Genomic DNA, 115,343 nt, shown 5'->3' on the forward strand with positions numbered 1-115,343 from the left:
GTCCTGCTGGACCACTCGCTTCTATCTCAAACAAGAAATCAAGCTCGCCGTTGCTCGCTGCATGGCTCGCACGACATCTCACATTCGCTGCCGTCACGGTCACGCAACGTTATTTATGCGGCCCGCCTTCAGGCAGGCGACCGCGCATTCGGTTCCTCACGGAAGCCGCCCGGTCACTATGCCTTCGTCGGGTCTAGTAGCCACCTCTATGTAGCTCTCGACGTAAGCGAAGACTGCTCTAATCATCCTCAGCTTGCCTGAACCGGCTGCCCGACCCCGCAATGCGTGAGACAAGATCCGGCAGGCTTTCGATTTCAGTCCAGCGTCCCTTGCTGCCCTTTGGCAATTCAGCCGACGCGGACGGCAGGAATGCGCTGGAAAAGCCGAGCTTTTCAGCCTCCTTCAACCGTTGCCCCGTTTGCGAAACGGGGCGCACTGCGCCAGACAGGCTGACCTCACCGAAATAGACGCAATCGGCGGGCAGGGCGAGGCCGGCCAGCGAGGAAACCAGTGCAGAAGCGATCGCCATATCCGCTGCAGGCTCAGAGATGCGGTAGCCGCCGGCGATGTTGAGGTAGACGTCGTGGCTGCCAAGCTTCACCCCGCAATGGGCTTCCAGGACCGCGAGGATCATGGCAAGGCGTGACGAATCCCATCCGACGACAGCGCGGCGCGGGGTGCCGAGCGATGTCGGCGCGACGAGCGCCTGAACTTCCACCAGCACCGGGCGGGTACCCTCCATACCCGCAAACACCGCCGCCCCCGGCGATTTTTCGTTACGCTCGCCCAGAAAGAGTTCGGAGGGGTTGGAAACCTCCCGCAGGCCCTTGTCGGACATTTCGAACACGCCGATTTCATCGGTCGGACCGAAACGGTTCTTCACCGTGCGCAGGATCCGGTAATGATGACCACGGTCGCCTTCGAAATACAGGACCGCATCGACCATGTGCTCGACGACGCGCGGCCCGGCGATCTGCCCATCCTTGGTGACGTGACCGACCAGCACCATGGTCGCGCCGGTCTGCTTGGCAAAGCGGATCATGGCCTGCACACCGGTTCGCACCTGTGTGACCGTGCCCGGCGCGGAATCGGCCGTGTCGCTCCACAAGGTCTGGATGGAGTCGATGATGATGAGGTCCGGGCGCTTGCCTTCCGAAATCGTGGCAAGAATATCCTCGACATTGGTTTCAGCCGCCAGGAGCACATCGGTATCGGCGGCACCCAGACGCTGCGCGCGAAGGCGCACCTGTGCGACCGCTTCTTCACCCGAGACATAGACGATGCGGTGGCCGCGACGGGATAGTGCCGCTGCCGCCTGCATCAACAATGTGGACTTGCCGATACCCGGATCGCCACCGATCAGGACCGCCGACCCGCGCACGAATCCGCCGCCCGTGGCGCGGTCAAGCTCGCCCATGCCGGTTGGAATTCGCGGGGCTTCTTCGATTTCGCCCGAAAGCGACGTCAATGTAACCGGGCGTCCCTTTTTGGGCGTCTTGCCCGGGCCGGACCCGATGCCACCCATCGGATCTTCTTCAACGATGGTATTCCACTCGCCACAGCCCTCGCACTTGCCTGCCCAACGAGTATGGACCGTGCCGCAGTTCTGGCAGATAAATTGTGTTCTGGCTTTGGCCATGAATTCCGGTGCTTCTCTTGCAAATGGATGGCGGCCGTCTGCTCATGATCTCTCAACGGTAGAGAGCGAACAGATCAGCGACGACCCGCATGAATCAATTTGATCACTTTTTGTTCTCTCCTAGCACAGGTCTGTCGCTCTTTCCAAGGGCCGAAACGGCCAGAGACTTCGAGCCTCAGTCCTCGTCTACCAGATACTGGCGCTCGTATCGCAATCCAAGACGGGTCAGCACTTCATAACCGATCGTTCCGGCTGCGCGTGCCACATCGTCCACGGGCATATTGGGGCCGAAGAGTTCGATGTAGTCGCCAGCACGGATCGCGTTTGCGGGGAGGTCGGTGACATCGAAAATCGTCAGATCCATTGTTACCCGACCCGCAATCGGCACCTTGTGACCATTCACGAAGCCATGAGCGCCGCTATTGCCCATTTCTCGGAGAGGAATGCCGGAGCCGGAGAGGGAGCGGTGGTAGCCATCCGCATAGCCAACGGAGGCAATCGCCAGTCGGCTGTCTCGTGTGAGGCGCAGCGTGCCGCCATAGCTGACGGTTTGGCCCTGCTTTGCTTCACGGATCTGAAGGACCCGTGCTTCGGCTTTCGCCACTGCCCGCATCGGATTTGCTAGGCCGTTGACCGCCTCACCACCGTAAAGCGCTATGCCGGGGCGGGTAAGGTCAAAGTGGTAATCCGGTCCGAGGAAAATTCCGGCAGAAGCGGAGAGGCTTGATTCGACGCCTTCGAAAGCCGCGACAACCTGTTGGAATGATTCAAGCTGCATCCTGTTCATGGGTGAGGATGGCGTGTCTGCGCAGGCGAGATGGGAGAGCACGAGGACAGGGTCGAAGCTCGCCGGTCGTGTCACGTCGTCGGCCAGAAACAATGCATCATCCAGCGACAGCCCCAGACGATTGAAGCCGGTATCCACATGCAGCGCGAAGGGGTGATCGCCACGCTCGGCCATCAAACCCATCCAGAATGAGAGCTGTTCTTCCGATGCAACGACCGGCACAAGATCGTTTGCGAAAACCAGACGTTCCTGCCCGGGCCATATGCCGGACAGGACAAAAATCCGGGCTTCCGGTGCGTGGGGGCGAAGCGTTGCGCCCTCTGCCACGGTTGCAACGAAAAAGTCCCGTGCACCGGCGTGATAGAGCGTTGCGCCGCAGTCTTCGATACCCATGCCATAGGCATCGGCTTTTACCACCGCGCTGGCGCGGGCCTTGCCGGAGCGACTGGCCATGTCGCGCCAGTTGTCGGCAAGTGCGCCAAGGTCGACGGTCAGGCGCAGCGGCGCGGCATCGAAGGCATCGGTTTCAATCTCGGAAAAGCTGTCGTCAAAATCGTCTGTCATGGTCCTGTACCGCTGGCTCTGATGGCGCTGGTCTATCACCTTTGTAGCAGCGGGTCATGACGCGAGAGACAAAACTTTGTCACGGCAGCGTTGTCCCCTGGGGAGGTGAACTCAGGGGACGGAGCCTGAATCATTATCTCAGGCCTTGGGTTCAAGTACCTGTAAAGACAACGCCCTGCGTGGCTGGCAGCAGGGCGTTGGCAGAAAAATCAATGCTCTTCATATTGCGTGAAGGATGGGTCAGCCAGATCCGCAAAGCGGGTGAATTCCGACTGGAAGGCGAGTTTGACGGTGCCGGTCGGTCCGTGACGCTGCTTGGCGATGATGACGTCTGCGGTGCCCTTGACCTTGTCGAAATGGGCTTCCCATTCGGCATATTTGGGGTCCGAGATATCGCGAGGCTCCATGTTCTTGACGTAGTATTCCTCGCGGAACACGAACAGCACCACGTCGGCGTCCTGCTCGATGGAGCCCGATTCGCGAAGGTCGGAGAGCTGGGGTCGCTTGTCTTCGCGGCTTTCCACCTGACGGGATAGCTGGGAGAGCGCGATGATGGGAACATTGAGTTCCTTGCCCAGCGCCTTGAGACCCGTGGTAATCTGGGTGATTTCCTGCACGCGGTTTTCGCCTGACTTGCCGGAGCCGGTCATCAGCTGAATATAGTCCACCACAAGGCAATCGAGGCCGCGCTGGCGCTTGAGGCGGCGGGCGCGGGCGGAGAGCTGAGCGATGGAAATACCACCGGTCTGGTCGATATAGAGCGGCACCTTCTGCATCATCTGGCTGCAGGCGACGAGCTTCTCGAAGTCCGCTTCGGTAATTTCACCACGGCGGATTTTTGAGGACGAGACTTCCGTCTGCTCGGAGATGATACGTGTCGCCAGCTGTTCGGACGACATTTCGAGCGAGTAGAAGCCGACGACGCCGCCATTCTTGGCCTTGAACGAACCGTCCGGCTGGACTTCCTGCTCATAGGATGCAGCGATGTTGTAGGCGATGTTCGTGGCAAGCGAGGTCTTGCCCATACCCGGGCGTCCGGCAAGCACGATCAAGTCGGAACGCTGCAGACCACCCATGCGGGCGTCGAGAGAATGGATGCCGGTGGAGATGCCCGACAGGTTGCCGTCGCGCTCGAATGCGGCGCCCGCCATGTCGATAGCAAGCGATACCGCGTCGTTGAAGGACTGGAAACCGCCATCATAACGACCCGTTTCGGCCAGTTCGAACAGGCGGCGTTCCGTGTCTTCGATCTGCGTCTGCGGTGGCATGTCCAGCGGCGCGTCATAGGCGATGTTGACGACGTCCTCACCGATCTGAATCAGCGCGCGGCGAAGCGCCAGATCATAGATCGCGCGGCCATAATCTTCGGCATTGATGATCGAAACAGCGTCCGAGGCGAGACGCGCCAGATATTGCGCCACGGTCATGTCACCGATCTTGCCGTCGGCCGGCAGGAAGGTCTTGATTGTCACCGGGTTGGCGGTTTTGCCCATGCGAATGATATCGCCCGCGACTTCGAATATCTTCCGGTGAAGCGGCTCATACAGATGCACGGGCTTCAGAAAGTCGGAAACGCGGTAATAGGCGTCGTTGTTGACGAGGATGGCGCCAAGCAGCGCCTGTTCCGCCTCGATATTGTTCGGTGCCTCACGGTAAAGCGGTTCAGCAGCCGGGGCGGGGGTGATTTTTCTCACAGCGTCGTTCATGGTTTTCTGTGATCTCCCTTAAGGCTGGTCGGAGCCTTCGTTTCATGCAAGCCTGCCGGTTTGAGGCCAGCGGCGGCGGCAGTCAAGGACATTGCGGCAACAGTGACAAAGAGGCGTGCGGGAACTTTGGCAGGCGTCCTCACAAATTGTGTTGTTAACAGTAATCCACAGGCAAAGCCGTGAAGTGCAGGTCCGCAATTCGAATCGGTCGTGGTGGCTATGAGTTTACGTCATGGCTGCCATCGCCACAAAGCATCTTGCATCTTACCGCTTGCGAAAATAAATAGGGATAAAATAGATAGCGTGCTAATTATAAGGTGAAAGTACTTTGTCCCGTGCGAGTGAAAAAGAGCAGCTTTTCGATGAGATGGCGGCTTTCAATCGTAAGCTCAGATCCTTCTTCGATGCCCGGGTGGCAGAGCAGGGGCTGACGCTTGCGCGCGCCAGGGCTCTTTTCGCACTGTCGCGCCGCGGTCCGCTGACCCAGAAGGAACTGGCTGAAGAGCTGGAGATAGAAACTCCGACGCTTGTGCGGGTGCTGGATGCGATGGAGAAACAAAAACTCATCGAGCGGCGTTCTGACGAGATCGATCGGCGCGCAAAACGGATCCACATGACGCCAGACGGTATGACCACATTCAAGGATGTTGATATGCAGGCCAAATCCATGCGCGCAGAGATCGCGGCCGATATTTCGACGGACGATATTCGCGCAGCACTGGATGTGGTCCGCAAGCTCTCTCATAATCTGCAGAATCTCGCTGGCGAGAGGGTGCAATCATGAGCAACGCCCTGTCGAACAAAGATTTGGAGGCTGACGATGCCTCGCAGTTGAGGGAGACCGCTCCCGCAGCGCCAGCGCCCGTGCCGGAGAAGTCGCTAGTCGCGAAACTGCTGTATATTGCTGCCGGACTGACGTTTTTCGTGACTCAGGGCATGGGCATGAACATCGTCATGGCCAACATCTATCAATTGCAGGGAGAGTTTTCAGCGACGATTGCCGAAGTTGCCTGGCTTTCCGCGGCCTATATGGCGCCCTATGCGACCTTTTCCATTGCGCTTTTCAAGGTGCGCCAGCAATACGGTCTTCGACCATTCGCAGAAATCAGCATCATCTGTTTCGTTCTGGCTTCCTGTCTCAACCTCTTCGTGACTGATCTGCATTCGGCCATCGTCGTGCGCTTCGTCAGCGGAATGGCGGCGGCACCTTTGTCATCGCTCGGCTTTCTCTACATACTCGAGGCTTTCCCGGTGCAGCGCAAGCTGACGCTCGGCCTCAGCATTGCGCTGACTGGCACGCTTCTGTCCGCGCCGCTCGCCCGCATCGTCTCGCCGACGTTGCTGGATATCGATGGCTGGCAGGCGCTCTATACGATGGAAGTGGGGCTTGCTCTTGCCGCCTTGCCCATCATCTACCTCTTGCCTTTGACGCCACCACCGCGCGCCAAGGTCATCGAGCGTGTGGATATTCTCAGCTACATGCTGTTTGCCGGGGGTCTTGGCTGCCTTGCAGTATTCCTCACCCTTGGCCGCTTCTACTGGTGGTTTGAAACCTGGTGGCTCGGCGTTCTCCTTGCCACATCCGTCGGTCTGCTGACGGTGATGACGCTGATCGAGCTGCCACGGAAAAATCCCATGCTGGATTTGCGCTGGATATTCTCGCGGACCAACCTGCATCTGATTGCAATTCTGCTGATATATCGCGCCGTTTCGTCTGAGCAGTCGTCAACAGCGGTCAGCCTCTATCAGCAGCTCGGCATTCTCAACGAGCAGACGACGTCGCTTTATGCGCTGATCATTCTGGCAACCGTGCTGGGTGGTGCGTTGTGCGGAATATTGATGCTGACGAAATATGTCGACACCGCCCACGTGATCGCGCTTTCGCTGATTGCCCTTGGCGCATTCATGGATAGCGGGCTGACCAATCTGGTTCGACCGGAACAGATGTATCTCAGCCAGGCAATGATTGCTTTTGGTGCCGCCATGTTCCTGCCGCCTGTAATGGCGAAGGGCTTTGGTGCGGCACTGGCAAAGGGCCCGCCATACCTCGTCAACTTCATCACCATCTTCCTGTTTACGCAGATTACCGGATCGATGTTGACGACAGGCCTGCTGGGATCTTTCGTGACGCTAAGGGAAAAATTCCATTCCAACATCCTCGTGGAAAGCATCCTGCTGCAAAACCCGCAGGTCGCTCAACGCGTCAGCCAGCTTTCGGCGGGATACAGTCATGTCATAACCGATCCTGCCTTGCTCAAGGCGGAAGGTCTTTCGCTGCTCAGCCAACAGGTAACGCGCGAATCCTACATATTGGCATATAACGACACGTTCCTGCTGATTTCGGCCTGTGCCGCGGCAGCTCTTGTCATGCTTCTCATCCATCTTGCATGGTTACGTTTCAAGCCTCTGCTCAAAAGCGCAGAGGATGGCGTGGCCGCACCTCAATCGTGATTGTCCGAGATATCAAAATGCTGAAGAAAATTTTCACGCCTCTTACTCTGATTGTTCTTCTGGGCGGCGTCGCCGGTGTGGCGCTTGTGCTCTATGCATGGCGTCTGCCGCCGTTTTCCAGCACGGTGGAAATGACCGACAATGCCTATGTGCGCGGCTATGTCACCACCATGAGCCCGCAGGTCAGCGGTTACATCGTTGATGTGCCGGTCAAGGATTACCAGGGGGTCAGGGAAGGCGATGTTCTGGCCAAGGTCGATGACCGCATCTTCCGCCAGAAGCTGGCGCAGGCGGAAGCCTCGCTCGACAGCCAGAGGGCAGCTTTCGACAATTCCCGCCAGCAGGAAATCGCCGCCAAAGCCAATATCGGCTCCGGTGAAGCGGCGGTGGATAGCGCGCAGGCATCACTGAAGCAGGCTCAGCTGGCCGCGGATCGTCAGGACAGCCTGCTTCGCAGTGGCGCCGGAACCTCAAGCGTGCAGGAAGAAGCGCAAGCCAATCTCGACAAGGCTCGTGCAGGTCTCTCACAGTCCAAGGCCGCACTTGAGGTGGCCCGGCAGGATCTCCAGACCATCATCATCAATCGCGGGTCTCTGCAGGCGGCGGTTGCCAATGCGGAGGCCGCTGTCGAGCTGGCAAAGATCGACCTGCAGAATACCGAAATCCATGCACCAAGGGACGGCAAGCTGGGCGAAGTCGGCGTGCGCGTCGGCCAATATGTCGCCGCCGGAACGCAGTTGATGGCGGTCGTTCCCCACGATATCTGGGTCGTCGCCAACTTCAAGGAAACGCAGCTTGGCGGCATGGAAGTGGGGCAGGCGGTTTCGATCTCGGTCGATGCCCTCCACCGTCGCAAGCTGACCGGCAAGGTCGAGCGTTTCGCACCCGCTGCCGGCTCCGAATTCGCGGTCATCAAGCCTGACAACGCCACCGGCAACTTCGTCAAGATCGCTCAGCGCCTTGGTGTCAGAATCTCCATCGACCCGGATCAACCGCTCGCTGCTGAACTCTCTCCGGGGATGTCGGTCGTGGTGCGGGTAGACAAGGCCGCTACGCCGGGGAATGCCGGGACGGTCGCAAAGTAAGCTCGATTTTGCGGGCAGGGCGCTCGATCCTGCCCATTGTTACAGCGCGTTCCATTCTGCCGGAAGACAGAATATTTCGCGCAAACCCTTGTTGCCCGCGGGCGTGATGCGCAAAGCGCGACTGTCGGCGCGTCTGGCCAGCCAGCCCAGTTCCAGCGTGCGGTCCAGAAGGGCGGCGCCGACGCGCCCGGCAATATGGTAGCGGCGCTCGCTCCAATCCAGACAGGTCTTGCAGAGAGGGCGCTTCGAATGCGCGCCCTTGTCGAGGTCGATCCCGAACTCCTGCAGAAATGCATTTCCCTTTTCGGTCAGGAGCGCACCCTCGTCGGACAACACAATGTGCGCATTTTCGGAAAGGCTGTCGGCCATGGCCACAGCCAACCTGCCAGCGATATGGTCATAGCAACTGCGGGCGATCCGCATATCTTTTTCTTTTGGACCGACAGGATGATGCCGCTTCGGCCCATCGGCGGCTATGTTCATCAATGCATCGATGCCGTTGGCAACCTGCGCAGATGCGAGACGGTAGTAGCGGTGCCGCCCCTGCTTGACGGTGGAGAGAAGATTGGCATCGACCATTTTTGCCAGATGGCCGCTGCCCGTCTGTGGTGTTACCCCCGCCTGCCGGGAAAGCTCGCCCGCCGTTAGCGCCTGTCCGCCCATGAGCGCGCAGAGCATATTGGCACGCGTGGTGTCACCCATCAGATTCGCGATGGCGGCAATGGTGTTGGGTGAGGCTATGCTTGTCATTCCGTAACGCTAGCACTAAAGCTGCGCACCGTCAGCGGGGCATTGTTCGGCCGCTGCCGAAGCTTCCGGTCTGCCGACGTCTCTATAGGATGAGCATTGGCATCATGTAAGGGACATTGGAATGACTGGAAAAATCGGGCTTATGCGGGAACTTGGCCTGCTTGTTCTGCTGGGATGCCTCTGGGGCAGTTCCTACACCTTCATTAAGCTCGGTATCGAGACCATTCCGCCGGTAACGCTGATTGCCGCAAGAACCACGATAGCCGGTGGCATATTGATGGTCATTCTTTACTGGCGCGGCCTGAGACTTCCGACGAGCCCGCAGCTATGGAAACGCTTTGCGATTCAGTCGCTTCTCAACAGTGTTTTGCCCTTCACACTCATTGCGTGGGCGGAACATTATATTGACGCCGGTCTGGCGGTAATCCTCAATTCCTTGACGCCGGTCTTCGCCTTTCTGCTGACGCTGCTCATCACCCGGCATGAGATCGTCAACGGCCGCAAGCTCTTCGGCGTCATGATCGGACTGATCGGCACGATCGTGATGATCGGCATACAGGCGCTAAACGGTCTCGGAAATGTCGTGCTTGCCCAGCTTGCCGTCATTGTCGCCACCGCATTGTATGCCGGTGCCGCAATCTTCGGAAAGAACTTCAAGGGCATCGATTCGATGATACCGGCAGCAGCATCGCTGATATGCGGCGCCATCATCCTCATTCCGATCAGCCTCATTGTCGACCGGCCATGGGAACTTGCGCCCTCAACCAGGTCGATCATGGCGCTGATGAGCCTCTCGATCTTCTCCACCGCTCTTGCATTCACCATCTACTTTCGACTGGTGCATACGCTCGGCTCGCTTGGAACGACCGCGCAAGCCTATGTGAGGGTGCCGGTGGGTGTGGCCATCGGGGTCATCTTTCTGGGGGAAGAGCTGCACGCCTCGACCATCGTGGGTCTTGTCTGCATCCTCACGGGTGTTGTCGCCATGACGCTGCCGCCTGGAGTGCTGCGTCTCGGGCGCCGCAAAAGTCCAGCCAGGCAGGACGAGCCTGCTTCCTCGTAAAACCGGCCTGATATCTCCCCATGAAAAAACCCCGGATGTTGCCATCCGGGGTTTCTTTATAGCCGTAAGGCCAGAACGATTACTCGTCGTCGCCGTCCTGATCTGCATCTGGATCAAAGAAGTCTTCTGGACGAAGAGCATCTTCGTCAACGCCGTAGATGGCGTCTGCAGATGTCAGGCTCTCACCCTTTGCCTGACGCTCGGCTTCTTCAGCAGAACGGGCAACGTTGAGTTCAACCTGCAGCTCGACTTCCGAATGGAGGTGAAGCGTAACATTGTGCAGGCCGATGGTCTTGATCGGTGTGTTGAGCTCGACCTGGTTGCGGCCGATGTTGAAGCCTTCTGCGCCGAGGATTTCAACGACGTCGCGAGCAGCGACAGAGCCGTACAGCTGGCCGGTTTCGCCAGCGGAACGTACAACGATGAAGCTCTTGCCTTCGAGAGCGTCTGCAACCTTCTGGGCTTCAGACTTGCGCTCGAGGTTACGGGCTTCGAGCGTTGCGCGCTCGGATTCGAAACGGGTCTTGTTGGCAGCGTTGGCGCGAAGAGCCTTGCCCTGCGGCAACAGGAAGTTACGTGCGTAGCCGTCACGAACCTTTACGGTTTCGCCCATCTGGCCAAGCTTGGCGATGCGTTCGAGAAGAATGACTTCCATCTTCTTGATCCTTTCTAGTTATCGGTTTCGTTGTTGTCGGATTTCCGTACAGGCGTGAGGGAGATCGTGCTGCGCACGTCGCTCAGACCCAGTACGAGAATGATGAGCAGCGGAAAGACGAAGACCGCTGAAATATAGCTGAGGACCAGAACCGGCCAGCGCCAGTCCTTGCCCTTGGAACGGTGGTGCAGGGCTGCATAGCCGGCCATAAGGAAGCCCGCGCCGAAGGTGCCGCAAATGACAGCGCCGACCATGGCGACAGTGCCGCCGACGAAGGTCATGACGATACTGGCCAGAAATACGAAGATCGCGTTGCGATGCATCCGCAAAGCGGCTGCGATATCTTCGCGCGGGCGCAGACCCTTGCCGAAGGAATTGACCATGCGGCAGGCAAAGTAATAGGCCGCAAAGAGCATGATGACCCACAATCCGCCCTGAATCATGGGAAGCATCAGGACCAGCAGGGACTTTGTCTGAGACAGGGCCGTCGCATCTGGTGTGAAGCCTGATTCGCGCGCCTGTACCGACGTCATCATTGCATCGACCAGCTGCGAAACGAGCTCAGGACCGTAGCCGATCATCGTTCCGAGAATGACGACCGACAGGGTGATAAGGCCGCACAGATGCAGGACGATGCCTGAAAGGGGATACCAGGCCAGCAGATCCTCAGGGCCACCAAGCTCGGAAGCGGGGCGTGCGAGATTGGCAAGATGAGACAGCCAGCCCGCTGGAACCAGTGTAAAGATTGAAATCGTCAGCGCGAAAATCGGCGATACGGCCAGCGCACCCAGAAAGGCAGCGGACAGCACGGCAACGATGGCCGCAGCATTGCCCCAGCCCAGACCGGCGACGAGCACGGGCATGGCGGATGCAGCATAGAGCAGGAATGACATGGACGACTGTGCAGTTGCGCCGAGCGTAAGAAACGCTGCGCATATGCCGGCGAGGATGCCGGAAATCAGCACTGTCTGGTTCAGTTTTTGCACGTCGCTGTCCTGCTGGAATTTGATAGCAGTTAGAGGAAGGTCCGTTTGAACCGTATCCCCAACATGGGATTTCATATCTGGATCGATCCGCGCCCAACGCGGAAGGAGATATCTACTGATAGAAACGAGGCCGCGCGAAGACGCGGCCTCGCAGCGTCAATTAAGACAGAACGTAAGGCAGCAGGCCGAGGAAACGAGCGCGCTTGATCGCCTGAGCGAGTTCGCGCTGCTTCTTCTGGGAAACAGCTGTGATACGGGAAGGAACGATCTTGCCACGCTCGGAAATGTAGCGCTGCAGAAGACGTACGTCCTTGTAGTCGATCTTCGGAGCGTTAGCGCCGGAGAAAGGGCACGTCTTGCGACGGCGGTGGAACGGGCGGCGTGCCTGGGAAGAAGATGCGTCAGCCATTATATATGCTCCTTATGCACGGTCTTCGCGCGGACGGCGCGGACGGTCTTCACGGTCGCCGAAGCCACCTTCACGCGGCGGGCGAGGACCACGGTCGAAACCGCCTTCGCGCGGGCCACGGTCAGGACGGTCGCCGTCACGGCGTGGACGGTCGTCGCGATCGCGCTTCTGCATCATTGCAGACGGACCTTCTTCGTGGGCTTCCACGGCGATGGTCATGTAACGAAGAACGTCTTCGTTGATGCGCATCTGACGCTCGATTTCGTGGATTGCCGGTGCCGGAGCATCGATGTCCATCAGAGCGTAGTGAGCCTTACGGTTCTTCTTGATGCGGTATGTCAGGGACTTCAGACCCCAGTTCTCGACGCGTCCGACTTTACCGCCAAACGATTCGATAACGCCCTTGTACTGCTCGACAAGTGCGTCGACCTGCTGGGCAGTGATATCCTGCCGGGCAAGGAAGATGTGTTCGTAAAGAGCCATTTAAGCTTTGCCTTTCTTGCGTTGCATTCATCACCCGGCAACGGCGCTAAGCCTCAACGACTGCTCCTGTTTGGCAAAAGCCAAGGGCAAGAAAAGCGTTGTTCGAGACGGTCGAGAGCGGAGACACGGGAGGCCGGAAAAACCTTATGGTTCCTGCTGTTTCGTAAACGAAACCAGCCCTCCGTTCAGCCACCAGCCAATTGGACCGGGTGTTGTGAACAGCGCGCTTATACGGATTTCTGCCAGGATTGCAAGCGCGCTGTCCAGATAGCTCGTTTTGATCGGCCTCAAATCGCCATCGGGTATTGGCGATGGATGTCGGCGATACCCTTCAAGGCTTCATCGGAAAGGACCACATCCTTGGCGGCTATGTCTGTCTTCAACTGCTCCATGGTGGTTGCGCCGATGATGACGGATGCCATGAAGGGGCGTGTCAGGCAGAACGCCAGAGCAAGTTGCGCCGGGTCGATACCGTGCTCATAGGCAAGTTCCAGACAGGCCTTGACCGGAGCTTCCTGAAGCGGCTGCAGGCGTCCACCGATATCGCCGTTGATGGAAGCGCGGGAGCCCTCCGGGCGCGCACCGCTCTGGTATTTCCCCGTCAGGATGCCGCCTGCGAGAGGAGAGTAGGCGAGCAGGCCGACGTCTTCGTGATGCGAAACTTCTGCAAGGTCGAGATCGTAGGGACGATAGAGGAGATTGTATTCATTCTGGATGGATGCAACGCGTGGCAGCCCGTTGGCCTCGGCAATATCGATGAATTTCTGCGTGCCCCAGGCGCTTTCGTTGGACAGGCCGATGGCGCGGATTTTGCCGGCCTTGACCAGTTCGCCAAGTGTCTGAAGCTTTTCTGTGATTTCCTCGAGCGTCTTTACCTTGTCCTGCCTGGAGGCGTCGAAGTTCCAGTTGCCACGGAAAGCGTAGGTGCCGCGGTTTGGCCAATGGATCTGGTAGAGATCGATATAGTCGGTCTTCAGCCGGGAAAGGCTGGTGTCCACCGCTTCGCGAATTCCCGCCGCATCGATTTCACGGCCGTTGCGGATGTAGTCGCGGCCTGAGCCCGCAACCTTGGTGGCAAGGACGATATCCTTGCGCTTGCCGGATTTCTGGAACCAGGTCCCGATGTAATCTTCGGTTCGGCCCTGCGTCTCGGCTGAGACGGGGGTGGTTGGATAGAGCTCGGCGGTATCGAAGAAATTGACACCCTGATCGACTGCGTAGTCCATCTGCTCATGCGCTTCGGCTTCGGTGTTCTGCGTGCCCCATGTCATGGTGCCGAGGCAGATTTCAGACACCGAAATGCCTGTGCGTCCCAGATTATTATATTTCATGAAGATGTCCTGATGCTTGGCGTGTAGCTCGAAGGAAGATGGCGATGAGGCCGCAGCGGGTCAAGTTCGTGGAAAAACATTCCGAAATGCCCGGAATAACGACGGATCAACATCCTGTTATCGGCAAAGGGTAGTATTTTCAATCTCGCTAATGCAAATAGCGTGGAAGCTTTTGCTCTTTGCGCGTCGGCAAATAATGCCCGCTACGCGTTGGGGTGTTGATCAGAACAAGCTGGAGGACGCTAAATGACAGACAGTGCAGCCATAGCCCGACCGCCACAGGAGGGCGGGAACGATGCCCCGCCCGCAACCGGTCGGTGGAAACTGATCGGCCCGGGAATCGTAGCGGCGGCCACAGGCGTTGGTGCGGGCGATCTTGTCGCCACCCTGATTGCCGGTTCCCGGTTCGGTTACGCGCTTTTATGGGCGGCGGTCATTGGCTGCATCGTCAAGATCGCGCTTGCGGAAGGCTCGGCGCGCTACCATCTGGCAACCGGCTCCACCATGCTGGATGGCTGGCGCTCGCTCGGAAAATGGACGAGCTGGTATTTCGGCATTTATATCATGGTCTGGGGTTTCGTGTATGGCGCAACGGCCATGAGCGCGACTGCCCTGCCTCTCGCGGTTTTCTTTCCATCCGTGCCGCTTTGGGCATGGGCGGTGCTGACGGGGCTTTCCTGCGCCGCATTTGTCGCCTTCAATCGCTACGAAGCCTTTGAAACCGTCATGAAAATCTTCATCGGTATCATGTTCGTCATCGTGATCGGCATCGCGATCATGGTTTCGCCGAATGTGGGTGAAGCCGTAACAGGTCTCATTCCAACGATCCCGGAAGGCTCGGCAATCTATACGCTCGGCCTGATTGGCGGCGTCGGCGGCACCATCACGATGGCCTCCTATGGGTATTGGGTCAATGCCAAGGGCTGGCGCACGCCTGCCTGGATGGGCGTCATGCGGCTGGATAACCGGGTCGCTTATATCGTCACAGGCATGTTCGTCATTTCGATGCTCATCATCGGCGCCGAACTGCTCTATGCCTCCCAGATCGCGCTTTCGACCGGCGATCGCGGCCTGCTTGATCTGGACCGTGTGCTGGAGGAACGATTCGGCAGCACCATGTCCACGCTGTTTCTCGTCGGCTTCTTTGCCACTGCCGTGTCTTCGGTGCTTGGCGTGTGGCAGGGCGTGTCGATGCTGTTTGCGGATTTCGTCCGTGGCATCAAGGGTGAGACCGGCAGCCGGGAAGGGCTGGAAAAGACCCCTGCGTTTCGCTTCTATCTTTTCTGGCTGACAATTCCGCCCATGGTGCTGCTGTTTCTCGGACGGCCTTTCCTGCTTGTCATCATCTATGGCGCGCTGGGCGCTTTCTTCATGCCCTTCCTCGCCCTGACGCTCATCTGGCTGCTGAACTCAAAGCGCGTGCCGAAAGAATGGCGCAGCGGATGGCTTTCGAACGGTCTGCTCGGCATTTCCGCCTTGCTGTTCATCGTACTGTGCATCACCGAAGTCGTTGGTCTGTTCACACGATAAAGCCGCAATTGCGGGGTGTGAGAGGTGGACAGAAGCCTTGCGTACCCCGCAAAGCCTTGACTCCGTGAGCTGGAATGTGAATGGAAGTCCCAACAAATAAGAGAAGGGATGGATCCCATGGCTATCGCATTTACATTTCCGGGACAGGGCAGCCAGGCTGTCGGCATGGGCAAGGAGCTTGCCGAAAACTTTGCGGAGGCACGCGCCGTCTTCGAAGAGGTTGACGACGCTCTCGGCCAGAAGCTTTCCGACGTCATGTGGAATGGACCGGAAGAAACCCTGACGCTGACCGCAAATGCGCAGCCTGCATTGATGGCCGTTTCTGTGGCCGTGATGCGGGTGCTGGAAGCACGCGGTCTAAATCTGGCGGACAAGGTTTCCTATGTTGCGGGCCATTCGCTCGGCGAATATTCCGCGCTCTGCGCTGCCAGAACCTTCTCGCTTTCGGATACGGCACGTCTTCTGCGTATTCGCGGCAATGCCATGCAGGCCGCAGTGCCCGTCGGTGAAGGCGCAATGGCCGCCATCATCGGGCTGGAGCACGGCGATGTCGACGCAATCTGCAGCCAAGCCGCTGCTGATGGCGTCTGCCAGATCGCCAATGACAATGGCGGCGGACAGCTCGTCATTTCCGGTTCGAAGGCTCCGGTTGAAAAGGCTGCTGCTCTCGCCTCCGAAAAGGGTGCCAAGCGCGCCATCATGCTGCCCGTTTCCGCACCTTTCCATTCCGCGCTGATGGCGCCTGCGGCTGAGGCCATGCGTGAGGCGTTGGCCAATGTCAGCAAGAAGAGCCCTGTCGTTCCCGTCATCGCCAATGTTCGCGCAGCGCCGGTCTCTGATGCCGACGAAATTGCGCGTCTGCTGGTGGAGCAGGTGACGGGCCAGGTGCGTTGGCGCGAAACCGTTGAGTGGTTTGCCGCAAACGATGTGACGACACTCTATGAAATCGGCTCCGGCAAGGTGCTTACGGGTCTGGCGCGCCGTATCGACAAGACGGTGAACGGCGTTGCCGTCGGGACGCCTGCGGATATCGATGCCGCTCTGGCAACACTTCTCGGCTGAGTTATAAAGATAAACAAAGGATAGGCATCATGTTTGATCTGACCGGCCGCAAGGCTCTCATCACCGGTGCAACTGGTGGCATTGGCGAGGAAATCGCCCGCACATTGCACGCGCGCGGCGCAACGGTTGGCCTGCACGGCACCCGCGTCGAGAAACTGGAAGCGCTTGCCAGTGAGCTGGGCGAGCGCGCCAAGATTTTCCCCGCCAATCTTGCCGACCGGGCCGAAGTCAAGGCGCTTGGCGAAAAGGCAGAGGCGGAGCTTGATGGCGTCGATATCCTCGTCAACAATGCCGGCATCACCAAGGACGGTCTTTTCGTTCGTATGAGCGATGAGGACTGGGACAACGTCATCGAGGTGAACCTCACCTCCATGTTCCGTCTGACGCGCGAACTGACGCATCCCATGATGCGCCGCCGCTTTGGCCGCATCATCAACATCACATCCATCGTTGGTGTGACCGGCAACCCAGGTCAGGCCAACTATTGCGCCTCCAAGGCCGGCATGATCGGTTTTTCGAAGTCGCTGGCGCAGGAAATCGCCACGCGCAACGTTACGGTAAACTGCGTCGCGCCCGGCTTCATCGAAAGCGCCATGACGGGCAAGCTGAACGACAAGCAGAAAGACGCCATCATGGGCGCCATTCCCATGAAGCGCATGGGAACAGGTGCCGAGATTGCATCCGCCGTGCTTTACCTTGCTTCCAACGAAGCAAGCTATATGACTGGCCAGACCCTTCATGTGAATGGTGGCATGGCAATGATCTAACAGTCGTCCAGCTGGCACGCCGTGAAGAAAATTGCCTGTAGAGCAAGATGGTTAGCACTATTTTAAGGCTTTTTTCTCCCCGGAAACCGTGTTAAGCGGGCGAAGACTGTGAACAGTCGTCCCGGAAACAAAGGCGGCCGTTGCGATTTCTCGTGACGATGTTTAGCTTGAACCGGGTTGAACGGGTTTGCCCACGGCGCCTGCCTTGTAAAGGGTGCTTGGGGTTTTAACAGGGCAGGGTGTCTGAAGAAGGCATTCCTTTCAAAGTAAAGGTCGAGGAAACCGACATGAGCGATATCGCAGAACGCGTAAAGAAAATTGTAGTTGATCATCTTGGCGTTGACGCCGAAAAAGTCGTTGAAGGCGCAAGCTTCATCGACGACCTGGGCGCTGACTCGCTCGACACCGTTGAACTGGTTATGGCGTTCGAAGAAGAATTCGGCGTTGAAATTCCGGACGATGCAGCAGACTCGATCCTCACCGTAGGCGACGCTGTAAAGTTCATCGAAAAGGCTCAGGCCTAATCGACCGAATTAGGGAAGGCGTCAGCCTTCCCGATATGGCCCGGCCAGTCCGGGCCAATATTTTATCCTGCTGCGCGCCGTATCGTGCGATTGTCAGGAATGGAATGCGGTGCCCTGCGAACGCGCGGAGGGTGCTTTGAAATTGGAATAGGCACATCGTAGTTTTTGAAAACATTGCCGGTTTTCCAAAACTATGATGTGCGGGGATGATTGGATAAGGGCGGAGCATTAGCGATGAGACGTGTCGTTATCACCGGTACCGGCATGGTATCTCCTCTTGGTTGCGGAACAGAAATCACCTGGGAACGGCTATTGGCCGGTCAGAACGGTGCCCGTCTGGTAACCGAGTTCGAGGTCGAAGATCTCCCTGCTAAAATCGCCTGCCGCATTCCTGTTGGCGATGGCACCAATGGCACCTTCAACGCCGACGACTGGATGGAGCCAAAGGAGCAGCGCAAGGTCGATCCGTTTATCGTTTACGGAATGGCCGCTGCCGAAATGGCGTTGAACGATGCCGGCTGGCACCCCGAGACAGACGAAGACCAGATCATGACCGGCGTCCTCATCGGCTCCGGCATTGGCGGTCTGGAAGGTATTGTGGAAGCGGGCTACACCCTGCGTGACAAGGGTCCACGCCGCATCTCTCCCTTCTTCATTCCTGGCCGCCTCATCAACCTCATTTCCGGACAGGTTTCCATTCGCCACAAGCTGCGCGGACCCAACCATTCCGTGGTGACCGCGTGCTCGACCGGTGCTCACGCCATCGGCGATGCGGCCCGTCTGATCATGCTGGGTGATGCGGATGTCATGGTCGCCGGTGGTGCGGAATCGCCCGTCTGCCGCATTTCGCTTGCCGGTTTCGCGGCCTGCAAGGCACTGTCGACGCAGCATAATGACGATCCGCAGAAGGCTTCTCGCCCCTATGACAAGGACCGCGACGGCTTCGTCATGGGCGAGGGCGCTGGCATCGTCGTTCTGGAAGAACTGGAACATGCCAAGGCTCGCGGCGCAAAGATTTACGCTGAGGTCGTAGGCTATGGCCTTTCGGGCGATGCGTTCCACATCACCGCTCCATCGGAAAATGGCGAAGGCGCATATCGCTGCATGGTGATGGCACTGAAGCGCGCAGGGCTTACCCCTGCGGACATCGACTACATCAATGCCCATGGCACATCCACCATGGCAGATACGATCGAGCTGAGTGCCGTGGAGCGTCTTGTGGGCGATGCCGCCTCGACGATTTCAATGTCGTCGACGAAATCCGCAACGGGCCATCTTCTGGGTGCAGCCGGTGCGATCGAAGCCATTTTCGCAACGCTTGCCATCCGCGACAACATCGTGCCGCCGACGCTCAACCTCGATAATCCCGATGTTGAAACGGCGATAGACCTTGTGCCGCACAAGGCTCGCAAACGTCAGGTCAATGTTGCCCTGTCCAATTCCTTTGGATTTGGTGGCACCAACGCGTCGCTCGTTTTGCGCCGCTACGAAGCATAAGCTGAACGGTACTTGCCGTTTGCGCGGGAATCGCAGAAAAAGCGTTGAGCTTCCCGACATAGGTACAGGCGAGATCATCTGGTTTCGCTCTTATCCGGTGTCTCGTAATATCCCGGTTTCTGTGCCGGGATGTTCTTTTTCGCTGCTCGTGTCGGCAGCGTTCTAAAGCGGAAACATATCTGTCTTTGGAAACGAAGATGTGTTCGATGTTTCCCCGTCTATCGAGTGCAGAATAGCCTGCCGAACCTGTTTTTGCCGCATTGCCTGCTCACATAAGCCGCTGTAATGCCGAACTGAAAAGGACCGCCGGTGAGCGATACGAGAGAGAACAATCAGGCCCCCCAAGGACGTGACGGCTCCAGCGAGAGCAAGGGTGGCCCGATCATTCCAAAGTCTCCGACCGAGGCTTTGAGACCTGAGAAAGTTCCCGCTCCGCCAAAACGCTCCCGCAAGGCCCACAGCCAGCTCGTTATATTCCTGAATTTCCTGATGACGCTTGTCGTTGCGGTGTGTGTAATCGGCGTCGCCGGTTTCTACTATATGATCAACTCGTTTCATGAGCCCGGTCCACTCGACGTGAACAAGACGGTCACCGTTCGCAATGGCGCAGGTCTTGCCGAGATTGCCAATAATCTGGAGCGTGAAGGGGCGATTTCCAACGCCCGCATCTTCCGGCTGATGGCAGATCGCTACATGACACCCGGCCAGACGCCCAAGCCCGGCGAATATGAAATCAAATCCGGTACGTCCATGAAGGACATTCTGGCGCTGCTCGAATCCGGAAAGTCCATTCTCTACACGGTGACATTCCCGGAAGGTCTGACCGTCAAGCAGATGTTCGCGCGTCTTGCTTCCGATCCCGTCTTGGAGGGCGACCTTCCCGCCGAATTGCCGACCGAAGGGTCACTACGGCCTGACACCTATCCCTTCACACGCGGCACCAAGCGCGAAGAGATCGTCAACCAGATGCGCGCGGCCCAGACGCGCCTGATTGACATGATTTGGGAGCGTCGTGACCCGGACCTTCCGATCAAGACCGTTCAGGAATTCGTGACTCTTGCGTCCATCGTTGAGAAGGAAACGGGAAAAGACGATGAGCGCGGGCATGTCGCATCCGTGTTCTATAACCGGATGAAAAAGAACATGCGGCTGCAGTCCGATCCAACCATCATCTACGGTCTATTCGGCGGCGAGGGCAAACCGGCTGACCGGCCGATCTACCAGTCGGATCTGCAGAAGGAAACGCCTTTCAACACCTACATCATCCGTGGTCTTCCGCCGCATCCCATTGCCAACCCAGGCCGGGCCGCTCTGGAAGCGACAGCCAATCCCTGGCGGACGGAAGATCTCTATTTCGTAGCCGACGGGACCGGTGGCCATACCTTTGCCAAGACGCTTGATGATCACAACGCAAATGTTCGCCGTTGGCGCAAGATCGAGGCTGAAAAGGCTGCTGCGGGTGGCACGCCGGATACTGCGGTTGACGGGCAGCCGGGTGGCACGCAGGCAGAAAAGCCTGCAGCAAACAATTAAGACGTTAGGGTCTGCTGCCGCCATACGCCTGAGCGCCGGTGGCAGCGAAGGTTTTTCAGGGGGTATATTTTATGACATTACAATCCATGACGGGCTTCGCACGCAGCGACGGTTTCCATGGACGATACCGCTGGGCCTGGGAGCTCCGGTCCGTCAATGGCAAGGGCCTGGACCTACGCCTGAGGCTGCCAGCAGGTATGGAAGCGATTGAGCCAGAGCTGCGTGATATCGCATCCAAGAGCCTTTCTCGCGGTAACATTCAGGCAGGGCTCAGCCTTTCCACGTCGGAAACGAAGTTGGAAGCGGTGGTCAACCGCGAAGCACTGGATGCGGTGCTGGCATTGAAGCGCGATCTCGCCGGTGCGGTGAGCGAAGCGCCTCTCAATTTCGATAGCTTGCTTTCCGTGCGCGGATTGGTGGAGTTTCGTGAACCGGAAGAAAGCCCGGATGTGCAGGAGGCGCGAAATCACAGCATCGTTGAAGGCTTCGGTGTCGCCATCAGCGCTTTGAAGGCCATGCGTCAGCGCGAAGGTGCATCGCTGTTTGAAATCCTTTCCGGGCAGATCGACAGGATAGAGGCGCTGACGGCCCTCATCGAGGCCGATCCCTCGCGTCAGCCAGAGCAGATCCGCGCCCGTCTGGCGGCTCAGATTGCGCTCATCGCGGACGGATGCACGGCACTGGACCGCGACCGCCTGCACACCGAGGCGGTGCTGTTGGCCACGAAGGCCGATCTGCGCGAAGAGGTTGATCGCCTCACGGGCCATGTCGCGGCTGCGCGGGAGCTTTTGGGCAGCGGGCAGCCTGTCGGGCGCAAGTTGGACTTTCTTGCACAGGAATTTAACCGCGAGTCGAATACAATCTGTTCCAAATCCAATGCCAGTGCTGTAACCGCTGCAGGTATAGAGCTGAAAGTGGTGATCGACCAATTTCGTGAACAGGTCCAAAATCTGGAGTAGACCCCCATGGCGTCAGCCAGCATTCCTCCCGTCCATATCGCCCGAAGGGGCTTGATGCTGGTCATTTCCTCACCATCGGGAGCGGGCAAGTCAACCATTGCCCGCAATCTGCTCGAGAAGGACAAGAATATCAGCCTCTCGGTTAGCGTCACTACGAGGGCGCGTCGCCAGAGCGAGATTGACGGCATCCACTATCACTTCATCTCCAAAACGCAGTTTGAGCGTATGCGCGACGGCGAGGAGCTGCTGGAATGGGCAGAGGTTCACGGCAACTTCTACGGCACGCCGCGCGAGCCGGTGGAAACGGCGATGGCTGAAGGCAAGGACATGCTGTTCGACATCGACTGGCAGGGCGCCGAACAATTGCAGGACAAGATGAAGGCCGATGTCGTATCGATCTTCATCCTGCCACCGACCATGACGGAGTTGCAGTCAAGACTGCATCGTCGCGCCGAAGATACCGAGGAAGTCATTCAGACGCGCCTTGCCAACTCCCGGTCCGAGATCGAGCATTGGCGGGACTATGACTACGTGATCCTCAACGACGACCTGCAGGCCGCCTTCGAGGCCGTAGAGGCCATCGTCAAGGCAGAGCGGGTCCGTCGCGACCGCCGCCATGGCATGTTCGATTTCGTGCGCGGATTGCTGGAAGAAGTACCGACACTGCCTGGCCGTTAAGGGTTTTGCGGCTTCTCACGCAACTGCTCTTGCAACTGGGTGCGTCGCCAGCGTGAGGCATGCGGGCCAGCGTGACACATGCAACTGGTCGTGACGTGTTCAGCCGCAAGGCAGGCCCGTCACAGGCAGTTTGCAAGCCGGACGAACTCTTCCACCGACAATGTCTCCGCACGCCTTGTCGGGTCGATACCGGCCTTTTCGAGAAGCGCCTCGCCGCCGATTGACTTGACGCTCTGGCGCAGCATCTTCCGGCGCTGACCGAATGCGGCTTCCGTCACCTTTTCAAGATTTGCAACATCGCACTGCAGAGGCTTCGTCCGTGGCAGAAGATGCACAACGGTCGATGTAACCTTCGGGGGAGGGCTGAAAGCCTGTGGCGGCACATCGAAGGCCATTTCCGGAACCGTACGCCAACCTGAGAGAACCCCAAGCCGACCGTAGTGATTGTCACCTTCCTCGGCAACGATGCGCTGGCCGACCTCTTTCTGGAACATGAGTGTCAGTGACATCCAGAAGGGAGGCCATTGCTTCGGCAGAAGCCAGTTGACAAGCAACTGTGTGCCGACATTATAGGGCAGGTTGGCGATGACGCGGACCGGTTCGCCTCGCGGGACCAGTCCCTCGAAATCCGTTTTAAGTGCATCGCCCTCGATGACATCAAGTCGGCCTGGATAATGATCGGCGATTTCCGCCAGCGCAGGCAGGCAGCGGCTGTCCCGTTCGACCGCAATGACCTTCTTGGCGCCCAGCGACAAGATCGCGCGCGTCAGCCCGCCGGGACCAGGCCCGACTTCAAACACGGTGACGCCCTCGAGAGGACCCGCCGTTCTCGCAATTTTCTGCGTGAGATTGAGATCGAGCAAGAAGTTCTGGCCGAGGGATTTCTTTGCATCGAGACCGTGGCGCTGGATGACATCGCGCAACGGTGGAAGACCATCAATGGTTGCCATTATGCAGGTACCTGCCTCGATGAGATATCTGCGGCCATCATCAGCGCTGCGACAAGGCTCGAATCATTGGCAATACCCTGTCCAGCAATTCCAAAGGCCGTGCCGTGGTCTGGCGACGTGCGAATGAAGGGCAGGCCAAGCGTAACATTAACGGAGTCGTCAAAACCAAGCGCCTTGGCGGGTATCAATGCCTGATCGTGATACATGCACACGGCGACGTCGTAACGCTTGCGTGCAGCGTCATGGAACATCGTATCCGCTGGCAGCGGACCAAAGGCATCAATGCCCTCCTTGCGAAGCTGGATAGTCGCCGGATGAATGATGTCCCGGTCTTCGATGCCGATGGCGCCATCTTCACCAGCGTGCGGGTTCAACCCGGCAACGGCGATGCGCGGCGCGTCAATGTCGAACTTTGTTCTGAGATCGGACGCGACGATCCGGCAGGTTTCGATAATCAACTCTTCCGTCAGGGCGTGCGTGATGTCCTTGACCGGGATGTGAATGGTCACCGGGACCACCCGCAGTTTCGGTCCGGCAATCATCATGACTGGCTTCACGGTCTGCCCGGTCGCTTTCTTTGAGAGCTCGGCCAGAAACTCCGTATGTCCCGGAAAACCAAAGCCAGCTTCATAGAGAACCGATTTGGCAATCGGGTTCGTCACGACGGCCGCAGCCCTCTTGCCGACAGTCAGTGTAACCGCCGTTTCAATAGCCTTTATCGTCGCCAGTGCGGCTCCGATATGCGGTTGTCCCGCCTGAACATCGAAGCCGACGGGAAGGGGCAGAACAGGCAAAGCCTCTGAAAACGCCGAGATGGCGTCCTCAGGTTCGCAAACCTTCACGTTGACGTCTACCCCGAGCAAATGGGCGCGGCTGCGGAGAACATCAGGATCGCCTACAAAAATGAAGGGAGGCAAACCAAGCTCCCGGCGCTTGGCCCAGGCTGTAACGGTAACGTCAGGGCCGATACCGGCGGGGTCGCCCTGCGTGAGGGCCAAAGGCAATTGTAGCAGGGTCACGAATTCCGCTTTCACATCAGGTGCTGGTAATCTGGGCTTTCTTCCGCAGCTCTTCCAGATATTTCTTCTCGTTCGGATTCTCGCCTTTTTCGGCTTTGGTCAGATCTTCGGCACGGAAAACGATTTCCGCAGCATAGTCGTCTGAAACCTGCTGCTTTTTGCAGACCGCGAGATATTCAACACCCTTTTCGGTCACGCGCGTGCCCGTCGTGCCGCCTTGGGCGGTCTTTTCGACCAGTGGTTTCCAGTCCGGCGGCAACTCCGGCTCCATGATGCGGCCAAGATCCTTGATCGAAACGTCAAGCATCGTGGCTGCAAAGGTCTTGGCCTGGTCGCAACCCGGATACCGCTTGCGCGACGCTTCGGCCTCCGCCTTTCGCTTGCCGGTGATGGCATTGCGCTTGGCCTCAGGGATAACGAAGATGATCTGCTGGAGGAAATATTCGTTCGTCACCGGCTTCTGGCCGCGCTCCTTGAGCCGTGTCACGAAGTCCTGCGTCGACATCTTGTTGCGTCCGCCATAGCGGGCGTTGACAAGACGCGGCCAGCTCATCTGGACGGCGATGAAGGATTTGAAATGCTCCGCACCGACACCCGCCTGGGCTAGAACTTTTGTCAGCTGATCGGTGGACATCTTGTTCGTAGCGGCGAAGCGGGCAAAGGAGGCATCGACATCTGCGGTGCTGACCGACATCTTGACGCGACCGATTTCCTCGCGCTTGAGGGCCTCATCGATAAGCTGCTCACGGGCCTTTTCCGCAAGATTGCCGGACTGGCGCTGCAACTTCAAAAATGCGACGCGCTTGGCAATATCGTCAGTCGTGATCGGGGTCTTGTTGACCACCACCTTGACCGCGCTCGCCGCGGCGGCTCTTTCTGCAGGCAGCGCGATAACCATGGGAACCGCGAAAATCGCAAAGGCGAATGCTACACTTCGCAACGCCGACTTTCCGAAAGTCATCCTGTTCTCTCCCTGTCGACAAGTCGTTGACGTGACCGCTACGACTTTGTTTCGATTGTTCTTCACCATCTGATGAGATGGATGTTTCCATTCGCCAGCCGGTTAATGCAGTTTGTGGTGCAGTAAAACCGTGATTGTGACCGTGTATATCATCGGTCCGAATAAAACGGCAATCGCAGCGAAGGCGGACATTGAAGATATCTTGCGGCAAAACCGTGGCGCGTGGAACTTCTGACTATCACACCCGCTAAAAATAACGGCGGAGCTTTCACCCCGCCGCCATTAAGATCAATAATTTGTTGGCTTCCAGCCTATATCGGCATCATCCCAGTCCGTTCCCGCTGAGCCGACGCTGATATCGCCCAATGTGCGAAAGGCGAGACGCGCATTGACCGACCAGTCATTGGCGGATTCGCGCACCGAATTGATGTTGCCTTCGTCTGCATAGCTGACGGTAAAGATCGTGCATTCATCCTGATACAGGATGCCGATTCGCCGTTCGCTGGAGAACTTGTTGTTAATGTCGTAATTGATGGCACCGAACAACGACCAGTTGTCGTCCAGTCTCAACTTGCCGGAGGCCTGAATGATATCGCGTTTTCTGTCATAGCCGTAATCTGGCTGCGCATCGACCTGAGTATAGCTGACTTTACCCGTGATCCGGTTGTTCGTGTAGGCAACAGCCGTCTCGGAACGGTTGACCTCGAAGCTGTCCTTATCAAAGCGGAAGCTTGTTGACAGCGACAGACCGATCGGCGCATCGATCGCTGCCATGGCAACATAGTCCGAACGGTCGGATTCCAGCCCGGAATTTGCACCGGCGTTCACGAGATCATTCGAAGCGAATGGGTTGTCGCCAGCGAGGTGGAACGACTGACCCGCAACAGCGCGGATGCCGTAACCATTGTCGAACGTCCCGTTGTAGCGAACGCCAATATTTGCACGGGTGCCGCCTTCGATGCGATCGAAGCCGGAAAATTTGTCGCGCTCAAACAGGTTGGTCGCATCGAATACGAACGCCTGCGCGTCTTCATTGGGAAGCTCACCAGCGTAACCCTCGTTCGGACGAACGAAGATCTGCGCAATCGGTTCGATGACGTGGTTGCTGTGCAGCGCTGTAAACAGCACGGGATACTTGGCCTCGAGGCCGAATGTCGCCATTCCGCGGAGGCTCGCATCGTCGTTGATGGTGCCGTCATAGTTGCGACCGGTACCGAAGCCGTTGGCCGACATATCCGTCCAGAGAGCATCGCCACGTGCAGCCAGAAGAGGGGTCAGCAAAAGGCCGCTGTCGAATGTGAAGGTGCGCTTCCATTCAGCTTCGGTTGAGAAGCGCGTGTAGGTACCTTCAAGTCCGTTGTAACGAACGGAATTGCCGAGATTATAGGCATCCTGATCACGTCGCGTCAGGCTCGTGAAGTTGGTCGTGAGCGACAGCTCGCCGCCATAGACGGGATCCGGCAGGAAGTAGCGATAATCCACAGCCGGATGGACGATTGCCTGCTTGCGTTCTTCAATTTCAGAATCGTCATTGTCCTGAACATTGAAGTAGTAGGCATTTGCGTCGAAGTCGTTACGCTCCCCGCGACCGGTCAGGTACAGCCTGTTCGTCTGTACGCTGTTTTTATAGCCCTTCAGCTCATAGGTACGCGAGAAGTTGTTATCGGTCTGGACCATGGCATCCCAGCCGAATGTCCAGCGCGGATTGATGGTGAAATCACCCTTGGACGCGATCATGGCGCGTCTGTCGTTCAACGCGTCGCTTGTGTTCGCATCGAAATCATCCGGGTTCATCTGATTGATGCCGGCCGCGCGCAAGGTGTGGCTGCCAGTTTCAAAGCGCTGACGCAACTCGCCCTCAAGCAACAGGCCTTGAGCCGTATAATATGTCGGCGTTACGGTTAAGTCTGCCGTATCGGACAGCACCTGGAAATAGGGGACGCCAACGCCGAAGCCCAGATTGTCGGTAACACTCATCCGAGGGAACAAAAAGCCGGACTTGCGCTTTACCGTGTTGTCGGGAACGGTGATGAAGGGCAGATAGGCGATAGACTTTCCAAAAAGCTCGAAGCGAGCCTTCTCAAGCCGCACCGTATGGGTCTTGCCGTCCTGGATAACGCGCTCGGCCTTCACCTGCCAGAGCGGAGGTTTGTCAGGGCGTTCCGCGCAAGGAAGGCAGGCGGTGTAGACGCCGTTGTTGAGGACCATCACATCCTCAGAAAGGCGCTCAGCGCTCTCGCCTGCGATGCGGGTGTTATCAGTCGTTTCGACGCGAAGCGTGTTGACGAAGCCCTGCGCGAAATTATCGGTCACGTCGAGCTCATCCGCATAGATGCGGTTGCCGCCCGGCTCAATCAATTCGATGTTGCCACGTGCAAGCACGCGACCGGTCGACTGATTGTATTCGATGCGCTGGGCGACCATGCGATAGCCGGAATAGTGCATACGCACGCCGCCTGTCGCGATGACGCGCTCGGTGTCACGATTATACGTTAGTTCATTTGCTGTAAGCAGGAGTTTTGATTGGTCTTGTGGGTCGCCCACGATGACACCGTCCTCAGCGAAAACGCTGGAAGCGGTTGCCACATATGCGCACACAGCAGCCCCAGTCAGAAGGGCTGTCGCAAGCCGTCTGATATTCCCGCGGTCAAATACCGCCACTAGCCGTCCTCCTGATGAAGCAGAATGGTTGCACCCAAAGCCAGCGCCACGACAACTGGAACCCAGACCGCGACGAAGGGAGGGACAACCCCGCTACTCCCGAATGCTCTTACAAGCACGGTTACTACATAAAGCACGAAGCCGGAAACGATTCCACCCGGAATCACTGAACGAGACTGTGCAAAACGGCTGAACTTTAATGAAACAGTCGCGGCGATCAAGGTCATCGCGACGAGAAGAAATGGCATGGACAACAGGAAGTGGTACTGCGTCTCAAGCGCTTTTGAAGAAAGGCCGAAGGACTGTGCAATCTCGATTTTGCGAGAAAGGTCAAAGAAAGCAACGGTTTCCGGCTGTGTGAGACGCTCCTGAACGAATTCCTGTCTCAAATTGGTGCTGATTTTCGCGGTCGCTTCCCGCGTTGGCACATGGCCGGGTGTGATCTCTGCGACATCGTTAAGAAGCCAGTAACCATCTTCTAATTTAGCCGAGCGCGCATCCTGCCGTTTCAGGATGTTGCCGTCCTTATCGAGATGAATCAGCACCACGTCTTTCAGCATGGTACCGTTGTCTTCAAAGCTCTTGGCCCCGATGATCGTGTCCTGGCCGCCGCTGCTCTGCCGCAACCACGGAAGGATCTGCTGGCGCGAGGCGCCGCCTTCGTTGCGCCAGCCAGCTTCAACGGAAAGAGACTGGCTTTCGCCCCAGGCTGCAATGGGATTGAGAACCGTGACCGACAATATGCCGAGAATGACCGCCCCACCGACAAAAGGCATGATGAACTGCCAGGCGGAGATGCCGGCGGCTCTCGTGACCACCAGCTCGTAGCGGCGGTTGAGCGAAATCAGGGTCGTCATGCCCACGAAAAGGGCGATGAACGGCACGGTCTGCTGAAGAATCAGTGGCAGTCGAAGGGCGGTGAGGCCGAGCGCGGCTGGCACGGAATAGCCGGGCAATCCCGACATGCGCCTTGCTGTCTCGCTGAAGTCAGCAAGAAAGATGATGGCGGAGACGCCCAGCAGAAACCAGAATGTGGTGATAGCGTAGCGCCTCAGGAAATAACGGGCGAGGGTGCCAAACATCATGCGCCTTGCCCTCCAGAACCGGAAACCTTGGGCGACATGCGCTTTTGCAGAGCAGCAGCCGTGTTGTGGATGACGTGAGGCATACGAAGCTTCTTGCCAGTGAGAAGCAGGAACACGGCCACCGAGCCACTAACAACGGGCACAGCATAAACCAGCGGTATGAAGGCTGCGCTCTGCTTGACCTGATTGGTGAAATAGAAGCCAAGCCAGCGAAGCATGAAGGCGGTGATCAGGGCCGCGACCATTGGATGGAGACGTGCCTCGCGGTGAGACCGCGCATCGGCTGCAACAACCAGCGAGATCAGGGCAAAAACAAAGGGGAACATCCAGTCCACGAGACGGCGATGCAGCTCCGAGCGGAAGCCGCCGGGCGACTTCTTGTAGCTATCGACATTTTCATCCGGCGAAAGAAGAAATGCGAGGCTCGCATCGCTGGATGAAATGGATGGCTCATTATCGGACTTCTCCGACATGGTAGAAAGATCGAAAGCGTAGGACAGGAACTTCACCACCGATACCTTGCCGTCCGGTGTCTTCTGCTGAACTTCGCCATCGCGCATGGTCAGCGACGCGCCGCCCTCATCGATCATGCCTTCTTTTGCATAATAGATAAGGTCGTAATTGGGATCGCGACGATCGGCAACGAACAGGCCGCGCAAGATCCGTCCCTGCCGCTCCCCGATCTGGACATAAAGACCGTCCTGAATTGTGCGGAAGGTCTTTTCCTCGATGACGGATGAGAGAAGGTCGGCATAGGCCGCGGCGACCATTTGCCGTGCGGCGGTGCGGGCAGGCGGCTCCGCGAAATTCGTGATTCCGAACGAAACCAGGCTGAGTACGGCGCCCAATATCAGGATGGGCTTGAAGATGATGGAGCGGCGTGCACCCGAGGCATCGATGATCGCCAGTTCGGAATCGGCATTCATCGCCGTCAGCGTCTGGGTGATGGCGATGACCAGGGCGAACGGCAGCACGACAGGAATCAGCGTCGGCAAAAGCATGGTCGCCAGCGTGACGAAGGAGCCCATGGATTGGCCGGTATCGGTCACGAGATTGATTCTCTGGAGAACCTGAATCGTCCAGATGATGGCCAGAACTGGCAGCAGCGCGACCAAAAACATCTGCGTCGTGCGTCGCATTATGTATCGTTCAAGAAGCGTCATTCATTCCCTGATACGGTCTTGTCATGCCAGTTCCCCCCGCGGGAACGGCTACTATCTAGCTGCAACAAACGTGGATGGCGATCCCGCAAAGCTCACAAAACTGTTTTCTGAAGTCATTTTTTTCAGCTCTGTGTCTTTTTCAAATAGACGAATATTTGCGCCTCGATTGACGTGATTCATAAATTTGACACCGCCAGACCCGATTGCAGGGTTGCGCCGGGACGGGAAAAGGCCATGATCCCGCGCATCCTGAAATACATTGATGAGCGAGAACATGTCCGCCAAGTTCGATATATCTTTTGCCAATTCCGCCTCCCTTGACGACGCCTGCGCAGTTCTGCTGCAGCTATCTGGCGAAAATGCGCCCGCCGGCCAGGCGCAGGTCGATCCCTCCGGAGTTCTTGAGAAAGCCGCCAGGGTGGCGGGCTTCACCGCCAAGTCTATGAGTGTGCTCGATGTGCTGGCGCCGCAAGGTTCACCAGCGGATCGGATCGTCATCATCGGTCTTGGCAAGGCCGCGAAGCTTACGGCGCATGACTGGCTGCGCGCTGGCGGCACCGCGGCCGCCCACTTCAAGAAGGCAGAAAAGGTCGTCATTTATCTGGACGCTCTCGGCGTTGAAGTCGATGGCAAGGCAGCGGCCGATTTTGCGCTCGGCCTTTTGCTGCGTGCCTATAGCTTTGACGACTACAAGACGAAGAAGAAGTCCGACGAAGACAAGACGCCCAAGAGTGTCGACGTCACAATCGTAACGGCCGCCCATGCGCAGGCCAAACACGCCTTCGAAACGGCTTATGCTGAAGCCGGTGGTGTGATTCTGGCGCGCGATCTCGTCAACCTTCCGCCAAATGTCCTCGGCCCCGTGGAATTTGCCGAAAAAGCAGAAGAACTGAAAAAGCTTGGCGTCGATGTGGAAATCCTCGGCGAAAAGGAAATGAAGAAACTGGGTATGGGCGCTCTGCTTGGCGTGGCTCAAGGCTCAGTTCGCCCGCCGCGTCTGGCCATCATGCAGTGGAAGGGCGGCTCGAAGAAGGATGAACCTATTGCCTTTGTCGGCAAGGGGGTCGTTTTCGATACCGGTGGCATTTCGCTGAAGCCCGGTGCCGGCATGGAAGACATGAAGGGCGATATGGGCGGCGCGGCCGCGGTCATCGGCCTCATGCACACGCTCGCTGCCCGCAAGGCGAAGGCGAATGTGATTGGCGTTATCGGTCTTGTGGAAAACATGCCCGACGGAAATGCGCAGCGCCCGGGCGACATCGTCACATCCATGTCCGGCCAGACCATCGAGATCATCAACACCGATGCTGAAGGTCGCCTCGTGCTGGCAGATGCTCTGTGGTATACCAACGACCGCTTCAAGCCGAAATTCATGGTCAATCTGGCAACGCTGACGGGCGCAATCACGGTTGCGCTCGGTAACTTGCAGGCTGGTCTGTTTTCAAATGACGACGAACTGGCCGAGCGCCTGACCAAGGCGGGCGACGTGACGCAGGAAAAACTGTGGCGGATGCCGCTTGGCAAGGACTACGACAAGATCATCGATTCCAAATTCGCGGACATGAAGAACAGTTCCGGCCGACTTGCCGGTTCCGTCACCGCCGCGCAATTCCTCAAACGCTTCGTGGGCGACACCCCTTGGGCTCATCTGGATATTGCCGGAACCGCAATGGGCGCTCCGCTGACCGAAATCAACCAGTCCTGGGGTACAGGTTATGGCGTGCGCCTGCTCAACGAGCTGGTTCGCGCAAACTATGAGGATTGAAACTTGACGGGGAAGCCGGTACGGGCGTTTCGATGACAGAGATACTGTTTTACCATTTGACGGAATCGAAGCTGGAAGATGCCCTTCCGCCCCTTCTGGAAAAATCACTGGAGCGCGGCTGGAAAGTCGCGGTCCAGACCGCGTCCGTGGAGCGTCGGGACGTACTTGATGTGCATCTATGGACATATAGGGATGACAGCTTCATGCCGCATGGCACCGATGCGGCGGAAAATGCGGCCCAGCAGCCAATCCTGCTGATGGCGAGTGGTGAAAATTCTAACACCGCCAATGTCCGCTTCATCGTCGATGGCGCCGAGCCGCCGGTCGTGGACGCCTATGAGCGCATCGTCTTCATGTTCGATGGCTATGATGCCGAGCAGCTGGAGGCGGCCCGTGGCCAATGGAAAAAGCTGAAAGGTGAGGGGCATACACTGACCTATTGGCAGCAATCCCCAGAGGGGCGCTGGCAGAAGAAGGCATGACGCCCATCATCTGCTTCGAGAACACATTTTTAACTGCAGTCCACAACTTGGTCAGAGCAATCTCGTTCACGAACGAAATGATCACGCGTGAGTGTTTTCAAATTCGCATTGCCTAATGTAGTGAATTAACGGGAATTGTGTAAGAAGGCGCGAAGAACGGAGCTTCAGTCGTCAGTCGAGGAGAATGAAATGGGTCAATCCGCCCCCTGGCCAGTCAACGAAGCGGAACGCCTTGTCGCAGTGCGCTCCATTCTCTCCCTTCAGTCTGGCCCGACGCCAGAGCTGGCTGCGCTTTCAGACCTTGCAAAAAGTGTGTTCGGCATGGATCGCGCCGCCATCCATATAGTGGACGAAGACTGGCTGCGGATCGCCCATCAGGCCGGAATACAGGTGAGTGAATGTTCCCGTGACATCTCCATCTGCACACGCGTCGTGCTTTCCAATGACGTGCTGGTGGTTCCCGATCTGAGCCTGCATCCGGAATTGCGAGGCTTTCCCTATGTGACAGGCGGTCCGCAGTTCCGGTTTTACGCTGGCGCGCCAATTGAGCTCGAGCCCGGACTTACTGTCGGAGCGTTCTGCATTCTCGACACATCGCCGCGTCAACTTCAGCCGTCAGAGGTCGAAAGTCTCAGGCAGTTCTCCGTCCTTGCGGGGGCACTGCTACGTTTGCAAAAGGCCAATTTCACCATGAGCCTGGCAGAGCGTGCGTTGCGCGAAGCCGCCATGACTGATCCGCTCACCGGGTTCTATAACCGCAAGGCATTGAGCGCGCTTGTCGATTCGCAGATGTATGCCGCCCTGCAATCAAATGAAACATTTGGTGCGCTGTATCTCGACATGGATGGCTTCAAGGCGATCAACGATACGCTTGGTCACAGCGTTGGTGATCGTGTCCTGCATGATGCGGCAGCGCGCATTCGCGAAGTCATCCGGCCGACGGATATTGCCGTGCGCATGGGAGGCGACGAGTTTGCGGTTTTCGTTCCGCGCCCGGCTGATTCGTCAGAACTGGCTGCGCTTGCCGAGAGATTGCTGGAGGCTTTCAGGCAGCCCTTCACAATAGAGGGACGCCATATCCATGCCCCACTCAGCATCGGCGGTGCCATCGCACCCCAGGCCGGACAGGACTGCCTGGCTCTTCTGCAAAGTGTGGATGAGGCCCTGTATCAGGCCAAGAAGGCGGGGCGCGACCGTTTCGTAAGCCGCGCCAGCTAAGATCAATCGTAGAAGGAATCCACGAATTTGTGGCGGCCAAGCAGGAAGGCGTCGGCCACATGCGTCAGCGGAGCAAGATCGACATCGGAGGTCTTGGCCTTGATGATCTCTGCAAAACGCTCGTAGAGGGCAGGGTATTCCCGCTCGGGCTCTGACATTTTCTGCTCGCCGGCAATCGAAAGCTTCGCGCCGCCTTCCGAAAGAATCATTTGCCCGGCCTCGGTCTCGGCCACGATATCCCAGCTCTGCTTGCCGGTCTGGCGCCAGTCGAATTCGGCATGGACAGGCATTTGCGTGACATCGGAAAACTGGATGTCGGCCGCGATCGGCGCATCCCGATTTTCCGGAAATTCAAGCGTGGCTTTGGTGATGAAAAGTGCGCGCGGCAGAATATGCGTGATGATCGACAAGGCGTTGATGCCGGGATCGAACACACCAAGCCCGCCAGCCTGCCAGATCCATTCCTGATTCGGGTGCCAGTGGCGTACGTCTTCCTTCCAGATCACGTGAACGCTGTTGATCTTTGTCGATGCCAGGAAGCTCTTGGCTGCTTCAACCGCCGGCGCGTAGCGGGAATGCCAGCTGGCGAAAAGTGAAAGACCCTTGGAATCGGCCAGTCGGACCAGATCCTGCACTTCTGACAGCGTAGCGCCCGGCGGCTTTTCCAGAAAGACGTGCTTGCCTGCGTTCAGCGCGGCATAGGCTGCCGTGTAGCGATACTGGGGTGGCATACACAGAGATACAGCCTGCACCTCCGGTGCTGCTTCGAGCATCGCTTCGATCGTGCCGTAAGAGGGCACGCCCTCAACAGTGCCATGACGGCTGGCTGTTGCGACGAGATCGAAGTCCGGATTGGCAGCGATGGCTGGAAGATGCTGATCGCGAACGATTTTGCCGACGCCGACGATGGCGAGCTTGGTGGCTGACATGAAAGAGAACCCGTCTTAATGTTGCAGTCGAATAATAGTACTTTTCGAGTTCTAGCAGAAACCCGCACGTCGGCAAGGGCAACACCAGCAGCTTGGGCTATTCCTGTTCAGTGGGTGAGGGATGCAAGCAGCATCGTCTTGGCGGCTGGCTTTTTATGCACCAGATGCACCACCTTGTAGCCATCTGCTTTCAGTTGGGTCAGCAGGGCGGGCAGCATGGACGCGGTACGCCTATGGATATCGTGCATGAGAATGATGCCGCTGCCGCGATGGCGAATCGCTTCCATCGTGCGTGAGGCGACGACGGCGGGCGCGTCCTTGAAGTAATCCTTCGAGTCGATCTGGACATCCATGATGACCATGCCCCGGTCACCCAACAGGTGGCGCAGTCGTGGGCTGTCGGCAAGATAAGGAAAGCGGAAGAATGACACATCGGTGTCGGTGGCCTTTGCCACTGCATTCGTGCCCTTTGAAACCTCGGCCAACGCACGGTCGAAAGCGATAGCGCGCAGGTTCGGGTGGCTGAAAGTGTGGCTGCCGATGCTGTGGCCAGCGGCAGCGACTTTCCTGGCAATGGCCGGATGCGCCTGCGCCATTTCTCCCACCATAAGAAAGGTTGCCTTCACGCCAAATTCGTCCAGCGTCGCCAATATGCTCTCCGTCTTGCCGGGAACCGGCCCGTCGTCGAAGCTCAACACGACTTCCTTGTTGGCCAGCGCTATATCTTCAAGCGACGATACCTCAATATCACGCCCTGCCAGCCCTGCGGGATTGCGCGGTCGCACCCAGGCCACCGGCGAAAGAGCTACGGGATCGGTAGCCTTGAGGCCGGGCGCGGAGGGCATGGTAGCGGCGAAAGAGGTTTTAAGAGACGTATCGGATTGAGGTTTGCCCGCGCAACTGGAGAGGCACGCGGCAAGGGTTGCCGTCAGCATAAGTGAGTAAAACCGCATGTAGAAAGCCCAGGCAAATCAGTGTGACGTTGCTTTGGAGCTTTCTCCTATTATGGTTAATTCAAAGTTACTGGCTCTTTGGTCAGTCAAACGACCTGGATGATCTCCAGGCGTCTCAAGCCGATGCCGCGGATGACTTGCACTGGCAGATCCATGCCCGCATGGGAAGCCTTGCTTCGCAACCGTCCGAATGCCATGTCCAGACGTCGACTGAATGGATCATTGTTACCGGGATCGAAAAGCCTGAGCATCTCAATGCGCGGCACGGTCGGTTCGGAATGACGTGCCAGAAACTCGATCAGAAGGACTTCTTTGCCGGACAGCGATACCTCTGTCCCCTCAGGCGAAGACAGTGTCTGTCTTTTTCGGTCGAGAAGCCAATCACGGTTTTCGTTTGGGCTAAGCTTGGTTGCGGGTCTTTCCCTGCGCCGGATGCGCTTGACCAGGTTTGTGGCCGCCAGCGCGAGTTCTTCACTGTCAAACGGTTTAGTGAAATAGAGATCAGCACCGCCATCATAGCCGAGGCGTCTGTCCTCTCTGCCGTTTAGCGCAGTCAGCATGATGATGCCTACGTCGTCCCTGTTGGAGAGAAAACGCGCAAGGTCAAGGCCGCTCACATCGGGTAGATTGACATCCAGAACAGCGACATCCACCTGTTTGCTTTTCACGATGTCGTGGAACTCAAGCCCGCTGGCTGCCTCGAAAACCTCGAAGCCCCGAAGTTGCATATATTCCGATAAGCTTTTTCTCAGGTCCGTATCATCCTCAACCACGACGAGGTGAGGCTTCAAATAAGCGTGCATCAGTATTTGCCATCATTTTCGATCTTGCAATATTATGTCTATATTGATTCCGATGGCAAATTAATACTGGTTTATTGTGATTTATACTTTAGATTGTGAATATTATTTCACTAATATTTATTTTTCGATGAGGCTTAAATTTCCTCTGGTTGCGCTTGGCGGCAGGCGATGCGACCCCCGGATGTCGTCGTGCGTGCGGTTTTGTCGGCGTTTGGCTGCAGCCTCTGTGCCTGCGGCACTCGTCTTTTTCCTTTTGTGCTTTTCGTCCGTCCCTGCTGTTGCTGGCGAATTGCCGGCTATGGATGGTCATCTCTCGGTTCTGACTGACGAGAGTGGCCGCCTCCAACTCGATGATGTCTTGAAAAAGGAGTGGCAGTCAAAATTCGCACCCTTGCCGGGGAAGACGGCGAATATGGGATACACTAGAAAAGTGTATTGGCTGAAGTTCGAAGTTCTCGGTACCGAGGAAACAGACGCGCTTTTATCCATGGCGCCCAATTTTCTCAATTTCATTGATGCGCACATTTCGTATCCCGGGCACCATGATCGCGCCGACCAATTCCAGCACTTTTCCTTCGGCGATCACCGGACGCTGCAGCGGGATGGTTTGTCTCCCATCGCCCCCGCCGTGAAAATCTCGCTCCTTCCCGGGCGATCGACGTATGTCTATGTCCGTCTGCACAACGAGTCTTCCTTCACACAGATCAGCATGAAACTCGAACCGCTGGAGAGCATCGGGGTCAGGCGTTTGGCAGAAGGTTTGGCGCTAGGGCTGTGGTTCGGTGGCATGTCCATACTGTTGCTGACACAGCTCGTCTTTTATTACTTTGATCGCAAAGTCGGATATATCCTGCTTGCGGTATCGACGCTGAACGTCATCCTTGTCTATCTCGGCAATCTTGGGCTGAGCACCGTTTTCATTTTTCCCGGCAATGGCTTCTGGAATGACAGGTTTCTCGGCGTAAACGCCTGGGCGGGTTTGACGGCGCACGCTCTGGCCTATGCGCACATCCTCGATATCCCGCGTCGTGAAAAGGCGTTCTACCCAATTTTTCTGGCGGTCGCGGTGATCGGCGTTATCGGCGTCGGGTTTGCTCTTTTCGGGCAGACGATCATGTTCGGTCCCTACGGCTCGGTCACGTCCATCCTCGGTGCATTGATGACAATGGCGCTGGGGTGGCGGCAGGTTAACCAGAATGATCGGGCCAGCAAGCTGACGGCCATTGCCTGCACGCTCGTCGGCCTTGGTTCCAGCATCGGCATCATGCAGCGTATGGGTGCCAGTTGGCTACCGGAGTGGACATTCAATATTTACGGAATCATGGCGCTTCTTCAGGTGCTCTTTTTTACCGGCGCGGTCGCCAGTCGTCTGCGTGCCGCCGAAACGCTTAACCTTGCCATGCAGGCGCAGGCACTTCGAATGGCACAGGAAGCGGAACATGCCGCCACGCGGTTGGTAGAGGAGCGGACGCGCGAACTGGTGGTAGCACGCAAACGGGCAGAGGAGGCGCTACAGTCAGAGATGGAATCGCAACTGCGCCAAGTCAGGTTTCTGGAAGTCGTCTCACACCAGTACCGCACGCCACTTGCGTCGGTACGGTCAAATATCGATGCCATGGCAGTCACTTTAGAGAATATCGATCAGGCAAATCTGACGCGGATCTCGCGCATACGTCGCGCGGTGGCGCGTCTGGCGGAAATACTGGAAGTCAATCTATCGCGCAGTCGCCTGCAGGGCGCTTCATACCGGCCCAAGCTGGCGAAGGTTGCGATCGGGGTCGTCGTCGCTTCCGCACTCCAGCGAACCAGGGATCTACTCAATGACCCGCAACTGACTGTGGATACACCTGATGAGGTGGCGGCGGTGACGCTGGCCGCAGATGCCGACATGCTGGCACTTGCCATTGTAAATCTCTTGGAAAATGCGCTGAAATACAGCCCCCCAGACGCTCAGTCTTCCATCTGTTTGTCCCTCAGGCACATCAAGAACGAGATTGTCGTTGAGGTCCGGGATCGTGGCCTCGGCATTCCCGCTGGCGATCTGCCCCATATCTTTGAAAATGCCAGACGTGGTGCAAATGCAGGCACCATTGAAGGCTCGGGTCTGGGCCTGTTCCTTGTTGAGAAAATCTGTGTGGCGCATTCCGGGCGGGTGGAGGTGCAAAGCACCGAGGGTCAGGGAACAACCATCAGCATGATTCTGCCGGTCGCAATGGCCCCATGATGGCTCTGTGTCGCGTCTTCATGTGCTTCAGAATGTAAGAATATTTCGCTATTCACTTCTTGTCGGAATGTTGCCTGCAGGTCACAGTTTTTGTTACCTGGCGTTACGTTCAGATACATCTGTTACATAGAAAAACTTACGCCATTTCAACTCTTTGGTTACTTTCCGGAACAGGCGCGGCAGGATTCGCACAATGCGGGCCGCAACCATAAATTTTGGAATTCGGGGGTAATGGATGTTCTACACTGTGACGACGCCAGGGAATCAGGCGCAGGACAAAAAGACACGCGCCATGAAGCGGGCAATGCTTTTGGCTTCCACGGTTTTGTTGACCATGCCGCAGTCTGTGCTGGCGGACGAGACCTATAATACCGGGATAGCCACCATTGATAGCAGCGCGGATCGGAGTAGCGAAAACCTCTATGTCGGCTACACGTCCAGAGCAGACCTGACGATCAATGATGGAGCAAATGTTCAATTCGGTGCGACGTCAATTGGCTCGCAAGCAGGTGCGATTGGCTCGGTGACATTGACCCAAGGTGCCAAGTTAACATCGGTCAATAACGTCAATGTCGGTCAATTTGGAAACGGTTTGTTGGCGGTCGAGGATGGCGGCCAGTTCAAAGGCAGCAGTATTAGTATGGCGACATATGACGGTAGTGCTGCCGCGGTAAATGTATCTGGTGATGGCTCTTCTCTTGATGCGGCCTATGACCTCATCGTCGGCGATCAAGGGAACGCTTCGTTTACGGTCGAGAATGGGGCTGATGCTCGCTCCTCCTATGCTTACATAGCAGGTCAAAGCGGTGAAAGCTCGATGACCGTGTCGGGTGCGGGTTCGACATTTGACGTCACCAACTCCCTCACGGTTGGTCAGGGTGGCATCGGTACGCTTCTTGTCGAAGGCGGCGGCGTGGTCAGCAGTGGCGAGGGCCTTGTGGGTGGCGTTATTTTTACCATGATGTCCACCTTATACGGAACTGGCACTGTGACTGTCACCGGAGCCGGCTCCGCCTGGCATAACACATCTGGCTTGACCGTTGGTGGTGGGGGTAGCGGAACGCTGACAATCGCCAATGATGGGCAGGTCACGGTCGGAGCTGTTGACAGTAATACAGGCCTCTATGACGGCACGATTACGGTAGACTCAGGTTCCCGCGGGGGCGTTGTGAATATCGGCGGCGCCATGAATTCGCCCGCGGTCGCTGCCGGTCAGCTTCTGGCTGAAGAACTTGTGTTCAGCTCACCGGGCGGTCAGCTCAATTTCAATCATACGGATACGAACTACGAATTCTCCTCAGATATCAAGGGCCCCGGTCAGATTTACCATTATGCCGGGATCACGAAACTATCCAGCGACGGATCGCTGTTCACGGGTACCACTAACATTGGTGGCGGCACGCTCGATGTAACCGGAGAGTTGGGTGGCACGGTTGGAGTAAATACTGGAGGCACACTGGGTGGCACAGGTACCGTTGGAGACACCACTTTGTGGGGCGGCAGCACGCTCTCTCCGGGCCTGCATACGGCGAATAATCAGACCAGAGGTTCTCTCAGTCCAATCGGTACATTGACGATTGACGGTGATCTCGAGCTGGCAAGCAACACAACATATGCGGTAGACCTCAGCAGCGAGATAGAGGCCAACTCGACTCTGGCAATCAGCGACCGAGTAGATGTCACCGGAAAGTTGACGATTGATAGCGGGGCGGTCGTAAGGGTCACGGCTCTGGATAGTCAGACTGATTATCATGATACGCAGATATACAAGATCATGACCGCTGGCAGCAACGACACGGGCGGATTCAGCCAGGTCGTGAACAACTCAGCGTTCCTCGATGTCCAAACATACACTGAAGATGACGGGAAAAATGTCTACCTCCGCGTCGCGTTAAAGTCCAACGACGCTGGCGATACTGGTGGTGGCGCCGGGTCGGGCGATTCCGGTTCCAGTGGCGGTGATGGTAGCGACACTGGTGCCGGGACCGGTCCGGTTCCGGATGATGGGAACGATGACGACGTTTTCACATCCATCGCAAAAAATTCCAATCAGCGTTCGCTCGCCTCAGCGCTGGATAGTCTTGACCGGACGACTGGAAGTGCCTCGCTTGCGCTTTACAACAGCCTTCTGAATCTCGATGTAGACCAAGCGCAGGAAGCCTATGAGCAGCTTTCCGGCGATGTGTATGCCACGGCACAGGGTGCTTTCACCCAGACCAATCGCGCCGTCAACACGGCGCTGAATGGCCGAGTTCGCGCGGTCACGGACGGAGTGGCGGCTCCGTCCTCCATGGCGCTCGGCTATGCCGAGGAGAAGAAAGAGCCCGTCAAGGATGAGCGCTTTGCGGCCTTCGAGCCGAAGAAGACCTTCGATACCGATCGCTTTGCGACATGGATCAACGGCTTTGGCTCCTGGGGTAAGGTAGACGGTACCGACGGCGCAAGCGATACCGACGTTTCGAACGGCGGTGTGCTGGTGGGTGGTGACGTCGGTCTTGGCAAAGACTGGCGGGTCGGCGTGCTCGGTGGGTACAGCCGCTCGTTCTTCGACAGCGAAAACAGCGATGGCAACAGCACCAACTATCATCTGGGAAGCTATGCCGGCACGAAATGGGGCGCTGTCTCGTTCCGCACCGGCATGAACTACACCTGGCATGGTGTCAGCACCACGCGCAATGTGCCTGTTCTCGGCCAGACGCTGCAAGGCGACTATGACGCCTCCAGCCTAAATGCCTATGGCGAACTGGCCTACCGCGTTGACCTCGGCAAGTCGGCACTGGAGCCCTTCGCATCGCTCGCACATACCCGCATGAAGACCGATGGCTTTAGCGAAACCGGCGGCAACGCGGCTCTCACAGTCGCCTCATCCACGATGAACACCACCTACACCACAGCTGGCCTTCGTGCGTCGAAGGACTTCGAACTGGGCAGCGTTGCTTCGGTTGTGCGGGGCACGGTAGGCTGGATGCATGCCTATGGCGACGTCAATCCTGTCTCGACCGCACGCTTTGCAAGCGGTGACAGCTTCTCCGTCAGCAGCACGCCGGTTGATCGCAACACGGCTCTGCTTGAAGCCGGTGTAGACTTCACGGTGACGCCATCTTCGACCATCAGCGTCAGCTACAATGGCCAAGTCGGTTCGAATGCCTACGATCACGGCGCGAACGCAAAGTTCCGCGTGAAATTCTGATCTCACCTTCACAAAGGGGAGGCGGCGGTTCAAGCCGCCTTCCGCGCACTGCCGCTGTCAAAAGATGCCATAGAGTTCTTCTGCCAGCGAATGCGCAGGACCATAACTTCAATAAAAAAGGCGGCACTTGTGCCGCCTTATCTTTTCACGCTCAAAACTCGAATGCCTCAGCTTGCCATAGCCTCTTCATACTCGCTGGAAAGAAGAAGCCATTGCTCTTCGGCGTCCGCCAGCTTGCTGGCGGCTTCGCCGCGCTCCTTCACCTTCAGGGCTGCCTTGGCTGGCGCCTTTTCGTAAAGTGCAGGGTCACCAAGCTCCTTATCAAGCGCTTGAATTAGCTTCTCAAGCTTTGCGGTCAAAGCCTCGAGATCGTTGATCTTCTTCTTGAGCGGGGCCAGCGATGCACGCTTTTCGGCATTGGCCTTGCGTTGCTCGGCTTTCGTCCCGCCGTCTACGACGATTTCAACTTTTTCTTCTTTTTTTTTACCGGCGGAGACAATGAGGTCCCGGTACTCGTCCATATCGCCTTCGAACGTTGTGACGGTTCCATTGTTGACGAGCCACAGGCGGTCCACTGTCGCTTCTATCAGGTGGCGGTCATGCGAGATGAGAATAACGGCGCCATCATAATCGTTCAGTGCCTCAATCAGCGCGCGGCGGCTGTCGATATCCAGATGGTTCGTCGGTTCGTCGAGAATGAGCAGATTGGGCGCGTGGAAAGCGGCCAGACCCATCAACAGACGCGCCTTTTCACCACCAGAGAGATCCTTGGCAGGCGTCGCCATCTTCTCGGTGGCCAGACCCATCTGCGCCACGCGCGCCCGCACCTTCGCTTCAGGCGCTTGTGGCATGAGCTTGCGCACATGCTCCACCGGGTTTTCTTCCGGTACAAGGTCATCGAGCTGATGCTGGGCGAAAAAGCCGATTTTCAGAGAAGGCGCGAGACGCAGATCGCCACTTTCAGGCGCCAGACGTCCTGAAATGAACTTGGCGAAGGTCGACTTACCGTTGCCGTTCGAGCCGAGAAGCGCGATGCGATCGTCATTGTCGATGCGCAGGTTCAGGCCTTTGAGGATCGGCTTGCCGGGCTCATAGCCAACCGCGCCGCCATTGATGGCCACGATGGGTGAGGCGGGCTGCTTTTCCGGTTCTGGAAAGGTGATCGGCTGAACGTGATCTTCGATTACGGAAGACACAGTGCCCATGCGCTCAAGTGCCTTTACGCGGCTCTGGGCCTGCTTTGCCTTGGACGCCTTGGCCTTGAAACGATCAATGAAGCTCTGCAGATGCTTGCGGGCCGCGTCGTTCTTGGCCTTGGCCTTCGTCTGCAGCTCGTCGGCTTCTGCCTTCTGACGCTCGAACTGATCGTATCCGCCGCGATAAAAGGTCAGCTTCTTCTGATCGAGATGGACAATGGAATTAACCGCGTTGTTCAGCAGGTCGCGATCATGGCTGATGATGATGACGGTGTAGGGGTAGCGGCGGATATAATCTTCGAGCCACAACGTGCCTTCAAGGTCGAGATAGTTTGTCGGCTCGTCCAGCAGCAGCAGATCCGGCTCCGCGAACAGAACGGATGCCAGCGCCACGCGCATACGCCACCCACCGGAGAACGAAGATGCCGGGCGAAGCTGGGCATCCTGATCGAAACCGAGACCTGCCAGAATGCTTGATGCGCGCGCTTCAGCCGAGTGGGCGTCGATATCGACCAGCCTCATCTGGATATCGGCGATACGGCCGGGATCGGTGGCCGTTTCGGATTCCAGCATCAGGGCGGCGCGTTCCTTGTCAGCCGCAAGCACGATGTCGATAAGGCTTTCTTCCGTCGCAGGCGCTTCCTGCGCCACTTGTCCCATGCGCGCATTCTTGGGGATCGAGACAGAACCCGTTTCCGCGCCAAGGTCGCCGGTGATGATGCGAAAGAGGGTGGACTTGCCCGCACCATTACGACCGACCAGACCGGCTTTCGTGCCGGTTGGAAGAGACACACTGGCGTGGTCAAGAAGAAGGCGGCCAGCAATACGGGCGGAAACATCGGAGATGGTAATCATGACGGGGTTTTGGCGGATGATTGGCGCGAAGGCAAGAGGGGCGCAGAGCAGGAAATGATCCACCAAGAACATTGATGGGGGATATCAGTTGTTTTCATTTGATCGAGCTACGGTCTTGGGCTCACTTACCGTGAGATCCATCCTTCGGAGATGCGCCAGATGACCCGAATTCTCTATTCCCTCAGCGGAGAAGATCGCAGCCGACCCTTTTCTCCGCATTGCTGGAAAGTCGTTCTGGCCTTGCACCATAAAGGTCTGGACTTCGATGAAGTGCCGCTGGCTTTTACGGAAATCCCGACGGTGGAGAACGAATTCTCGAAAACCGTTCCGATCCTTCGCGATGGCGACAGGTTGATCTCGGACAGCTTCCAGATCGCGCTTTATCTGGAGGAGGCCTATCCGGACCGGCCGAGCCTCTTCGGTGGAGAGGGCGGCAAGGCGATGGCGCGGTTGGTCGAAGGCTATTCGCAGACCACGATCCATCCAGCCGTCAGCGCCATCGCTCTCATGGATATCTACGGAATGCTGGCGCCGGTCGATCAGGCACATTTCCGCAAGACCAGGGAAGCCTTTTTTAACAAGCCGCTGGAGGAGGTTTTTCCGGACCGGGAGGGCGCAATTGCTGCCTTTCCTGCCAAACTCCAGCCGTTACGCCACATGTTGCGCTTCCAGCCCTATATCGGTGGGGAGAAGCCGCTCTTTGCCGACTACATCGTCTTTGGCGCATTGCAGTGGCTGAAGGTTGTTTCCGGCTCGGTGCATTTGCCGGAAGATGACGCTGCCCTGCAGTGGTTCGAGCGCTGCCACGGGCTTGCCGGAAACGCGCAGAAGCCCTCCGACCTCGTCATTTGACGTCGAAGGACCGCACGCTTGAGTGGCCAGGTGATCTGTCCCTTTGTGACTGGTGCGTGAAATTCTTCCATACCCCTTGTCTTCGCGATTCGGGGCAGGTAGAAACCGGCCACTTTCCCTAGATAAACAAAGGACAAGACGATGGCGATTGAACGCACATTTTCGATGATCAAGCCCGACGCAACCAAGCGTAACCTCACAGGCGCCATCACCAAGGTATTCGAAGACAACGGCCTGCGCATCATTGCATCCAAGCGTGTATGGATGAGCAAGCGCGAAGCAGAAGGCTTCTACGCTGTTCACAAGGAACGCCCTTTCTTCGGCGAACTGGTTGAAGGCATGACATCCGGCCCAACCATCGTTCAGGTTCTGGAAGGCGAAAACGCAATCCTCAAGAACCGCGAAATCATGGGCGCAACGAACCCTGCCAATGCAGACGAAGGCACCATCCGCAAGCAGTTCGCGCTGTCCATCGGTGAAAACTCCGTTCACGGTTCGGACGCCCCTGAAACCGCTGCCCAGGAAATCGCCTACTGGTTCGCAGAAACAGAAATCGTCGGCTGATTCAGTCTGCGAAGATCCGGACTCTGTATTTGAGACAGTCACGCTAAGTGGCTGATTTCAAAGAAAATAGCCCGCGTGTCTGCGATCCAGAAAAATGGATTGGGGCGCGCGGGCTTTTTATTTGGACGAAAAACTGAAAGCATAAAACACAATCATATTTTACGATCTGGGAGGGGAGGATCGACAATGGCTTTGGACCGGACGACGCTCGAATTTTACGCTCAGGAGGCTGCTGCCTACACCACGCGGGGCCAGAAACACAGCCCGCATCTCGACGCGTTTCTCAAGGCTTTGCCACCCAATGCTCGCATTCTTGAATTGGGATGCGGTGCCGGGCAAGACAGTGAATTCATGCTCGCCCAGGGCTTCGATGTTCGTCCGACAGACGGAACGCCTGAAATCGCGCAGGCAGCGGCACGGCGCCTGAAAATTCCGGTCGACACGCTGTTGTTCGCTGATCTGGATGATGCCGACGCCTATCAAGGCGTATGGGCCAACGCATCATTGTTGCATGTTCCAAAGCAGGAATTATCAAAGGTGATCGGCCTGATACACAGGTCGTTGACATCAGGCGGCGTGTTCTACGCGAGTTTCAAGGCCGGGCAGTCAGATGGCAGAGACCAGTTTGAACGCTACTATAATTATCCATCTCAAGATTGGTTGATTACAGTCTACAACGCATTCGACTGGCAACGGGTGGATGTCAAATCGGAGCTTGGCAGCGGATATGATCAAAAGCCAACGGACTGGCTTCATGTCACGGCTATCAGAAACTAGCCATCGGCATCATATGCGATCTTTGTGAATGAGGGGCGCGCCGACTGTGTCGGACACTTCTCGATCGCTCCCGTATAGAGAAGCACAGTTCAGCGGGATTTTCGTATTTGCTAGCGCCATTTATCCTTGGCGGTCTCATCGGCATCCTTTGCCGATATCCACTCGCCCGAGGTGCCGTCCTTGCCATGTTCCTTTTTCCAGAACGGGGCGGAGGTCTTGAGGTAATCCATGACGAAATTGGCGCCGTCGAATGATGCCTGCCGGTGCCGGGAAGCGGCGATGACGAGAACGATGTTTTCGCCGGTAGCGATCTTGCCGTAGCGGTGGATGGCGGTGAGACCGAGGAGCTCGAAACGCTCGATGGCAAGCGTTGCGATCCGCCGCATTTCCGTTTCCGCCATGCCGGGATAATGCTCCAGCTCGAGCGCAGAAAGCGCGCCGCCATCATCGCGGCAAAGGCCCGTAAAGGTGACGAGCGCGCCGATGGTTTTATCCGATTGCGTCAGCAACCTAGCCTCGGCAGCAGTATCGAAATCCTCGGCCTGAACGCGGATGGTCGGCTCGATGCCCATGCGTCAGCCGCCCGTCATTGGCGGAAAGATGCCGATTTCCCGGGCGCCTGCAATGCTTTCATCGTGCTCGACATGTTCCTGATTCACCGCAACCCTGATGACATCGGGAAAAGCGAATGCTGCCTCGTATTCCTCTCCCAGCGCGGTCAGGTGCTGGATGAGTTCGCCCGCTGTGGTCACAGTCGCGGGCAGGTCGATGTCCTCTTCGGACTTGCCGATTTTCTCACGCACCCAGGCGAAGTAAACGATCCGAACCATCATTCTTCGTCCATGATGTGCTTGAGGCCCGCCTTGAAATAATCATAGCCGGTGTAGATTGTCAGCGCCGCTGCCAGCCAGAGCAGGCCAATGCCGATCTCTGTAGTATAGGGCAGGACCTTGTCTCCCGCCGGACCTGCCAGCAAAAAGGCGATTGCCACCATCTGGATCGTGGTCTTCCACTTCGCTATCCGCGTGACCGGGACCGAAACCTTGAGCGCAGCGAGATATTCCCGCAGCCCTGACACCAGAATTTCGCGGCACAGGATTGTGATTGCTGCCCAGAGAGACCATCCGGCAATCGTGCCATCTGCTGCAAGGAGAAGCAGGATCGAAGCGATCAGAAGCTTGTCTGCGATGGGATCGAGCATCCGTCCGATATTGGACGTCTGGTTCCAGATACGCGCGAGATAACCGTCCAGAAAATCGGTGAGCGACGCGATTATGAACAGCCATAGCGCCGTCCAGCGCGCAAAATCCGAACTTTCCAGTTTCCCTTCGATGAAGAAACACAGGACGATTACCGGGACCGCAAGAATGCGGCCGTAGGTCAGAAGATTCGGGATGTTGTAGGTGCGCGAAGCCATGGGGAACCTGTCATTCGATATCAGAGCGTTGATGCAGCCCTGAGGAGCAAGCGTCAACACCCTAATGTGTTTTTTTGCGGGTACCAGTCAAAAGCGCGGGCCTAGTCCTTCCCGCTCTCATGGAAGTGATTGTAGACCTGCTTCGCGACAGTCTCGGAAATGCCACCCACAGCCATAAGATCACTCAAAGCCGCCCGAGACACGGCCTTTGCCGTACCGAAATGCTGCAGCAATGCACGCTTTCTGCCCGGGCCGATGCCGCTGATCTCATCCAGAGGGTTCTTGATCATTTCCTTCTTGCGTCGCGCCCGGTGGGAGCCGATCGCGAAACGGTGGGCCTCATCGCGCATACGCTGGATGAAATACAGGACCGGGTCTCTTGGCGGCAACGAGAAGTCACTGCGTGTATCGGTGAAGAAGCGCTCACGGCCCGCATCACGGTCCACGCCCTTGGCAACACCAATCGCCGTGACGCAATCACGGATGCCCAGTTCGTCCAGAATTGTGCGTACAGCGGTCATCTGCCCCTGGCCACCATCGATCAGGATCACATCCGGCCATGCGGGGAAGGGCATGTCTGCTGCATCCTCCGGCGCGATCGTCTGGCTGCGGTCGGGCCTGCCTTCTTCCTTCAACAGACGCGAAAAGCGGCGGGTCATGACCTCGCGCATCATGCCGAAGTCATCGCCCGGGGTGATTTCGGTCGATTTGATGTTGAATTTGCGGTAGTGGCTCTTGCTGAAACCGTCAGGACCCGCGACGACCATGCCGCCGACGGCATTGGTGCCCATGATGTGCGAGTTATCGTAGATTTCGATCCGGCGCGGCACATAGGGCAGGGCAAAGGTTTCGGCAAAGCCCTTGAGCAGGCGCGCCTGTGATGATGTTTCCGCCAGCTTGCGCCCATGCGCCTCGCGCGCATTGCCCAGCACATGGGCAACGACGTCCTTCTTCTCGCCGCGCTGCGGCACTGAAATCGTAACCCTGTGGTTCGCCTTTTCACTGAAGGCCGCCGCCAGCAACTCCTGCTCATCCACGACTTCAGAAAGCAGAATCTGTTTCGGCACCGGCTTGTCGTCATAAAACTGCGCCAGAAACGCACTCAGGATCTCAGGCCCGGGAAGCGATGGATCGGCCTTCGGGAAATAGGCGCGGTTGCCCCAGTTCTGGCCGGTGCGGAAAAAGAAAACCTGGATGCAGGAAACGCCGCCCTCGTGGTGAATGGCAAAGACATCGGCTTCATCAATGCCGGCAGGATTGATTCCCTGATGGCTCTGCACGTGGGAGAGGGCGGCAAGACGGTCGCGATAGACGGCGGCACGTTCGAAGTCCAGGTCTTCCGATGCCTCGTTCATCTGCCGGGCAATTGTTGCTTTCACACTCTGGCTTCTGCCGGAGAGAAAATCCTTGGCTTCCTTCACCAGCTCCGCATAGCCCTCATCGCTGACTTCGTGCGTGCAGGGGCCGGAACAGCGTTTGATCTGGTAAAGCAGACAGGGGCGGGTGCGGCTCTCGAAAACACTGTCCGTGCAGGTGCGAATGAGAAAGGCCCGCTGCAGCGAATTGATGGTGCGGCCAACTGCGCCAGCAGAGGCGAAAGGCCCGAAATAGTCGCCCTTGCGCGCCCGCGCTCCCCGGTGCTTGAAAATGGCGGGAGCACGATTGTCCGATGTGATGAGGATATAGGGAAACGACTTGTCGTCACGCAGAAGCACGTTAAAGCGCGGACGCAAGCGCTTGATAAGGTTGGCTTCCAGCAACAGCGCTTCGATTTCCGTCCTCGTCGTGACGAATTCCATATGCGTCGTCAGCCGCACCATCTGGCCGATGCGGTTGGAATGAAAGCGCCCCTGCGCATAATTGCCAACGCGTTTCTTGAGCGACCGCGCCTTTCCAACATAGAGAACGTCGCCGGCATCATTGAACATGCGGTAGACGCCGGGGCTGTTGGGCAGATGCTTGACGAATTCGCCTATCAGCTCCATGCCTTTAAGGCCGGATTCATTTTTCCAGCCCGCATTCCAGTCCATGGCAACGGCAATCGGGTCTCCGGCCGCCTCGGCGCTCGGAGCGATGATGTCATCTTCGTCTTCGTCGTTATCATCGAAGAGAATACCGCCATCCGGCAGCTTCTTTTCGTTCATTCAGGTATCTCCGCAACGTCAGGGGTTTCCCAGCTGAGGTGCTGGCCACCGTCGAGTGCGATCATCTGTCCGGTAATCGACGGGGTGTCATATAGAAAGCGAACGGTCCTGCCGAATTCCTCCGGCTGCGGCCCACGCTTCAATATAAGGGCGTCGATCTGTGCCTGAAAGTGCTCAGGCTCCTGTCTTTCACTTTTAAACGATGGACCGGGACCAATTGCGTTGACCCGCACCCGTGGTGCAAAGCTTTGCGCCATGGTTTTCGTCGCGGTCCACATCGCTGATTTCGAGAGCGTATAGGAATAGAAGCGCGGCGTCAGTGCCAGCACCCGCTGATCGATGATATTGACGATCAAGCCGGATGCGCTATCGGGCAGCTGCCGCACCAGCGCTGCGCCAAGGATCGACGGCGCGCGGACGTGAACGGCGAAATGTGCATCGAATGCCGCTGAATCGAACTCCTCGGCGGCGTCATGACGGAACACCGAGGCATTATTGACGAGGATTCCGATGGGTCCCAGCGCCGAATTTGCTGCTTTCATGAGGTTTTCGGTTGAGGCCGCATTTTCGAGATCTGCCTGCAATGCGACCGCTTCGCCGCCTTTTTGCCGCAATTCGTTAGCGAATTCTTCCGCTTCTGACATGGATGAGCGGGCATGGATGCCGATCGCAAACCCCTGCGCTGCGAGATACTCCGCCATTGCGCGGCCCATGCGACGGGCGGCACCGGTAATCAATACGGTCTTGGGTATTGTCTCTGTCAAAGCTCGACTGCGCCCTGTTTTTCTCATTCAGTCTGTCGATATAAATCGAAAGGGCAAGATTTGCCCAGAGCGTAGGGGATTTATACAGAGTTATGCCTGTGCGCAATCTGTGAAGTAATTTCATTTAAATACATGTAAATTCTGCATATTCTGAAGTTAACGAACCGTTATCCTTAATAGATTTTTGTGTCATTTTAGCAACGTCCCATTTCCGTCACGTGGCTGCCCCAATCAATTCACATTTTGGCTCTGTGATTTCCTCAATCACCCATCATTTTGATTGTCAGACGGGCAGGGAACCAACTGTTTTATACCGCGTTTGGGCAACAAGTGTTTGAGCACCCTCGCGGGTTTGAAAAGGAGAATAGCATGCGTACTATCGTTGCAACACTTATGGCGACCACTATGGCAGCTGGGGCATTCTCAGTAGCCAACGCTGCTGACGCCGTGAACGAAGTGCCGCAGGCACCTGTCGCTTACGAACAGCCAGCACCGGTCAAGGATTGGTCCGGCGCGTATCTCGGTGGTACCGTCAACTACGATTGGGGCCGTTTCAGCAACAACGGCGGCGATCGTGATGCAGACGGCTTCGGTGGCGGCCTCTACGGCGGTTACAACTGGCAGAACGGCCAGATCGTTTACGGTGCGGAAGCTGACGTAAACCTTGGCGACGAAAAGGGTTCTGCGGGCACCGGTAACCTCGGTGAAGATCTTCGCGGCAAGCAGGGCGTAAACGGCTCGCTGCGCGCTCGCGTTGGTTATGACATGAACCCATTCCTGATCTACGGTACGGGTGGTCTCGCCATCTCTGACAACAAGGTCAGCAACTCCACGTCCAGCGACAGCGCGACAGCACTCGGCTACACGGTCGGTGCAGGTGTTGAAGCTCTCGTAACAGACAACATCACTGCCCGCCTGGAATATCGCTACAGCGATTACCAGGACAAGGACTTCAGCCTCGACACCGGTTCGGTATCCCGTGGCTTTGACGATCACAGCGTTAAGGCTGGTATCGGCGTAAAGTTCTAAGACTGGCAGTTAGTATTCTTGAAAGCCGGGGTTCGCCCCGGCTTTTTTGTTGCGTGCTGGATGGAGAGTGTCCAGACGTCAGGCGGGTGCCTTCATCTCGGCATAATCCTTGAACCGTTTTCCGAATTTTTCCGGCCAGTCGGCCAGCGTCTTGCGGCCACCAGCCCATTCTCCCGCGAATCGAAGTTCCAGATAGCCGATCATGGCGGCCAAGGCGAAATGACCGCCATGCAGCTTCTTGCCGGTCTTTGGCAGGTTGGCATTCAGATAGTCCAGGCCGCGGACGACTTTCGCCCATTGCTTGTCGATCCACGGCTGATGGATCTTGTCCTCAGGGCGGAAGCGGCGCTCGTAGACGATAGCCAGAAGGCTATCCATGACCCCATCACAAAGCGCTTCCAGCACCTCGACCTCGGTGCGTTTCTGGTGCTTCTTCGGATAGAGCTTGTTGCCGGATTGCCGGTCGAGATAGTGCATGATGGCGACGCTGTCGTAGATGGAACCGCCATCGTCCAGAAGCAGCACGGGGATTTTACCCAGCGGGTTGTTGTCCATCAGCGTTGCCGGTTCAGCGGAGGTATCGACGCGAACATCGGTAATGCCGATATCGAGATACCGCGCTGCCATCCGGACCTTGGCGGAGTAGGGGGATGCGGGGGAGTACAGCAATTCCATTTTTTCTACCTTTTAAGTTTAGCGGATAGGCGTGATTTCGGCATCGTTTGCGCGGCACCCTTGACGATCAACCTCTGGGCATCGTCGAAAAGTCAGATCCTTGGTCATGCAGATGCGGACCTCTTCCATTTTACGCCCCTCACAGGTGACGGCGATGCCCTGCTTTTCCATGGAGGGATTTGCAGAAATAAATGCCGTCTCAATGTCGTCAATGGAGCGTATCTTGCTGCTTTTGCCGAGCGCGATGTCATCGGGCAACTTGATGCGGTCATAGGCCGCACGCGTCGCTTGCAGATATTCTTCTTGCGTCAGCCCGCTGCAGGTTCCGTGTTTTCGCCACTGATGCCCAATCAGCCCCATGGACGGCATGATGTCGAGCATATCTCGACCAAGGCTATCAGGCACGCGCTCTTCCCGGTCCTTGCCGCAGAATTGAGGATAGCCTTTTTCGTTTTGTGGCCAAAGCCCGTGGACGACAAAACCATAATTGCGGTTGGAATTGCATTGCTGGCGATTGTTGCGCCCGGCCTCGCTTTGGCAGAAGGTGGGCGACCACGATAATGACAGCACGTAGAAGTCAAAGCCGGAACCTTGGGCTGGCTGCACCGTTTGGTTTCCAGGTGGTGACGTGCCAGTCCTTTGCTGGACCGTCGATTCGGGTCCTGTTTTGACGCCGCCGTCGATTGTTATCCAACCTGCCGCAGCAATCGAGAGAACCGCCAAAGCGATAAAACCGGCATATTGTTTCATCTGGCCAGCAGTCTTTCCGGGAAGCGATGACAAAGTCTTGATCAATATCGGGTTTTATACCATCTCGCCCCTGTGGCAAACAGGCGGCCCGAAAATGAATTCCGGCAACAGTCCTTGTTGTAACGGAGGTTGCATTGGGCATAAGCTCATTGCGAATCCGGCAATGGGTCGATGCTGCTGGAGGGGGAGCTAGTCCGGACATGACCGCATGAAACTGAAGAAATACATCTGGCCAGTCGTCGGTTTTATCACGATCGGCTTTTCGGTCTGGCTGCTCTACAAGGAACTCAAGCACCTTTCGCTTGACGATGTCTGGGATAGTCTGGCCGTCATCGGCCTTCACGACTGGATCATGTCGGGCCTATGCACCCTCGTCGCCTATGCCGCGCTGGCCGGATATGATCGCATTGCCCTGCAACACCTCAAGCGGCGCGTCAGCCTTGTCTTCATCACGCTGACCTCGTTCACGACCTATGCCCTGTCGCACAATGTCGGTGCGTCCGTGTTTTCCGGCGCAATCGTGCGGTACCGTGCCTATACGTCGAAAGGTCTCAGTGCGTCTGAGATCGGCGTTCTGGTCGCCCTGTGTTCCTTCACATTTGCCATCGGCACGATCATGCTGATCGGGTTCGTTCTGGTCTACGAACCCGACATTACCGAGCGTTTCGTGGATATTCTGCCGGTTGAAGCATCAAGAACCACCGGCTTCATTCTTCTGGCCATTGCCGGGCTCTACCTTCTTGGCAGCCTGCTGAAGCTGCGGCCCCTCAAGATAGGCTCGTTCACCCTGTTCTACCCGGCACCGCGCCTTGTGCTTCAGCAGCTCGTCATCGGCCCGATAGAACTGCTGGGCGCGGCTGGCATCATCTATTTTGCGCTTCCCGATGCCGGAAATCCGGGCTTCATGGTCGTGATGGGAATCTTTCTGATCTCATTTTCAGCGGCGCTCATCTCTCACGCGCCCGGCGGGCTCGGCGTTCTCGAACTGGTCTTCGTCACCGGCCTGCCGGATATGAACCCGGCAGATGTCATTGCAGCACTGCTCGTCTTTCGCCTGTTCTACCTCATCATTCCCTTCGTCATCGGCCTGTTCATCATTCTCTTTTTCGAGAGGTCACAGTTGGCCGTTGCCGAGAGGGAGGAGCAGCAACTGGAGCAGGCTACTCGCCACGCAGCCAGAACGCCCGCTGGGACGCGTAACGATCCTGAGCCATGATGGTTTTCAGCACCGGCAGCAAGACGTGCAATTCATCCTTCAGCGTGAAGGGCGGGTTGACGATGATGAGGCCGGATCCGCTGAGGCCGTCGAGCCTGTCGCTTCGCACCGAAAGTTCGGCACACAGCATCTTGGGAATTTCATAGGACTGAAGCAGTTCGTGGAAGTCCTTGATCGGGGCGCCCTTCTTCAAGGGATACCACAGGCAATAGGTGCCGGTTGCAAAGCGGCGATAGGCCTTATGGAAACCTTCCGCCATGCGTTCATATTCGTTTTCTTTTTCGAATGGCGGATCGACCAGCACAAGCCCGCGCTTTTCCTTGGGCGGAAGATGCGCACCCAGCGAAAGCCAGCCATCCAGTTCCGTCACGCGCGCCTGATAATCGCCTTCGAAGAGGCGCGAAAGCGCGCGGTAGTCGTCGGGATGAAGTTCCATAGCCGATAACCGGTCCTGCGGGCGAAACAGCATTCTCGCAAGCTTTGGTGAGCCGGGGTAGAACTGCAGCCCGCCCTCCGGATTCAGCTCCCGCACTGCAGTCAGGTAAGGGGCGAGAAGCTCCGCCACCGCAGGCTGAAGATCCGCATCCAGCAGTTTGCCGATGCCGGTCTGCCACTCGCCGGTCTTCTGCGCCTCTTCCGAGGAAAGATCATACAAGCCGATGCCCGCATGGGTATCCAGAACGCGAAACGCCTTGTCCTTGTTCTGCAAATAGCGGACGAGCCGCGCCATGACTGCGTGCTTGAGGACATCGGCGAAATTGCCTGCGTGGTAGATGTGCCGATAGTTCATGGGCGCCGATGCCTTTTATGAATAATCTTGATGGTGGTGACTTGAGCCTTTTGGCCTTGATCGCTTTGCAATATACAAAAGTCATGAATGATGCGACCCCGATTTCCGCCAAAGCCCTGACAGGTGCCCGCCGCACAGGCCACACCGTCTGTCCCCATGACTGTCCAAGCGCCTGCGCGCTGGAGGTCGACATCGACACTGATGGCCGGATTGGCCGTGTGCGCGGCGCAAATGCCAACACCTACACCGCCGGTGTCATCTGCGCCAAGGTGGCGCGCTATTCCGAGCGCATCTACCATCCGGGCCGCCTGCTGACGCCCAAGCGGCGCAAGGGTGCCAAGGGCGCTGGCGACTGGCAGGAGATAGGGTGGGAGGACGCTCTAAATGAGATCGCCGATGCTTTTGTGAAAGCCGAAGCAAGGCATGGCGCGGAGGCCATCTGGCCCTATTTCTATGCCGGAACCATGGGGCAGGTGCAACGCGACAGCATTGAACGGCTTCGCCACGCCAAGAAATATTCCGGCTTTTTCGGCTCCATCTGCACCAACATGGCATGGACCGGATATGTCATGGGCACGGGTGCCTTGCGTGGGCCGGACCCGCGCGAAATGGCAAAAGCCGATGTCGTGGTGATCTGGGGCACGAATGCCGTCGCCACTCAGGTCAACGTGATGACCCATGCGGTAAAGGCGCGAAAGGAGCGCGGCGCGAAAATCGTGGTTGTCGATATCTACGACAATCCGACGATGAAGCAGGCGGATATGAAGCTGATCGTGCGTCCCGGCACGGATGCCGCACTCGCCTGTGCCGTCATGCACATCGCCTTCCGCGATGGTTATGCCGACCGTGCCTACATGGCAAAATTCGCGGACGATCCCGCAGGCCTTGAGGCGCATCTGGCCTCGAAGACGCCGCAGTGGGCTGCTGATATCACCGGCCTGTCGGTAGACGACATCGAAGCTTTTGCGCGTCTGGTCGGCACCACGCAGCAAAGCTTTTTTCGTCTGGGATATGGCTTCGCACGTCAGCGTAACGGCGCGGTTGCCATGCATGCGGCACTGTCCATCGCCACGGTGCTGGGTTCCTGGCAATATGAGGGCGGCGGCGCGTTCCACAACAATGGTGATATCTTCCGGCTGGATAAATCTCAGCTGATGGGCACGGCCTATGCCGACCCTGGCGTACGGCAGCTCGACCAGTCCCAGATTGGCCGTGTGCTGACCGGCGATGCCGAGGCCCTGCGCTATGGCGGCCCCGTTACTGCAATGCTGATCCAGAACACCAACCCCGTCAATGTCTGTCCCGAGCAGCGGCTGGTGAAGCAGGGCTTCCTGCGGGATGACCTTTTCGTTGCCGTGCATGAGCAATTCATGACCGAGACGGCTGATGTTGCTGACATCGTTCTGCCAGCCACCATGTTTCTGGAACATGACGATATCTACCGCGCAGGCGGCCAGAATCATATCCTGCTTGGCCCGAAGCTGGTTGAGCCTCCTGAGACCGTGCGGACCAATCTTTTCGTGATCGAAGAGTTGGCGAAACGGCTGGGCGTCGCTGACATGCCGGGCTTTGGCCTGACGGAGAGGCAGCATATCGATGCCATTCTGCGACCGGGCCAATGGGGTGACTTCGACAGCCTGCAGGAAGAGAAGTGGATCGATGCGCAGCCGCCATTCGAGGTGGCGCATTACCTTCAAGGCTTTGGCTATGCAGATGGCAAATTCCGTTTCAGCCCCGATTGGCACAACGGGCCATCGCCCAACAAGCCACCGGCCAATGTGCCGGTCATGGGGCCTGTTGCAACTCTGCCGAAATTCCCGGATCAGGTCGATGTGATCGAAACGGCGGATGCGGAGCATCCTTTCCGGCTGGCGACGTCACCCGCGCGCAATTTCCTCAACTCCACATTCGCGGAGACCCCGACCTCGGTTCAAAAGGAAGGGCGGCCTGAATTGATGATCTGTCCCGATGATGCGCAGCGCATGAATATCGTTGACGGTGATATCGTCCGCATCGGCAATGCACGAGGGGAATTGCGTATCCACGCACGGATCGTCGAGGGCGCGCGGGCTGGCGTTTTGATTGCCGAGGGATTGTGGCCCAACAAGGCCCATCTGGACGGCGAGGGCATCAATATTTTGACGGGCGGCGATGCCGTCGCGCCCTATGGCGGCGCAGCTTTCCACGACAACAAGGTTTGGCTTAAGGTTTTATCAGCAGGAATTTGAAATGCAGAAATTTGGCAATGCCACGATCGAAATATTGAAAGACGAAACGCTTTCGAAGAACTGGTACCATCTTCGCAACATCACCTACAACTACACCAATTCCAAAGGTGAAACGAAAACCCTGAAACGGGAAGCCTATGATCGCGGCAATGGCGCGACGATTCTCCTCTACGACCCGAAGCTTGATAGCGTGGTTCTCGTGCGCCAGTTCCGGGTGCCGACCTATGTGAATGGCTATCATGGATGGTTGCTGGAAACGCCAGCCGGACTGCTGGATGGCGATAATCCGGCAGATGCGATTGCCCGTGAGGTGATGGAAGAAACGGGCTACAGGCTGCGGGATACGCGTTTTCTGTTCAAGTCCTTCATGTCGCCGGGATCGGTTACGGAAGTGCTGCATTTCTTCGCGGCGATCATCGACGCCTCTGACCGCGTGGAAGAGGGCGGCGGTGCCGCGCATGAGGACGAGGATATCGAAGTCGTTGTCATCCCTCTGACTGACGCGATGAAGATGATCGAAAATGGCGACATCTGCGACGGCAAGACCATCATGCTGTTGCAATGGGCAGCCTTGAACCGGGCGTCTTTGACGCAGTAAAACGCAACAGCGGTGGAGTTGAGTGTGGATCAGAAAGCAACGGAACGGCTGCAAGACGACGACCGGGTCAGGCTCGTTTCGAAGGAGACAGTCTGGAAGCGGTTCATTCATCTTCAGACAATGATCTTCGATCAACGGATGCCGGATGGCCGCATCATCCGCATCGATCGCGAGGTCCATGACCACGGCAGCGCTGCCGCCATTCTCCTCTTCGATCCGCAAAAGGACAGGGTGGTTCTGGTCCGGCAGTTCCGTCCAGGCGCCTTCGCCAATGGCGACCCGATCTTCATGCTGGAGGTGCCAGCGGGCCTCATCGATGACGACGCGCCTGATCAGGCCATCCGTCGCGAGGCAATGGAAGAGACCGGCTATGCCGTGGGCGAGGTCAAATACCTGTTTGAAACATATGCCAGCCCCGGCACCCTCACGGAAAAAGTCGGCTTGTTCTATGCCCGCGTCGATCTGGAGGAGAAGGCCGGTCTTGGCGGCGGACTGGAAACGGAAGGGGAGGACATCGAAGTTCTGTCCATTCCGCTCGATCAGGCGTTCGAGATGATCTCGACTGGCGAGATTACCGACGCCAAGACGATCATTCTTCTGCAATGGGCCATGCTGAACCGGACGACACTTTAAGCCTGTCCGAGCTTTCGCGGCTCCGATCAGGCAGAGATGAGCTGCTGTTCCGGCGCAGATTGGCTGCTGCTTATGATAGCCTTGCCGTTCTCCATCCGCACTTTTCCTTCCGCCAGATGGCGCAGGGCCAGCGGATAGAGCTGGTGCTCCACCGTCAATACACGTGCTGCCAGACTGTCGGCATCATCGCCAGCGAGCACCGGTACGGCTGCCTGGCCGATGATCGGACCTTCGTCCATGCCCTCGGTGACGAAGTGCACCGTGCAGCCTGTTATCTTCATGCCGCTCTCTATGGCGCGCTGATGCGTGTGTAGACCCGGGAACAGTGGAAGCAGGGACGGGTGGATATTGATGATGCGTCCGGCATAGGGCGCGATGAAGTCACCCGAGATCAGGCGCATATATCCGGCGAGACAGATGATGTCAGGCGCAATCTCCCCGAGCGCGGCCAGAATGGATGTCTCGTGTTCGGCCTTGCTGGAATAGGTCTTGCGTTCGAACACAAGCGTCGGGATGCCGAGGCCTTGGGCCTTTGCAAGCCCGCCTGCATTCCTGTTGTCGGAGATCACGCAGGCAATTTCAGCCGGAAAATCCGGGGCCTGACATGCCTGGGCCAAAGCCATCATGTTGGAGCCGCCGCCGGAGATGAAGACGACGACGCGCTTGCGGGCGAGGGGACCGCTCATAGGCCAAGCGTGCCCTTGTAGATCGTGCCATGGCCGTCTTCGGCGCGGGCCACCATACGGCCGAGTGTGCAGACGGTTTCGCCTTCCGCCGTCAGGGCGTCTGTCACCGTCTGGGCGTTCTCGGCGGCCACGACGACGATCATGCCGACGCCGCAGTTGAAGGTACGAAGCATTTCGTTCGGCGCAACGCCACCCGTCTTGGCAAGCCAGGAGAAGACAGCCGGAACCTGAATGGCGGCAAGGTCGATTTCCGCTGCAAGGTGCTTTGGCAGAACGCGCGGAATGTTTTCCGGGAAGCCGCCGCCGGTGATATGGGCTAGCGCCTTCAACGCGCCAGTCTCGCGGATCGCCTTCAGAAGTGGTTTCACATAGATGCGTGTCGGTGTCAGCAGGGCTTCGCCCAGCTTCTTGCCTTCGGCAAACGGAGCGGGTGCGTCCCAGTCGAGGCCGGAAATCGAGACGATCTTGCGGACAAGAGAAAATCCGTTGGAGTGCACGCCGGAGGAGGAGAGGCCAAGAATGACGTCGCCTTCGGAAATGTCGCCGGCTGGCAGAAGCTGACCACGCTCGGCGGCACCCACCGCGAAACCGGCCAGATCGTAATCGCCATCCGAATACATGCCAGGCATTTCGGCGGTTTCGCCACCAATCAGCGCGCAACCGGACTCGCGGCAACCGGCAGCAATGCCAGTGACGATGGCCGCACCCTGGTCGGGGTCGAGCTTGCCAGTCGCGAAGTAGTCCAGGAAGAATAGCGGCTCGGCGCCCTGAACCACCAGGTCGTTGACGCACATGGCCACCAGATCGATACCGACGGTGTCGTGATAGTTTGCGTCGATGGCGATCTTGAGCTTGGTGCCGACGCCGTCATTTGCGGCGACCAGAACGGGATCCGTAAAGCCCGCTGCCTTGAGATCGAAAAGGCCGCCGAAGCCACCAATTTCGCCATCTGCACCTGGGCGGCGGGTGGAGCGCACGGCTGGCTTGATCTTCTCGACCATCAGGTTTCCGGCGTCGATATCAACGCCCGCATCGCTGTAGGTAAGACCGTTCTTGCCCGACTGGCTCATGGCTCTCGTCTCCACTGGTTCCGTTTGGCGTCGCCATTCGCATGAGATGGGTGCCGATGCAAGACTGACGGCTGGAAAACGCATGTTTTTCACGCCTTTTGCCCGTTTTGGCCGTATTGGTATGGGAAAGCTCTGCTGGCGCAAACATGGCGAACCCGCCACACTTGACCAGTCCGGTCCACGCATCCTATTTCCTAACCACGGCGTTGGACGTACTGACGCTCAAAGGAGCAGACGATGCAACCACATATCAGAGGCCTTAATCTGAGACGCCAGATCTTTTTCTGGCTGGGTGCTCTGGCCATCTTCATCCTGTTCCTGATGGTATTCAGTTCCATCCTCCTGCCCTTTGTGGCGGGCATGGCGCTGGCCTATTTTCTCGACCCGATTGCTGACTGGCTCGAGCGGCGCGGGCTGAGCCGGATGATGGCCAGCATCATGATACTGGTGTCCTTCGTCCTTCTGTTTGCGCTGTCTCTCATCATCATCATTCCGCTTGTGGCCGCACAGGCCTCGGAATTCATTCAGCGCATTCCGCAATATATTTCTTCGCTACAACAGCTTATCGCGGGCGCCGATACCAACCTGCTGCCGACATGGGTCAGCGCGCAGATCGAGACCGTGAAGGAAAACTTCTCGAAAGTGCTGGCCGAAGGCGCGGGCTTTATCGGCACATTGCTCACGCAGATATGGAATTCAGGCAAGTCGCTCGTTGATGTTCTCTCGCTGCTGGTCGTGACGCCTGTTGTCGCTTTTTATCTGTTGCTGGACTGGGATCGGATGATCGATAAGGTCGACAGCTGGATACCGCGCGACCATGTGACGACGGTGCGCCAGATTGCCCGCGATATGGATGCGACCATCGCGGGCTTCATTCGCGGGCAGGGCTCGCTTTGCATCATTCTCGGCGTGTATTATGCAGTCGGGCTTTCACTGGTCGGCCTCAACTTTGGCCTTCTGATCGGGTTGTTTGCCGGTGCGATCAGCTTCATTCCCTATGTCGGTTCGATGGTTGGCCTCGTGCTGGCGGTGGGTGTTGCGCTGGTGCAGTTCTGGCCTGACTATGTGGACGTCATTCTCGTGCTGGCGGTGTTCTTCTCGGGCCAGTTCATTGAAGGAAACATTCTGCAGCCGAAACTGGTGGGCAGCAGTGTCGGCTTGCATCCAGTGTGGTTGATGTTCGCCTTGTTTGCCTTCGGTGCACTGTTCGGCTTCGTGGGGCTGCTGGTCGCCGTACCGGCTGCGGCCGCTGTCGGCGTGCTTGTCCGTTTTGCTTTGTCGCGTTATCTTGACAGCGATCTCTACCACGGTCGCGCGGCCAACCTTCCCTGGGATTCGCAAGGGCCACAAATGGAAGCGCTACCGCCGACAAAGATCGATTCTCAGAGCTGAAAGATGACCGATCATAACAAAACCGGTGGAGCGCGGATCAAGGCCGAGCAACTGCCGCTCGCTTTTTCTCACCAGAGCGCAACAGGCCGCGAGGACCTGCTGGTAGCCGCGCCGCTGGATGCTGCCGTTTCGATCGTCGATGAATGGCCGCGTTGGCCGTCACCGGTGGTCATTCTGGTCGGCCCGCAGGGATCGGGAAAGTCCCACCTTGCCACCATCTGGAAAAACACCAGTGGTGCTGCGGATATTCATCCCGTGCTCGGCAAGGGTGCTGCGCGGCTGGCAGAAAACGCGCCCGTGCTGTTCGAAGATGCCGACAGGCAAGGCTTCGATGACACGGAACTCTTCCACGTCATCAACAGCGTGCGGGAAAACGGAACGTCGCTTTTGATGACCACGCGTCAATGGCCTGCAGCATGGCCGGTGACCCTGCCGGACCTTCGCTCACGCCTGAAGGCGGCCACCGTGGTGGAAATCGGCGAACCGGACGAGGACCTGCTGGCACAGGTGCTGATGAAACTGTTTGCTGATCGACAGCTTTACATGGATGACAAACTTGTCAGCTATATCGTTGCGAGGATGGAGCGTTCACTCAACACGGCGCAGACGATTGTCGAAAGACTTGATCGTCTGGGCCTTTCGAGGGGTACGCGCATCAGCCGGGCAATGGCTGCAGAAGTGCTGACGGAGCTCGGCGGTCACCCGGACGAGGATTGACTGTCACAGTTCCGTCGTCAAACTGTTATACGGGCATTGGGGTATCTGGCATTTATCAGGTGCTGCAATAATTGGGGCGGCGAGACTCGAACTGTCTTTGTGCCGATCCGAAGATTTCAAGGGCGGAGTATTTTATGGATTCGATGGTGCAGGATAATCTGGAAGACAACGGCAAGGCAGAACCGGAGGTTCAGGACCTTTGGGACAGCCCTTCGCGCTTCGTCAACCGTGAATTCTCCTGGTTGCAGTTCAACCGCCGCGTCCTTGAGGAAACGCTGAACACAGCACATCCTCTGCTGGAACGTCTGCGCTTTCTGTCGATTTCCGCCGCCAATCTCGATGAGTTCTTCATGGTGCGCGTCGCAGGTCTGGAAGGCCAGGTGCGCCAGTCCATCACCATGAAGACGCCCGACGGCAAGACGCCCGCCGAGCAGTTGGAAGAAATCCTCAAGGAAATCGACAACCTTCAGATGGAGCAGCAGGCCTCTCTGGCCGTGTTGCAGCAATATCTCGCCAAGGAAGACATATACATCGTCCGTCCGGCATCGCTTTCCGATGAGGACCGCGTATGGCTTGAGAACGAATTCGAAGCACTGATCTTCCCGGTTCTGACGCCACTTTCCATTGATCCGGCGCATCCTTTCCCATTCATTCCAAACCTAGGCTTCTCCATGGGGCTGCAGCTGGATAGCGTCAACGGTCGTGAGCCAATGACAGCACTCCTGCGCCTGCCACCTGCGCTCGACCGTTTCGTGCGCCTGCCGGATGACAAGAACGCAATCCGTTACATCACACTCGAAGATGTCGTCGGCCTGTTCATCCACCGGCTTTACCCCGGTTACACGGTGCGTGGCTTCGGAACGTTCCGCATCATCAGAGACAGCGATATCGAGCTTGAGGAAGAGGCGGAAGATCTGGTTCGCTACTTCGAAAGTGCGCTGAAGCGCCGTCGCCGCGGTTCGGTCATTCGTATCGAGACCGACAGCGAGATGCCACCATCTCTGCGTCAGTTCGTGGTTCATGAGCTGGGTGTTCCTGATAACCGCGTTGCGGTTCTGCCGGGTCTTCTGGCGTTGAACACCATCTCGGAAATCGTCAAGGCGCCGCGCGAAGACCTGAAATTCGAGCCCTATAATGCGCGCTTCCCGGAGCGTGTGCGCGAACATGCGGGCGATTGCCTGGCCGCCATCCGCGAAAAGGACATGGTGGTTCACCACCCCTATGAAAGCTTTGATGTGGTCGTGCAGTTCCTGCTTCAGGCCGCCCGCGATCCGAACGTGCTTGCCATCAAGCAGACGCTCTACCGCACCTCCAATGACAGCCCCATCGTGCGCGCGCTCATCGATGCAGCCGACGCCGGCAAGTCCGTTACGGCGCTGGTGGAGTTGAAGGCCCGCTTCGATGAAGAGGCGAATATCCGCTGGGCGCGAGATCTGGAACGTGCTGGCGTTCAGGTGGTCTTCGGATTTATCGAACTCAAGACGCATTCCAAGATGTCCATGGTCGTGCGTCGGGAAGATGGAAAGCTGCGGACCTATTGCCATCTCGGCACCGGCAACTACCATCCCGTCACGGCCAAGGTTTATACCGACCTGTCCTTCTTCACCTGCAACCCGAAGATTGCACATGATATGGCAAACATCTTCAACTTCATCACCGGCTATGGCGAGCCGGAAGAAGGCATGAAGCTGGCTGTGTCGCCTTACACCCTGCGTCCGCGCATTCTCAAGCACATCCATGACGAGATGGAGCACGCAAAGGCGGGCGCGCCTGCCGCCATCTGGATGAAGATGAATTCCCTTGTCGACCCAGAGATCATTGACGCGCTCTATCGTGCAAGCGCGGCGGGTGTCGAGATCGATCTGGTAATCCGTGGCATATGCTGCCTGCGTCCGCAGGTGCCGGGCCTATCCGACAATATTCGCGTGAAATCCATCGTCGGGCGCTTCCTGGAACACAGCCGTATCTTCTGCTTCGGCAATGGCTATGGCCTGCCATCAGACAAGGCGCTGGTCTATATCGGTTCCGCCGACATGATGCCGCGCAACCTTGATCGGCGCGTCGAAACGATGGTGCCTCTCGTCAACCCAACCGTGCACGAGCAGGTTCTTTCACAAATCATGCTTGGTAATCTCATTGACAACCAGCAGAGCTACGAGATACTTCCGGACGGTACGTCCAGGCGCATCGAGGTGCGCAAGGGTGAGGAACCGTTCAACGCGCAGCACTATTTCATGACCAATCCAAGTCTCTCGGGACGCGGTGAAGCCTTGAAATCCAGTGCGCCTAAACTGATCGCGGGCTTGATATCATCCCGCAAGAAACAGGCTGAATGACAAGATCTGAAGCACAGGGGCGGCTTTCCGGCATAGCCCCCGTTTCCGTCATCGATATCGGCTCGAACTCCGTTCGTCTGGTTGTGTATGAGGGTCTCTCACGCGCCCCCGCGGTGCTGTTCAATGAAAAGGTTCTGTGCGGGCTTGGAAAAGGCCTTGCATTGACGGGTCGCATGGACGACGAGGGCGTGCGTCGGGCATTGACTGCCCTGCGCCGTTTTCGCGCCCTTTCGCATCAGGCACAGGCCCAGCAACTCTTCGTTCTGGCAACTGCCGCCGCGCGTGAGGCAGAAAACGGTCCCGATTTTATCCGCGAAGCACAGGCCATTCTTGGCTGCGAGATCGAGGTTTTGTCCGGCGAAAAAGAAGCGCTCTATTCTGCCTATGGCGTCATCAGCGGCTTTCACGATCCCGATGGCATTGCCGGTGATCTCGGCGGCGGTTCGCTTGAGCTTATCGACGTCAAGGGCGGCGATTGCGGCACGGGGATAACGCTCCCGCTTGGCGGGTTGCGGCTGTTCGAACAGTCCGGCGGTTCGCTGGAAAAGGCGGCAAGCTACGCCAAGAAGCAGGTCAAAAGCGCCAAGTTGCTTTCGAAGGGTGAAGGACGCACGTTCTATGCCGTGGGCGGCACATGGCGTAACATCGCCAAACTGCACATGGAAATCACCAACTATCCTCTGCATATGATGCAGGGATATGAAGTGCCACTGTCGGAAATGCTGAGCTTCCTCAGCGAGGTGATTGCCTCCAAGGATAGCAAAGACCCGGCATGGCAGGCCGTATCCAAAAACCGTCGCTCCCTTTTGCCGTTTGGTGCCATTGCGCTGCGCGAAGTGCTGGAAGTGATGAAGCCAGCCCGTATTGCCTTCTCTGCGCAGGGCGTCCGTGAAGGCTACCTTTACTCACTGCTCTCTGAGACTGACCGGCAGGCCGATCCACTGCTGGTGGCCGCCGACGAACTCGCAATCCTTCGCGCCCGCTCGCCCGAACACGCGCGCGAGCTTGCTGACTGGAGTGGGCGGGTCTTTCCGGTTTTCGGTATCGAGGAGACGCCGGAAGAAGGCCGATATCGTCAGGCCGCATGTCTGGTGGCGGATATCAGCTGGCGCGCGCATCCCGATTATCGGGGATTGCAGGCGCTCAACATCATCGCGCATTCCTCGTTCGTTTCAATTACCCATCCTGGCCGTGCCTATATTGCACTGGCCAACTATTACCGTTTCGAGGGCCTGAACGACAACGGCACGACGGACGGACTGGCCAAGATTGCCACTCCACGGATTATCGAACTGGCAAAGCTGCTCGGTGGTCTTTTGCGGGTAGCCTATCTCTTCTCCGCATCCATGCCCGGTGTTGTCGATCACCTGCGTTTCCGCAAATCCGAAAATCCCGATTACGATCTGGAATTTGTCGTCCCGCACGACTATTGCGATTTTGCGGGCGAGCGGCTGGATGGTCGCCTGCAGCAACTCTCCAAGTTGACAGGCAAGAAGCTGGCCTTCGTCTTCGAATAGCACGTCTTGCGCGACACTGTTTTGAAAACCGCCATGGCGTGCACCATGGCGGTTTTCGTTTGTGGGATGCTTACTTCGCGTCCAGCAGGTCTTTGACTTCAAGCAGAACGAATTCATTGTCGTCTGCTTTGTCCAGCGCACGACCTGCCGAGAAGGGCAGGTTGTTGTCGTTGCCGACGACGATATGGGTGGCGTCGACGCGGTCCACGTTCTCGATGGTGACGAATGGCATCGTGTAGATACCGTTCTCGCTGCCCTGCCTGGCCTTCTTGTCAGGATCAGCAATCTTCATCAGGTCGATATAGCCGATCTTGCGGGCAGCCTTGCCAACATTGGCATCGCTCAACTCGATCTTGTAGATGCGTTTGAACTTCGCAGGCACGGCAAAGCAGGTGGCTTCCGGCTTCTTTGCATCCGGGCAGGCCTTGTCGGCTGTTCCGGCGCCGTTATCACGTTCGATAACCAGTGCGGTGCTGTCATCCACCATGTTGAAATCGCCGATGGCTTCGCCGCCCTCGCTGAGGGGATAAAGCCAGGCGCGTCCGGTCCAGCTCTTGGTTGCGACATCGAGCTCAAGAATCCGCAGACCGGTCGCGCCATCCTCCGTCTTCTCGACCTGACCTTCTGCATTGTAGAGCGGGCCTTCAAGCAGGCCGTAAATCGTCTTCCCGTCTTTCGACATTGCCATGCCCTCGAAACCGCCTGAACGTTTCAGGTTGAAAGCGGGCAGCTTCTGCGTCGGGTTGCCGGGCAGGGATAGCGTCGGGTGATCTGGTGACTTGACATCGATCTCCCCCGCCTTCGTTGTCACGACGTCCAAGAGCTTACCATCACGGCTGAACTTGAGGACATAGGGGCCAAATTCTTCACCGACCCAGAAACCGTCAGCGGTCGGCTGGATGGACTCAACATCGAAATCCGCACCGGTCAGATAGCGTTTATCAGAACCTTCCATGACGATGGGGAAGGGTGCCTTCTTGTCAGGATCGGAAAGGAACACTGTTTCAAGTGCTTCGACCTTGCCGCCGTCCCAGTCGAACTTGAGATGGTGCAGCATGAGCATCGAGTCGCTTGAATTCGCCTTTGAGCCAAAGCCGTTGTCGGACAGGCTCCAGAAGGTGCCATCATCCATGGCCTTGATCCCGGAAAAGCCCTGCATGGCCTGTCCGGCGAATGGCATGGAAAGGCCGGTCGCACGCACGCCATCCTTGCCCGGCACGGTGCCGAGAGCATCGGTGCGCTCGCGGTCTGGCGTGGTAAACTTGCCGGAGGTCTTGAGGTGCGCAGGCGCGTCTTCAGGCGCAGCGATGATCGTATTTGCAGGCAGGACGGCCTGTGAAACGAGCTTTGCAGGAAATTCCTTTTCCGCGGCATGAGCGGAGACAGTGCCAAGCAGTATAAAGGCGGCGGAGGCGAGGAGGGTGTTTTTCATGGAATGACCTTCGGTTTGCATATGCAATGCACGGACCGTTAGGCAAGCTTCATGACAGCCACTTGAATTCCCTTTGAAGATTTGATGACGCTGATAAATTAAATCAGTGTCAGCTTATGCTCGCCTGACGGCTCAATGCGCAGACGCCCAGTGTCTGCCCGCGACCCTTGACTGCGTGCTCCCCGAGATACTCGCTCTTGACGCCCTTTGGCAGCAGAAGCTGATGGGCGAGATCGGCGGAGATGAGGACGGGATGCCCGAGCATTTTGCTGAGCATCTCAAGCCGGGCAGTCGTATTTACGGTGTCGCCAAAATAGGTGATCTTGTGGTGATCGACACCGATTTCAGCGGTAATGACCGGGCCACCATGAATGGCAAACCGTAGTTTCGGCACGGTGCCGAAACGCAAGAGCCAGTCAGCACGGTTTGCCTCGATGGAGGCGAGAATATCGAAGACGCAGTTGATACAGGCTGCGCGCCTGATCGCCATATGATAGGGCCAGGTGATGATGGCCGCGTCCCCGATATAGTCGTCGATTACGCCACCATGCCGCCTGACGGGCCCGGCATAGACCGAAAACAGTTCACCCAGATATTCCTGCGCGCGCAGGTCGCCATGCGTTTCGGCAAAAGATGTCGAGCCCACGAGATCAACGAAAAGGAAGACGCGCTCTTCCGCAACAGGTCGGCGGTAACGCCCGAGAATGAGATCGATGAAGATATCCCGTCCCAGCAATTCGCGGACACGCATGACGAAGACGATGATGGCGCATACACCAAGCGTGAACACCAGCGTCTGCATTTCAACGTGGACGGCCCGTCGCCAGCTGGTGGGCAGGATGCCTGTCGCCCAAAGGATGGTGCCGCCAAGACCGAAGCCGCAGAAGACCAGAACGGCATAGGCGGCAAAGGCCGACAGAATATAGGCGGGCGTTGGCAGCATACTGATTCTGCGCGACAGGCCGGGCATTATGTAGCCGCGTTCGAACGCCAGAATGGGCGCGCAGGCAAACAGCGCATAGGTCGCGCCGATGAATGCGCCGCCACCATATTCCAGAAATGCATAGGCGACACCGCTTCCGGCAACCGCCAGAAACAGCATCACATAGTCCAGCATTGCCAGAATTTTTCTCATCGTAACTCTTTTTCAGAACGGCAGAGGCGTCCTGTGATTGCAGCAGGAATGGTATTCCATCCCCGATGGCTGCGACCATATTGTGGAAAGGGTGGGGCCAAAAGTGATGTTTTGGTAATATGTGCGGATGCGATGCTGATGTGACCGACTTGCATCGGTCCTATCAGCCCGACGACCGGTGATCGGCCGCCTTTCATTTAATTCCGGTCTGTAGCGGTTGTTAAACGATGCCGCCTATTGCGGCAGTTCAAGTGCTTCGACCTTTTTGCCCGCGAAGCGCAGAGCGACTTCACCGCGAATCAGTTTCAGGGCCGGTTCGCCAAAAAGATCACGACGCCATCCGGCAAGTGCGGGAACCTCGGCATTCTCGCCATCGGATGCAATCTTGTCGAGGTCCTCGCTGTTGGCGATTACCTTGGCGGCGACCCCATGCTTGTCAGCTGTCAGCTTCAAAAGCACTTTAAGAAGCTCTACCGCCGCGCCAGAACCTTCAGGAGAATGGCTCTGCCGGGGCGGGTGGGGCATTTCTGCCTTTGGCAGGGCAAGTGCTGCGTTCACGGTTTCGATGATGGCAGTGCCCGAAGACGATCTTTCCCAGCCTTTCGGCACCGTGCGCAGACGCGATAGCGCATCCGTGTCCTTGGGCTGCTGCTGGGCGATTTCAAAAATCGCGTCATCCTTCAAGACCCGCGAGCGAGGGACGTTTCGGCTGCGCGCCTCGCGCTCACGCCATGCGGCAATGAATTTCAGGATCGCGAGTTCTGTTGGTTTGCGCAAGCGAGACTTCAATCGCAGCCACGCATCGTCTGGATGCATGTCGTAGGTCTCGCGGGACTCAAGAATATCCATCTCTTCTTTGAGCCAGGACGAGCGACCCTCCCGCTCCAGCTGCGCCTTCAGCGCCAAGTAGACATCACGCAGATGGGTCACATCCGCCAGCGCATAATCAAGCTGCTTTTCCGTCAGCGGGCGACGGCTCCAGTCCGTGAAGCGCGATGATTTGTCGATCTGCACGTTCTTGATCTTCTGCACGAGCTGATCATAGGATATCGAGTCACCGAAGCCGCAAACCATTGCCGCAACCTGCGTGTCGAAGATGGGGTGCGGGATCAGGCCGCCGAGATGGTGGACGATTTCGATGTCCTGCCGTGCCGCATGGAAGACCTTGACGACATCAGGATTGGCCATCAATTCGAACAGCGGCGAAAGGTCTATGTCCTTCGCAAGTGGATCGACCAGCACTTCGAGCGTGGGGCTCGCCATCTGAACAAGACAGAGCTGGGGCCAGAAAGTCGTTTCGCGTAGAAATTCCGTATCGATGGTAATGAATTCGGATTTCGCCAGCTCCTTGCAGGCCTCAGCGAGTGCAGTGGTCGTTTCAATCATTGTTTTTTTGCCGCTCATGGAAAGTATCAAACTTACTTTCCCTTTGAAGCCGCCATGTCAATACAAAGCCGGCTGTTCTTTCGGCTATCGCGCATCTTTCCGACACAGATGTTACTCTTCCGGCCATTTTTTATCCTGATCGGGCGAAGGCGGTGCTGCCAGCTTCGTAAAATAGGCAGAGGTGCGCAGCAGCGATCGAAAGCGCCAGTTCCGGTGCTCAGGCGGCACGCCGGCCCGAACGGTCAGCCGATAAATCGTGTAGATCATGAAGACGATCTGGATGGCCGCTGTATAGGCAAACAGGGCTTTGGGACCGAAGACATCGATGAAAACGGAGGCGAGCAGCGGCCCCGCCGTGGCACCAAGCGACCAGAAGAACAAGAGCCCCGCCGACATCATGGCGTGTTCACCGTCTCTGGCGTGGTCGTTACCGTGGGCGGAACTGAGCGAGTAAAGCGGCAGCGCAAAGGCACCGAAAATGAATACGCCAATGACGTTTCTGATTTCATCATTGCCTGCGAAGAAGGACAGAAACAGTCCCGTGACGACGGAGAAGGCCGTCGTGGTAAGAATGACAATGCGCCGGTCGTAACGGTCGGAATAGGCTCCCAGCGGATATTGCAGCACGACACCGCCGATAATGCCAGCGCTCATGAATGTTGCAATCGAGGTGACGGAAAATCCGATCTGTTCGGCGTAAATGGGGCCGATGTTGCGAAAGGCAGACATGCTGAGGCCAACAGCGATACAGCCGATGACGGCAAGCGGCGAAATCCGCCACACGGCAAAGAGATTGAACGGCACCTGGTTTGGTGGCGCCGGGTTGGATTTGTCAGCCAGCGATATCGGCACGATGGACAATGCGAGCGCCATGGCGATGATGGAAAAGATCGCTGGCCCCTCGATGCCCGCAGCCGGAATGACATATTGCGCCAGCGTCACGGAGCCGAGATCGACAAAACGATAGATGGACAGGGTGCGCGCACGGTTTGAATTCGTGACCTGCGCATTGATCCAGCTTTCGATGGTCGCGAAAAGACACGCGACGGCGATGCCGATGATGAAGCGCATGACGAACCAGAACACCGGATTGGTGATGAGGATCATGGTGATCGATGCTGCCGACGCGATGGCGGCCATGGCGGAAAAGACCCTGATGTGGCCGATCCGACGCAACAATCGGGTAACGCTGATGCAGCCAACCGCAAAGCCAAGGCTGTAACCCGCGCTGATGAGGCCGATGGTGCTTGGCGAAAACCCTTCAGACAGTCCGCGCAGGGCGATGAAGGTTCCCTGCAGTCCGTTTCCACCGATGAGTATGCCCGCTGTCAGCAGCAGCGGAATTAGGGGTCTGATCTGGCTCATGCAATACACATCGCGTGTCTGGAGTGCGTCGGGGAAGGCTATAACAGCGATATCCGATTCTGCGCGGTCAAATACGTCTAAAGACGGCTCTGGACGGGACAATATTGCGCTTTGCCTTGACAAATCAGGCGGGCCGTGCGCTTTTCCGCCCGATTTAGAATACGCGATCCATGTGCGAGATCGCCGCTATGTTTCAGGATAACAAAATGCATCGTTACCGCAGCCACACCTGTGCCGCTCTCCGCAAGTCGCATGTCGGCGAAACCGTTCGTCTCTCCGGCTGGGTTCATCGTGTGCGAGATCACGGCGGCGTTCTCTTCATCGACCTTCGCGACCACTACGGCATCACCCAGGTCGTTGCCGATCCGGACAGCCCGGCATTCCAGATTGCCGAAACGGTTCGCGGCGAATGGGTCATCCGCATCGACGGTCTGGTCAAGGCCCGCTCGGAAGACACCGTCAACAAGGGCATGGCAACCGGTGAGATCGAGCTTTACGCCCAGGAAATCGAAGTGCTGGCCGCTTCCAAGGAACTGCCGCTGCCGGTCTTCGGCGAGCCCGACTATCCTGAAGATGTGCGCCTCAAGTACCGCTTCCTCGACCTGCGCCGCGATACGCTGCACAAGAACATCATCAAGCGCACGCAGATCATTTCCGATATGCGCCGCCGCATGGGTGATATCGGCTTTGCCGAATATTCCACACCGATCCTTACGGCGTCCTCGCCGGAAGGCGCGCGCGACTTCCTCGTGCCGAGCCGTATTCACGAAGGCAAGTTCTTCGCGCTGCCGCAGGCACCGCAGCAGTACAAGCAGCTTCTGATGGTTGCCGGTTTCGACCGCTACTTCCAGATCGCGCCATGCTTCCGCGATGAAGACCCGCGTGCAGACCGTCTGCCGGGCGAATTCTACCAGCTCGACCTCGAAATGAGCTTCGTGACGCAGGAAGACGTCTGGGAAACCATGGAACCCGTCATTCGCGGCGTGTTCGAGCAGTTTGCCGAAGGCAAGCCTGTCACGCAGAACTTCCGCCGCATCGCCTATGACGATTCGATCCGCACCTACGGTTCCGACAAGCCGGACCTTCGCAACCCGATCGAGATGCAGGCCGTGACCGACCATTTTGCCGGTTCCGGCTTCAAGGTCTTTGCAAATATGATTGCATCCAACCCGAAGGTCGAAGTCTGGGCGATCCCGGCCAAGACCGGCGGTAGCCGCGCATTCTGTGACCGCATGAATGCATGGGCGCAGTCGCAAGGACAGCCGGGCCTCGGCTACATCTTCTGGAAGGAAGAAGACGGCAAGGTCGTCGGTTCAGGTCCGCTCGCCAAGAACATTGGCGAGGAGCGCACCGAAGCGCTGCGCGTTCAGCTTGGTCTCGAAGCAGGCGATGCCTCCTTCTTCGTGGCTGGTGACCCTGCCAAGTTCTACAAGTTCGCTGGCGAAGCCCGCACCCGCGCAGGCGAGGAACTGAACCTCGTGGACCGTGATCGCTTCGAGCTGTGCTGGATCGTCGACTTCCCGTTCTTCGAATACAACGAAGAAGAAAAGAAGATCGACTTCGCCCACAACCCGTTCTCCATGCCGCAGGGAGGTATGGACGCGCTGGAAAACCAGGATCCGCTGACGATCAAGGCCTACCAGTACGACATGGTCTGCAACGGCTACGAAATCGCTTCGGGCTCCATTCGTAACCAGTCGCCTGAACTCATGGTCAAGGCATTCGAGAAGGTTGGCCTCAGCCAGCAGGACGTGGAAGATCGCTTCGGCGGGCTCTACCGCGCCTTCCAGTACGGCGCGCCTCCGCATGGCGGCATGGCAGCCGGTGTGGACCGCGTGGTGATGTTGCTGACCGGCACCAAGAACCTGCGCGAAATCACGCTGTTCCCGATGAACCAGCAGGCACAGGACCTGCTGATGAACGCCCCGGCACCAGCCACACCGACCCAGCTTCGCGAACTGGCACTGCGTGTGGTGCCGACGCAGAAGAAAGACTGAGCTGACTGAAGAAGGCCAGCGGCAACGTTGGCCTTGAGTCCTTCAAAATATGCACTCGGTAAAATCGGTGAAACATGCATCGCCGGCTTCTCCGTCATCCCGGATCAAGTCCGGGATGACGGCGAGGTTCTCAGCGATTTCGACCTCATGAACTTCATCAGCATTCTCAAGGCCAGCGGTGACGCTGGCCTTCTTACGTTTTACGAGGCGTTTCTGGAGTTTGATAACCTCACCTCCGTCATCCTCGGGCTTGACCCGAGGATCCAGCAGCGCCGCGTCTGCGGCGCGTGAGAGTCTTTTACGATCAATGACTTGATCGCGCTGGATCCCGGATCAAGTCCGGGATGACGGAGCGAAGGGAAGCGCAGCTCTCCGCGATTTAACCCTCGTAAACCTCACCAGCATTTTCAAGGCCAACGGTGACGCTGGCTTTTTTGCTTCTCAAGCGCAAAACGCCGAATAAAAAAGCCGCCGGATGCTTATCATCCGGCGGCTTTTCAACATCGAAAAGAACAGACTATTCGTTGGCCGTTACCGTTACGCCCAGCACCTGCGGGATGGTGTTTGGCGCACCCATGGCCGCACCCATGATCATGGGGAAGGGGACGGGCTTTGCCGGTTCTGCCGAGATCGTGAAGTTCTTGGGATCATCGATATAGGCATTGACGGCAGCTGAAACGGCGTTTTGCAATTCAGGTACATTCAGCTGGGCCATCATCAGGGGAACCATGCCCTTGATGGTCTGCGATAGCTGCTCGCCGGTCATGCCCTGTTCGCCAGCAGCGTAATCGATGGCGCGCTTGGTGATGCTGGCATCTTCAAAGGTGATCTCGGCGCTGTTGAAGCTCAACTGCTGAATGAGACCAAGCATGGCGAGACCAGCTGCCTGATCTGCCTGTTCCTTGTTGGGGTTGGCGGCCTGCGCCTTCACGGCTTCCTGCATGGACTTGATGAAGTTCAGCGTATAGCCGGAGAAGCTGAAGGCCATGTTGAGACGGCCGACATCCTTGAGGTCGATGGCATATTCATCGACACTCAACGTGCCGGGAGCCAGTTCCCAGGAGCCGCTCATGGTCAGGTCGCCGCTCAACTGCTGAACCTTCAGCTTATCGATGGCTTCCTTTGTCTTGGGGTCGGTCACGCCGGAAAGGTCGGCCTTGAAGCCGCTGGCGTTGAGATCAAAGCTGATGGTGCTCTCATCCTCGCTCTGGGTCATCGTGGTGGTTGTTTCAGCCACGGAGAAGCTTTCCTTCTCACCCAGCTTCACCACGACAGGGCCGCTATGCGCTTCGTCATACAGCAGCATCGAGTCCAGTTTACCGGTGGTGGTGTCGGCCGGCACGGTGACGCCAGTCATGTAGATGTCGCTCGCATCGATGGAGATGCCGTCCTGGGCAAACTTCACATTATCGAAGCTCATCTTCTCGATGGTGTATCCGCCTTCGTCTTCTTCAACGCCATCAAGCGTGACGTTGCCGACAGGGATCTTCTGCGAAGGATCGGCTGCAGCGCCGAAGGTAACGCCGCTGAAAATGACTGTGCTGCCCTTGACCGCAATGGACTTTGCTTCGACAGCAGCGCCCTGCACGGTATAGGCGGCGTTGATCTTCTTGAGCAGATCGGCGCCGTCGAGGGCGAACGCTGGTGATGCAAATGCAAACGCCGCAGCGCTGGCAAACAGAACTTGCCGGGTGGATTTAAGTCTCATTCTGTCTCTTCCTCGTAGGTATGAAAACTGGCGATCGACAACTGGATTCGTGCATTTATATCCAGAGCATAGCTCCGGTCTATTACATTCGTAGGTGGTAACGAATGGCTGAATTGCGGCATAAAAACAAGATTAACGAAAAATATACGGCCAACCGGCGTCATCCACAGCAGAGAGGCCCTGATTCCTTGCCGGAAAACCGCATTTCCGCTAGTCAAGCAGCATGGGAAAAAATCTTGTGCCTCCGTCCGGCGGAGACGACGAAAACATTCATCCGGTTGACCTGAAGGCCGCGCTTGAAGAGCGCTATCTGGCCTATGCGCTGTCGACCATCATGCACCGTGCGCTGCCGGATGTGCGCGATGGCCTGAAGCCCGTGCATCGCCGCATCATTCACGCCATGAGCGAGATGGGCATTCGCCCCAACTCGGCGTTCAAGAAATGCGCGCGTATCGTCGGTGACGTGATCGGTAAATTCCACCCGCATGGCGACCAGTCGGTCTATGATGCGCTGGTGCGCCTCGCGCAGGATTTCTCGCAGCGTTACCCCATCGTCGACGGGCAGGGCAACTTCGGCAATATCGATGGCGATGGCGCTGCCGCCTATCGTTACACCGAAGCGCGCATGACCGAAGTCGCGGCACTTCTGCTTGAAGGCATCGAGCAGGATGCGGTTGATTTTCGCCCGACCTATAACGAGGAAGACGAAGAGCCGGTCGTCATGCCCGGCGCTTTTCCCAACCTTCTGGCAAACGGCACGTCAGGCATTGCCGTCGGCATGGCCACCAGCATTCCGCCGCACAACGCCCATGAGCTGTGCGATGCGGCCCTGCGGCTGATCAAGAACCCGGACGCGACTGTCGAGGATCTGATGTTCGACCCGGCCCATCCCGAACGGGGTGGTATCGAGGGGCCGGATCTTCCCACCGGCGGCATCATCACCGAAAGCCGCGAGAGCATGATGGAAGCCTACCGCACCGGTCGCGGCGGTTTCCGTGTGCGGGCCAAATGGGTTGTCGAAGATCTCGGCCGTGGCGGCTACCAGATCGTCATCACCGAAATTCCCTATCAGGTGCAGAAATCCCGCCTGATCGAAAAGATTGCCGAGCTGCTTCTGGCGCGCAAGCTGCCGCTGCTGGAAGACGTTCGCGATGAATCCGCCGAAGATGTGCGAGTCGTTCTGGTTCCGAAGAGCCGTACGGTCGATGCCACCTTGCTGATGGAATCGCTGTTCCGCCTGTCGGACCTCGAAAGCCGTATTCCGCTCAACATGAACGTTCTGTCCATGGGCCGTATTCCCAAGGTCATGGCGCTGAACGAAGTGTTGAAGGAATGGCTGGACCACCGACGCGACGTGCTGCTGCGTCGTTCGCGCTTCCGTCTTGCCGCCATCGACCGCCGCCTGGAAATTCTGGGCGGCTTGCTGGTTGCCTATCTCAACATCGATGAGGTCATTCGCATCATTCGTGAAGAGGATGAGCCGAAGCCCGTGATGATGGAGAAGTGGGGCCTGACCGATATTCAGGTCGAAGCCATTCTCAACATGCGGCTGCGCGCCTTGCGCAAGCTGGAAGAAATCGAAATCCGCACGGAATTCGATGGGCTGAGCAGCGAGAAGGCGGAAATCGAGTCGCTTCTGGCTTCCACCGAAAAGCAATGGCAGACCATTGCCTGGGAAATCGGCGAGACCAAGAAGAAATATGCCAAGGCAACCAAGCTTGGTGAGCGCCGCACGCAGTTTGCCGATGCGCCGACAGCCGATATGGATGCCATCCAGCAGGCGATGATCGAGAAGGAACCGGTCACCATCGTCATCTCGCAGAAAGGCTGGATCAGGGCGCTGAAGGGCCACATGACGGATACGTCTTCGCTGACCTTCAAGGAAGGCGATGGCCCGAAGCTCGCCTTCAACGCGCAGACGACGGACAAGCTGCTGCTGGTAACGACAGGCGGCAAGGCCTACACGCTGGGCGCAGACAAGCTGCCGGGCGGACGCGGCCATGGCGAGCCGGTGCGTATCATGGTGGATATGGAGAACGATCAGGATATTCTGACCGCCTTTGTACATGATGCATCGCGCAAGCTGCTGCTCGTCTCCACAGCCGGCAATGGCTTCGTGGTGGCGGAAACGGAAATGGTGGCCAATACCCGCAAGGGCAAGCAGATCATGAACGTCTCCATGCCGGACGAAATGAAGCTGGTCGTGCCTGTCACCGGCGATCACGTCGCAGTGGTTGGCGAAAACCGCAAGATGTTGACGTTCCCGCTGGCGCAGGTGCCCGAGATGTCACGCGGCAAAGGCGTGCGCCTGCAACGCTACAAGGATGGCGGCATATCGGATGTGAAATGCTTCGCGCTGGCAAGCGGCCTGACCTGGGCTGACAGCGCCGGCAGAGCCTTCTCGAAGGTGGGGGATGAGCTGCTGGAATGGATGGCCGACCGAGCGACTGCAGGCCGCACCGTGCCGAAGGGCTTCCCGCGCAGCGGCAAATTCGGCGGCTGACGAAACGCCGCCCATCGAAAGGTGGGCGGGACGGGGCAGCCTTAAGCTTCAGTTTGCTTGGCGGGCTGTTGAAGCGCGGCCTCTTGGCCACCAGGCTGTAGAGCGTGAGCCGCTCGACAAGGCATCAGGCAAAAAGAAACCCGTCGAAGGCGGATCATCCATCCTCGACGGGTTGTTCACAGCCGGGCTGTGGTCGGACTTAAAGCGGATTAGTCATCCAGCTTGTCATAGTCCAACTTGGGAGCGTTCGTAAGCGCATCCTTGGTGGTGTCGACATAGGCCTTCCATGTGCCATTGTCATTGTTGATGGCGACCGACGACAGGTCGAGAACAACGTAGCTCTTGTCGATGCCAAGGAAGCCGCCGACGCTGGCAACTAGGCCGATGACAGACTTGCCATCGCCGATCACGACGTCTTCGATTTCACCGATTTCCTCGTTCTGTGCGTTGTAAATATCCATGCCTTCAAGCTGCGAGGCCGTCAGGTCCGTCTTCTGCACGTTCACGAACTTCAAAGGACCGTTTGCCTTGGTGCCCATGGTAATACCAGGACCCGACAATGCAGCATCCGCGCCAGCAGCCGCAGGAGCGGCTGGAGCCGGTGTCGACGTCTGCGCATAAACAGCGGAGGCGGACAGAACTGCGGCGGCAGCGAGTGCGAAAACCTTGTTTTTCATAGTGTTTCTTCCCTTTCAGTATCGGACACGGTGTCCGGGGGAAGAACGGGTTGGGGTGGATTTGGTTCCGTAAGAGTTCGATTTCAAAACGCTAATCAGTCCGAAAGCGATCTTACAATTCCTTTTAACGCTTCTTCGCTCCGAGGATTTGTTTCGACTTCCTCGCCATCTGCTGCGGCTGATTCATCTCTCAGGCGGTCTTGAGAAATTATGTTCTCTAGCTCTCTATTCCAGTTCTTGCAGTATTCACTATAAAACTCAGGAGGATCAAATTTTCTTCGTTATATGTGCTTTTTATTTTCGGAATTTCAATTCCATTGTAATCTAAGTAACTAACTAAATACTTTTCTAGTTCGTCATTTGCTGGTGGCTTTGGTTGGCCGAGTAGCTCTCGTTGCTGAATGAGGAGAGTTTCGTGCCTATCGTCTCTGGAGGTGTCGATAGTCAACACGGGATACGGGCTATCGTTTGCGACACCCTTAAACACTTGCATCTCTACTAAACGAATGCTTCTTTTGAAGCCAGTAACTCGATGCGACCCAGCTGCTTGAGCAAGGAGTATTCCTAGGCCAGGCGAAATGGTTAACGTATCGATCGCAGAATTTTTGGAGATACGGAAACCGGCATCAATTCCCTTCCCAAGAAAATCAAAGTTGCTTGGCTCAGCATCAACTCTTAGTTCGTTGTCCTCTGTGGGAATATCATTTTTTCCGTTGAGAGAGTCCTCTGTGTCTCCTCCATTTTTTTTGATGGGCATAATGCTGCAGTTGGGACTTGGAAAAGAGCCCACCCAAGCGTTACCCTTTGTGTTGAGTTCGTATGTCTTCGCAGTAACTCCAAAATCCTTCAAGGATTCAATAAAAGCGCTGATAGCTGCACCTAAGTGGCAATGACTATACAAGCGGCAGCAAAATAATATTTCGTCGCCGACCGTTTTCCAAAGTTTGGGCTCTCCATTCGAGATTTCGTACTGTGTAATGCTTGGAGACAAGTTGCACGCCTCCGCATATTTTTCAGAGAGAATTCTAGGAAACTGCCCGTAAAATGCTTGGAAGGCTTTTATCCACTCAAGCGTATTTTGTTTTTTGTGTTTGTATGCGGTTGATCCCGTTAAATCGACGGAGAGAAAAAGGCGCACTCTATATTCGGGCACTCTCATATAGGATCATACCAGTTTAAGCGATTTGGCTCTTGCCTCAATTGCCGCACGGCTAACTTTAAATTTCTGCTGCATGAAGGAAATACCACGATTGTAGCTGTCTCGGAATAATTGGTCTGGCATCAAGAAAGACGCAGCGAACCAATTCGCTTCCCATTCGGCTCGCTGCTGAGTTGCATCCTGATTATCGACATGGCGAGTGGCTCGCATCACGGCACTGGGGTTGTCTTCGATAACTTTAGGTAAATGTAGCAGAAGGTGACCAAGCTCGTGTGCCACGGTAAATCTGTCGCGCTCTAACGAGGTAAGAGGTGAAAGATAAATGGTGAAATCAGATATTGAACGAGCAATCATAGAGCCGCTTTCAATATCTTCGTTTCCCGTGGAGCCAGACACAACTTTACCGCCAAGTCGTGCTACCAAGGCAATGATATCATCCCCCGGCTTAAACTGTAACGCTTCTGCAATTTGAGGGGCAAAAACCTCAACGCTAGCTTTCTTAACCCCAAGAGGTTTTGGATACACGAAGTGTCTGTTCATGCAGTCCTCCTTTCAGGTTCACCCAACATCGACTTATTTAATGCTTAACAGAAGTAAATGTTCGGTTGAAATTTTTAACGATGCAATTCGAGCGTCTTTTGCCCGAGTCTGCGACTGATGTCATCTACACTTTTGTTCATCGCGCTTACGTTACCGTCATTCACCGCCCCGGTCGCCCAGTCTTACCTTTCGTCCGACCCTTGCGCTTCTGCTCACCCGGGTCCTCATAGCTCCCCACGCCCACCTTGCCGCGCGCGATTGGGCGGGGGTCGTCTTTGGTGTTGGGGTTCAGGCCGGGGTTGGCGCGTTCGGGTTGGCCTTCCAGTAGGGGTGAGAAGCGTTTGCCGTCTTCGGACTTTGGCTTTGGCGGCACGGCTTTTTTGACCGGCTTTTCGGTCCGGCCAACGGTCATTTCGTCGAGGCTGTTCTTGCGGAACAGGGGTTTGGCGGTGTCTGTACCGGGGCCCATGTCGTCAAGGCTGGGCTTCTGGAACAGTGAGGTCGAGGCGCGCTCGCTACCCTCTGCGCTACCGCCCATCTCAGCCTCAAGGAGGGGGTTCGAATCGGAGCGGGCGCCCGGGCCAGTCTTCTTGCCTGATTTGCCCTTTGCGCCGCTTTCCAGCGATTTGGCTTCTTCCTTCGCAATTGGGTCGTCCATGGCGGCGAGTTCGGCGGCTTTGAGGCGTTTGATTTCGTCGCGCAGGCGGGCGGCCTTTTCGAAGTCGAGATCGGCGGCGGCGTCGCGCATGGATTTTTCCAGCGCGTTGAGGTGCGCCTGCAGATTGTTGCCGACCATATGGCCGCCATCTGCAAAGCCCTTGCCCGAGGTGCCGGAGATATCGGCGCGGACGTGATCGCGCTCGTAGACACTGTCGAGAATGTCGGAAATGCGCGCCTTGACGGACTCAGGCGTGATGCCATGTTCCTCGTTATAGGCCATCTGCTTTTCGCGGCGGCGGCTGGTTTCCTCCATCGCCCGCTTCATAGAGCCGGTGATGTTGTCAGCATAGAGAATGACCTTGCCATCGACGTTACGCGCCGCACGGCCAATGGTCTGGATGAGCGATGTCTCCGAGCGCAGGAAGCCTTCCTTGTCGGCATCGAGAATGGCGACGAAGCCGCATTCCGGAATGTCGAGACCTTCACGCAGCAGGTTGATGCCGACAAGCACGTCGAATGCGCCGAGGCGCAGGTCGCGGATGATTTCGATACGTTCCAGCGTATCAATGTCCGAGTGCATGTAGCGGACGCGCACGCCCTGTTCATGCAGATATTCGGTCAGGTCTTCGGCCATGCGCTTGGTGAGCACGGTGCAGAGCGTGCGATAACCCTTGGCGGCGGTTTCGCGAATTTCGCCGAGAACATCATCCACCTGGCTGCGGGCGGAGCGAACTTCGACCGGCGGATCGATGAGGCCGGTGGGGCGGATGACCTGCTCGGCAAAGACGCCGCCGGACTGTTCCATTTCCCAGGCGCCGGGTGTGGCCGAGACAGCCACGGTCGGCGGGCGCATCGCATCCCACTCCTCGAATCGCAGCGGGCGGTTATCCATGCAGGAGGGCAGGCGGAAGCCATATTCGGCCAGCGTCGCCTTGCGCCTGAAGTCGCCGCGATACATGCCGCCGATCTGGCTGACGGAAACGTGGCTTTCATCAATGAACAGCAGGGCGTTATCAGGGATATATTCAAACAGCGTCGGCGGTGGCTCGCCGGGGTTACGCCCGGTCAGATAGCGCGAATAGTTTTCGATGCCCGCGCAGGAGCCGGTGGCCTCCAGCATTTCGATATCGTAGCGCGTGCGCTGTTCCAGACGCTGCGCTTCCAGCAGACGTCCGGCCTTCTCCAGCTCCGCAAGGCGGCCTTTCAGCTCTTCCTTGATGGCGCGGATGGCGCCATTCAGCGTCGGGCGCGGCGTGACATAGTGCGAGTTGGCGTAGATCTTCACCGATTGCAGATCGCCGGTCTTTTGGCCGGTCAGCGGATCGAATTCGGTGATCGAGTCGATCTCGTCCCCGAACATGGAAATGCGCCATGCGGCATCTTCCAAGTGGGCAGGGAAGATTTCGATGGTATCGCCGCGCACACGGAAAGAGCCGCGCTGGAAATCCATGTCGCGGCGCTTGTATTGCTGGGCCACGAGATCGGCCAGAAGCTGGCGCTGATCAAGTCTGTCACCCACGGCCATCTGGAATGTCATGGCGGTGTAGGTTTCGACCGAACCGATACCATAGATGCAGGAGACCGAGGCGACGATGATGCAATCGTCACGTTCAAGCAGTGAACGGGTGGCGGAATGGCGCATCCGGTCGATTTGCTCGTTGATGGAGGACTCCTTCTCGATGAAGGTATCCGAGCGCGGCACATAGGCTTCCGGCTGATAATAATCGTAGTAGGAAACGAAATATTCCACCGCATTATCCGGGAAGAAGTTCTTGAATTCCGAATAGAGCTGCGCCGCCAGCGTTTTGTTGGGCGCGAGAATGACGGCAGGGCGTTGCGTCGCTTCAATGACCTTGGCCATGGTGAAGGTCTTGCCGGAGCCGGTGACGCCCAGCAGCACCTGTGACCGTTCGCCGGAATTGATGCCCTCAACCAGATCGGCAATCGCCGTTGGCTGGTCGCCAGCGGGTTCGAAGTCCGAGGCCATGCGGATGGTAATACCGCCTTCGGATTTGGCCGGGCGGGCAGGGCGGTGGGGCGTCCACAGCTTCCCATCCTTGAACAGCGGGTTGCCGCTTTCGATCAGCGCCGACAGGGCCTCGACCGTTGCCGTTACCGCGCCGGTGGCAAGATTTTCCGCATCCTCAAGGCTCACATCCATGCCCGCGACGGGGTTTAGACCAGCGGCTGCACGCGTCTTGGGGTCGTTCGACGCGCCGATGGAAACACCGCGCGACGTCTTCTGCGCGCTGGCCTTCTTGTTGACGCTTCCGCCGCTTTTGGCTTTTTCAGCCTCTTCTATCGCCTGTTTGCGCGCCTCGATCTCGATTTTCTTGCGATGCTTGCCAGCCTTGGATGCGACTTCCCGCTGCGTTTCCACGGAAGATGCTTCCGCCTCCGCTTCAAGCTGCTTTACCCAGTCCGAAACGCTGCCGGAGAGCGGCGCGCCTTCAAACGGGGCCTGCGGCATTTCCGCAAAGCCATCGGAGCGAGAGGTGTTGTTGTCGGGGGATTTCTTCGGTGATCTGGCCATTGTCGGAATATGGAGAGAGTCCAGTTGAAAAGGAAGGGGCGGGGAACAAAAAATGAGTACAAACAGGAAACGTTGAAGCTCAGGGAACCGGTTGCGAAGGCTTTGCGTTCTTCACGCGCTCTCACCACCCGGTTACAGGGCGCGTCAAAATCCTGTTCCTGTTTGCTGCGTCCTGCGCTAAGCAATACGCCGCAAGCCGGAACAGGTTCCCCTTGCCTCATTATTTTCCTCCCATCTCAAAGGTCTGTCATGCCTTTTTCCATAACCCCTGCGCATATCTGGCCGGTCGTCATGCTGATTGCCTCGAATGTCTTCATGACATTTGCCTGGTACGGACATCTCAAGCACAAGGGCAGCGTGCTGTTCTTCGCCATCCTGACCAGTTGGGGTATCGCCTTTTTTGAATATTGTCTCGCCGTGCCAGCCAATCGCCTTGGCTCCGAAGTCTATTCGACGGCGCAGCTAAAGACGATGCAGGAAGTCATCACGCTGACTGTCTTTGCGCTGTTTTCGGTATTCTGGTTGAAGGAAAGCCTGACGATCAACCATGTCATCGGCTTTGCGCTCATCGCTTTCGGCGCATCCTTCCTGTTCCGCTCGTAAGGGCAGGGCCTTTTCGCGAGGCGGTCGGCTCGAAAAACGGGCGACCGCCTCTTCACATCAGGCAGTCACGCTTCTTTCCTTCGGCCTGCGCGCAAGATGCGTTTGTCGTAAAACACGTGCAGCAGAGCGGCTATGGCGGCGGTTGCCGCGACGGCGAATACCAGCCTTCCGACGAGAATGCTGACGATATCCGCGCCCAGCGAAGCCATCAGCAGAGTGTCTTCGATCATGCTGTGGGCAAATCCCATGAAGACGCAGGAGAGAAAAATCTGACGCCGCGAAATCGTGCCGGATTGCGCTTCGCGAATGAGGAAACCCGCGCCGTAGGATATGCCAAGAAACAGGCCGATGGCCGTCAGTTGTTCAGCCTCGCCCTTGATGCCCGCCACGCGAAGGATTGGCGTAATTGCGAGCATGAGAACCTTCATCACCCCCGTGATTTTCAGAATTTCGAGGCTCCAGGAGAGGACGAAGAGGATGACAAGCATCCAGACGAGGGTTTCCAGCAGCGAGAGAAAATAGTCGCTCCATTCCAGTGTCGCTGTCATGGGTATCCAGCCGGGCTGGACGGGCGCGGAAAGAGCGCCTGTCGCCTGGAGGATGTGGTGCAGCAGAAAGGCGTAGAGCAGACCGCCGGCGATGCGCAACAGAGTTGTGACGACGAATGACGGACCCGCTTTCTGGATGATCTTCTGTTCCAGCGGCAATCCATGCGCAAACAGGATAAGCGCGGAAAAGACGGTGACCTCAGCCACGCTGAGGGACTGAACAGGCACCAGAGTGAAGATCAGCGGTATTGCGCCCCATATGCCCACAAGCATTGCAGTCAGCCAGGCCAGCCCCAGTTCTGGCGGTAATCCCACGATGTTCATGAAGGGCGCAAAGGCGGGGGAGATGACCTCGATCAGACCCATTCGCGACAGCACCTCCGTTGCCAGAGTAATGGGAACCGTGATGCGGACCAGCAGCCAATAGATGTGCAGCGTTTCACGGCTGTGCTTCAGGAATGTTTGCATCGCGGGTCCCTCTGGAAAATCATGTCCACTGTGCTACCGCGAGACCAATCGAATTTGTGGTCAAAAATTGCATGAGTGTGCAATTTTATTGCAAAGCGTCAGAGGCGGGCTATGCTCTCGGGCATGGATGCGATTGATCGGAAATTGTTGAACCTGATGCAGCGCGATGCATCGCGCACAAATGTCGAGATGGCCGACGACGTGGGCTTGTCGCCATCCAGCTGTCTGAGGCGCATCCAACGCTTGCGCAAATCCGGCGTCATCGACCGTATCGTTGCCATTCTTAACCCGGCCAAGGCGGGGCGAGGCGTGAAAGCCATGGTCACGGTTGAGCTGAAGCTGCATGGCGAGCAACATATGCGCCGGTTTCTGGAACTCGTCGCCGCCGAAGAGGCCGTTGCGCAGGCCTACGGCGTAACCGGGGAGACCGACGTCGTGCTGATGTTGCGTCTGCGGGACATGGATGAGTATGACGCTATCTGCGACAGGCTGTTTCGCGACGAGACGAATGTCGCCCGCTTCTATACAATGGTCGTCATCAAGACCGCCAAGGAGGAAACGGCGATCCGCATCTGACGCGACAATCTTTTTGAGGCGATTTTGGGTGCCGGGATTGCTCCCGGCACGGTTTCAGTGAGCGTTGCGCCGGTTCGCCCTTTGAATGGCGAAATCCAGAACCAGCATGACCAGCAGGCTTATTCCCACCAGCGGAAAAATGATTCCGCCAATAGCCAGCAGAGCGATCAAGCCGCGCAGAACGCGTTTGTCCTGCGGCAGGGGCGGAACGCCGAAGGAGCCTTTGGGGCGACGTTTCCACCACATGACACCGCCGGATACGGCCAGGAGGATGATGCCAAGGCAGGCGAGAGCCAGAATGATCTGGTTTACCAGCCCGAATTGCTGGCCCATATGAACGTTGATTCCCCATTCCAGGCCTTTGCCGAGCGGCCCGTAATCGGCATAGCTCATGTCGATGAGCGGCTCGCCGGTATATTGATCCAGGTGCACGACGCGCTGCTTGGCAAGGTCATCGGGATAGACAGAGCCGCTGTAGACGCCGGTCGGTGTCGTCGGCATTGCGACCGTATATCCCGCTTGCAGCCCCAAAGCATCAAAACGTGAGATTGCGTTGTCGATGCCGATCGGTGCGTTCGTAATGTCAGCACCTGTCGCGACGGGCGCGGGAGTTTCGGAATGCTGTCCGTGATCGTGTCCTGCGGAGGACATCGGCACCTGTGCCTGCTCGAGTGACCAGGTGGTTTTTGCCACGTTATCCAGATGCGTACCGGACATTGGAACATCCACCCGAACGCCTGCGGGATAACCGAAATTGTTGCCGTTTGCCCATTCATTGACCTTCGCGCCCCAGACGCCGGACCATGGCATACCCGTTACGGCAAGGAAAATGATGAACAGACCAACGAAGGCGCCGGTCACAGCGTGGGTGTCGCGCCAGAAAACGCGCTTTTTCGGCGTCCCGCGGACGGTGACGACGCCGCCTGTCTGGTTGCGCGGCCACCAGAGATAGATGCCGGTTGCCACAAGCAGGATCGACCACCCAGCGGCTATTTCGATAAGATACCGCGTATAGGTCCCGAAATATTTCAGACTGTGCAGATAGCGTATCGTCCACATGACAGTGCCGCGATCCGGCAAGGAACCAAGCACCTTTCCGCTATATGTATTGAGGTAGACGGCCCGCTTGCCATCGGGTGTCTTGATGGTGATTTCCGTCGAAGCGCCGGGGTCCGTCGGCGTCGTGTATTTGAGAACCGTACCGGGAACGGCTGCCAGGGCGGCGTCGATGATGGCAGACGGAGCGGCCTTTGGTGCGTTCTGTACAGCTTCGATGCGCTTGAGATCGGAATGGATTATCGCGTCGATTTCATCTCTGAAGAGATAGAGCGCGCCGGTAACGGCGAGTGAAATCATGAAGGGCAGCACGAAGAGCCCGGCATAGAAATGCCATCGCCAGACAGCGCGATAGAGGTTGATGGAGGAGGCTGCCGATTGGCGCGCATCCTCGAAAGAGGTGGTAACGGACATGAATGTCTCCGCAGAAGAATGAGGAAAGACGGCGAAATGCGCTACGCCTCTCGACGTGGCGCATGGGCCATGGTGATCTCAAACATCTCTGGCGAAGGGTGGTCCGCGCGGCCGTGAACCCAGGTTAGGCGAAGGCGGTGAAAGAACTTCCGTGACGGGTTGGAAGTGGAGCAGGATCGTCGGCAGTGGGGCAGGAATAAGCTCGATGACCGGGCTGGGTATTGCAGCGCCGGAGGCGGATGCCAGGCGGCACATGGTCCCGCAGCAGTTATTCGCGAGCTTCCCCGCCGGGTCCTGCTTTTCGGATGCCCCGCCCTGCGTGTGCATGGAGCAGATGATCTCATCTGCCGCCAGCGCCGCTGAAGCCATGGCGCCGTTTGTAAATCCGTTGGCGAGACCTTGTAGCAGGAAAAGCAGAAGCGCCAGCGTGGCGATAGCGCCAGCCGAGCTTCTATCCTGCATGATGTCGCGAACAAGCCTCATGGCGCCGACGTGCCACAGTTTTTCCGCATTGTCACTGCGGCAAGATGTACGTCTGGCCGAATTACAAATTGTCCATGTCGGCAAATCGCCATTGTTTCGCAGCTTTTTTGCCGGAATTGGCTGTGATCCTTCCCCGACTTGAAGTTGGTCGGAGTAGCAAAACATGGCTCCCTTTTCTCCAACGATAGCGGCGATCCGCTATGGCTATGGCCTTTCGCCGGGCCAGGTTCTCACGCAGAATGTCGATGACCTCTTGGTTCAGCTTGCGGATGCGCCTTTGAAGGATGCGTTTTTTCCGGTGGGCGGAGTGCTTGCCGCGCGCCAGCGGGCCGATGATCTTGCGGACGGGTTGGTCGCTGTCCGTCCCGCCAACAATGGTGGCGAGCGTGATCGCGATGCGCGCCGCGCCCTGCAGAAAAAAGCCGAGCAGAGTTTGCAACGCGACAGCACCGCCCGGGTCATGCAGTCAGTGTTCTCGCCCTACGGCTTCCACGAGCGTCTTGCGGCGTTCTGGACAGACCACTTCTCTGTCAACGCTCACAAGTCGCTACCGATGCGAGCGCTCACTCCGCTTTATGAGGTCGAGGCGATTCGACCGCATCTTGCCGGTCGGTTTCGCGACTTGCTTCAGGCTGCCGTGCTGCATCCCGCGATGCTGATCTATCTCGACCAGAACAGATCGACCGGACCGGAATCAGTTGCGGCTGAACGCCAGAAGCGCGGCCTCAATGAAAATCTGGGCCGCGAATTGCTGGAACTGCACACCATGGGCGCTGGCAGCGGCTATACGCAGCAGGATGTGCGCTCGGCGGCCTTGGTGCTTACCGGCATGACGGTGGATGACCGTTACGAAATGCTGTTCCGTCCCCGCATGGCGGAACCCGGTGAGATCAAGGTTCTTGGCGTTTCCTATGGAGGCCGCAAGCGCACCGCGGATGATTGCCTTGCAATGCTCGACGATCTGGCGACGCGCCCAGAGACCGCGCTGCATGTCTGTCGAAAGCTGGCCACACATTTTATCGCCGATGATCCTCCCATGGATGTTGTCGGTGCCATGGCGAAAGAGTGGAAAGCCAGTGATGGCAACCTCATCAAGGTCTATGCGGCCATGCTGAACCAGCCGCGTGCCTGGAGCGATCCGGGCCGCAAGATGAAGCTGCCCTTTGACTTTGTGGTTTCCGGGCTGCGGGCATTCGGCGTCAACCGGAAAAACTGGGAGCAGCGATTATCTCCATCCGGTGACGGCGAGGCCGCAAGGTCAGTCCCCGTAGGTTCGGTGCAACCCGGCATGGGTGATATGGCTGGTGCCGAAAGCGCGCAATCCATGGCCCCACCCAGCGGAGACATGGCAGCCGAGAAGCCCGGTCCGGAGGGGCAAGGCGCTGACGCGAAAATTCAGAAGCCCGCCAACAGGCAAAGTCTGGCACGAACGCTGACGCTGGCGTCGCTGCGCCGCATGGGCCAACCCGTCTGGCAGCCGCCAAGTCCCGCGGGATTTGAGGAGGGTGTCGCTTCCTGGCTCTCTCCAAGCCAGATGAGCGAGCGTATCCTGTGGGCGCGCAAGGCATCGAACACGCTTGGCGGCGACATGGAGCCGCGAAAGCTTCTGGAAGTCGCGTTGGCGGATATGGCCAGAGACGACACGATCCGTGTGGTCAGCCAGGCGCCCAATCGTGCGAGCGGCATGACGCTTGCGCTTTCCTCCCCGGAATTCAACAGGAGATAGGATCAATGACCATCTCTCAGACCATGCTTATCAGCCGCCGCAATTTTCTGGTGACGGCTTGCTGCGCGGCTGCCGTGCCGGCGTTTTCACCAGTCAGCTTCGCCGCCATGCCGGGCGAAAACCGCTTCGTCACCATTGTGCTTCGCGGAGCCATGGATGGGCTGGACCTGGTTCAGCCCTATGGTGATCCTGCATTCGCAGGGTTTCGTCCGACACTTGCCCTGACGCCAGATACCGGCCTGATCGATCTCGATGGGCATTTCGGGCTCAACCCGGCAGCGCAGCCTTTGATGCCTCTGTGGCAGGCGAAGGAACTGGCCTTCGTCCATGCGGTTTCCACACCCTACCGCGATCAGCGCAGCCATTTCGACGGGCAGGATATGCTGGAGAGCGGGGCAGAGCATGTCCATGAGGAACGCACCGGATGGCTCAACCGCGCCCTGTCGTCCATCCCGCGCTCCGCAGATCGCAAGGCGATAGACATCAACACGTCGATGGAGCTCATTCTCTCAGGTCCGAACGAGGCGGACGTCTGGGCCTCCACGTCCAACATGACGATGGGAGCAGATGAAATCGGCTTCTTCAAGCGGCTCTATGCGAATGATCCGGAATTTAACCAGGTTCTCGCCGAAGCCTTGCGCACCGACATGTCGGCGGAACAACTCTTTCAGGATGAAAAGCGCGGGCAGGGCATTCGCGATGTCGCCAAGCTGGCGGGTGGCCTGCTGAAAGAAGATTACCGCATCGCCAGTTTCTCCGTGGACGGCTGGGATACCCATGCGGGGCAGAAGGGGCAGTTTGCCAGAACGGTCAAGGACCTGACCATTGCGCTGACGACGCTGAAAGATGCGGTCGGGCCGGAGGTCTGGAAGAAAACGGTTGTCGTTGCGATGACCGAATTTGGACGCACGGCCCGCGAGAACGGCACGGGCGGTACCGACCATGGCACAGGCGGCGTCGCAGTCCTTGCTGGTGGCGGTATCGATGGCGGCCGCGTTCTAGGCAACTGGCCCGGCCTCGGCGATGGCAAGCTTCTCGACGATCGCGACCTGATGCCGACCGGCGATGTTCGCGAACTTGCTGCCGCCATGCTCTATCGCCAGTTCGACGTATCCAGTGAAGCGCTGACCAACACGATATTTCCCGGCCTGAACTTCGACAGGTCCTCAGCCTACCTCAAAATCTGAGGTGATCAGATCAGGGCGCGGCGGTTGCCGATGTTGCAGCATCGATCAAAGCGGTCTTCACTGCGATATCGGCCATTTCAAGCGCGGCTGCGCGTGATTTCGCAGCCGCGATAAAGCGGCCATTGTGGCAGAAGGTTGCGCCCTCAACGCCGCAAGCCGCTTCCAGATCGGCGTCCGTCAGCCCACCCCAGGCCGCAGGCAGGTCTGCTCGCAGTTCAAATCCATCGTCGGCACGGCGAATACCCGTTACGCACCAATCCTTGTCGCGCGGGTGGACCACGAAAAGAAGATGGTCAGCACCGGCTTTGACGATTGCAGGACGGAACGGCATTCCCAAAGGAAGCTCCAGAACGCGGCCTTCGCCCGTTGCATCGATGGCCTTCAACACAAGGGCTTCAGCCCGCAGCTTTGCCGCCTTCTTCTCGATGTTTGCCTCAACGAAGCTGCGCGCGATGGAGAGCGCATGATGGAACGCGCGGTCGTCGGCTTCCGGGTCGCTATTGTCGAAAGATGGCTTCAGCGTCTCAAGGAGGCTGGGCAGCGTCAAGGTAGACAGTTGCCCCGCGGTGGATGGGCTCAGCGCACCATTATCCGTGAGATCGATTGGCAGAACGAAGCTTGCGTCGAATGAGGCATGAAGGGCCTCGATATGGGTATCGGAAATGCCCGATGCCGCCATATAATCGCGACCGAAATGCTTCCACACCAGTCCGAAAGAACTATAGGGCTGGCCGTCCTCTCTAAGAGGCGCTCCGCGCTGATGATGATCGAAAATGCGCGTCTGCGCATCATAGGCGCCGCCCACGTCATAGATGATACGATCGGAGGCAGGCGTGATCCATTCCGGCGAGCGGCTGCGTATGATTTTCGCCTGGGGGAAGAGGCGGGTCAGGATGACGCTGGACAGAAGTTCATCGGCATGAAAGCCACCGGAGTGGGTAACGAGAAATTCCGCTGTCATCAGGTAGCTGGCCTTGTTGGTAGGAGTGCGATCTTGACGATCAAATATCGCTTGTCCGACCGCCTAGCAAGCAAACATCAGCTGATAGCAGTGATTTCCAGCTCATCGTCACCCACATAGGCTGGATCACCGACCGATTTCCCCAAAAGCGCCCTGGCGACAGGGGAGACGTAGGAGATTGAACCCGTCTTTGGGTCTGCCTCGTCTTCCCCGACAATCCGGTAGGTTTGCACCCGCCCGTCTTCCCGTGAGAATGTCACGGTGCTGCCAAAGGCGACGACATCGTTGTTTTCGGGCGGCGCTACGAATTGTGCGGTATGAAGCCTTTCGGAAAAATACCTGAGATCGCGCATGTGCGGGCCAGCCTGTCGACGACGCTCGTTGATGTCCTCAATGGCGTTTGCCTCATCAAATGCCGCTCTTGCGGCAGCGACCTGCTTCTGGAGTGCTATCAAACCCGCCTCGGTGACGAGGTTGGGATGCGGCGAGACGGGGCGATCCGGCAGCTGTGTTTCTGCTGCGGTTTCGGCACTCTCTTCCTTTACGAAGGCTACGCTCACGGTCAAATTCCTTTATACACTTATCCTCATATGGAGAGTGCAGAGCGGAAAGACAACCGTTTGGCTCATTCGTGTCGCAGCGCCTCGATAGGGCTGAGGTTCGCTGCCCTGCGCGCCGGGAAGTAACCAAAAATGACACCGATTGCCGCGGAGAAGGCGAATGCGAGCGCGATGATCGAAGGGCTGGTGACGAAGGGAACGCCCAGAAAGCTCACCACGGCATAGGCAAGACCCAGCCCCGTGAGAATTCCAGCAAGACCTCCGAAGGCAGAGAGCATCACCGCCTCGACCAGAAACTGGGTCAGGACCTGTTTTTCCAACGCGCCGATAGCAAGCCGGATGCCGATTTCGCGGGTCCGTTCGGTCACGGAAACAAGCATGATGTTCATGATGCCAATGCCCCCGACGAGCAGACTGACCGCCGCGACAGCGCCGAGAAGCCCGGTCAGTAGGGTTGTCGTTCCCGTCATTGCCGAAGCGATCTGCGCCATGTCATTGACGGTAAAGTCGTCCTCGCGGCCCAAACCAATGCGACGGCGTTCGCGCAGAAGGTTTTCGATATCTGCCTGAACCTTGGCGGTGGAAACGCCGTCCTGCGCAGAGACCATGATGCTCGATATGGTCGTGGTGCCACCGATGCGCCGCTGGTGGATTTTCAGTGGCATGATGATGGTATCGTCCTGATCGTCACCTAAGCCCGATTGGCCCTTGCGCGCCAGCACCCCGATGACAGGGCAGGAGATGTTGCTGACCCGGATCGTCTGCCCAACCGGGTTGGCGGACCCGAACAGCTCCTGCCGGACGGTCTCGCCGATGATGCAGCCGATTTGACCGCCACGATCTTCCGCAGGCAGAAATTCCCGTCCCAGTGCCAGCGTCCAGTCCTGCACGGTCAGGTAATCATTGGTGGTGCCAACCACGCTGGTCGAATGATTCTTGCCGCCATAGATGACCGTCGCAGCAGAGCTTCTGTTGAGTGGAGCGACGGCGCGCACACCGCCTAGCTGGTCACGCATGGCCTGAACGTCATGCTCGTTGAAACGCTTCGCCTCAGTGCTGGCGCGTCCGGGGCCAAACTGGCCCGGGCGTACGAAAAGCATGTTGGTGCCCAGCCGCGAAAGCTCCGATTTCACCTGCGCCGTCGTGCCGTTTCCGATGGTGACCATGGCGATGACTGCCGCCACGCCGATGACGACACCGAGCACGGTCAGGAAAGAGCGAAGCATGTTCCGGCTTATGGCGCGCAATGCAAGCCGGGCTGTCTCAAGAAACATCATGGGCCTCCGGGATCTGGTTGGCGCTGTCTGAGGCAAGGTGGCCATCGACAAACCGCAACAGGCGGCCTGCATAGGCAGCGATGTCTTCCTCATGCGTCACCATGACGACAGTAATCCCCCTGTCGCGGTTCAGCGAGGTGATCAGTTCCATGATTTCGGTGCTGGTCTTTGTATCGAGATTGCCGGTGGGTTCATCGGCCAGCAGGAGAGCGGGCTGGGTAACGATGGCACGCGCAATGGCCACGCGCTGCTGCTGCCCGCCCGAAAGCTCCTGCGTCGTGTGGTGTTCTCGACCCGCAAGCCCCACCTGCGCCAGCGCCTCCAGCGCTCGGGGACGCCGCTCCGCAGCCTTCATGCCCCGGTAAATGAGGGGCAATTCGACATTTTCCACGGCAGAGGTGCGCGGCAAAAGGTTGAAGCCCTGAAAAACGAAGCCGAGCATATGACGACGCAACAGCGTCAGTTGTTCCTTGTCGAAGCCGCTGGTCGGCACGCCCTGAAAAAAGTACTCGCCTGCCGTTGCCGTATCGAGGCACCCGATGATGTTCATGGAGGTGGACTTGCCGGAGCCCGAAGGTCCCATGATGGCAACGAATTCACCCTCCGCGATAGACAGGCTGACGCCGTCCAGTGCGCGGATCGTCGCTTCGCCGACGCCATATTGCTTGACGACGTTGCGGAACTCTATGAGCGGGTGGACTGTCATGCTCTGCTCCCGCTTCAATTGCTGCGCTGGGAAGCGTCTGTAATGACCTGATCGTCAACCTTCACGTCGCCTGATTTGATGGCGGTGAACTGGCCGTCCGTAGAGCCGGTTTCCACCTCGACGGGGACGGGATTGTTGTTGCGCAGGACCCAGATGTTTCGCTTTGCCGAGACCGCCGGTTCGTCGCCACCACGCTGCCTGTTCATTCGCGGAGGCCGAAACAGTCCCATCAGCCCACCACCGCCACGAGAGGCGGATTCGCGTGGTGGGCTGTATCTGAGAGCGGTATTGGGGACGAGGATGGCGTCCTTTACCTGCTCCACCACGATATTGGCTGTGGCTGTCATGCCTGGACGCAGAAGCAATTCCGCATTGTCGACAGTCAGAATGCCCTTATAGGTCACGACGTTCGAAACGGTCTCAGACGCAAATCGCACCGTCTCAATGGAGGCGGGGAAGTTGCGGTCCGGATAGGCGTCGACATTGAAAGACGCAGTCTGGCCGTTCCGGACTTTTCCGACGTCAGCCTCGTCAATCGCGACCTGCAATTCCATCTGCCGCAAATCGCCGGCGATGGTGAAGAGAACGGGCGCATTGAGTGACGAAGCCACCGTGGCCCCAGGATCAACGTCGCGCGTGAGCACGACACCGTCTATCGGCGAGATGATTCTGGCCTTGCCGAGGTTGAGTTCCGCCAAGCGCAAATCAGCCTCCGACGACAGCACGGACGCGCTATTGACCTGAAGCGTAGCTGCGGCAGCATCATAATTGAACTGTGCGGCGTCCAGATCCTGCTGGCTGGACACACGGCTTTGCACGAGCGATTTTAGCCGGTCGAGCGATGCCTTGGCGGAGCCGAGATCGGCGGTTGCCTTGAGAACATTTGCTTGTGCCGATGCGAGCTTGGCGCGGGCACTCTGCACATCCGCCTGCAGCTTGTTCGTATCCAGTTCTGCCAACACGTCGCCTGCCTTGACCGGGCTGTTATAGGTCACATTGACCTTTCTAACGGTGCCGGAAAGCTCGCTTGAAATATCCACCTGATCGGTTGGCTGGACCGAACCCGTGGATGTAACGATGACGGATAGATCGCCCTTTTTGACGTCTGCCGTGGTGTAGGTATAGGAAACCCGCGAGCCGCCAGAGATATAATAATAGGTCACCGCCCCACCCAGCAGCAGAACCGCACCCAGCACATAGATAAAACGGCGCGACTTTCTTTTGCCTTTACTGGAAGCGCCGAGAATCTCTCGAAGATCCGGTTGTTGTGCCGTCCTGCTTGTATCGTTGCCGACGTCATCGGGCTTGGTCATTTCTCTTCCCTGCAACTCGGCCGACCCGTGACAATATCGTGCGCATGACGCCTGATGAACGATCTGGATCGGATTCGGCTCCACGTTCTGTTTATCGAACGGAAGTTGCACAGCTTTGCGGCAGCGTGAAGTGAAAACTTGGTAATATTACCGGTAACAGGTCCGCTGCGGGTCACAAATGGAGGAGCGCGTCGGTGGACAACTGCCATTCATGGCGCGCGCGGCAACAACGCCCGGAACGGTTGGTGCCCGCCGGGTTTAGAACCCGGCGGGCTGTCTCTCAGAATTCAGCCCATTCCGGCTCTTTTACCGCTGCTGCACCGCCACCAAAGGCGGCTGCGAGTTTACGGCTCATGCTGCGGGCAGGAGAGGGAACAGAGGCGGATATGGATGTAGCCGCGCGTGGCCTTGCAGCCTGCCGAGCCGTACCTGCATCGCCCAGCCGAAACTGCGCCAGCATCTCGGTGAGGCTGCGTGCCTCCTTCGCAAGTGCGTGGCTGGCGGCGGTGGATTCTTCGACCATGGCCGCATTCTGCTGCGTCCCTTGATCCATCGTGTTGACGGCGGTGTTGATCTCCTGCAACCCGAGTGACTGCTCCCGCGATGCTTCGGCGATAGCGTGTACGTGCCGGTTGATTTCCTGCACTTCTGCGGCAATCGTCTGAAGCGATTTTCCGGTTTCGCCCACCAGTGTCACACCGGTTTTGACCTGATCGCCGGACGTGTTGATGAGCGCCTTGATCTCCTTGGCAGCGTTCGCCGAACGCGAGGCCAGTTCACGCACCTCCTGGGCGACGACTGCAAAGCCCTTGCCAGCTTCGCCTGCGCGTGCCGCTTCGACACCGGCATTCAGAGCCAGAAGGTTGGTCTGGAATGCGATGTCGTCGATAACGCCGATGATATTGGCGATCTCATTGGACGAATTTTCGATCTGGTGCATGGCATTGATGGCTTCGCCCACGATCTTGCTGGAGCTTTCGGCACCATCGCGGGTGCGAACGACGAGCTTGCTGGCCTCATCGGCGCGTTTCGCTGCGTCCTTCACCGTTGTCGTGATCTGTTCCAGAGCAGCGGCCGTTTGCTCAACCGATGCCGCCTGCTGTTCGGTGCGTTTGGACAGGTTGTCCGCCGAAGACAGAAGCTCGTTTGCACCGGCACTGATGGCCTGTGCATTTCCGCCGACGGTCGCCATGGCGGCATTGAGCTTCTGGATGGAATCGTTGAAGTTGCGGCGCAGACCGTCGAGATGCTCGACGAAAGGCGTTTCGATGCGGAAGGCCAGATCGCCATCGGCGAGGCGGCCCAGCGCAGTCTCGAGTTCGTTTACGGCCTGCTGCAGGTCCTGTGCTTCGCGCGCCTTCTGGGCTTCGCGCTCCAGCCTCTCCGACAAGCTGGCTTCCTGGGCGGCATCGGCCTGTTTTGTCAGCTGCGCCCGCTCAATGGCGTTCGTGCGGAACACGGCCACTGCCTGTGCCATCTGCCCGATTTCATCGGCGCGGTTGATACCTGCGATTTCCTGGCTGGTCTCACCTTTGGCAAGACCGATCATACGTTCGCGCAACACAGCCATTGGACCGGTGATCCCTGCGTGAGAAACATAGAGAGCAAGGCCCAGCGCAAGAACGACGCCAATGCTGAGCGAGATGATGCTGAACATGATGATTGACTTGACGTCTTCCGACATGCTGTCGCCGCCTGACGTCAGCAATTCCATCATCGCCGTATTATTGCCGCCAGTCTCCGTGGACAGCTGCTTCATCAGCCCATCATTTTCCGCCATGATTGCGGGCACGCCTGCCTTGTTGCCGGAGGCTGCCATGACGATAGCCTTATCGGTATTGGCTTTGACCGCGGCCAGGATCGTCAGGATCTTCTGCATTGTTGGCTGGCGGCTGGGCACGGCAACGCCAACAGCCTGAAACCGCTCGGCTGCTGTCTGCAGATCCTTTTCGTATTTCTCCTTCATGTCCTTGTAGACGGTGGATGTAGGATCCTGCTCCAGCAGACGGCCGGAAATAGCGACCGCCGTCCAGACGCCAGCCGAGGCACGGGCACCAAGAACCGCAGCCTGGCTCTCATTACGAATGAAGCCGTGGTAAGTGTCGTTGGCATGATTGAAGCGGATAGACATATAGGCGATGCCTGACAGCGAAATGACGCCCAAAACGACAAGCAGAGATAATATCTTTGTTTTAATACCAAAATTTTCCAGCATGAATTGTCTCCCCCCAACCCATATGCGCGACAGTTCGGCACGTGGTGGCATGCAGTGCTTCAGATGAATGTAATGAAATGCCGCGCAGGCTCCGACGTTCGCATCATGCATTCGGCAGTTGCCGTGTCGTGCCGGCGATTAGTCCGTATAATCGTTAAAAACAAAATAAGTTGACAACCTTTATTCTCGCACGATGCTGTCGGGCAGACGGGAGAAACGCGCTGATCGAAAAAATCTTCTCCATCAATTCTGTCTTGTTGCTAGACAGTTTTTTGCAATGCAAAAAATCGGTAAAAAATGTCATTTTGCTGTTGCAGAGCATGTATGAACCGTGTATCTCCCCACCATCGAAAAGGCGGAGTGTAGCGCAGTCTGGTAGCGCATCTGGTTTGGGACCAGAGGGTCGGGAGTTCGAATCTCTCCACTCCGACCATTTTTCTTTAACGCCATTGAATTAATGGCTAGCAATCTTCAAAAATAGAAAAGTTGATGTGGGCAGTTCTCCGGAAACTGCCCTTTTTACATTCATGCTACGTATTGGAAATATGCCCAGGCGCCGACAAAAAACGCTATCACTGCGGCAATCGCGATAAGCTTGCGCAGTTGCGGGTTTGGCTTGCGAGGCTGTTTCGGCGGCTCCGGCTTGCGAAATTTGATGACGTTTTCATTCATGTCTGCTGTCCTTTACATGTCGTCCCGATAAAATAGGCTTCGTCCGCATGTAGCAAGATAAGTGTAAAGCCTTTTCCCCATCTAAGGCTTTTATGGTTTCCGCATTATGCGAGGCTTGCGCGGACTTGACTTCAAAGGGGAGTCGGTCCAATTGAGTTTTGCTGTCGCTCTGTCATGTTTTTATGATAGGGGATGGGGAGAAAGGGCGGAGCGCCCCTTGATCGCAAGACCGGAGCAGTTTGAAATGTCTGCAAAAATCTATCGTCCAGCCAAGACTGCCATGCAATCCGGCAAGGCTAAAACGAATATCTGGGTGCTGGAATTCGACGCCGAGGTTCCGCGTAAGATCGATCCTGTGATGGGCTACACGTCCTCGTCGGATATGAACCAGCAGGTAAAGCTGACTTTTGAAACGCAGGAACTGGCGGAAGCCTACGCCCAGCGCAAAGGCATCGAATACCGCGTTATTCCTCCTCAGGAGCCAACCCGCAAGATTGTGTCCTACACGGACAACTTCAAGTTCACCCGCACACAGCCCTGGACACACTAATTCATAGATCGGGCCCCTTAGCTCAACTGGATAGAGCAACTGCCTTCTAAGCAGTAGGTCGCAGGTTCGAGTCCTGCAGGGGTCGCCACCAATACAAAAAAGCCCCCGGTATATACTCCGGGGGCTTTTTTGTTTCAGCTAGTTCCCATGATGTTGTTTCTGAGTGTTATTGTTTAATCGCGTACGGTTTCGGAACCTTTCGGCCGCATATTGCTGCGAACGAGATTGGTCTGTTTGATAATGGGCTATGCCAAACGAATGCGCTGACAGTCTGAGGCAGGGACGCTGGGGCTCCATCAAGCAAAACCGTCCCGCTGAAGGGCTGCGTCAATACGACAGGTTGTTGGGGCGGGTGTGGCGCTGTACCGATGTCATGACAGATGGTGTCGAGCGGTTGGCGGAAAGTTTTTGAAAATGATGGGTTCGGATTGGGTCGATTGGTTCCCGATAGTGCTTTTGCCGCTCAAGCTTCTTGTGTTGGGAACAGGAATGTTTTTCGCGATCAAATGGCATCATGATCAGGCGAAGAAGGACAGGGACATCAACTGAGCCGCGTCACGAGGTGGTGCAGGTACAAGACCGCTTCAATGCCTCGATAATCCGGTTATGCTGGCTGGATGATTCTCTGTTACGATCGCTGATTGATGGAAACTTCCCTATATCTCCCGGTGAAAACCTTTCTTGAGGCTGCGGGTTATTCCGTAAAGGGTGAGGTCGGCGGATGTGATCTCGTCGGAATCAGCGACGATGAATCGCCGGTGGTGGTCATCTGTGAACTCAAGATGACATTCAATCTCGAGCTGCTTCTCCAGGCCGTTGATAGGGCCGCTGTCGCTGACGAGGTCTGGATCGCGGCCAGAATATCGGCAAAGGGCAGGGGAAGAGAAGCCGATAAGCGTTATCGCGATCTCTGCCGCCGGCTTGGCATCGGCATGATGGGCGTGTCCGATCGCGGGGACATCAGCGTTATCGTTCCATCGACGTCTCCGATGCCGCGCACAAATCCGAAAAGACGCTCCCGACTGGTGCGCGAGCACAAGACGAGGCGAGGCGACCCGGTACTGGGTGGCAGCACGCGCGTCCCCGTGATGACGGCCTACCGACAGCAGGCATTGGGATGCGCTGCCATTCTGGCGAAAGGCCCGCTGCGGGTAGGGGATGTGAGGAGGGACGTTCCGGAAGCCGGTAAAATCTTGCTCTCAAATGTCTACGGCTGGTTCGAGAGGCTTGAGCGTGGCGTTTACGGCCTGACTGACGCCGGGCGCGATGCGCTAGTTCGGTGGCCCCAGCTTTAACGCAACAGCTGTACCCAAGCTGGCCAGCGCTAAGGCAAGCGTCGATCCACTAATCTGATGAAAAAAAGAGAAAACTGGTGCCCCCGACAAGGTTCGAACTCGTGACCCCCTGATTACAAATCAGGTGCTCTACCAACTGAGCTACAAGGGCAATCCAGTGCGGTGGAATTAGCAGATTCTCCTGTCGTGTAAAGTGGAAATTTCACTTTTGTGTGGAAAAACTTGTTTCAAATTCGCATCGGGCCCGGCAAGCGGCTAGCCTTGCAGGTAGTAGAGCTTGTGGGTGATGGTCCAGTTTCTCTCTCGTTCCAGAAGCGAAAGATATTCGCAGAACACAACGCTTCCCATTTGCGTGGTCAGTTTGACGGAGGCGGTGTCTCCCACCTTGTCGATGCCGATGATGTCAAACTCATATTGGCTCTCCTGCAAGCCTTGCTCTGCCGAGCGCAGTTGGTGAATGAAATCCTCCACGGACAACCACTCGGTCGCGCCCTCGTAGTTGCCGACGATGCTGGCACGTGGATCCAGAACCTCCCGCAGCATGTCACCATCGGCTTGCGCCATTGCCTGCACGTAATCCGCAATCGTCTGGCTGATTGTTTCCGACATCGTTCTGACCCTCCCTCCAGAAGTCAGATCTAAAATACACTCTTTTCAGCATTCTGCCACGACCGGGGTAATGTGCGGACGGAAGGTCCGAAACAGGCTTCAGGCACACGGTTGTCCACATTTTTGTCGGGTCGTTTGAGCGCTTGCCACGCGGGCGACAAATTTCCGGTCGATGTCGTTTTGCGTTCAAAACCCCATTAGAGGGGTGCCGTCAGCGAGGAAAATTTCGTATGATCCCGCTTCAACCCTGCGGGTCTTTCGGGCCGGGGCTGTTTTCGAGAATGCGAGTACGGGTGTTTCGGTGATCGATCCTTATGTTTTGCTGGGCGTAGAGCGTGATGCCGATGATGCCACGATCAAGGCGGCTTATCGCAAGGTTGCCAAGAGTGCGCATCCCGACAGCGGCGGTGATGCCGATCAGTTCGCCAAGCTTCAATTGGCCTACGAGCTTTTGAAGGATCCGGTCAGGCGCAAGGTTTTCGACGATACGGGATATGATCCGCAACTGGCCGACGCCAAGGATCTGAAGGGCTTGCTAATGTTGGAGACGCTGGTCAACGAGTTCATTCTCGACGAGCGGGAGCCTGGCAGCTTCGATCCCGTAGCAGCGATGCGTCGCAAGCTTACGGACGACATCCTCAAGAGCCGTTTTCACATTCTCGAACTTGAGCGTCACCGCACCCGCGTGCGCAAACACATGGACCGGCTGGGCCGAAAGCCGGAAACGGATGTGCTGGGATCGATGCTGCGCGCGCGTAGCCAGTCGATTGCGGACGCCATTCGCAATGCCGAAACACAGATAGAAGTTATTGAACAGGCCTACACGATGTTGGAAGGCTATTCCTACGAGCTTGAAATAGCCGTGCTGGCCGAGCCTCTCTTGAAGGGGGAGGCGGCAGAATAACGCCTGCGTCGCTCATGCCCGCTTCAGGGACCATTCACCAGTGCGAGAATGAGTTGATGGACGGCGCCGCCATTCGATAGCTCATCGCGGTCGAAATCGCGGCCGCGCTGGCGCTGCTCATTGGAAAGCTCTCCCAACCTCTGCTGCAGGACGGCGCGAACCTTCTGGCACTTCGGATCGTCTTCTGCACGCAAACCCACGCTGTAGGCTTCTATCTTCCTGACCATGTCGAGAATATGCTCGCCGTGAACGCGCTCGTGTTTCTCAACGCCGGAGATGAAGCGTTGCCAGCCTGCCGCGACGTCAGAAGGAAGTTTTGCGGGAGCCTTTGGCCATGTGTAGATGATCGTCAGATTGGGACGGGCAGTTGCCAGAACGCAAGCGCCATCTGCCTTCGGACGATAGTCTCGGCGCCATGTCAGCTTGAAGGTGGTGTGCGCAACGGCTTGAACGCCCGCCTGGGGCCCGCGTTCACCGATTGATCGATAGAGTTCGATGCCGGAACTGCCGGTGATGGGATATGTCTTTATCTGCTCGGTTGGCGTCCAACTGTTCTGGGCGAAAGCTGCCGTTGCCATAAGTGTCAGCAGCACCTTGGCGGCGAAAATGGACTTAAGTCTTGAAGGCACGCGTTTTCCTGCTCGTCATCATGGTGTCTCGGCCTGTGGCTCGTAGAGTTCCCAACCTCGAGGCGTCAGATGCTCCTGCGGATGGTAGCGGGTCTTGTAACCCATTTTCTCCGAACCATCGACCCAATAGCCAAGATATACGTGCGGCAAACCAAGCGTACGGGTGCGGGCAATGTGATCGAGGATAAGAAAGGTGCCCAGAGATCTTTTTTCATAGTCTGGATTGAAGAAGGAATAGACCATGGACAACCCGTCGCTCATCGTGTCCGTCAGCGCGACCGCGACGAGTTCACCGCGTTTGCTGTCATCGATACCAGCGCCGGGCTCGCGCTTTCGATACTCGATGATGCGGGTGTTCACATGCGTGTCTTCGACCATCACGGCGTAATCGAGTGCTGACATGTCCGACATGCCGCCGGATTGATGGCGGTGGTCGAGGTATCGGCGAAAAAGCGAGAACTGCTCGGTGGAGGGCTCGGGTTGGTGCACGCTGGCAACGAGATCGTTATTATATCCAAGAACGCGTCGCATGGATTTGGTCGGTACGAAACGCTCCGCCAGAATCCGTACGGAGACACACGCCCGGCAGGTCTCGCAAGCGGGGCGATAAGCGATATTCTGCGAACGACGAAAACCGCCCTGCGTCAGCAGGTCGTTCATTTCTGCCGCACGAGGGCCGACAAGATGAGTGAAAACCTTTCGCTCCAACTGGCCGGGCAGATAGGGACAGGTCGCCGGTGCGGTCAGATAGAACTGTGGTGAGGGCGTCGCCTGCGTGTTCATAGAACCCTGATCGCTCCCTTCGCCAGTCAAGCCTCTGTAACAGAATGGCAAAAAGCTACAAAACGTCAACTGCCTGATAAGCGGCGCACGTCAATTTGACGCTGCGCCGCGCGGCTTTTGCCAAGTTCAGGTGGTTCTGACGATGACGGTGCCTAGCAGCAGGTCATGGACGAGGCGTGAGCGCTCGGTAAACAGTCCGGCCAGCAGGATGAGCGGGGTAAGAATCGAGTTGATGACCCAGAAAAGAACGATGTGAACCGTGGAGATCAGAAAATCGATTCGCCGTCCATCGGTGCGCGCCATCGCAATACCCGCGGCCCGCATGCCAGGGGTTGCCTGTGCAGAACTGCCGAGTGTCATGCCGAAATAGAGAATGGCGACAATAACGAAAATGGCCGGAAACAGTGCAAAACCTAACCCAAGCGTCAGGACGCCAAGGAAAAAGACGATGACTGCAGCAGGAATGCACAGAAGGGCGACGATGATATAATCGATCACAAACGCAAAGACGCGACGGCTCAGAACGCCGCTATAGGCGCGCCAGTCTTCTGTCGGGACATAGGTGGCATTCGGGTCGAGGCTCATCGACGGTTTCTCCTGTTCGGAACAGTAATATGGTATTGAAACCGCCGAATGCAATGATTTGCAATCTCACGCCTTGGCGAGTTTTTTTGCGGCCTCGATGGCGAAATAAGTCAGGATGCCATCGCAGCCTGCGCGCTTGAAACAAAGAAGCGTTTCCATCATTACGCGGTCGCCGTCGATCCAGCCATTCATGGCTGCCGCCTTGATCTGCGTATACTCTCCCGAGACCTGATAGGCAAAGGTGGGGAGGCCGAAGGCTTCCTTGAGGCGCCAGCAGATATCAAGGTAGGGCAGGCCCGGCTTGACCATCAGCATGTCCGCACCCTCTTCGACATCGAGTGCCGCGTCGCGAACCGCTTCCATCCCGTTTGCGGGATTGATGTAATAGCTGTTCTTGTCGCCCTTCAGGAGTCCGCTTGTCGATATCGCCTCGCGATATGGGCCATAGAAGCCGGAAGAGAACTTGGTCGCGTAGGACATGATGCCGACATTCTGGTGGCCGGATGCATCCAGCCCCCGGCGGATGGCGCCGATGCGGCCATCCATCATCTCGGACGGGGAAATGATGTCGGAACCGGCATCCGCCTGCATGACGGCAGCCTTGACGACGAGTTCGACGGTCTCGTCATTGACGATATCATCTCCGCGCAAGATGCCATCATGGCCGTGGCTGGTGAAAGGGTCCAGAGCAACATCGGTAATGATGCCGATATTGGGTACGGCCTTCTTGATGGCGGCGGTTGCCTGATTGATGAGATTGTTGGCTTCCAGCACGTGCGAGCCGGTCTCATCGCGCAGGTGCATCTCGACGTTGGGGAAGGTGGCGATGGCGGGAATGCCGAGATCGGCCGCTTCCTTCGTCGCCTCCACCAGCATGTCGACACTCATGCGGTTGACGCCGGGCATTGCGGGAATTGGGTCGATAATATTGGTGCCGGGAACAATGAAGACGGGCCATATCAGATCATCCACAGTCAGAAGGTTTTCCCGCACAAGACGGCGCGTCCAGTCCGCCTTGCGGTTTCTGCGCATCCGGCGGTGTCCGGTAACGTGGTCTACGAGGTGCGTCTTGTCATTCATTGCCATTTCCTTCCAGATTCGGTGCTGTTCGGCGCAAACGGTTCACGCCCGGCGGCATTGCACCGCCTGCTATATCTGCTCCGGACCCACTCCGGACCAGAACGCTGCACCCTATATTTCGGCGGCACATAGCACAGGAGCGCGCAATTGCGAATGCGGCAGATCGTTGCGGGTCTTTGACAAGCGTCGTGCCTCGACGCAATATCCTCTGGTCGTGCGCTTAACTGGTCAGTATCTTCGCCCCATGGAACCTGATTCTCTGCCACACCCCAAGATGCCGCTGACAGAAATACTCTACATCGCCTTTCTTAGGCTGGTGGCGATTTCGTGTTTCTGGTTTGGCTTGCAATATTGGGCCATGCTGACGGGCTACTCCCTGAGCGGTCACGCACGGTTCGATATGCTCAACATGCCCTGGCGCATTGCTGGCACAAGCCTTGCCGTCATCTTCCCTGTGGCTGCACTTGGCCTGTGGCTCGGTGTTTCCTGGGGCGCGGTCATGTGGCTCATCGGTGCTGGCACCCAGATCGCCATGTACAAGGTATGGCCCAACATCTACGGTCACAACACCATCGTGCCCATCATGCACGGCATCGTATCAACCGTTTATATACTATTCCAGGTCGCTTTTTGGCTGGATGCGCGCCAAAACGACGAGCGCTCAAGAATTGATTTACCATAAAATTAAAGCAATTCAGGCCGGATTTGACGCATTTTTTCCCGCTAAGTATTTGATTTATATAGAGCGGATTATGTCTTTTTTGGACGGTGCGCCGGTGGGGCAGGGTGGGCGTGTTGCAAGTAACCGTTTGTTAAGGCTGCATTTTAAGTAGAATTTTATGCGCATTGCTTAGATTTCCTCTCAAGGCGGGAAACAAAATCAAACACCGCCAAACAAAACAGTGAGGCAGTCATGATCAATAGCAAAGCAAAGCCACAGGCCGCAGTTTCCGATACTCAGGACGAAACCATCCGCTCGCTCTACATGGAGTCGCTCCACCTGGTTGAGCGCCTTCACCGTCGCCTTCTCGATGTCATCAAGGACGAGTTCGACCGTCAGGGTCGCGATGATGTCAACGCAGTTCAGGCGCTCCTGCTTTTCAACATCGGCACATCTGAATTGACCGCTGGTGAGCTTCGCTCGCGTGGTTACTACCTCGGCTCCAACGTGTCCTACAACGTCAAGAAGCTGGTAGACCTCGGCTTCATCAACCACCAGCGCTCCCGCATCGACCGCCGCTCGGTTCGCATCAGCCTGACCGACAAGGGCCAGGACATCGCGGAAACCGTCGCAGGCCTCTATGAACGCCACATCGGCTCCATCGAAAAGGTCGGCGGCATCGGTACCGGCGAGTTTGCAGAAATGAACAAGATGCTCCAGCGTCTGGACCGTTTCTGGAACGACAGCATCGCTTACCGCCTGTAACCGCTCAGTGATATCGGCCCAATCAGCAAAGCCGGATGCCACTCGCATCCGGCTTGTTGCATTTTTGCGTGTACCCGTTGCAAAATCACACGCTGACACAGCTTCGTGAGAGGCCTTCGGGTGACACGAATTGGCCATATTGGTATGGGACCGCCACAAGCGAAGGAGCCGGCGGTTTCTCCTGTGTTCGCGTCATGCGTCATCCAAATTTCGCATCGAGTAAGTCCTGCCGGCAGGCGCGTGAATACGTGTTTGTTAACGATGTTGTTTTAGGCGTTGATCAAGATGCCTGATAAAGTGGCTGGTAGGTAAAATGACAAAGAAAATCGTCCCAGAAGTTCTTTCCCGGCGCGCCATGTTGCGCTCTGCCGTTTCCATCGGTGCTGCAGCGCTTGCCGCGCCCGCGCTGGCGCAGGATGCTTTCAACGATCTCATCGGGTCGTCGCGTCGCGGTAACTGGGACGATCAGTTCGATGCCAACTCGTCGCGCGCCGCTGTCGGCGTTGCTTCCAACACACCGGTTCTCAGCCCGGAATCCCCGGCCTTCGTCCAGCAGGCCATGATGCAGTATCAGCAGATCGTTTCCAACGGCGGCTGGCCGGAAGTTCCGCCAAGCCAGCAGCGTCTGCAGATTGGCGTCAGCGATCCCTCGGTCCAGGCTTTGCGCCAGCGCCTTATGATTTCCGGCGACCTGCCGCGTGAAGCTGGCATCTCCAGCGCATTCGATTCCTATGTCGATGGCGCATTGAAGCGTTTCCAGGCCCGCCACGGCCTTCCAGCTGATGGTGTCATCGGTGAATACACGCTGAAGGCATTGAACGTGCCTGCGCAGATCCGTCTCGCGCAGCTTCAGACCAACCTCGTTCGCATCAACACGATGTCGGGCGATCTCGGTCCACGTCACGTCATGGTCAACATTCCCGCTGCTTCCATTGAAGCCGTGGAGAACAATCGCGTCGTGCTGCGCAACACCGCTGTCGTAGGCCGCGATACTCGCCCGACGCACATCATCAATTCGAAGATTTACGAAATCATCCTCAATCCATACTGGACTGCACCGCGTTCGATCGTCGAAAAGGACATCGTTCCGCTAATGCAGAAGGATCCGACCTATCTTGAGCGCAACAATATCCGCCTCATCGATGGTCGTGGACAGGAAGTGTCGCCGACAACGGTTGACTGGAATGCGCCGAAGATTCCGAACCTGATGTTCCGTCAGGATCCGGGCAAGAACAACGCCATGTCTTCCACCAAGATCAACTTCCACAATCCAAACAATGAATACATGCACGACACCCCGCAGCAGGGTCTGTTCAACAAGCTGATGCGCTTCGAGTCGTCCGGCTGCGTGCGCGTGCAGAACGTGCGCGACCTCACGTCGTGGATATTGCGCGACACGCCCGGCTGGTCGCGTCAGGAGATCGAGCGCGTTATCGCAAGCCGCGTCAACACGCCGATCAAGCTGGCGCAGGAAGTGCCGGTTTACTTTGTCTACATCACGGCCTGGTCCACGCGTGATGGCGTCGTGCAGTTCCGCGACGACATCTACAGCAAGGACGGCAATGCAGAGCTGGCACTGAACACGACCACCGCGATGGAACAGCCTTCGGGCGCCATCGACGACGACCTGGTGCCGCGCAACTGATCAAACTGTCTTGATGCCTTTAAAAGCCGCGTTTTACATCAAACGCGGCTTTTCCTTTTGGGGGCGGCGTGGCCCGAAGCGATTTTTCGTCTCCACGTCGCAGTTTGACGGGCAAATCTCGTTGTCCGTATTGCTCTTGAAAGGGCAGGGCGTTAAGACGCCATCGCATTACTGTTTCAGGAGCTTTCATCATGTCGAATACAGATGCCTTCTTCTCCAGTCCGCTTGCCGACGTCGATCCAGATATCTTTGGCGCGATCGAGAAGGAGCTCGGTCGTCAGCGCCACGAGATCGAATTGATCGCTTCGGAAAACATCGTCTCGCGCGCCGTGCTGGAAGCGCAGGGGTCGATCATGACCAACAAATATGCCGAGGGATATCCGGGCAAGCGCTATTACGGCGGATGTCAGTTCGTTGATATCGCCGAAGAGCTGGCCATCGAGCGCGCAAAGAAGCTGTTCGGCGTCAACTTTGCAAACGTACAGCCCAATTCGGGTTCGCAGATGAACCAGGCCGTCTTCCTGGCGCTGCTCCAGCCGGGCGATACCTTCATGGGCCTCGATCTGAATTCGGGCGGTCACCTCACGCATGGTTCGCCGGTCAACATGTCCGGTAAGTGGTTCAACGTCGTGTCCTACGGTGTTCGCGAAAGCGACCATCTTCTCGATATGGACGAAGTTGAGCGCAAGGCCAAGGAAACCAGGCCGAAGCTCATTCTGGCTGGCGGTACGGCTTACTCCCGCGTTTGGGACTGGAAGCGTTTCCGCGAGATTGCCGATGAAGTCGGCGCTTACCTGATGGTCGATATGGCGCACATTGCCGGTCTCGTCGCCGGTGGTCAGCACCCATCGCCGTTCCCGCACTGCCACGTTGCCACAACCACCACGCACAAGTCGCTTCGCGGTCCACGTGGCGGCATGATTCTCACCAATGACGAGGATCTAGCCAAGAAGTTCAACTCGGCCGTATTCCCAGGCTTGCAGGGCGGCCCGTTGATGCACGTCATCGCCGCCAAGGCTGTCGCTTTCGGTGAAGCCTTGAAGCCTGAGTTCAAGGACTATGCCGCACAGGTCGTCAAGAATGCCAAGGCTCTTGCGGAAACGCTGGTCGAAGGCGGTCTGGATGTGGTTTCGGGCGGCACCGACAACCACCTGATGCTGGTCGATCTTCGAAAGAAGAACGCCACCGGCAAGCGCGCGGAGGCCGCTCTTGGCCGTGCCTACATCACCTGCAACAAGAACGGCATTCCGTTCGATCCTGAAAAGCCTTTCGTAACATCAGGCGTGCGCCTCGGCACACCTGCTGGCACCACGCGCGGCTTCAAGGAAGCGGAATTCCGCGAAATCGGCAATCTGATCGTTGAGACTCTTGATGGCCTCAAGGCTGCCAATTCTGACGAAGGCAATGCCGCTGTTGAGGCTGCGGTTCGTGAGAAGGTCGTCGCTTTGACAGACCGTTTCCCGATGTACCCGTACCTGTAACCGCCTATTCCATAATTGTCGCTGGTGGGCTGCAAATGGCAATTTCTGCGCTTCCGGTGCTCACGTACTTTAAGTACGCTGCGCTCTGGTTCTCGAAATCACCATTTTGGCCACGCCAGCACCAATTCTTGAACAGACAGTGAGACAAGGATCAAGCGATGCGCTGCCCGTTTTGCGGCTCGGAAGATACGCAGGTCAAGGACTCGCGTCCGGCGGAGGATAACACCTCCATCCGCCGGCGGCGCATCTGCCCGGATTGCGGCGGTCGCTTCACGACCTATGAGCGCGTGCAGCTGCGCGAACTGATGGTCATCAAGAAAAGCGGTCGCAAACTGCCCTTTGATCGTGAAAAGCTGGTGCGGTCCTTCGAGATCGCGCTACGCAAGCGTCCCGTGGACCGCGACCGCATAGAGCGGGCGGTTTCCGGCATCGCGCGCCGTCTGGAAAGCTCCGGCGAGACGGAAATTCCATCCGAGGAAATCGGCCTGCAGGTGCTTGAAGCCCTGAAAAGCCTGGATGACGTGGCTTTCGTGCGTTACGCATCCGTCTACCGCGATTTCAGCCATGCCGAGGACTTTGAAAACGTCATCGCCGAAATCAACGCGAAGATCGCACGCGATACCGACGCCGGAGCCTGACCTGTGACGGACAGCGCCGATGATGAACGGTTCATGGCGCGCGCAATCGAGATTTCTCGTCGCCATGCCGGCCTTACAGATACAAACCCCTCCGTCGGCTGTGTCATCGTCAAGCATGGCGAGATCATAGCCGAAGCCGTGACCGCCATTGGCGGGCGGCCCCATGCCGAGCGGCAGGCGCTGGAAATTGCGGGAGAGGCAGCGCGTGGGGCGACCGCCTATGTCACGCTGGAACCTTGCTCTCATTTCGGAAGGACTCCACCCTGCGCCAATGCTTTGGTGGATTTCGGCGTTACGCGTGTCGTCGTTGCCGTGGATGACCCGGATGAACGGGTCTCGGGTCGTGGATACGAAATTCTGCGCAATGCCGGGATCGCGGTCGAGACAGGCTTACTGCGTCGTGAAAGCGAGAGAGAACTCGCCGGTTACCTCACGCGAAAGCTGAAGAAACGCTCGCATGTAATTCTAAAAATTGCCGTTTCGAGCGATGGCATGATCGGACGGATAGGGCAGGGGCAGGTGGCGATAACCGGCCCGGAAGCAAGGCGTGCCGTGCACGAACTGCGCGCCCGCTGTGACGCCATCCTTGTGGGAATTCGCACCGCCATCGCAGACGATCCGGAGCTTACGGTGCGGCTTCCCGGGCTTGAGCAACGTTCGCCGGTGAGGTTCGTGCTCGATCGCCGTCTGGAGTTGCCGCTTTCCTCCAAGCTCGTCAAAACCGCGCGGGATGTTGCGACGGTTGCCGCTGTTGTACCGCCTGTCGAAAATGATGAGGCCTTTGCGTCAAGACGTCAGGCACTCGAAGCCGCCGGGGTGGAGGTGCTGCAAGCGTCGACCCTTGAAGCGTTTGTGATGGCACTTGGCGATAGGGGAATGTCGGAGCTTCTGGTGGAAGGCGGAGCCTTTGCGGCCAAGGCATTTCTGGACGCTGGACTTGTGGATCGTATCTTGCTGTTTGAAAGTCCCGTCATCGTTGGGGAAGGCGGGCTTGAAAGCCCACTTACACGTGCCGATATCCCTGAAGAATTTACGTTCGTCGGTGAGACGGCCTATGGGCCTGATCGCTGCTTTGAATTTGAAAGGCCATTTTGATGTTCACCGGAATTGTTACCGACGTTGGAACCGTTTCCGAGCTTGAAACTCTGCCGGAAGGTGTGCGCCTGCGCATCGCCACCAGCTATGATCCCAAGACGATTGATATTGGTGCGTCCATTTCCCATGGCGGCGTGTGTCTGACGGTCACGAAACTGCCGGAAGAAGGCAGCAATCAACGCTGGTATGAGGTCGAGGCCTGGGAAGAGGCGCTTCGCCTGACCACAATCTCAAGCTGGACGAAGGACACGCGCGTCAATCTGGAGCGCGCCCTGAAAATCGGTGATGAACTTGGCGGTCACATCGTCTCCGGCCATGTGGACGACAAAGCCGAAATCCTGTCGATTGAGCCTGAGGGCGAGGCCGTGCGCATCCGTCTGCGCGCGCCTCGGCATCTGGCAAAATTCGTTGCGCCAAAAGGCTCCATCGCGCTGGATGGCACATCGCTGACCGTCAACGCCGTTGATGGCACGGACTTCGATGTCCTGCTCATCCGCCACACACTGACCGTCACCACATGGGGCGACCGCCAGCCGGGCGATTTCGTGAATTTCGAGGTCGATACGATGGCGCGCTATGCGGCTAGGCTGGCCGAGTTCCCATCCGGGAAAGAATGATGATCTCGCCGTTGAGATTGGTGCGGGCGCTTTCAACAAAGCCAAGCTTGGCCGCCAGTTTCAGCGAGGGACCGTTGTCAGGGTCGATGATGGCTGTCATGGGCATGAGCGGAAATTTGGTTTCCGCCCATTCGATCAGGGCGGTCATCGCTTCAAGAGCATAGCCCTTTCCGTGGCTGTCAGGAGACAGAAGCCAGCCGGTTTCCAGCGTTCCTTCTATCGACGGTGTCATGTCTCTGCGCACCTCCTGGAAGCCTCCTTCACCGATGAACCGGCCGGTTTCCTTCTCCTCTATGGCGAGGAAGCCAAAGCCGAGATGGTGCCAGTGGCCGGTCGTGCGCAGCAATCTGGCCCACGTCACCTGACGACTTGAAGGCGGCGCGCCGATATAGCGCAGCACATCGGGATTGGCCCAGAGAGCTTCATAGGCGTCGAAGTCATCGACATGGTGAGGTCTGAGAACCAGCCTCGATGTTGTGATCGTAGGGATGACTGCCAAGCTGCGCTCCTGTGCTTGGCGTTGAAAATAACCACAATCACGCCATGGACAACTGCGCATTTTTACTGCGCGCTGCATTCCATCTACCGTGCCCTGCGCGAAAAATGCTTGCCAATCGGGGCAAGCCATGGTTTGACCGCCGCAAAAGCCGGGATGATCCGGCGCAGCCTTTCAGGAAAATCTCATGTCCCAGCCTCATCTTCTCATCGTGGAAGCACGTTTTTATGACGATATGGCCGATGCACTTCTCGATGGCGCCAAGTCCGCGCTTGATGAAGCTGGCGCGACCTATGACGTCATCACCGTTCCCGGCGCTCTGGAAATCCCTCCTGCAATCGCCATGGCTCTTGATGGTGCTGACAATGACGGCACCGAATATGACGGCTTCGTTGCCCTTGGCATGGTCATTCGCGGCGAGACCTATCATTTCGATATCGTTTCCAACGAATCCTCGCGCGCGCTGATGGATCTGGCCGTCAGTGAATCGCTGGCTATCGGCAACGGCATCATGACCGTTGAAAACGAAGAGCAGGCCTGGGCACGCGTTCGTCGTTCCGAAAAGGACAAGGGTGGCTTTGCGGCCCGTGCGGCGCTGACCATGATTGAACTGAAGAAAAAACTGGGTGGTTGATAGCATGACCAGCACCGAAAACGGTTCCGAGCCGCGCCAGCCTTCCACAAAGCCCGTCAATCAGCGTGGGGCTGCCCGTCTGGCCGCCGTTCAGGCGCTGTATCAGATGGATGTCGGCGGCACCGGCGTGATGGAGGTCGTCGCGGAATATGAGACGCACCGTCTCGGCCAGGAAGTCGATGGCGACACCTACCTGAAGGCCGATCCTTCCTGGTTCCGCTCGATTGTTGCAGGCGTCGTGCGCGACCAGATCAAGATCGATCCATTGGTTCGCTCGGCGCTGCAGGAAGACTGGCCTTTGTCGCGCCTCGACACGACGGTCCGCGCCATTTTGCGCGCAGGCACGTTCGAAATTCTTGAGCGCAAGGATGTTCCGGTCGCTGTCATCGTCACCGAATATGTCGAGATCGCCCGCGCGTTCTTCGAGCATGATGAGCCGAAACTGGTGAATGCGGTATTGGACCGCATTGCCAAACAGGTGCGTGGCGAGGCAAAGCGTTAAAAAACATTCGAGGAAGACATGAGCGCTGTTTCTGTTGCCGGGCTTGAACATCAACTCCACGACGCCAAGCGAAATGTCTTCCTGCTGACCATGGCTCAGGCCATCATGGGATCGGCCGGTCCGCTGAGCTTCTCGGTTGGGGCGCTGGCCGGTTATCAGCTCCTCGGGGCGGACAAGTCACTGGCGACAGCGCCGCTGACCGGCTTCAATATCGGCGTTGCGCTTGGCGCAATAGCCGTTGCCCTGGCCGCCCGGTTTCTCGGGCGCAAGGCTGGCTTCATCCTCGGCGCACTCCTTTGCTCCACGGGTGGTGCGCTTGCAGCGGTCGCGCTGTTTCGCTCAGAGTTCTGGCTATTCGCTCTTGGCCTGCTGTTGATCGGCATTGCCGGTGGCTTCACCCAGAAAATCCGTTTTGCAGCAGCAGATGCCTCTCCCTCCTTCTACAAGCCGAAAGCCATTTCCTGGATTCTGGCTGGCGGTGTCATCTCAGCCATCGTCGGGCCGCAGCTTGCAATTTTCGGCAAGGATGCGCTGGAGCCGGTTACATTCGCCGGGGCTTTCATCGCGCTCATCCCGCTCGGTCTCGTTGCAGCGCTCATTTTCTCTTTCCTGAAGCTGCCGGAGCTGAAAAACGCGTCTTCTGCATCGCAACCGGCAAGGCCTTTGAGAGAGATCATCACGACGCAGCGCTTCATCACCGGCATGATATGCGGCATCGGGTCTTACGCGCTGATGACATTCATGATGATCGGCGCGCCGCTTGCCATGGTGATCGGCTGTGGCTTCCCTTCAGAACTGGCCACGCTTGGCATTCAATGGCACGTGCTTGCCATGTTCGGCCCAAGTTTCTTTACGGGGATGCTGATTTCGCGTTTCGGTGCGGAAAAGGTGGTTGCTGCCGGGCTCATCATTTTGATGATCTGTGCCATCGTTGCCCATATGGGTGTGGACCTCTGGAACTTCTGGGCTGCCCTTATCCTGCTCGGCATGGGCTGGAATTTCGGCTTTATCGGCGCCACGTCAATCGTGTCTTCGAGCTACCGCCCGCATGAGGCGGACAAGGTGCAGGGTTTTCACGACATCATTCTTTTCAGCACCGTTGCCCTCTCGTCCTTTTCGTCCGGTCAGGTGTTTACCGCCTGGGGCTGGTCGGTCATGAACCTTGTCATCTGGCCGGTCACGGGCATTTGCCTTCTGCTGCTGATATTCCTGCTGATGAAGCAGAGGGCCGCTCAAAAGCCACTCTGAATCAGTGCGATAAGCGCTCCGCCGCAAATCTTCGGACTTGACGCGGCCTCTTTTGCCAACGCAATCTCTGCCCGCAAGTCATTTTTCCTTGGGAGGGGAACAAATGGCTCACCCTGGCGTCAGGGATTTACACCCTGCGCCCGCATGGTTTCGCCCGCCGGGGAGGGAGTGAGTACCCGGCACACAGGAGGTAAGTGCGAATGACTGTCATTGCATTGGTAATTTTATGCGGTGTCTTGTCCGTGGTCTACGCGGTCTGGGCAACGAAAAGCGTTCTCGATGCCGATCAGGGCAACGAGCGTATGCGTGAAATAGCAGGCTATATCCGTGAGGGCGCGCAGGCCTATCTCACCCGCCAATATCTGACCATTGCAATCGTCGGTGTCATCGTCGCAATTGCCGCCTGGCTGCTTCTTTCACCGGAAGCCGCTATTGGCTTCGTTATCGGTGCCGTCCTGTCCGGCGCAGCAGGCTTTGTCGGTATGCATGTCTCGGTGCGTGCCAATCTTCGCACCGCGCAGGCTGCATCTCACAGCCTGGCTGCGGGCCTCGACATTGCCTTCAAATCCGGTGCCATCACCGGTATGCTCGTGGCAGGGCTCGCGCTGCTCGGCGTGTCCATCTACTATCTCGTATTGACGGCAGGCCTTGGCCACGCGGTCGGGTCGCGCACCGTCATCGATGCGCTTGTCTCGCTCGGCTTCGGGGCGTCGCTGATTTCCATCTTCGCCCGTCTTGGCGGCGGTATCTTCACCAAGGGCGCGGATGTCGGCGGCGATCTCGTGGGCAAGGTCGAAGCGGGAATTCCGGAAGACGATCCTCGTAACCCCGCGACCATTGCCGACAATGTCGGCGACAATGTCGGCGATTGCGCGGGCATGGCCGCAGACCTGTTTGAAACCTATGCCGTCTCTGTGGTGGCTACCATGGTTCTGGCAGCGATCTTTTTTGCCGGTGCACCGGTGCTTGAGAATGCCATGCTTTATCCGCTGGCAATCTGCGGCGTCTGCATCCTGACGTCTATTGCCGGGACCTTCTTCGTCAAGCTCGGCACCAATAATTCCATTATGGGAGCGCTTTACAAGGGGCTGATTGCGACCGGCATCTTCTCTGTGGCCGGGCTTGCCATTGCCACATCCATGACCATTGGTTGGGGCACCATCGGCACCGTCGCCGGAATGGATATTACCGGTACCAA

The 115,343-nt window shown here is 57.4% G+C and carries 104 protein-coding genes and 3 tRNA genes (1 of these 107 running past the window's edge); 52 read left to right on the plus strand and 55 right to left on the minus strand.

The window, feature by feature from the left end; all coding sequences use genetic code 11:
* Nucleotides 1–238: 238 nt before the first annotated feature.
* The 3 genes from radA to ASF69_RS09210 form a co-directional block, all read right to left on the minus strand.
* On the minus strand, nt 239–1,639 hold the full coding sequence (gene radA / locus ASF69_RS09200) for a DNA repair protein RadA (RefSeq protein WP_062586976.1): 1,401 nt from the start codon (nt 1,637–1,639) through the stop codon (nt 239–241).
* Between the two features lie 175 nt (nt 1,640–1,814).
* Nucleotides 1,815–2,990 carry an alanine racemase gene (alr, locus tag ASF69_RS09205; protein WP_062586977.1) on the minus strand — a complete coding sequence of 392 codons (1,176 nt, stop codon included), beginning with the start codon at nt 2,988–2,990 and terminating at the stop codon, nt 1,815–1,817.
* A gap of 209 nt (nt 2,991–3,199) precedes the next feature.
* Complete coding sequence (locus tag ASF69_RS09210) at nt 3,200–4,696, minus strand: replicative DNA helicase (RefSeq protein WP_062586978.1); 1,497 nt, start codon at nt 4,694–4,696, stop codon at nt 3,200–3,202.
* Between the two features lie 328 nt (nt 4,697–5,024).
* On the opposite strand from ASF69_RS09210, the gene ASF69_RS09215 reads away from it, so the two are divergent.
* The 3 genes from ASF69_RS09215 to ASF69_RS09225 are packed head-to-tail and all read left to right on the plus strand — an operon-like array spanning nt 5,025 to nt 8,232.
* The gene (locus ASF69_RS09215) at nt 5,025–5,480 is read left to right on the plus strand and encodes a MarR family transcriptional regulator (RefSeq protein WP_062586979.1); all 456 of its coding nucleotides are present in this window, start codon (nt 5,025–5,027) and stop codon (nt 5,478–5,480) included.
* Complete coding sequence (locus tag ASF69_RS09220; RefSeq protein WP_062586980.1) at nt 5,477–7,147, plus strand: MFS transporter; 1,671 nt, start codon at nt 5,477–5,479, stop codon at nt 7,145–7,147. The genes ASF69_RS09215 and ASF69_RS09220 overlap by 4 nt, the downstream gene beginning before the upstream one ends.
* A 17-nt stretch (nt 7,148–7,164) precedes the next feature.
* Nucleotides 7,165–8,232 (plus strand): HlyD family secretion protein, encoded by a 1,068-nt coding sequence (locus ASF69_RS09225; RefSeq protein WP_062587254.1) that lies wholly within the window; start codon nt 7,165–7,167, stop codon nt 8,230–8,232.
* 39 nt (nt 8,233–8,271) lie between these two features.
* Here ASF69_RS09225 and ASF69_RS09230 read toward each other — a convergent pair whose 3' ends face one another.
* Nucleotides 8,272–8,982 carry a winged helix-turn-helix domain-containing protein gene (locus ASF69_RS09230; RefSeq protein ID WP_200939056.1) on the minus strand — a complete coding sequence of 237 codons (711 nt, stop codon included), beginning with the start codon at nt 8,980–8,982 and terminating at the stop codon, nt 8,272–8,274.
* A gap of 121 nt (nt 8,983–9,103) precedes the next feature.
* Here ASF69_RS09230 and ASF69_RS09235 point away from each other — a divergent pair, with 121 nt between their 5' ends.
* Nucleotides 9,104–10,045, plus strand: a complete 942-nt coding sequence (locus tag ASF69_RS09235; protein WP_062586981.1) for an EamA family transporter — start codon at nt 9,104–9,106, stop codon at nt 10,043–10,045.
* 79 nt (nt 10,046–10,124) lie between these two features.
* On the opposite strand, the gene rplI is transcribed toward ASF69_RS09235, so the two are convergent.
* The 5 genes from rplI to ASF69_RS09260 all read right to left on the minus strand — a co-directional run bounded on the left by rplI (nt 10,125) and on the right by ASF69_RS09260 (nt 13,909).
* Nucleotides 10,125–10,700: a 50S ribosomal protein L9 gene (rplI, locus tag ASF69_RS09240; RefSeq protein WP_062586982.1), complete on the minus strand. Its 576-nt coding sequence runs from the start codon at nt 10,698–10,700 to the stop codon at nt 10,125–10,127.
* Between the two features lie 14 nt (nt 10,701–10,714).
* Complete coding sequence (locus ASF69_RS09245) at nt 10,715–11,686, minus strand: hypothetical protein (protein WP_062587256.1); 972 nt, start codon at nt 11,684–11,686, stop codon at nt 10,715–10,717.
* A gap of 160 nt (nt 11,687–11,846) precedes the next feature.
* On the minus strand, nt 11,847–12,095 hold the full coding sequence (gene rpsR / locus ASF69_RS09250; RefSeq protein WP_042618600.1) for a 30S ribosomal protein S18: 249 nt from the start codon (nt 12,093–12,095) through the stop codon (nt 11,847–11,849).
* A 12-nt stretch (nt 12,096–12,107) separates the two neighbouring features.
* Nucleotides 12,108–12,578, minus strand: coding sequence for a 30S ribosomal protein S6 (gene rpsF, locus ASF69_RS09255; protein ID WP_062452557.1), 471 nt, complete (start codon nt 12,576–12,578; stop codon nt 12,108–12,110).
* 287 nt (nt 12,579–12,865) lie between these two features.
* Nucleotides 12,866–13,909, minus strand: a complete 1,044-nt coding sequence (locus ASF69_RS09260; protein WP_062586983.1) for an aldo/keto reductase — start codon at nt 13,907–13,909, stop codon at nt 12,866–12,868.
* 246 nt (nt 13,910–14,155) lie between these two features.
* Here ASF69_RS09260 and ASF69_RS09265 point away from each other — a divergent pair, with 246 nt between their 5' ends.
* The 8 genes from ASF69_RS09265 (at nt 14,156) to gmk (ending at nt 22,459) form a co-directional block, all read left to right on the plus strand.
* Nucleotides 14,156–15,439: an Nramp family divalent metal transporter gene (locus tag ASF69_RS09265; RefSeq protein WP_062586984.1), complete on the plus strand. Its 1,284-nt coding sequence runs from the start codon at nt 14,156–14,158 to the stop codon at nt 15,437–15,439.
* 117 nt (nt 15,440–15,556) lie between these two features.
* Nucleotides 15,557–16,501 (plus strand): ACP S-malonyltransferase, encoded by a 945-nt coding sequence (gene fabD, locus ASF69_RS09270; protein WP_062587257.1) that lies wholly within the window; start codon nt 15,557–15,559, stop codon nt 16,499–16,501.
* Nucleotides 16,502–16,530: 29 nt separating this feature from the next.
* Nucleotides 16,531–17,268: a 3-oxoacyl-[acyl-carrier-protein] reductase gene (gene fabG / locus ASF69_RS09275; protein ID WP_062586985.1), complete on the plus strand. Its 738-nt coding sequence runs from the start codon at nt 16,531–16,533 to the stop codon at nt 17,266–17,268.
* Between the two features lie 287 nt (nt 17,269–17,555).
* Nucleotides 17,556–17,792: an acyl carrier protein gene (locus ASF69_RS09280; RefSeq protein WP_006727438.1), complete on the plus strand. Its 237-nt coding sequence runs from the start codon at nt 17,556–17,558 to the stop codon at nt 17,790–17,792.
* A gap of 234 nt (nt 17,793–18,026) precedes the next feature.
* The gene (gene fabF / locus ASF69_RS09285; RefSeq protein ID WP_062586986.1) at nt 18,027–19,289 is read left to right on the plus strand and encodes a beta-ketoacyl-ACP synthase II; all 1,263 of its coding nucleotides are present in this window, start codon (nt 18,027–18,029) and stop codon (nt 19,287–19,289) included.
* 309 nt (nt 19,290–19,598) lie between these two features.
* Nucleotides 19,599–20,822 carry an endolytic transglycosylase MltG gene (mltG, locus tag ASF69_RS09290; protein WP_062586987.1) on the plus strand — a complete coding sequence of 408 codons (1,224 nt, stop codon included), beginning with the start codon at nt 19,599–19,601 and terminating at the stop codon, nt 20,820–20,822.
* A 71-nt stretch (nt 20,823–20,893) separates the two neighbouring features.
* Nucleotides 20,894–21,781, plus strand: coding sequence for a YicC/YloC family endoribonuclease (locus ASF69_RS09295; protein ID WP_062586988.1), 888 nt, complete (start codon nt 20,894–20,896; stop codon nt 21,779–21,781).
* Between the two features lie 6 nt (nt 21,782–21,787).
* Nucleotides 21,788–22,459, plus strand: coding sequence for a guanylate kinase (gene gmk / locus ASF69_RS09300; protein WP_062586989.1), 672 nt, complete (start codon nt 21,788–21,790; stop codon nt 22,457–22,459).
* Nucleotides 22,460–22,578: 119 nt separating this feature from the next.
* Here gmk and rsmA read toward each other — a convergent pair whose 3' ends face one another.
* From rsmA to ASF69_RS09330, 6 genes are all read right to left on the minus strand, one after another.
* Entirely contained in the window at nt 22,579–23,409 is an 831-nt protein-coding gene (rsmA, locus tag ASF69_RS09305) for a 16S rRNA (adenine(1518)-N(6)/adenine(1519)-N(6))-dimethyltransferase RsmA (protein ID WP_062586990.1), read from the minus strand.
* Nucleotides 23,409–24,428 (minus strand): 4-hydroxythreonine-4-phosphate dehydrogenase PdxA, encoded by a 1,020-nt coding sequence (gene pdxA / locus ASF69_RS09310; RefSeq protein WP_062587258.1) that lies wholly within the window; start codon nt 24,426–24,428, stop codon nt 23,409–23,411. Before pdxA ends, rsmA begins: the two co-directional genes overlap by 1 nt.
* Before the next feature lie 16 nt (nt 24,429–24,444).
* Nucleotides 24,445–25,389, minus strand: a complete 945-nt coding sequence (locus ASF69_RS09315) for a peptidylprolyl isomerase (RefSeq protein ID WP_062586991.1) — start codon at nt 25,387–25,389, stop codon at nt 24,445–24,447.
* A 288-nt stretch (nt 25,390–25,677) separates the two neighbouring features.
* Nucleotides 25,678–28,050 carry an LPS-assembly protein LptD gene (locus ASF69_RS09320; RefSeq protein ID WP_062586992.1) on the minus strand — a complete coding sequence of 791 codons (2,373 nt, stop codon included), beginning with the start codon at nt 28,048–28,050 and terminating at the stop codon, nt 25,678–25,680.
* On the minus strand, nt 28,050–29,135 hold the full coding sequence (lptG, locus tag ASF69_RS09325; protein WP_062586993.1) for an LPS export ABC transporter permease LptG: 1,086 nt from the start codon (nt 29,133–29,135) through the stop codon (nt 28,050–28,052). The genes ASF69_RS09320 and lptG overlap by 1 nt, the downstream gene beginning before the upstream one ends.
* Entirely contained in the window at nt 29,132–30,298 is a 1,167-nt protein-coding gene (locus tag ASF69_RS09330; RefSeq protein WP_062586994.1) for an LptF/LptG family permease, read from the minus strand. The genes lptG and ASF69_RS09330 overlap by 4 nt, the downstream gene beginning before the upstream one ends.
* 274 nt (nt 30,299–30,572) lie before the next feature.
* On the opposite strand from ASF69_RS09330, the gene ASF69_RS09340 reads away from it, so the two are divergent.
* From ASF69_RS09340 to ASF69_RS09350, 3 genes are all read left to right on the plus strand, one after another.
* A complete protein-coding gene (locus tag ASF69_RS09340) occupies nt 30,573–32,063 on the plus strand; it encodes a leucyl aminopeptidase (protein ID WP_062586996.1) in 1,491 nt (496 codons plus the stop codon).
* A 32-nt stretch (nt 32,064–32,095) separates the two neighbouring features.
* Nucleotides 32,096–32,545, plus strand: coding sequence for a DNA polymerase III subunit chi (locus ASF69_RS09345; protein WP_062587259.1), 450 nt, complete (start codon nt 32,096–32,098; stop codon nt 32,543–32,545).
* A gap of 189 nt (nt 32,546–32,734) precedes the next feature.
* On the plus strand, nt 32,735–33,763 hold the full coding sequence (locus ASF69_RS09350; protein WP_062586997.1) for a sensor domain-containing diguanylate cyclase: 1,029 nt from the start codon (nt 32,735–32,737) through the stop codon (nt 33,761–33,763).
* Between the two features lie 2 nt (nt 33,764–33,765).
* Here the strand turns inward: ASF69_RS09350 and ASF69_RS09355 are convergent, their stop codons facing one another.
* The 3 genes from ASF69_RS09355 to ASF69_RS09365 form a co-directional block, all read right to left on the minus strand.
* On the minus strand, nt 33,766–34,692 hold the full coding sequence (locus tag ASF69_RS09355) for a Gfo/Idh/MocA family oxidoreductase (protein ID WP_062586998.1): 927 nt from the start codon (nt 34,690–34,692) through the stop codon (nt 33,766–33,768).
* A 107-nt stretch (nt 34,693–34,799) separates the two neighbouring features.
* A complete protein-coding gene (locus tag ASF69_RS09360; protein WP_062586999.1) occupies nt 34,800–35,645 on the minus strand; it encodes a polysaccharide deacetylase family protein in 846 nt (281 codons plus the stop codon).
* A gap of 86 nt (nt 35,646–35,731) precedes the next feature.
* Nucleotides 35,732–36,448, minus strand: a complete 717-nt coding sequence (locus ASF69_RS09365) for a response regulator transcription factor (protein ID WP_062587000.1) — start codon at nt 36,446–36,448, stop codon at nt 35,732–35,734.
* 298 nt (nt 36,449–36,746) lie between these two features.
* On the opposite strand from ASF69_RS09365, the gene ASF69_RS09370 reads away from it, so the two are divergent.
* The gene (locus ASF69_RS09370) at nt 36,747–38,672 is read left to right on the plus strand and encodes an ATP-binding protein (RefSeq protein WP_162238069.1); all 1,926 of its coding nucleotides are present in this window, start codon (nt 36,747–36,749) and stop codon (nt 38,670–38,672) included.
* 235 nt (nt 38,673–38,907) lie between these two features.
* The gene (locus ASF69_RS09375; RefSeq protein WP_062587002.1) at nt 38,908–41,862 is read left to right on the plus strand and encodes an autotransporter domain-containing protein; all 2,955 of its coding nucleotides are present in this window, start codon (nt 38,908–38,910) and stop codon (nt 41,860–41,862) included.
* A 167-nt stretch (nt 41,863–42,029) separates the two neighbouring features.
* Here the strand turns inward: ASF69_RS09375 and ASF69_RS09380 are convergent, their stop codons facing one another.
* A complete protein-coding gene (locus ASF69_RS09380; protein ID WP_062587260.1) occupies nt 42,030–43,913 on the minus strand; it encodes an ABC-F family ATP-binding cassette domain-containing protein in 1,884 nt (627 codons plus the stop codon).
* A gap of 159 nt (nt 43,914–44,072) precedes the next feature.
* Between ASF69_RS09380 and ASF69_RS09385 the strand changes: the two genes are divergently transcribed.
* From ASF69_RS09385 to ASF69_RS09395, 3 genes are all read left to right on the plus strand, one after another.
* Nucleotides 44,073–44,765, plus strand: coding sequence for a glutathione S-transferase family protein (locus ASF69_RS09385; RefSeq protein WP_062587261.1), 693 nt, complete (start codon nt 44,073–44,075; stop codon nt 44,763–44,765).
* 141 nt (nt 44,766–44,906) lie between these two features.
* Entirely contained in the window at nt 44,907–45,329 is a 423-nt protein-coding gene (gene ndk, locus ASF69_RS09390) for a nucleoside-diphosphate kinase (protein WP_042618581.1), read from the plus strand.
* 186 nt (nt 45,330–45,515) lie between these two features.
* Nucleotides 45,516–46,106, plus strand: coding sequence for a class I SAM-dependent methyltransferase (locus tag ASF69_RS09395; RefSeq protein WP_062587003.1), 591 nt, complete (start codon nt 45,516–45,518; stop codon nt 46,104–46,106).
* Nucleotides 46,107–46,216: 110 nt separating this feature from the next.
* On the opposite strand, the gene ASF69_RS09400 is transcribed toward ASF69_RS09395, so the two are convergent.
* The 5 genes from ASF69_RS09400 to ASF69_RS09420 form a co-directional block, all read right to left on the minus strand.
* On the minus strand, nt 46,217–46,678 hold the full coding sequence (locus ASF69_RS09400) for a molybdenum cofactor biosynthesis protein MoaE (RefSeq protein ID WP_062587004.1): 462 nt from the start codon (nt 46,676–46,678) through the stop codon (nt 46,217–46,219).
* Nucleotides 46,679–46,681: 3 nt separating this feature from the next.
* Nucleotides 46,682–46,936, minus strand: coding sequence for a molybdopterin converting factor subunit 1 (gene moaD / locus ASF69_RS09405; protein ID WP_062587005.1), 255 nt, complete (start codon nt 46,934–46,936; stop codon nt 46,682–46,684).
* Entirely contained in the window at nt 46,936–47,523 is a 588-nt protein-coding gene (gene pgsA / locus ASF69_RS09410) for a CDP-diacylglycerol--glycerol-3-phosphate 3-phosphatidyltransferase (protein ID WP_062587262.1), read from the minus strand. Before pgsA ends, moaD begins: the two co-directional genes overlap by 1 nt.
* A gap of 101 nt (nt 47,524–47,624) precedes the next feature.
* Nucleotides 47,625–49,667, minus strand: a complete 2,043-nt coding sequence (gene uvrC, locus ASF69_RS09415) for an excinuclease ABC subunit UvrC (protein WP_062587006.1) — start codon at nt 49,665–49,667, stop codon at nt 47,625–47,627.
* On the minus strand, nt 49,664–50,458 hold the full coding sequence (locus ASF69_RS09420; protein ID WP_062587007.1) for an SDR family oxidoreductase: 795 nt from the start codon (nt 50,456–50,458) through the stop codon (nt 49,664–49,666). Before ASF69_RS09420 ends, uvrC begins: the two co-directional genes overlap by 4 nt.
* Nucleotides 50,459–50,800: 342 nt before the next feature.
* On the opposite strand from ASF69_RS09420, the gene ASF69_RS09425 reads away from it, so the two are divergent.
* A complete protein-coding gene (locus ASF69_RS09425) occupies nt 50,801–51,460 on the plus strand; it encodes an outer membrane protein (protein WP_062587008.1) in 660 nt (219 codons plus the stop codon).
* Between the two features lie 78 nt (nt 51,461–51,538).
* Here the strand turns inward: ASF69_RS09425 and ASF69_RS09430 are convergent, their stop codons facing one another.
* On the minus strand, nt 51,539–52,135 hold the full coding sequence (locus ASF69_RS09430) for a glutathione S-transferase (RefSeq protein WP_062587009.1): 597 nt from the start codon (nt 52,133–52,135) through the stop codon (nt 51,539–51,541).
* Nucleotides 52,136–52,153: 18 nt separating this feature from the next.
* Nucleotides 52,154–52,741, minus strand: a complete 588-nt coding sequence (locus tag ASF69_RS09435; protein WP_244475433.1) for a ribonuclease — start codon at nt 52,739–52,741, stop codon at nt 52,154–52,156.
* 352 nt (nt 52,742–53,093) lie between these two features.
* On the opposite strand from ASF69_RS09435, the gene ASF69_RS09440 reads away from it, so the two are divergent.
* Nucleotides 53,094–54,101, plus strand: a complete 1,008-nt coding sequence (locus ASF69_RS09440) for a lysylphosphatidylglycerol synthase domain-containing protein (RefSeq protein WP_082469665.1) — start codon at nt 53,094–53,096, stop codon at nt 54,099–54,101.
* Here the strand turns inward: ASF69_RS09440 and ASF69_RS09445 are convergent.
* Nucleotides 54,046–54,891 carry a 23S rRNA (adenine(2030)-N(6))-methyltransferase RlmJ gene (locus ASF69_RS09445; protein ID WP_062587011.1) on the minus strand — a complete coding sequence of 282 codons (846 nt, stop codon included), beginning with the start codon at nt 54,889–54,891 and terminating at the stop codon, nt 54,046–54,048. The genes ASF69_RS09440 and ASF69_RS09445 overlap by 56 nt on opposite strands.
* Nucleotides 54,892–54,908: 17 nt before the next feature.
* Here ASF69_RS09445 and ASF69_RS09450 point away from each other — a divergent pair, with 17 nt between their 5' ends.
* The 3 genes from ASF69_RS09450 to ASF69_RS09460 are packed head-to-tail and all read left to right on the plus strand — an operon-like array spanning nt 54,909 to nt 58,350.
* Nucleotides 54,909–57,119, plus strand: a complete 2,211-nt coding sequence (locus ASF69_RS09450) for a molybdopterin oxidoreductase family protein (protein WP_062587263.1) — start codon at nt 54,909–54,911, stop codon at nt 57,117–57,119.
* Nucleotide 57,120: 1 nt separating this feature from the next.
* Nucleotides 57,121–57,717: an NUDIX domain-containing protein gene (locus ASF69_RS09455; RefSeq protein WP_062587012.1), complete on the plus strand. Its 597-nt coding sequence runs from the start codon at nt 57,121–57,123 to the stop codon at nt 57,715–57,717.
* A gap of 24 nt (nt 57,718–57,741) precedes the next feature.
* Nucleotides 57,742–58,350 (plus strand): NUDIX domain-containing protein, encoded by a 609-nt coding sequence (locus tag ASF69_RS09460; protein ID WP_244475434.1) that lies wholly within the window; start codon nt 57,742–57,744, stop codon nt 58,348–58,350.
* Between the two features lie 26 nt (nt 58,351–58,376).
* On the opposite strand, the gene purN is transcribed toward ASF69_RS09460, so the two are convergent.
* Both purN and purM read right to left on the minus strand, forming a co-directional pair.
* Nucleotides 58,377–59,036, minus strand: coding sequence for a phosphoribosylglycinamide formyltransferase (purN, locus tag ASF69_RS09465; RefSeq protein WP_062587014.1), 660 nt, complete (start codon nt 59,034–59,036; stop codon nt 58,377–58,379).
* Nucleotides 59,033–60,106 (minus strand): phosphoribosylformylglycinamidine cyclo-ligase, encoded by a 1,074-nt coding sequence (gene purM / locus ASF69_RS09470; RefSeq protein WP_062587264.1) that lies wholly within the window; start codon nt 60,104–60,106, stop codon nt 59,033–59,035. The genes purN and purM overlap by 4 nt, the downstream gene beginning before the upstream one ends.
* A gap of 237 nt (nt 60,107–60,343) precedes the next feature.
* Here purM and ASF69_RS09475 point away from each other — a divergent pair, with 237 nt between their 5' ends.
* The 4 genes from ASF69_RS09475 (at nt 60,344) to ppx (ending at nt 66,068) form a co-directional block, all read left to right on the plus strand.
* Nucleotides 60,344–61,498: an AI-2E family transporter gene (locus ASF69_RS09475; protein WP_062587015.1), complete on the plus strand. Its 1,155-nt coding sequence runs from the start codon at nt 60,344–60,346 to the stop codon at nt 61,496–61,498.
* 3 nt (nt 61,499–61,501) lie between these two features.
* Complete coding sequence (hdaA, locus tag ASF69_RS09480; protein WP_062587016.1) at nt 61,502–62,215, plus strand: DnaA regulatory inactivator HdaA; 714 nt, start codon at nt 61,502–61,504, stop codon at nt 62,213–62,215.
* 134 nt (nt 62,216–62,349) lie between these two features.
* Nucleotides 62,350–64,551 carry an RNA degradosome polyphosphate kinase gene (locus ASF69_RS09485; RefSeq protein ID WP_062587017.1) on the plus strand — a complete coding sequence of 734 codons (2,202 nt, stop codon included), beginning with the start codon at nt 62,350–62,352 and terminating at the stop codon, nt 64,549–64,551.
* Nucleotides 64,548–66,068 carry an exopolyphosphatase gene (gene ppx / locus ASF69_RS09490; protein WP_062587018.1) on the plus strand — a complete coding sequence of 507 codons (1,521 nt, stop codon included), beginning with the start codon at nt 64,548–64,550 and terminating at the stop codon, nt 66,066–66,068. Before ASF69_RS09485 ends, ppx begins: the two co-directional genes overlap by 4 nt.
* A 70-nt stretch (nt 66,069–66,138) precedes the next feature.
* On the opposite strand, the gene ASF69_RS09495 is transcribed toward ppx, so the two are convergent.
* From ASF69_RS09495 to ASF69_RS09510, 4 genes are all read right to left on the minus strand, one after another.
* Nucleotides 66,139–67,500, minus strand: a complete 1,362-nt coding sequence (locus ASF69_RS09495) for an esterase-like activity of phytase family protein (protein ID WP_062587265.1) — start codon at nt 67,498–67,500, stop codon at nt 66,139–66,141.
* Between the two features lie 109 nt (nt 67,501–67,609).
* The gene (locus ASF69_RS09500; RefSeq protein WP_062587019.1) at nt 67,610–68,635 is read right to left on the minus strand and encodes an adenylate/guanylate cyclase domain-containing protein; all 1,026 of its coding nucleotides are present in this window, start codon (nt 68,633–68,635) and stop codon (nt 67,610–67,612) included.
* Nucleotides 68,636–68,869: 234 nt separating this feature from the next.
* On the minus strand, nt 68,870–70,021 hold the full coding sequence (gene rnd, locus ASF69_RS09505; RefSeq protein ID WP_062587266.1) for a ribonuclease D: 1,152 nt from the start codon (nt 70,019–70,021) through the stop codon (nt 68,870–68,872).
* A 111-nt stretch (nt 70,022–70,132) separates the two neighbouring features.
* Entirely contained in the window at nt 70,133–71,386 is a 1,254-nt protein-coding gene (locus tag ASF69_RS09510) for an MFS transporter (protein ID WP_062587020.1), read from the minus strand.
* A 206-nt stretch (nt 71,387–71,592) separates the two neighbouring features.
* On the opposite strand from ASF69_RS09510, the gene aspS reads away from it, so the two are divergent.
* Both aspS and ASF69_RS09520 read left to right on the plus strand, forming a co-directional pair.
* Nucleotides 71,593–73,383 (plus strand): aspartate--tRNA ligase, encoded by a 1,791-nt coding sequence (aspS, locus tag ASF69_RS09515; RefSeq protein ID WP_062587267.1) that lies wholly within the window; start codon nt 71,593–71,595, stop codon nt 73,381–73,383.
* Between the two features lie 33 nt (nt 73,384–73,416).
* The gene (locus ASF69_RS09520; protein WP_156462016.1) at nt 73,417–73,674 is read left to right on the plus strand and encodes a hypothetical protein; all 258 of its coding nucleotides are present in this window, start codon (nt 73,417–73,419) and stop codon (nt 73,672–73,674) included.
* Nucleotides 73,675–73,900: 226 nt separating this feature from the next.
* Here the strand turns inward: ASF69_RS09520 and ASF69_RS09525 are convergent, their stop codons facing one another.
* On the minus strand, nt 73,901–75,091 hold the full coding sequence (locus ASF69_RS09525) for a hypothetical protein (RefSeq protein ID WP_062587022.1): 1,191 nt from the start codon (nt 75,089–75,091) through the stop codon (nt 73,901–73,903).
* A 223-nt stretch (nt 75,092–75,314) separates the two neighbouring features.
* On the opposite strand from ASF69_RS09525, the gene parC reads away from it, so the two are divergent.
* On the plus strand, nt 75,315–77,594 hold the full coding sequence (gene parC / locus ASF69_RS09530) for a DNA topoisomerase IV subunit A (RefSeq protein WP_062587023.1): 2,280 nt from the start codon (nt 75,315–75,317) through the stop codon (nt 77,592–77,594).
* 209 nt (nt 77,595–77,803) lie between these two features.
* On the opposite strand, the gene ASF69_RS09535 is transcribed toward parC, so the two are convergent.
* From ASF69_RS09535 to uvrB, 4 genes are all read right to left on the minus strand, one after another.
* Nucleotides 77,804–78,271: a PRC-barrel domain-containing protein gene (locus ASF69_RS09535; protein ID WP_062587024.1), complete on the minus strand. Its 468-nt coding sequence runs from the start codon at nt 78,269–78,271 to the stop codon at nt 77,804–77,806.
* A 217-nt stretch (nt 78,272–78,488) separates the two neighbouring features.
* Nucleotides 78,489–79,409, minus strand: coding sequence for a hypothetical protein (locus ASF69_RS09540; RefSeq protein ID WP_156462017.1), 921 nt, complete (start codon nt 79,407–79,409; stop codon nt 78,489–78,491).
* A 27-nt stretch (nt 79,410–79,436) separates the two neighbouring features.
* Entirely contained in the window at nt 79,437–79,970 is a 534-nt protein-coding gene (locus ASF69_RS09545; RefSeq protein ID WP_062587026.1) for an ImmA/IrrE family metallo-endopeptidase, read from the minus strand.
* 160 nt (nt 79,971–80,130) lie between these two features.
* Entirely contained in the window at nt 80,131–83,163 is a 3,033-nt protein-coding gene (gene uvrB, locus ASF69_RS09550; RefSeq protein WP_062587027.1) for an excinuclease ABC subunit UvrB, read from the minus strand.
* 249 nt (nt 83,164–83,412) lie between these two features.
* Here uvrB and ASF69_RS09555 point away from each other — a divergent pair, with 249 nt between their 5' ends.
* Entirely contained in the window at nt 83,413–83,766 is a 354-nt protein-coding gene (locus tag ASF69_RS09555; RefSeq protein ID WP_062452614.1) for a DMT family protein, read from the plus strand.
* A gap of 65 nt (nt 83,767–83,831) precedes the next feature.
* On the opposite strand, the gene ASF69_RS09560 is transcribed toward ASF69_RS09555, so the two are convergent.
* Complete coding sequence (locus ASF69_RS09560) at nt 83,832–84,782, minus strand: hypothetical protein (protein WP_062587028.1); 951 nt, start codon at nt 84,780–84,782, stop codon at nt 83,832–83,834.
* A gap of 123 nt (nt 84,783–84,905) precedes the next feature.
* Between ASF69_RS09560 and ASF69_RS09565 the strand changes: the two genes are divergently transcribed.
* Nucleotides 84,906–85,358, plus strand: a complete 453-nt coding sequence (locus ASF69_RS09565) for an Lrp/AsnC family transcriptional regulator (RefSeq protein WP_062587268.1) — start codon at nt 84,906–84,908, stop codon at nt 85,356–85,358.
* A gap of 54 nt (nt 85,359–85,412) precedes the next feature.
* On the opposite strand, the gene ASF69_RS09570 is transcribed toward ASF69_RS09565, so the two are convergent.
* Complete coding sequence (locus ASF69_RS09570; RefSeq protein WP_062587029.1) at nt 85,413–86,828, minus strand: PepSY domain-containing protein; 1,416 nt, start codon at nt 86,826–86,828, stop codon at nt 85,413–85,415.
* 78 nt (nt 86,829–86,906) lie between these two features.
* Nucleotides 86,907–87,311 carry a DUF2946 family protein gene (locus ASF69_RS09575; protein ID WP_062587269.1) on the minus strand — a complete coding sequence of 135 codons (405 nt, stop codon included), beginning with the start codon at nt 87,309–87,311 and terminating at the stop codon, nt 86,907–86,909.
* A 163-nt stretch (nt 87,312–87,474) separates the two neighbouring features.
* On the opposite strand from ASF69_RS09575, the gene ASF69_RS09580 reads away from it, so the two are divergent.
* Both ASF69_RS09580 and ASF69_RS09585 read left to right on the plus strand, forming a co-directional pair.
* Complete coding sequence (locus ASF69_RS09580; protein ID WP_062587030.1) at nt 87,475–89,037, plus strand: DUF1800 domain-containing protein; 1,563 nt, start codon at nt 87,475–87,477, stop codon at nt 89,035–89,037.
* 5 nt (nt 89,038–89,042) lie between these two features.
* Nucleotides 89,043–90,224, plus strand: a complete 1,182-nt coding sequence (locus ASF69_RS09585) for a DUF1501 domain-containing protein (RefSeq protein ID WP_062587031.1) — start codon at nt 89,043–89,045, stop codon at nt 90,222–90,224.
* Nucleotides 90,225–90,234: 10 nt separating this feature from the next.
* Here the strand turns inward: ASF69_RS09585 and ASF69_RS09590 are convergent, their stop codons facing one another.
* The 6 genes from ASF69_RS09590 to ASF69_RS09615 all read right to left on the minus strand — a co-directional run bounded on the left by ASF69_RS09590 (nt 90,235) and on the right by ASF69_RS09615 (nt 97,256).
* A complete protein-coding gene (locus ASF69_RS09590) occupies nt 90,235–91,185 on the minus strand; it encodes an MYG1 family protein (protein WP_062587032.1) in 951 nt (316 codons plus the stop codon).
* Between the two features lie 77 nt (nt 91,186–91,262).
* Nucleotides 91,263–91,745, minus strand: coding sequence for a transcription elongation factor GreA (greA, locus tag ASF69_RS09595; RefSeq protein WP_062587270.1), 483 nt, complete (start codon nt 91,743–91,745; stop codon nt 91,263–91,265).
* A gap of 65 nt (nt 91,746–91,810) precedes the next feature.
* A complete protein-coding gene (locus ASF69_RS09600; protein ID WP_062587033.1) occupies nt 91,811–93,019 on the minus strand; it encodes an ABC transporter permease in 1,209 nt (402 codons plus the stop codon).
* Nucleotides 93,009–93,728, minus strand: coding sequence for an ABC transporter ATP-binding protein (locus ASF69_RS09605; RefSeq protein WP_062587034.1), 720 nt, complete (start codon nt 93,726–93,728; stop codon nt 93,009–93,011). The genes ASF69_RS09600 and ASF69_RS09605 overlap by 11 nt, the downstream gene beginning before the upstream one ends.
* 14 nt (nt 93,729–93,742) lie before the next feature.
* Nucleotides 93,743–95,041: an efflux RND transporter periplasmic adaptor subunit gene (locus ASF69_RS09610; protein ID WP_062587035.1), complete on the minus strand. Its 1,299-nt coding sequence runs from the start codon at nt 95,039–95,041 to the stop codon at nt 93,743–93,745.
* Nucleotides 95,042–95,321: 280 nt separating this feature from the next.
* Nucleotides 95,322–97,256, minus strand: coding sequence for a methyl-accepting chemotaxis protein (locus tag ASF69_RS09615; protein WP_062587271.1), 1,935 nt, complete (start codon nt 97,254–97,256; stop codon nt 95,322–95,324).
* Between the two features lie 356 nt (nt 97,257–97,612).
* On the opposite strand from ASF69_RS09615, the gene ASF69_RS09620 reads away from it, so the two are divergent.
* A tRNA-Pro gene (locus ASF69_RS09620) sits at nt 97,613–97,689 on the plus strand.
* A gap of 92 nt (nt 97,690–97,781) precedes the next feature.
* Here ASF69_RS09620 and ASF69_RS23355 read toward each other — a convergent pair.
* Nucleotides 97,782–97,928 carry a hypothetical protein gene (locus tag ASF69_RS23355; RefSeq protein ID WP_162928069.1) on the minus strand — a complete coding sequence of 49 codons (147 nt, stop codon included), beginning with the start codon at nt 97,926–97,928 and terminating at the stop codon, nt 97,782–97,784.
* A 244-nt stretch (nt 97,929–98,172) separates the two neighbouring features.
* On the opposite strand from ASF69_RS23355, the gene ASF69_RS09625 reads away from it, so the two are divergent.
* From ASF69_RS09625 to ASF69_RS09635, 3 genes are all read left to right on the plus strand, one after another.
* A complete protein-coding gene (locus ASF69_RS09625; protein WP_062587272.1) occupies nt 98,173–98,478 on the plus strand; it encodes an ETC complex I subunit in 306 nt (101 codons plus the stop codon).
* Nucleotides 98,479–98,489: 11 nt separating this feature from the next.
* Nucleotides 98,490–98,566 (plus strand) — tRNA-Arg (locus ASF69_RS09630).
* 556 nt (nt 98,567–99,122) lie between these two features.
* Nucleotides 99,123–99,773 carry a DUF2161 family putative PD-(D/E)XK-type phosphodiesterase gene (locus ASF69_RS09635; protein WP_062587036.1) on the plus strand — a complete coding sequence of 217 codons (651 nt, stop codon included), beginning with the start codon at nt 99,123–99,125 and terminating at the stop codon, nt 99,771–99,773.
* A 75-nt stretch (nt 99,774–99,848) separates the two neighbouring features.
* Here ASF69_RS09635 and ASF69_RS09640 read toward each other — a convergent pair.
* Together ASF69_RS09640 and ASF69_RS09645 are read right to left on the minus strand one after the other, a co-directional pair.
* A tRNA-Thr gene (locus ASF69_RS09640) sits at nt 99,849–99,924 on the minus strand.
* 104 nt (nt 99,925–100,028) lie between these two features.
* Nucleotides 100,029–100,382, minus strand: a complete 354-nt coding sequence (locus tag ASF69_RS09645; protein WP_062587037.1) for a nuclear transport factor 2 family protein — start codon at nt 100,380–100,382, stop codon at nt 100,029–100,031.
* 301 nt (nt 100,383–100,683) lie between these two features.
* Here ASF69_RS09645 and ASF69_RS09650 point away from each other — a divergent pair, with 301 nt between their 5' ends.
* The gene (locus ASF69_RS09650; RefSeq protein ID WP_062587038.1) at nt 100,684–101,286 is read left to right on the plus strand and encodes a J domain-containing protein; all 603 of its coding nucleotides are present in this window, start codon (nt 100,684–100,686) and stop codon (nt 101,284–101,286) included.
* 23 nt (nt 101,287–101,309) lie between these two features.
* Here ASF69_RS09650 and ASF69_RS09655 read toward each other — a convergent pair whose 3' ends face one another.
* The 4 genes from ASF69_RS09655 to hemB form a co-directional block, all read right to left on the minus strand.
* Nucleotides 101,310–101,864 carry a DUF922 domain-containing protein gene (locus tag ASF69_RS09655; protein WP_062587273.1) on the minus strand — a complete coding sequence of 185 codons (555 nt, stop codon included), beginning with the start codon at nt 101,862–101,864 and terminating at the stop codon, nt 101,310–101,312.
* 69 nt (nt 101,865–101,933) lie between these two features.
* Nucleotides 101,934–102,698 (minus strand): arginyltransferase, encoded by a 765-nt coding sequence (locus ASF69_RS09660; protein WP_062587039.1) that lies wholly within the window; start codon nt 102,696–102,698, stop codon nt 101,934–101,936.
* Nucleotides 102,699–102,824: 126 nt separating this feature from the next.
* A complete protein-coding gene (locus ASF69_RS09665) occupies nt 102,825–103,283 on the minus strand; it encodes an RDD family protein (protein WP_062587040.1) in 459 nt (152 codons plus the stop codon).
* A gap of 66 nt (nt 103,284–103,349) precedes the next feature.
* Entirely contained in the window at nt 103,350–104,363 is a 1,014-nt protein-coding gene (gene hemB / locus ASF69_RS09670) for a porphobilinogen synthase (protein ID WP_062587041.1), read from the minus strand.
* Between the two features lie 244 nt (nt 104,364–104,607).
* Here hemB and ASF69_RS09675 point away from each other — a divergent pair, with 244 nt between their 5' ends.
* The 7 genes from ASF69_RS09675 (at nt 104,608) to ASF69_RS09705 (ending at nt 111,265) form a co-directional block, all read left to right on the plus strand.
* Nucleotides 104,608–105,045, plus strand: coding sequence for a DUF6163 family protein (locus ASF69_RS09675; RefSeq protein WP_062587042.1), 438 nt, complete (start codon nt 104,608–104,610; stop codon nt 105,043–105,045).
* A gap of 234 nt (nt 105,046–105,279) precedes the next feature.
* A complete protein-coding gene (locus ASF69_RS09680; RefSeq protein ID WP_200939067.1) occupies nt 105,280–105,789 on the plus strand; it encodes a winged helix DNA-binding protein in 510 nt (169 codons plus the stop codon).
* A 313-nt stretch (nt 105,790–106,102) separates the two neighbouring features.
* Nucleotides 106,103–107,434, plus strand: a complete 1,332-nt coding sequence (locus ASF69_RS09685; protein WP_062587044.1) for a murein L,D-transpeptidase — start codon at nt 106,103–106,105, stop codon at nt 107,432–107,434.
* A gap of 191 nt (nt 107,435–107,625) precedes the next feature.
* The gene (gene glyA / locus ASF69_RS09690; RefSeq protein ID WP_062587045.1) at nt 107,626–108,915 is read left to right on the plus strand and encodes a serine hydroxymethyltransferase; all 1,290 of its coding nucleotides are present in this window, start codon (nt 107,626–107,628) and stop codon (nt 108,913–108,915) included.
* Nucleotides 108,916–109,073: 158 nt separating this feature from the next.
* On the plus strand, nt 109,074–109,553 hold the full coding sequence (gene nrdR, locus ASF69_RS09695) for a transcriptional regulator NrdR (protein ID WP_003512508.1): 480 nt from the start codon (nt 109,074–109,076) through the stop codon (nt 109,551–109,553).
* 3 nt (nt 109,554–109,556) lie between these two features.
* On the plus strand, nt 109,557–110,648 hold the full coding sequence (gene ribD, locus ASF69_RS09700) for a bifunctional diaminohydroxyphosphoribosylaminopyrimidine deaminase/5-amino-6-(5-phosphoribosylamino)uracil reductase RibD (protein ID WP_062587046.1): 1,092 nt from the start codon (nt 109,557–109,559) through the stop codon (nt 110,646–110,648).
* A complete protein-coding gene (locus ASF69_RS09705; RefSeq protein ID WP_062587047.1) occupies nt 110,648–111,265 on the plus strand; it encodes a riboflavin synthase in 618 nt (205 codons plus the stop codon). The genes ribD and ASF69_RS09705 overlap by 1 nt, the downstream gene beginning before the upstream one ends.
* On the opposite strand, the gene ASF69_RS09710 is transcribed toward ASF69_RS09705, so the two are convergent.
* Nucleotides 111,231–111,764 carry a GNAT family N-acetyltransferase gene (locus ASF69_RS09710; RefSeq protein WP_062587048.1) on the minus strand — a complete coding sequence of 178 codons (534 nt, stop codon included), beginning with the start codon at nt 111,762–111,764 and terminating at the stop codon, nt 111,231–111,233. The two genes, ASF69_RS09705 and ASF69_RS09710, sit on opposite strands and share 35 nt — an antisense overlap.
* Nucleotides 111,765–111,948: 184 nt before the next feature.
* Here ASF69_RS09710 and ribH point away from each other — a divergent pair, with 184 nt between their 5' ends.
* From ribH to ASF69_RS09730, 4 genes are all read left to right on the plus strand, one after another.
* Complete coding sequence (ribH, locus tag ASF69_RS09715; RefSeq protein WP_062587049.1) at nt 111,949–112,395, plus strand: 6,7-dimethyl-8-ribityllumazine synthase; 447 nt, start codon at nt 111,949–111,951, stop codon at nt 112,393–112,395.
* Nucleotides 112,396–112,399: 4 nt separating this feature from the next.
* Nucleotides 112,400–112,897 (plus strand): transcription antitermination factor NusB, encoded by a 498-nt coding sequence (gene nusB / locus ASF69_RS09720; protein WP_062587050.1) that lies wholly within the window; start codon nt 112,400–112,402, stop codon nt 112,895–112,897.
* A gap of 18 nt (nt 112,898–112,915) precedes the next feature.
* Nucleotides 112,916–114,145, plus strand: a complete 1,230-nt coding sequence (locus ASF69_RS09725; RefSeq protein WP_062587051.1) for an MFS transporter — start codon at nt 112,916–112,918, stop codon at nt 114,143–114,145.
* A 200-nt stretch (nt 114,146–114,345) separates the two neighbouring features.
* A protein-coding gene (locus ASF69_RS09730) for a sodium-translocating pyrophosphatase (RefSeq protein ID WP_062587052.1) crosses the window boundary here: on the plus strand, nt 114,346–115,343 show its beginning. It continues 1,141 nt past the right edge of the window; only the first 998 of its 2,139 coding nucleotides appear in the window; its start codon is at nt 114,346–114,348; its stop codon lies off the right edge, out of view.

It is taken from the genome of Rhizobium sp. Leaf311, assembly GCF_001423445.1.
Lineage (GTDB): Bacteria > Pseudomonadota > Alphaproteobacteria > Rhizobiales > Rhizobiaceae > Agrobacterium.

Bases quoted from the DNA above. Each gene is read 5' to 3' on its own strand.
- ASF69_RS09445 (WP_062587011.1), bottom strand. From the start codon at position 54,891: ATGAACTATCGGCACATCTACCACGCAGGCAATTTCGCCGATGTCCTC.
- ASF69_RS09525 (WP_062587022.1), bottom strand. From the start codon at position 75,091: ATGAGACTTAAATCCACCCGGCAAGTTCTGTTTGCCAGCGCTGCGGCG.
- ASF69_RS09425 (WP_062587008.1), top strand. From the start codon at position 50,801: ATGCGTACTATCGTTGCAACACTTATGGCGACCACTATGGCAGCTGGG.
- ASF69_RS09575 (WP_062587269.1), bottom strand. From the start codon at position 87,311: ATGAGGCTTGTTCGCGACATCATGCAGGATAGAAGCTCGGCTGGCGCT.
- ASF69_RS09645 (WP_062587037.1), bottom strand. From the start codon at position 100,382: ATGTCGGAAACAATCAGCCAGACGATTGCGGATTACGTGCAGGCAATG.
- ASF69_RS09495 (WP_062587265.1), bottom strand. From the start codon at position 67,500: ATGAAAAACACCCTCCTCGCCTCCGCCGCCTTTATACTGCTTGGCACT.
- ASF69_RS09600 (WP_062587033.1), bottom strand. From the start codon at position 93,019: ATGTTTCTTGAGACAGCCCGGCTTGCATTGCGCGCCATAAGCCGGAAC.
- parC (WP_062587023.1), top strand. From the start codon at position 75,315: ATGGGAAAAAATCTTGTGCCTCCGTCCGGCGGAGACGACGAAAACATT.
- ASF69_RS09370 (WP_162238069.1), top strand. From the start codon at position 36,747: ATGGATGGTCATCTCTCGGTTCTGACTGACGAGAGTGGCCGCCTCCAA.
- ASF69_RS09385 (WP_062587261.1), top strand. From the start codon at position 44,073: ATGACCCGAATTCTCTATTCCCTCAGCGGAGAAGATCGCAGCCGACCC.
- ASF69_RS09330 (WP_062586994.1), bottom strand. From the start codon at position 30,298: ATGACGCTTCTTGAACGATACATAATGCGACGCACGACGCAGATGTTT.
- ASF69_RS09395 (WP_062587003.1), top strand. From the start codon at position 45,516: ATGGCTTTGGACCGGACGACGCTCGAATTTTACGCTCAGGAGGCTGCT.
- rplI (WP_062586982.1), bottom strand. From the start codon at position 10,700: ATGGAAGTCATTCTTCTCGAACGCATCGCCAAGCTTGGCCAGATGGGC.
- rsmA (WP_062586990.1), bottom strand. From the start codon at position 23,409: ATGGCAACCATTGATGGTCTTCCACCGTTGCGCGATGTCATCCAGCGC.
- pgsA (WP_062587262.1), bottom strand. From the start codon at position 47,523: ATGGCTTCGCGCACCTACAACATCCCGAATCTTCTGACCTACGGCCGC.
- uvrB (WP_062587027.1), bottom strand. From the start codon at position 83,163: ATGGCCAGATCACCGAAGAAATCCCCCGACAACAACACCTCTCGCTCC.
- ASF69_RS09560 (WP_062587028.1), bottom strand. From the start codon at position 84,782: ATGCAAACATTCCTGAAGCACAGCCGTGAAACGCTGCACATCTATTGG.
- ASF69_RS09605 (WP_062587034.1), bottom strand. From the start codon at position 93,728: ATGACAGTCCACCCGCTCATAGAGTTCCGCAACGTCGTCAAGCAATAT.
- ASF69_RS09610 (WP_062587035.1), bottom strand. From the start codon at position 95,041: ATGACCAAGCCCGATGACGTCGGCAACGATACAAGCAGGACGGCACAA.
- ASF69_RS09655 (WP_062587273.1), bottom strand. From the start codon at position 101,864: ATGGCAACGGCAGCTTTCGCCCAGAACAGTTGGACGCCAACCGAGCAG.
- radA (WP_062586976.1), bottom strand. From the start codon at position 1,639: ATGGCCAAAGCCAGAACACAATTTATCTGCCAGAACTGCGGCACGGTC.
- nusB (WP_062587050.1), top strand. From the start codon at position 112,400: ATGACCAGCACCGAAAACGGTTCCGAGCCGCGCCAGCCTTCCACAAAG.
- ASF69_RS09555 (WP_062452614.1), top strand. From the start codon at position 83,413: ATGCCTTTTTCCATAACCCCTGCGCATATCTGGCCGGTCGTCATGCTG.
- ASF69_RS09345 (WP_062587259.1), top strand. From the start codon at position 32,096: ATGACAGAGATACTGTTTTACCATTTGACGGAATCGAAGCTGGAAGAT.
- ASF69_RS09400 (WP_062587004.1), bottom strand. From the start codon at position 46,678: ATGGGCATCGAGCCGACCATCCGCGTTCAGGCCGAGGATTTCGATACT.
- gmk (WP_062586989.1), top strand. From the start codon at position 21,788: ATGGCGTCAGCCAGCATTCCTCCCGTCCATATCGCCCGAAGGGGCTTG.
- ppx (WP_062587018.1), top strand. From the start codon at position 64,548: ATGACAAGATCTGAAGCACAGGGGCGGCTTTCCGGCATAGCCCCCGTT.
- ASF69_RS09365 (WP_062587000.1), bottom strand. From the start codon at position 36,448: ATGCACGCTTATTTGAAGCCTCACCTCGTCGTGGTTGAGGATGATACG.
- hdaA (WP_062587016.1), top strand. From the start codon at position 61,502: ATGACCGATCATAACAAAACCGGTGGAGCGCGGATCAAGGCCGAGCAA.
- ASF69_RS09380 (WP_062587260.1), bottom strand. From the start codon at position 43,913: ATGATTACCATCTCCGATGTTTCCGCCCGTATTGCTGGCCGCCTTCTT.
- rpsR (WP_042618600.1), bottom strand. From the start codon at position 12,095: ATGGCTGACGCATCTTCTTCCCAGGCACGCCGCCCGTTCCACCGCCGT.
- glyA (WP_062587045.1), top strand. From the start codon at position 107,626: ATGTCGAATACAGATGCCTTCTTCTCCAGTCCGCTTGCCGACGTCGAT.
- ASF69_RS09660 (WP_062587039.1), bottom strand. From the start codon at position 102,698: ATGAACACGCAGGCGACGCCCTCACCACAGTTCTATCTGACCGCACCG.
- ASF69_RS09475 (WP_062587015.1), top strand. From the start codon at position 60,344: ATGCAACCACATATCAGAGGCCTTAATCTGAGACGCCAGATCTTTTTC.
- ASF69_RS09340 (WP_062586996.1), top strand. From the start codon at position 30,573: ATGTCCGCCAAGTTCGATATATCTTTTGCCAATTCCGCCTCCCTTGAC.
- ASF69_RS09585 (WP_062587031.1), top strand. From the start codon at position 89,043: ATGACCATCTCTCAGACCATGCTTATCAGCCGCCGCAATTTTCTGGTG.
- nrdR (WP_003512508.1), top strand. From the start codon at position 109,074: ATGCGCTGCCCGTTTTGCGGCTCGGAAGATACGCAGGTCAAGGACTCG.
- ASF69_RS09350 (WP_062586997.1), top strand. From the start codon at position 32,735: ATGGGTCAATCCGCCCCCTGGCCAGTCAACGAAGCGGAACGCCTTGTC.
- ASF69_RS09230 (WP_200939056.1), bottom strand. From the start codon at position 8,982: ATGACAAGCATAGCCTCACCCAACACCATTGCCGCCATCGCGAATCTG.
- rnd (WP_062587266.1), bottom strand. From the start codon at position 70,021: ATGATTGAAACGACCACTGCACTCGCTGAGGCCTGCAAGGAGCTGGCG.
- ASF69_RS09280 (WP_006727438.1), top strand. From the start codon at position 17,556: ATGAGCGATATCGCAGAACGCGTAAAGAAAATTGTAGTTGATCATCTT.
- purM (WP_062587264.1), bottom strand. From the start codon at position 60,106: ATGAGCCAGTCGGGCAAGAACGGTCTTACCTACAGCGATGCGGGCGTT.
- ASF69_RS09360 (WP_062586999.1), bottom strand. From the start codon at position 35,645: ATGCGGTTTTACTCACTTATGCTGACGGCAACCCTTGCCGCGTGCCTC.
- fabF (WP_062586986.1), top strand. From the start codon at position 18,027: ATGAGACGTGTCGTTATCACCGGTACCGGCATGGTATCTCCTCTTGGT.
- ASF69_RS09235 (WP_062586981.1), top strand. From the start codon at position 9,104: ATGACTGGAAAAATCGGGCTTATGCGGGAACTTGGCCTGCTTGTTCTG.
- ASF69_RS09570 (WP_062587029.1), bottom strand. From the start codon at position 86,828: ATGTCCGTTACCACCTCTTTCGAGGATGCGCGCCAATCGGCAGCCTCC.
- ASF69_RS09315 (WP_062586991.1), bottom strand. From the start codon at position 25,389: ATGACTTTCGGAAAGTCGGCGTTGCGAAGTGTAGCATTCGCCTTTGCG.
- ASF69_RS09665 (WP_062587040.1), bottom strand. From the start codon at position 103,283: ATGAGCCTCGACCCGAATGCCACCTATGTCCCGACAGAAGACTGGCGC.
- fabD (WP_062587257.1), top strand. From the start codon at position 15,557: ATGGCTATCGCATTTACATTTCCGGGACAGGGCAGCCAGGCTGTCGGC.
- ASF69_RS09625 (WP_062587272.1), top strand. From the start codon at position 98,173: ATGTCTGCAAAAATCTATCGTCCAGCCAAGACTGCCATGCAATCCGGC.
- ribH (WP_062587049.1), top strand. From the start codon at position 111,949: ATGTCCCAGCCTCATCTTCTCATCGTGGAAGCACGTTTTTATGACGAT.
- ASF69_RS09485 (WP_062587017.1), top strand. From the start codon at position 62,350: ATGGATTCGATGGTGCAGGATAATCTGGAAGACAACGGCAAGGCAGAA.
- ASF69_RS09615 (WP_062587271.1), bottom strand. From the start codon at position 97,256: ATGCTGGAAAATTTTGGTATTAAAACAAAGATATTATCTCTGCTTGTC.
- ASF69_RS09420 (WP_062587007.1), bottom strand. From the start codon at position 50,458: ATGAGAAAAACAGGGCGCAGTCGAGCTTTGACAGAGACAATACCCAAG.
- ASF69_RS09590 (WP_062587032.1), bottom strand. From the start codon at position 91,185: ATGACAGCGGAATTTCTCGTTACCCACTCCGGTGGCTTTCATGCCGAT.
- ASF69_RS09565 (WP_062587268.1), top strand. From the start codon at position 84,906: ATGGATGCGATTGATCGGAAATTGTTGAACCTGATGCAGCGCGATGCA.
- ASF69_RS09440 (WP_082469665.1), top strand. From the start codon at position 53,094: ATGAAACTGAAGAAATACATCTGGCCAGTCGTCGGTTTTATCACGATC.
- ASF69_RS09580 (WP_062587030.1), top strand. From the start codon at position 87,475: ATGGCTCCCTTTTCTCCAACGATAGCGGCGATCCGCTATGGCTATGGC.
- hemB (WP_062587041.1), bottom strand. From the start codon at position 104,363: ATGAATGACAAGACGCACCTCGTAGACCACGTTACCGGACACCGCCGG.
- ASF69_RS09510 (WP_062587020.1), bottom strand. From the start codon at position 71,386: ATGAGCCAGATCAGACCCCTAATTCCGCTGCTGCTGACAGCGGGCATA.
- ASF69_RS09355 (WP_062586998.1), bottom strand. From the start codon at position 34,692: ATGTCAGCCACCAAGCTCGCCATCGTCGGCGTCGGCAAAATCGTTCGC.
- ASF69_RS09635 (WP_062587036.1), top strand. From the start codon at position 99,123: ATGGAAACTTCCCTATATCTCCCGGTGAAAACCTTTCTTGAGGCTGCG.
- ASF69_RS09725 (WP_062587051.1), top strand. From the start codon at position 112,916: ATGAGCGCTGTTTCTGTTGCCGGGCTTGAACATCAACTCCACGACGCC.
- ASF69_RS09295 (WP_062586988.1), top strand. From the start codon at position 20,894: ATGACATTACAATCCATGACGGGCTTCGCACGCAGCGACGGTTTCCAT.
- fabG (WP_062586985.1), top strand. From the start codon at position 16,531: ATGTTTGATCTGACCGGCCGCAAGGCTCTCATCACCGGTGCAACTGGT.
- ASF69_RS09220 (WP_062586980.1), top strand. From the start codon at position 5,477: ATGAGCAACGCCCTGTCGAACAAAGATTTGGAGGCTGACGATGCCTCG.
- ASF69_RS09225 (WP_062587254.1), top strand. From the start codon at position 7,165: ATGCTGAAGAAAATTTTCACGCCTCTTACTCTGATTGTTCTTCTGGGC.
- ASF69_RS09500 (WP_062587019.1), bottom strand. From the start codon at position 68,635: ATGAGAAAAATTCTGGCAATGCTGGACTATGTGATGCTGTTTCTGGCG.
- alr (WP_062586977.1), bottom strand. From the start codon at position 2,990: ATGACAGACGATTTTGACGACAGCTTTTCCGAGATTGAAACCGATGCC.
- lptG (WP_062586993.1), bottom strand. From the start codon at position 29,135: ATGATGTTTGGCACCCTCGCCCGTTATTTCCTGAGGCGCTACGCTATC.
- ASF69_RS09260 (WP_062586983.1), bottom strand. From the start codon at position 13,909: ATGAAATATAATAATCTGGGACGCACAGGCATTTCGGTGTCTGAAATC.
- purN (WP_062587014.1), bottom strand. From the start codon at position 59,036: ATGAGCGGTCCCCTCGCCCGCAAGCGCGTCGTCGTCTTCATCTCCGGC.
- ASF69_RS09455 (WP_062587012.1), top strand. From the start codon at position 57,121: ATGCAGAAATTTGGCAATGCCACGATCGAAATATTGAAAGACGAAACG.
- ASF69_RS09210 (WP_062586978.1), bottom strand. From the start codon at position 4,696: ATGAACGACGCTGTGAGAAAAATCACCCCCGCCCCGGCTGCTGAACCG.
- ASF69_RS09535 (WP_062587024.1), bottom strand. From the start codon at position 78,271: ATGAAAAACAAGGTTTTCGCACTCGCTGCCGCCGCAGTTCTGTCCGCC.
- ASF69_RS09430 (WP_062587009.1), bottom strand. From the start codon at position 52,135: ATGGAATTGCTGTACTCCCCCGCATCCCCCTACTCCGCCAAGGTCCGG.
- moaD (WP_062587005.1), bottom strand. From the start codon at position 46,936: ATGGTTCGGATCGTTTACTTCGCCTGGGTGCGTGAGAAAATCGGCAAG.
- ASF69_RS23355 (WP_162928069.1), bottom strand. From the start codon at position 97,928: ATGAATGAAAACGTCATCAAATTTCGCAAGCCGGAGCCGCCGAAACAG.
- ndk (WP_042618581.1), top strand. From the start codon at position 44,907: ATGGCGATTGAACGCACATTTTCGATGATCAAGCCCGACGCAACCAAG.
- aspS (WP_062587267.1), top strand. From the start codon at position 71,593: ATGCATCGTTACCGCAGCCACACCTGTGCCGCTCTCCGCAAGTCGCAT.
- uvrC (WP_062587006.1), bottom strand. From the start codon at position 49,667: ATGAACGAAAAGAAGCTGCCGGATGGCGGTATTCTCTTCGATGATAAC.
- ASF69_RS09685 (WP_062587044.1), top strand. From the start codon at position 106,103: ATGACAAAGAAAATCGTCCCAGAAGTTCTTTCCCGGCGCGCCATGTTG.
- ASF69_RS09265 (WP_062586984.1), top strand. From the start codon at position 14,156: ATGACAGACAGTGCAGCCATAGCCCGACCGCCACAGGAGGGCGGGAAC.
- rpsF (WP_062452557.1), bottom strand. From the start codon at position 12,578: ATGGCTCTTTACGAACACATCTTCCTTGCCCGGCAGGATATCACTGCC.
- ASF69_RS09450 (WP_062587263.1), top strand. From the start codon at position 54,909: ATGAATAATCTTGATGGTGGTGACTTGAGCCTTTTGGCCTTGATCGCT.
- ASF69_RS09375 (WP_062587002.1), top strand. From the start codon at position 38,908: ATGTTCTACACTGTGACGACGCCAGGGAATCAGGCGCAGGACAAAAAG.
- ASF69_RS09705 (WP_062587047.1), top strand. From the start codon at position 110,648: ATGTTCACCGGAATTGTTACCGACGTTGGAACCGTTTCCGAGCTTGAA.
- ASF69_RS09545 (WP_062587026.1), bottom strand. From the start codon at position 79,970: ATGAACAGACACTTCGTGTATCCAAAACCTCTTGGGGTTAAGAAAGCT.
- ASF69_RS09675 (WP_062587042.1), top strand. From the start codon at position 104,608: ATGGAACCTGATTCTCTGCCACACCCCAAGATGCCGCTGACAGAAATA.